Origin of the sequence: Achromobacter xylosoxidans (assembly GCF_014490035.1) — a bacterium.
GTDB lineage: Bacteria > Pseudomonadota > Gammaproteobacteria > Burkholderiales > Burkholderiaceae_B > Achromobacter > Achromobacter bronchisepticus_A.
In genome coordinates this window covers 3,096,823-3,207,810 of the sequence record NZ_CP061008.1, presented here as the reverse complement: position 1 = coordinate 3,207,810, position 110,988 = coordinate 3,096,823, and the positions used below count along the sequence as shown (strand labels likewise).

The 110,988-nt window shown below is 66.7% G+C and carries 111 protein-coding genes and 1 pseudogene (1 of these 112 only partly in view); 54 read left to right on the top strand and 58 right to left on the bottom strand.

Annotation, left to right across the window (positions count from 1 at the left end; translation table 11 throughout):
• Window positions 1-48 precede the first annotated feature (48 nt).
• From IAG39_RS15035 to IAG39_RS15020, 4 genes are read left to right on the top strand one after another with little or no spacing between them, the layout of a single operon-like run.
• A complete protein-coding gene (locus tag IAG39_RS15035) occupies window positions 49-708 on the top strand; it encodes a DUF502 domain-containing protein (protein ID WP_059380050.1) in 660 nt (219 codons plus the stop codon).
• A gap of 35 nt (window positions 709-743) precedes the next feature.
• The gene (locus tag IAG39_RS15030; RefSeq protein WP_059380049.1) at window positions 744-989 is read left to right on the top strand and encodes an RNA-binding S4 domain-containing protein; all 246 of its coding nucleotides are present in this window, start codon (window positions 744-746) and stop codon (window positions 987-989) included.
• Between the two features lie 32 nt (window positions 990-1,021).
• Window positions 1,022-1,597, top strand: a complete 576-nt coding sequence (locus IAG39_RS15025) for a restriction endonuclease (RefSeq protein WP_059380048.1) — start codon at window positions 1,022-1,024, stop codon at window positions 1,595-1,597.
• Window positions 1,598-1,610: 13 nt separating this feature from the next.
• On the top strand, window positions 1,611-1,982 hold the full coding sequence (locus IAG39_RS15020; RefSeq protein WP_118932066.1) for a DUF2784 domain-containing protein: 372 nt from the start codon (window positions 1,611-1,613) through the stop codon (window positions 1,980-1,982).
• A gap of 8 nt (window positions 1,983-1,990) precedes the next feature.
• On the opposite strand, the gene IAG39_RS15015 is transcribed toward IAG39_RS15020, so the two are convergent.
• From IAG39_RS15015 to IAG39_RS15005, 3 genes are all read right to left on the bottom strand, one after another.
• Entirely contained in the window at window positions 1,991-3,118 is a 1,128-nt protein-coding gene (locus IAG39_RS15015; RefSeq protein WP_059380046.1) for an acyl-CoA dehydrogenase family protein, read from the bottom strand.
• Window positions 3,119-3,248: 130 nt separating this feature from the next.
• Window positions 3,249-5,066, bottom strand: a complete 1,818-nt coding sequence (locus IAG39_RS15010) for a glycoside hydrolase family 15 protein (RefSeq protein ID WP_118932067.1) — start codon at window positions 5,064-5,066, stop codon at window positions 3,249-3,251.
• A gap of 3 nt (window positions 5,067-5,069) precedes the next feature.
• Window positions 5,070-5,891 carry a glucose 1-dehydrogenase gene (locus IAG39_RS15005; RefSeq protein WP_118932068.1) on the bottom strand — a complete coding sequence of 274 codons (822 nt, stop codon included), beginning with the start codon at window positions 5,889-5,891 and terminating at the stop codon, window positions 5,070-5,072.
• Between the two features lie 125 nt (window positions 5,892-6,016).
• On the opposite strand from IAG39_RS15005, the gene IAG39_RS15000 reads away from it, so the two are divergent.
• Entirely contained in the window at window positions 6,017-7,093 is a 1,077-nt protein-coding gene (locus IAG39_RS15000; RefSeq protein WP_223283339.1) for a sensor domain-containing diguanylate cyclase, read from the top strand.
• A gap of 60 nt (window positions 7,094-7,153) precedes the next feature.
• Here IAG39_RS15000 and IAG39_RS14995 read toward each other — a convergent pair whose 3' ends face one another.
• The 6 genes from IAG39_RS14995 to IAG39_RS14970 form a co-directional block, all read right to left on the bottom strand.
• Window positions 7,154-8,884, bottom strand: a complete 1,731-nt coding sequence (locus IAG39_RS14995) for an ABC transporter substrate-binding protein (RefSeq protein ID WP_054453885.1) — start codon at window positions 8,882-8,884, stop codon at window positions 7,154-7,156.
• Between the two features lie 116 nt (window positions 8,885-9,000).
• Entirely contained in the window at window positions 9,001-9,309 is a 309-nt protein-coding gene (locus tag IAG39_RS14990; protein WP_059380042.1) for a DUF2160 domain-containing protein, read from the bottom strand.
• A 19-nt stretch (window positions 9,310-9,328) separates the two neighbouring features.
• Window positions 9,329-10,141, bottom strand: a complete 813-nt coding sequence (locus tag IAG39_RS14985; protein WP_059380041.1) for a carbohydrate ABC transporter permease — start codon at window positions 10,139-10,141, stop codon at window positions 9,329-9,331.
• A complete protein-coding gene (locus IAG39_RS14980; protein WP_118932070.1) occupies window positions 10,134-11,024 on the bottom strand; it encodes a carbohydrate ABC transporter permease in 891 nt (296 codons plus the stop codon). Before IAG39_RS14980 ends, IAG39_RS14985 begins: the two co-directional genes overlap by 8 nt.
• Complete coding sequence (locus IAG39_RS14975) at window positions 11,021-12,109, bottom strand: ABC transporter ATP-binding protein (RefSeq protein ID WP_118932071.1); 1,089 nt, start codon at window positions 12,107-12,109, stop codon at window positions 11,021-11,023. Before IAG39_RS14975 ends, IAG39_RS14980 begins: the two co-directional genes overlap by 4 nt.
• Window positions 12,109-13,194 carry an ABC transporter ATP-binding protein gene (locus tag IAG39_RS14970; protein ID WP_059380038.1) on the bottom strand — a complete coding sequence of 362 codons (1,086 nt, stop codon included), beginning with the start codon at window positions 13,192-13,194 and terminating at the stop codon, window positions 12,109-12,111. The genes IAG39_RS14975 and IAG39_RS14970 overlap by 1 nt, the downstream gene beginning before the upstream one ends.
• 210 nt (window positions 13,195-13,404) lie before the next feature.
• Here IAG39_RS14970 and IAG39_RS14965 point away from each other — a divergent pair, with 210 nt between their 5' ends.
• Window positions 13,405-14,196, top strand: a complete 792-nt coding sequence (locus tag IAG39_RS14965; protein WP_013394120.1) for a DeoR/GlpR family DNA-binding transcription regulator — start codon at window positions 13,405-13,407, stop codon at window positions 14,194-14,196.
• A gap of 5 nt (window positions 14,197-14,201) precedes the next feature.
• A complete protein-coding gene (locus IAG39_RS14960; protein ID WP_118932072.1) occupies window positions 14,202-15,800 on the top strand; it encodes a glycerol-3-phosphate dehydrogenase/oxidase in 1,599 nt (532 codons plus the stop codon).
• Between the two features lie 49 nt (window positions 15,801-15,849).
• Here the strand turns inward: IAG39_RS14960 and IAG39_RS14955 are convergent, their stop codons facing one another.
• The 3 genes from IAG39_RS14955 to IAG39_RS14945 form a co-directional block, all read right to left on the bottom strand.
• Window positions 15,850-16,449: an HD-GYP domain-containing protein gene (locus IAG39_RS14955; RefSeq protein ID WP_059380037.1), complete on the bottom strand. Its 600-nt coding sequence runs from the start codon at window positions 16,447-16,449 to the stop codon at window positions 15,850-15,852.
• 166 nt (window positions 16,450-16,615) lie between these two features.
• Window positions 16,616-17,296 (bottom strand): type 1 glutamine amidotransferase domain-containing protein, encoded by a 681-nt coding sequence (locus IAG39_RS14950; protein WP_059380036.1) that lies wholly within the window; start codon window positions 17,294-17,296, stop codon window positions 16,616-16,618.
• Window positions 17,293-18,342, bottom strand: coding sequence for an NADP-dependent oxidoreductase (locus tag IAG39_RS14945; protein WP_059380035.1), 1,050 nt, complete (start codon window positions 18,340-18,342; stop codon window positions 17,293-17,295). Before IAG39_RS14945 ends, IAG39_RS14950 begins: the two co-directional genes overlap by 4 nt.
• Window positions 18,343-18,507: 165 nt before the next feature.
• On the opposite strand from IAG39_RS14945, the gene IAG39_RS14940 reads away from it, so the two are divergent.
• The 10 genes from IAG39_RS14940 to IAG39_RS14895 all read left to right on the top strand — a co-directional run bounded on the left by IAG39_RS14940 (window position 18,508) and on the right by IAG39_RS14895 (window position 28,593).
• Window positions 18,508-19,224 (top strand): TetR/AcrR family transcriptional regulator, encoded by a 717-nt coding sequence (locus tag IAG39_RS14940; protein WP_118932073.1) that lies wholly within the window; start codon window positions 18,508-18,510, stop codon window positions 19,222-19,224.
• A 2-nt stretch (window positions 19,225-19,226) separates the two neighbouring features.
• Window positions 19,227-20,195, top strand: a complete 969-nt coding sequence (locus IAG39_RS14935) for an HlyD family secretion protein (RefSeq protein ID WP_059380034.1) — start codon at window positions 19,227-19,229, stop codon at window positions 20,193-20,195.
• Window positions 20,192-21,157: an ABC transporter ATP-binding protein gene (locus IAG39_RS14930; protein ID WP_118932074.1), complete on the top strand. Its 966-nt coding sequence runs from the start codon at window positions 20,192-20,194 to the stop codon at window positions 21,155-21,157. Before IAG39_RS14935 ends, IAG39_RS14930 begins: the two co-directional genes overlap by 4 nt.
• Window positions 21,154-22,299, top strand: coding sequence for an ABC transporter permease (locus IAG39_RS14925; protein ID WP_118932075.1), 1,146 nt, complete (start codon window positions 21,154-21,156; stop codon window positions 22,297-22,299). Before IAG39_RS14930 ends, IAG39_RS14925 begins: the two co-directional genes overlap by 4 nt.
• 6 nt (window positions 22,300-22,305) lie before the next feature.
• Complete coding sequence (locus tag IAG39_RS14920) at window positions 22,306-23,787, top strand: efflux transporter outer membrane subunit (RefSeq protein WP_118932076.1); 1,482 nt, start codon at window positions 22,306-22,308, stop codon at window positions 23,785-23,787.
• 131 nt (window positions 23,788-23,918) lie between these two features.
• Window positions 23,919-24,641 (top strand): response regulator transcription factor, encoded by a 723-nt coding sequence (locus IAG39_RS14915; protein ID WP_118932077.1) that lies wholly within the window; start codon window positions 23,919-23,921, stop codon window positions 24,639-24,641.
• A 118-nt stretch (window positions 24,642-24,759) separates the two neighbouring features.
• Entirely contained in the window at window positions 24,760-25,242 is a 483-nt protein-coding gene (locus tag IAG39_RS14910) for a YbaK/prolyl-tRNA synthetase associated domain-containing protein (RefSeq protein WP_059380030.1), read from the top strand.
• A 25-nt stretch (window positions 25,243-25,267) separates the two neighbouring features.
• Window positions 25,268-27,247: an FUSC family protein gene (locus tag IAG39_RS14905; RefSeq protein ID WP_118932078.1), complete on the top strand. Its 1,980-nt coding sequence runs from the start codon at window positions 25,268-25,270 to the stop codon at window positions 27,245-27,247.
• A gap of 3 nt (window positions 27,248-27,250) precedes the next feature.
• Window positions 27,251-28,039: an NRDE family protein gene (locus IAG39_RS14900; protein ID WP_118932079.1), complete on the top strand. Its 789-nt coding sequence runs from the start codon at window positions 27,251-27,253 to the stop codon at window positions 28,037-28,039.
• A gap of 119 nt (window positions 28,040-28,158) precedes the next feature.
• Window positions 28,159-28,593, top strand: coding sequence for a carboxypeptidase-like regulatory domain-containing protein (locus IAG39_RS14895; protein ID WP_059380027.1), 435 nt, complete (start codon window positions 28,159-28,161; stop codon window positions 28,591-28,593).
• 6 nt (window positions 28,594-28,599) lie between these two features.
• On the opposite strand, the gene IAG39_RS14890 is transcribed toward IAG39_RS14895, so the two are convergent.
• Complete coding sequence (locus tag IAG39_RS14890) at window positions 28,600-29,577, bottom strand: glycerophosphodiester phosphodiesterase family protein (RefSeq protein WP_118932080.1); 978 nt, start codon at window positions 29,575-29,577, stop codon at window positions 28,600-28,602.
• 11 nt (window positions 29,578-29,588) lie between these two features.
• Window positions 29,589-29,963, bottom strand: a complete 375-nt coding sequence (locus IAG39_RS14885; protein WP_118932081.1) for an MAPEG family protein — start codon at window positions 29,961-29,963, stop codon at window positions 29,589-29,591.
• A 195-nt stretch (window positions 29,964-30,158) separates the two neighbouring features.
• On the opposite strand from IAG39_RS14885, the gene IAG39_RS14880 reads away from it, so the two are divergent.
• The gene (locus IAG39_RS14880) at window positions 30,159-30,962 is read left to right on the top strand and encodes a CPBP family intramembrane glutamic endopeptidase (RefSeq protein WP_165867803.1); all 804 of its coding nucleotides are present in this window, start codon (window positions 30,159-30,161) and stop codon (window positions 30,960-30,962) included.
• Between the two features lie 16 nt (window positions 30,963-30,978).
• Here the strand turns inward: IAG39_RS14880 and IAG39_RS14875 are convergent, their stop codons facing one another.
• The 4 genes from IAG39_RS14875 to IAG39_RS14860 form a co-directional block, all read right to left on the bottom strand.
• A complete protein-coding gene (locus IAG39_RS14875) occupies window positions 30,979-32,031 on the bottom strand; it encodes an alkene reductase (RefSeq protein WP_059380023.1) in 1,053 nt (350 codons plus the stop codon).
• Window positions 32,032-32,080: 49 nt separating this feature from the next.
• On the bottom strand, window positions 32,081-32,428 hold the full coding sequence (locus IAG39_RS14870) for an ArsR/SmtB family transcription factor (RefSeq protein ID WP_059380022.1): 348 nt from the start codon (window positions 32,426-32,428) through the stop codon (window positions 32,081-32,083).
• Between the two features lie 160 nt (window positions 32,429-32,588).
• Window positions 32,589-33,998, bottom strand: a complete 1,410-nt coding sequence (locus IAG39_RS14865) for an amidase family protein (protein WP_118932083.1) — start codon at window positions 33,996-33,998, stop codon at window positions 32,589-32,591.
• A gap of 53 nt (window positions 33,999-34,051) precedes the next feature.
• Entirely contained in the window at window positions 34,052-35,038 is a 987-nt protein-coding gene (locus tag IAG39_RS14860; protein WP_059380020.1) for a Bug family tripartite tricarboxylate transporter substrate binding protein, read from the bottom strand.
• Between the two features lie 127 nt (window positions 35,039-35,165).
• Between IAG39_RS14860 and IAG39_RS14855 the strand changes: the two genes are divergently transcribed.
• Entirely contained in the window at window positions 35,166-36,134 is a 969-nt protein-coding gene (locus tag IAG39_RS14855) for a LysR substrate-binding domain-containing protein (protein WP_223283340.1), read from the top strand.
• On the opposite strand, the gene arfB is transcribed toward IAG39_RS14855, so the two are convergent.
• Entirely contained in the window at window positions 36,100-36,516 is a 417-nt protein-coding gene (gene arfB / locus IAG39_RS14850) for an alternative ribosome rescue aminoacyl-tRNA hydrolase ArfB (RefSeq protein WP_059380019.1), read from the bottom strand. The genes IAG39_RS14855 and arfB overlap by 35 nt on opposite strands.
• Window positions 36,517-36,609: 93 nt before the next feature.
• Between arfB and queE the strand changes: the two genes are divergently transcribed.
• The 7 genes from queE (at window position 36,610) to IAG39_RS14815 (ending at window position 43,025) form a co-directional block, all read left to right on the top strand.
• On the top strand, window positions 36,610-37,242 hold the full coding sequence (gene queE, locus IAG39_RS14845) for a 7-carboxy-7-deazaguanine synthase (protein WP_118932084.1): 633 nt from the start codon (window positions 36,610-36,612) through the stop codon (window positions 37,240-37,242).
• A gap of 28 nt (window positions 37,243-37,270) precedes the next feature.
• The gene (gene queD / locus IAG39_RS14840; protein ID WP_013394146.1) at window positions 37,271-37,714 is read left to right on the top strand and encodes a 6-carboxytetrahydropterin synthase QueD; all 444 of its coding nucleotides are present in this window, start codon (window positions 37,271-37,273) and stop codon (window positions 37,712-37,714) included.
• A gap of 186 nt (window positions 37,715-37,900) precedes the next feature.
• On the top strand, window positions 37,901-38,377 hold the full coding sequence (locus IAG39_RS14835) for a MarR family winged helix-turn-helix transcriptional regulator (protein ID WP_059380017.1): 477 nt from the start codon (window positions 37,901-37,903) through the stop codon (window positions 38,375-38,377).
• Complete coding sequence (locus IAG39_RS14830; protein ID WP_059380016.1) at window positions 38,374-40,425, top strand: FUSC family protein; 2,052 nt, start codon at window positions 38,374-38,376, stop codon at window positions 40,423-40,425. The genes IAG39_RS14835 and IAG39_RS14830 overlap by 4 nt, the downstream gene beginning before the upstream one ends.
• Window positions 40,422-40,634 carry a DUF1656 domain-containing protein gene (locus IAG39_RS14825; RefSeq protein WP_013394149.1) on the top strand — a complete coding sequence of 71 codons (213 nt, stop codon included), beginning with the start codon at window positions 40,422-40,424 and terminating at the stop codon, window positions 40,632-40,634. Before IAG39_RS14830 ends, IAG39_RS14825 begins: the two co-directional genes overlap by 4 nt.
• A 2-nt stretch (window positions 40,635-40,636) precedes the next feature.
• Window positions 40,637-41,551, top strand: a complete 915-nt coding sequence (locus IAG39_RS14820; protein ID WP_118932085.1) for an HlyD family secretion protein — start codon at window positions 40,637-40,639, stop codon at window positions 41,549-41,551.
• Window positions 41,552-41,603: 52 nt separating this feature from the next.
• On the top strand, window positions 41,604-43,025 hold the full coding sequence (locus tag IAG39_RS14815; RefSeq protein WP_118932086.1) for an efflux transporter outer membrane subunit: 1,422 nt from the start codon (window positions 41,604-41,606) through the stop codon (window positions 43,023-43,025).
• On the opposite strand, the gene ypfH is transcribed toward IAG39_RS14815, so the two are convergent.
• Entirely contained in the window at window positions 43,026-43,730 is a 705-nt protein-coding gene (gene ypfH / locus IAG39_RS14810) for an esterase (protein ID WP_118932087.1), read from the bottom strand.
• Between the two features lie 185 nt (window positions 43,731-43,915).
• Between ypfH and IAG39_RS14805 the strand changes: the two genes are divergently transcribed.
• From IAG39_RS14805 to IAG39_RS14790, 4 genes are all read left to right on the top strand, one after another.
• Window positions 43,916-45,451, top strand: a complete 1,536-nt coding sequence (locus IAG39_RS14805; RefSeq protein WP_118932088.1) for an amino acid permease — start codon at window positions 43,916-43,918, stop codon at window positions 45,449-45,451.
• 216 nt (window positions 45,452-45,667) lie between these two features.
• Window positions 45,668-46,372, top strand: a complete 705-nt coding sequence (gene imuA / locus IAG39_RS14800) for a translesion DNA synthesis-associated protein ImuA (RefSeq protein ID WP_059380011.1) — start codon at window positions 45,668-45,670, stop codon at window positions 46,370-46,372.
• Window positions 46,302-47,771 carry a Y-family DNA polymerase gene (locus tag IAG39_RS14795; RefSeq protein ID WP_187774107.1) on the top strand — a complete coding sequence of 490 codons (1,470 nt, stop codon included), beginning with the start codon at window positions 46,302-46,304 and terminating at the stop codon, window positions 47,769-47,771. Before imuA ends, IAG39_RS14795 begins: the two co-directional genes overlap by 71 nt.
• A gap of 6 nt (window positions 47,772-47,777) precedes the next feature.
• Entirely contained in the window at window positions 47,778-51,002 is a 3,225-nt protein-coding gene (locus IAG39_RS14790; protein ID WP_187524039.1) for an error-prone DNA polymerase, read from the top strand.
• Window positions 51,003-51,018: 16 nt separating this feature from the next.
• Here the strand turns inward: IAG39_RS14790 and IAG39_RS14785 are convergent, their stop codons facing one another.
• On the bottom strand, window positions 51,019-52,305 hold the full coding sequence (locus IAG39_RS14785) for an SGNH/GDSL hydrolase family protein (RefSeq protein ID WP_118934285.1): 1,287 nt from the start codon (window positions 52,303-52,305) through the stop codon (window positions 51,019-51,021).
• Window positions 52,306-52,406: 101 nt separating this feature from the next.
• Here IAG39_RS14785 and IAG39_RS14780 point away from each other — a divergent pair, with 101 nt between their 5' ends.
• The gene (locus IAG39_RS14780) at window positions 52,407-53,312 is read left to right on the top strand and encodes a LysR family transcriptional regulator (protein WP_118934283.1); all 906 of its coding nucleotides are present in this window, start codon (window positions 52,407-52,409) and stop codon (window positions 53,310-53,312) included.
• On the opposite strand, the gene IAG39_RS14775 is transcribed toward IAG39_RS14780, so the two are convergent.
• The 6 genes from IAG39_RS14775 to IAG39_RS14750 all read right to left on the bottom strand — a co-directional run bounded on the left by IAG39_RS14775 (window position 53,309) and on the right by IAG39_RS14750 (window position 60,328).
• Window positions 53,309-54,451, bottom strand: coding sequence for a YgeY family selenium metabolism-linked hydrolase (locus IAG39_RS14775; RefSeq protein ID WP_118934281.1), 1,143 nt, complete (start codon window positions 54,449-54,451; stop codon window positions 53,309-53,311). The two genes, IAG39_RS14780 and IAG39_RS14775, sit on opposite strands and share 4 nt — an antisense overlap.
• 57 nt (window positions 54,452-54,508) lie before the next feature.
• Window positions 54,509-55,840, bottom strand: a complete 1,332-nt coding sequence (locus IAG39_RS14770) for an MFS transporter (protein WP_088140813.1) — start codon at window positions 55,838-55,840, stop codon at window positions 54,509-54,511.
• 147 nt (window positions 55,841-55,987) lie between these two features.
• Window positions 55,988-56,941: an N-carbamoyl-D-amino-acid hydrolase gene (locus IAG39_RS14765; protein ID WP_118934278.1), complete on the bottom strand. Its 954-nt coding sequence runs from the start codon at window positions 56,939-56,941 to the stop codon at window positions 55,988-55,990.
• A gap of 18 nt (window positions 56,942-56,959) precedes the next feature.
• The gene (locus IAG39_RS14760) at window positions 56,960-58,216 is read right to left on the bottom strand and encodes a M20 family metallo-hydrolase (RefSeq protein WP_118934276.1); all 1,257 of its coding nucleotides are present in this window, start codon (window positions 58,214-58,216) and stop codon (window positions 56,960-56,962) included.
• Window positions 58,213-59,460, bottom strand: coding sequence for a diaminopropionate ammonia-lyase (locus tag IAG39_RS14755; RefSeq protein ID WP_118934274.1), 1,248 nt, complete (start codon window positions 59,458-59,460; stop codon window positions 58,213-58,215). Before IAG39_RS14755 ends, IAG39_RS14760 begins: the two co-directional genes overlap by 4 nt.
• Window positions 59,461-59,479: 19 nt before the next feature.
• A complete protein-coding gene (locus IAG39_RS14750) occupies window positions 59,480-60,328 on the bottom strand; it encodes a MurR/RpiR family transcriptional regulator (protein WP_082400960.1) in 849 nt (282 codons plus the stop codon).
• A 188-nt stretch (window positions 60,329-60,516) separates the two neighbouring features.
• Here IAG39_RS14750 and IAG39_RS14745 point away from each other — a divergent pair, with 188 nt between their 5' ends.
• Window positions 60,517-60,903, top strand: a complete 387-nt coding sequence (locus tag IAG39_RS14745) for an I78 family peptidase inhibitor (RefSeq protein ID WP_059380390.1) — start codon at window positions 60,517-60,519, stop codon at window positions 60,901-60,903.
• A 37-nt stretch (window positions 60,904-60,940) separates the two neighbouring features.
• Here IAG39_RS14745 and IAG39_RS14740 read toward each other — a convergent pair whose 3' ends face one another.
• The 8 genes from IAG39_RS14740 to IAG39_RS14705 form a co-directional block, all read right to left on the bottom strand.
• A complete protein-coding gene (locus IAG39_RS14740; RefSeq protein WP_118934272.1) occupies window positions 60,941-61,906 on the bottom strand; it encodes a LysR family transcriptional regulator in 966 nt (321 codons plus the stop codon).
• Window positions 61,907-61,951: 45 nt separating this feature from the next.
• A complete protein-coding gene (locus tag IAG39_RS14735; protein ID WP_118934270.1) occupies window positions 61,952-62,686 on the bottom strand; it encodes an amino acid ABC transporter ATP-binding protein in 735 nt (244 codons plus the stop codon).
• 11 nt (window positions 62,687-62,697) lie between these two features.
• A complete protein-coding gene (locus tag IAG39_RS14730; protein WP_013394168.1) occupies window positions 62,698-63,387 on the bottom strand; it encodes an amino acid ABC transporter permease in 690 nt (229 codons plus the stop codon).
• The gene (locus IAG39_RS14725; protein WP_118934268.1) at window positions 63,380-64,069 is read right to left on the bottom strand and encodes an amino acid ABC transporter permease; all 690 of its coding nucleotides are present in this window, start codon (window positions 64,067-64,069) and stop codon (window positions 63,380-63,382) included. Before IAG39_RS14725 ends, IAG39_RS14730 begins: the two co-directional genes overlap by 8 nt.
• 120 nt (window positions 64,070-64,189) lie before the next feature.
• Window positions 64,190-65,011: an ABC transporter substrate-binding protein gene (locus IAG39_RS14720; protein ID WP_165867950.1), complete on the bottom strand. Its 822-nt coding sequence runs from the start codon at window positions 65,009-65,011 to the stop codon at window positions 64,190-64,192.
• 51 nt (window positions 65,012-65,062) lie between these two features.
• Window positions 65,063-66,304, bottom strand: coding sequence for an aminotransferase class I/II-fold pyridoxal phosphate-dependent enzyme (locus IAG39_RS14715; RefSeq protein ID WP_118934266.1), 1,242 nt, complete (start codon window positions 66,302-66,304; stop codon window positions 65,063-65,065).
• Complete coding sequence (locus IAG39_RS14710) at window positions 66,301-66,981, bottom strand: RraA family protein (protein ID WP_118934265.1); 681 nt, start codon at window positions 66,979-66,981, stop codon at window positions 66,301-66,303. Before IAG39_RS14710 ends, IAG39_RS14715 begins: the two co-directional genes overlap by 4 nt.
• Window positions 66,982-67,949: 968 nt before the next feature.
• On the bottom strand, window positions 67,950-68,663 hold the full coding sequence (locus IAG39_RS14705; RefSeq protein WP_118934263.1) for a phytanoyl-CoA dioxygenase family protein: 714 nt from the start codon (window positions 68,661-68,663) through the stop codon (window positions 67,950-67,952).
• Between the two features lie 136 nt (window positions 68,664-68,799).
• Here IAG39_RS14705 and IAG39_RS14700 point away from each other — a divergent pair, with 136 nt between their 5' ends.
• A complete protein-coding gene (locus tag IAG39_RS14700; protein WP_059380392.1) occupies window positions 68,800-69,090 on the top strand; it encodes a hypothetical protein in 291 nt (96 codons plus the stop codon).
• Between the two features lie 165 nt (window positions 69,091-69,255).
• Here IAG39_RS14700 and cysS read toward each other — a convergent pair whose 3' ends face one another.
• From cysS to IAG39_RS14680, 4 genes are all read right to left on the bottom strand, one after another.
• Window positions 69,256-70,659, bottom strand: a complete 1,404-nt coding sequence (gene cysS, locus IAG39_RS14695) for a cysteine--tRNA ligase (RefSeq protein WP_118934261.1) — start codon at window positions 70,657-70,659, stop codon at window positions 69,256-69,258.
• A gap of 271 nt (window positions 70,660-70,930) precedes the next feature.
• A complete protein-coding gene (locus IAG39_RS14690; RefSeq protein WP_118934259.1) occupies window positions 70,931-71,323 on the bottom strand; it encodes an Ltp family lipoprotein in 393 nt (130 codons plus the stop codon).
• A 304-nt stretch (window positions 71,324-71,627) separates the two neighbouring features.
• Window positions 71,628-71,996, bottom strand: coding sequence for a 5-fold beta-flower protein (locus tag IAG39_RS14685; protein WP_124260401.1), 369 nt, complete (start codon window positions 71,994-71,996; stop codon window positions 71,628-71,630).
• A 166-nt stretch (window positions 71,997-72,162) separates the two neighbouring features.
• Entirely contained in the window at window positions 72,163-73,365 is a 1,203-nt protein-coding gene (locus IAG39_RS14680) for a GGDEF domain-containing protein (protein ID WP_187524038.1), read from the bottom strand.
• 329 nt (window positions 73,366-73,694) lie between these two features.
• On the opposite strand from IAG39_RS14680, the gene IAG39_RS14675 reads away from it, so the two are divergent.
• Entirely contained in the window at window positions 73,695-74,750 is a 1,056-nt protein-coding gene (locus tag IAG39_RS14675; protein WP_118934257.1) for an RNA methyltransferase, read from the top strand.
• A gap of 72 nt (window positions 74,751-74,822) precedes the next feature.
• Here the strand turns inward: IAG39_RS14675 and IAG39_RS14670 are convergent, their stop codons facing one another.
• The 7 genes and pseudogenes from IAG39_RS14670 to IAG39_RS14640 all read right to left on the bottom strand — a co-directional run bounded on the left by IAG39_RS14670 (window position 74,823) and on the right by IAG39_RS14640 (window position 78,765).
• On the bottom strand, window positions 74,823-75,596 hold the full coding sequence (locus IAG39_RS14670; protein ID WP_118934255.1) for a M15 family metallopeptidase: 774 nt from the start codon (window positions 75,594-75,596) through the stop codon (window positions 74,823-74,825).
• A gap of 65 nt (window positions 75,597-75,661) precedes the next feature.
• Window positions 75,662-75,841, bottom strand: coding sequence for a hypothetical protein (locus tag IAG39_RS14665; RefSeq protein ID WP_124260400.1), 180 nt, complete (start codon window positions 75,839-75,841; stop codon window positions 75,662-75,664).
• A pseudogene (locus IAG39_RS14660) lies at window positions 75,825-76,207 on the bottom strand (c-type cytochrome). The gene IAG39_RS14665 and the pseudogene IAG39_RS14660 overlap by 17 nt, the downstream one beginning before the upstream one ends.
• A 179-nt stretch (window positions 76,208-76,386) precedes the next feature.
• Window positions 76,387-77,226 (bottom strand): hypothetical protein, encoded by an 840-nt coding sequence (locus tag IAG39_RS14655; protein WP_059380397.1) that lies wholly within the window; start codon window positions 77,224-77,226, stop codon window positions 76,387-76,389.
• 60 nt (window positions 77,227-77,286) lie between these two features.
• The gene (locus tag IAG39_RS14650; protein WP_059380398.1) at window positions 77,287-77,898 is read right to left on the bottom strand and encodes an LON peptidase substrate-binding domain-containing protein; all 612 of its coding nucleotides are present in this window, start codon (window positions 77,896-77,898) and stop codon (window positions 77,287-77,289) included.
• A gap of 9 nt (window positions 77,899-77,907) precedes the next feature.
• The gene (locus IAG39_RS14645; RefSeq protein WP_059380399.1) at window positions 77,908-78,315 is read right to left on the bottom strand and encodes a carboxymuconolactone decarboxylase family protein; all 408 of its coding nucleotides are present in this window, start codon (window positions 78,313-78,315) and stop codon (window positions 77,908-77,910) included.
• A gap of 105 nt (window positions 78,316-78,420) precedes the next feature.
• Entirely contained in the window at window positions 78,421-78,765 is a 345-nt protein-coding gene (locus tag IAG39_RS14640; RefSeq protein ID WP_118934253.1) for a GFA family protein, read from the bottom strand.
• Between the two features lie 89 nt (window positions 78,766-78,854).
• Here IAG39_RS14640 and IAG39_RS14635 point away from each other — a divergent pair, with 89 nt between their 5' ends.
• Both IAG39_RS14635 and IAG39_RS14630 read left to right on the top strand, forming a co-directional pair.
• Window positions 78,855-79,283 (top strand): VOC family protein, encoded by a 429-nt coding sequence (locus IAG39_RS14635; RefSeq protein ID WP_059380401.1) that lies wholly within the window; start codon window positions 78,855-78,857, stop codon window positions 79,281-79,283.
• 54 nt (window positions 79,284-79,337) lie between these two features.
• Window positions 79,338-80,777, top strand: coding sequence for an MFS transporter (locus tag IAG39_RS14630; RefSeq protein ID WP_059380402.1), 1,440 nt, complete (start codon window positions 79,338-79,340; stop codon window positions 80,775-80,777).
• Window positions 80,778-80,828: 51 nt separating this feature from the next.
• Here IAG39_RS14630 and IAG39_RS14625 read toward each other — a convergent pair whose 3' ends face one another.
• Complete coding sequence (locus IAG39_RS14625) at window positions 80,829-82,019, bottom strand: M20 aminoacylase family protein (protein WP_118934251.1); 1,191 nt, start codon at window positions 82,017-82,019, stop codon at window positions 80,829-80,831.
• A 57-nt stretch (window positions 82,020-82,076) separates the two neighbouring features.
• Complete coding sequence (locus tag IAG39_RS14620; RefSeq protein ID WP_240633411.1) at window positions 82,077-83,135, bottom strand: Bug family tripartite tricarboxylate transporter substrate binding protein; 1,059 nt, start codon at window positions 83,133-83,135, stop codon at window positions 82,077-82,079.
• Window positions 83,136-83,276: 141 nt separating this feature from the next.
• Between IAG39_RS14620 and IAG39_RS14615 the strand changes: the two genes are divergently transcribed.
• Entirely contained in the window at window positions 83,277-83,990 is a 714-nt protein-coding gene (locus IAG39_RS14615; protein WP_187774106.1) for a GntR family transcriptional regulator, read from the top strand.
• A gap of 19 nt (window positions 83,991-84,009) precedes the next feature.
• Here the strand turns inward: IAG39_RS14615 and IAG39_RS14610 are convergent, their stop codons facing one another.
• The gene (locus tag IAG39_RS14610; protein WP_191295308.1) at window positions 84,010-84,843 is read right to left on the bottom strand and encodes an IclR family transcriptional regulator; all 834 of its coding nucleotides are present in this window, start codon (window positions 84,841-84,843) and stop codon (window positions 84,010-84,012) included.
• A gap of 192 nt (window positions 84,844-85,035) precedes the next feature.
• Between IAG39_RS14610 and IAG39_RS14605 the strand changes: the two genes are divergently transcribed.
• Together IAG39_RS14605 and IAG39_RS14600 are read left to right on the top strand one after the other, a co-directional pair.
• The gene (locus IAG39_RS14605; protein WP_118933926.1) at window positions 85,036-86,673 is read left to right on the top strand and encodes a GMC family oxidoreductase; all 1,638 of its coding nucleotides are present in this window, start codon (window positions 85,036-85,038) and stop codon (window positions 86,671-86,673) included.
• Between the two features lie 86 nt (window positions 86,674-86,759).
• Window positions 86,760-88,100, top strand: coding sequence for an MFS transporter (locus IAG39_RS14600; protein WP_059380578.1), 1,341 nt, complete (start codon window positions 86,760-86,762; stop codon window positions 88,098-88,100).
• A gap of 56 nt (window positions 88,101-88,156) precedes the next feature.
• Here IAG39_RS14600 and IAG39_RS14595 read toward each other — a convergent pair whose 3' ends face one another.
• From IAG39_RS14595 to IAG39_RS14585, 3 genes are all read right to left on the bottom strand, one after another.
• On the bottom strand, window positions 88,157-89,167 hold the full coding sequence (locus tag IAG39_RS14595; protein ID WP_118933927.1) for an aldo/keto reductase: 1,011 nt from the start codon (window positions 89,165-89,167) through the stop codon (window positions 88,157-88,159).
• 693 nt (window positions 89,168-89,860) lie between these two features.
• Entirely contained in the window at window positions 89,861-90,913 is a 1,053-nt protein-coding gene (locus IAG39_RS14590) for a serine hydrolase domain-containing protein (RefSeq protein WP_187524026.1), read from the bottom strand.
• A 24-nt stretch (window positions 90,914-90,937) separates the two neighbouring features.
• The gene (locus IAG39_RS14585) at window positions 90,938-92,134 is read right to left on the bottom strand and encodes a pyridoxal-phosphate-dependent aminotransferase family protein (RefSeq protein WP_118933929.1); all 1,197 of its coding nucleotides are present in this window, start codon (window positions 92,132-92,134) and stop codon (window positions 90,938-90,940) included.
• A 222-nt stretch (window positions 92,135-92,356) separates the two neighbouring features.
• Here IAG39_RS14585 and IAG39_RS14580 point away from each other — a divergent pair, with 222 nt between their 5' ends.
• The 7 genes from IAG39_RS14580 (at window position 92,357) to IAG39_RS14550 (ending at window position 99,998) form a co-directional block, all read left to right on the top strand.
• Window positions 92,357-93,091 carry a GntR family transcriptional regulator gene (locus IAG39_RS14580; RefSeq protein WP_373429148.1) on the top strand — a complete coding sequence of 245 codons (735 nt, stop codon included), beginning with the start codon at window positions 92,357-92,359 and terminating at the stop codon, window positions 93,089-93,091.
• 88 nt (window positions 93,092-93,179) lie between these two features.
• A complete protein-coding gene (locus IAG39_RS14575; RefSeq protein WP_059380105.1) occupies window positions 93,180-94,751 on the top strand; it encodes an ABC transporter substrate-binding protein in 1,572 nt (523 codons plus the stop codon).
• A gap of 65 nt (window positions 94,752-94,816) precedes the next feature.
• Window positions 94,817-95,734 (top strand): ABC transporter permease, encoded by a 918-nt coding sequence (locus tag IAG39_RS14570; protein ID WP_054456461.1) that lies wholly within the window; start codon window positions 94,817-94,819, stop codon window positions 95,732-95,734.
• Window position 95,735: 1 nt separating this feature from the next.
• Complete coding sequence (locus tag IAG39_RS14565) at window positions 95,736-96,647, top strand: ABC transporter permease (protein ID WP_118933930.1); 912 nt, start codon at window positions 95,736-95,738, stop codon at window positions 96,645-96,647.
• 2 nt (window positions 96,648-96,649) lie between these two features.
• Complete coding sequence (locus IAG39_RS14560; RefSeq protein WP_118933931.1) at window positions 96,650-97,639, top strand: ABC transporter ATP-binding protein; 990 nt, start codon at window positions 96,650-96,652, stop codon at window positions 97,637-97,639.
• Window positions 97,636-98,607: an ABC transporter ATP-binding protein gene (locus IAG39_RS14555; RefSeq protein WP_118933932.1), complete on the top strand. Its 972-nt coding sequence runs from the start codon at window positions 97,636-97,638 to the stop codon at window positions 98,605-98,607. Before IAG39_RS14560 ends, IAG39_RS14555 begins: the two co-directional genes overlap by 4 nt.
• Window positions 98,604-99,998, top strand: coding sequence for a M20 family metallopeptidase (locus IAG39_RS14550; protein WP_118933933.1), 1,395 nt, complete (start codon window positions 98,604-98,606; stop codon window positions 99,996-99,998). Before IAG39_RS14555 ends, IAG39_RS14550 begins: the two co-directional genes overlap by 4 nt.
• Window positions 99,999-100,045: 47 nt before the next feature.
• On the opposite strand, the gene IAG39_RS14545 is transcribed toward IAG39_RS14550, so the two are convergent.
• Window positions 100,046-100,942 (bottom strand): LysR family transcriptional regulator, encoded by an 897-nt coding sequence (locus tag IAG39_RS14545; protein WP_118933934.1) that lies wholly within the window; start codon window positions 100,940-100,942, stop codon window positions 100,046-100,048.
• Between the two features lie 112 nt (window positions 100,943-101,054).
• Between IAG39_RS14545 and IAG39_RS14540 the strand changes: the two genes are divergently transcribed.
• On the top strand, window positions 101,055-101,450 hold the full coding sequence (locus IAG39_RS14540) for a hypothetical protein (RefSeq protein ID WP_118933935.1): 396 nt from the start codon (window positions 101,055-101,057) through the stop codon (window positions 101,448-101,450).
• Window positions 101,451-101,521: 71 nt separating this feature from the next.
• On the opposite strand, the gene IAG39_RS14535 is transcribed toward IAG39_RS14540, so the two are convergent.
• Window positions 101,522-102,016 (bottom strand): TetR/AcrR family transcriptional regulator, encoded by a 495-nt coding sequence (locus IAG39_RS14535; protein ID WP_262422103.1) that lies wholly within the window; start codon window positions 102,014-102,016, stop codon window positions 101,522-101,524.
• Window positions 102,017-102,219: 203 nt separating this feature from the next.
• Here IAG39_RS14535 and IAG39_RS14530 point away from each other — a divergent pair, with 203 nt between their 5' ends.
• The 3 genes from IAG39_RS14530 (at window position 102,220) to IAG39_RS14520 (ending at window position 104,480) form a co-directional block, all read left to right on the top strand.
• Window positions 102,220-102,678, top strand: a complete 459-nt coding sequence (locus IAG39_RS14530; RefSeq protein WP_059380112.1) for a hypothetical protein — start codon at window positions 102,220-102,222, stop codon at window positions 102,676-102,678.
• A 119-nt stretch (window positions 102,679-102,797) separates the two neighbouring features.
• A complete protein-coding gene (locus IAG39_RS14525) occupies window positions 102,798-103,373 on the top strand; it encodes a hypothetical protein (RefSeq protein WP_059380113.1) in 576 nt (191 codons plus the stop codon).
• A gap of 129 nt (window positions 103,374-103,502) precedes the next feature.
• Window positions 103,503-104,480, top strand: a complete 978-nt coding sequence (locus tag IAG39_RS14520) for a tripartite tricarboxylate transporter substrate binding protein (RefSeq protein WP_118933937.1) — start codon at window positions 103,503-103,505, stop codon at window positions 104,478-104,480.
• A 28-nt stretch (window positions 104,481-104,508) separates the two neighbouring features.
• Here IAG39_RS14520 and IAG39_RS14515 read toward each other — a convergent pair whose 3' ends face one another.
• From IAG39_RS14515 to IAG39_RS14505, 3 genes are all read right to left on the bottom strand, one after another.
• On the bottom strand, window positions 104,509-104,826 hold the full coding sequence (locus IAG39_RS14515) for a hypothetical protein (RefSeq protein WP_059380115.1): 318 nt from the start codon (window positions 104,824-104,826) through the stop codon (window positions 104,509-104,511).
• Window positions 104,816-105,334 carry a DUF523 domain-containing protein gene (locus IAG39_RS14510; RefSeq protein ID WP_118933938.1) on the bottom strand — a complete coding sequence of 173 codons (519 nt, stop codon included), beginning with the start codon at window positions 105,332-105,334 and terminating at the stop codon, window positions 104,816-104,818. The genes IAG39_RS14515 and IAG39_RS14510 overlap by 11 nt, the downstream gene beginning before the upstream one ends.
• Before the next feature lie 103 nt (window positions 105,335-105,437).
• Window positions 105,438-105,704 (bottom strand): hypothetical protein, encoded by a 267-nt coding sequence (locus IAG39_RS14505; RefSeq protein ID WP_118933939.1) that lies wholly within the window; start codon window positions 105,702-105,704, stop codon window positions 105,438-105,440.
• Window positions 105,705-105,801: 97 nt separating this feature from the next.
• Between IAG39_RS14505 and IAG39_RS14500 the strand changes: the two genes are divergently transcribed.
• The gene (locus IAG39_RS14500; protein ID WP_118933940.1) at window positions 105,802-106,596 is read left to right on the top strand and encodes an AraC family transcriptional regulator; all 795 of its coding nucleotides are present in this window, start codon (window positions 105,802-105,804) and stop codon (window positions 106,594-106,596) included.
• Window positions 106,597-106,622: 26 nt separating this feature from the next.
• Here IAG39_RS14500 and IAG39_RS14495 read toward each other — a convergent pair whose 3' ends face one another.
• Window positions 106,623-108,365 (bottom strand): NYN domain-containing protein, encoded by a 1,743-nt coding sequence (locus IAG39_RS14495; protein ID WP_118933941.1) that lies wholly within the window; start codon window positions 108,363-108,365, stop codon window positions 106,623-106,625.
• 101 nt (window positions 108,366-108,466) lie between these two features.
• On the opposite strand from IAG39_RS14495, the gene IAG39_RS14490 reads away from it, so the two are divergent.
• From IAG39_RS14490 to IAG39_RS14480, 3 genes are all read left to right on the top strand, one after another.
• A complete protein-coding gene (locus IAG39_RS14490) occupies window positions 108,467-109,036 on the top strand; it encodes a GNAT family N-acetyltransferase (RefSeq protein WP_118933942.1) in 570 nt (189 codons plus the stop codon).
• A 221-nt stretch (window positions 109,037-109,257) separates the two neighbouring features.
• Window positions 109,258-110,148 carry a motility protein A gene (locus tag IAG39_RS14485; RefSeq protein WP_059380121.1) on the top strand — a complete coding sequence of 297 codons (891 nt, stop codon included), beginning with the start codon at window positions 109,258-109,260 and terminating at the stop codon, window positions 110,146-110,148.
• Window positions 110,145-110,988, top strand: the 5' portion of a protein-coding gene (locus IAG39_RS14480) for a flagellar motor protein MotB (protein WP_118933943.1). It continues 122 nt past the right edge of the window; the window shows 844 of its 966 coding nt (coding positions 1-844); the start codon lies at window positions 110,145-110,147; the stop codon falls past the right edge of the window. The genes IAG39_RS14485 and IAG39_RS14480 overlap by 4 nt, the downstream gene beginning before the upstream one ends.

The following is a 110,988-nucleotide window of genomic DNA, read 5'->3' as shown; positions in this document are numbered from 1 at the left end:
CGCGTGCCTTTGCCGCGTAATCCGACCCTAATTTATTTGCCTATGTCTATGACCCGTCTCTACAAGTACTTCTTCCGCGGACTGATCACGGTCCTGCCGCTGGCCCTGACGATCTACCTGCTCTACATCTTCCTGGCGTGGACCGAAGCCGTGGCGCTGACCTTCCTGCGCCCCTTCATCGGCGGGTTCTACGTGCCGGGCATGGGCCTGGCGCTGGGCATCCTCGGCATCCTGGCCATCGGCTACCTCGTATCCAAGGAACGCGTGCAGCGCGTGCTGGTGCTGCTGGAAATGCCGTTCACCAACCTGCCGGTGGTCAAGAGCATCTATTCGTCGCTGAAGAGTTTCGCGGACTATTTCTCACCCAGTTCCAAGAACACCGCCCAGCAGGTCGTGATCCTGCGCGTGCCTGGCCAACAGCTGGAGCTGGTCGGCCTGGTCACGCGCCGCAACATGGAAGGCTTGCCCGAAGGCTTCAGCCAGGGCGAGCGCGTGGCCGTGTACCTGCCGATGGGCTACATGATCGGCGGCTATACCGTGTTCGTGCCGCAGGAATGGGTCCAGCCCATCCAGATGTCGGTCGAGGAAGCCATGCGTTCGTCCCTGATCGCCTGGATGGCTCGCGCCGAAACCACCAACAACCGTCCCGCCGCGCAGGAGCCTCCCGCCCCCGCGCAGGACGGCGCCAACGGCGGCGGCCAGGCCTGAGCGCCCCGCCCTCACCTCTCTACCAAACTCTCGCTATGCCCATCATCGAATTCACGCTGGCCGAAGGCAGCCCCTATATTGAAGTGAACCAGCTGCTCAAGGCCACCGGCGTGTGCGACAGCGGCGGCGCGGGCAAGATGCTGGTGGCCGAAGGCCACGTCAGCGTGGGCGGCGTGGTCGAAAGCCGCAAGACGGCCAAGATCCGCGCCGGCCAGATCGTGACCTGCGGCGACGTGCGCATCGTCGTGCGCGGCCCCGACGCTGGCGGCCAGGACGCCTGAAGCCCTCACAACCCGCCCGACCGCGAGCCGCCATGAAACTCAAGATGTCCCAGAACTCCATTTTTGCCGTGCTGCTGCGTTCGCCCTGGTGGATGAGCGCCGGCGTGGCCGTGTTGCTGTCGGCCGCCGGCTTTGCCGCGCTGCCGCTGGAGTACGCCGCGATGGGCGTGTTCGCGGCGGTGCCGTTCGCGGTCATCGCCATCATGGCGGCCTACAAGCAATTGCGCGCGCCCTCGGGCGCGCGGGTGCAGGCCGTGGCCGAAGCCGCCGCCGGCATGTCCTGGGCGGATTTTTCCAAAACCGTCGAAGCGGGCTTTCGCCGCGACGGCTGTGAAGTGCAGCGCCTGCAACTGCCCGGCGCCGATTTCGCGCTGACCAAGGACGGCCACGTCGCGCTGGTCAGCGCCAAGCGCTGGAAAGCCGCGCGCGTCGGCGTCGAACCGCTGCGCGAGCTGCAGGCCGCGCGCGAAAAGCGCGGGGCGCGCGAAGCGATATACATCGCGCTTGGCGAGGTCTCGGACAATGCGCTGCAATACGCCAAGTCGCAGGGCGTGTCGCTGATGACGGCGCCCGAACTGGCCAAGCTGCTGCGCGACCTCAAGCCCTGAGCCGGGTGCGGTCATGAGCTACCGCCTGCTTGCAGACCTTGTGCTGGCCGTGCATGGCCTCTTTGTTGCCTTCGTGGTGTTCGGCGGACTGCTGGCGCTGTGGAAGCGCTGGATCGCCTACCTGCACCTGCCGGCGCTGGCCTGGGGCGCGCTGGTGATAGGCATGGGCTGGATCTGCCCGCTGACGCCGCTGGAGATTTCGCTGCGCCAGCAGGCCGGCCAGCAAGGCTATGGCGGCGGCTTCATCGAACACTACGTGTTGGCGCTGATCTACCCCGAAGGCATCACCCGCGGCACGCAGATCGTGCTGGCGGCCTTGCTGATCGTGGGCAACGTCATCGTCTATGCCCTGTGGGCGCGGCGCGGCCGGCGCCAGCCGGCCTAGTCTTCCATTTACAAGGCCCGGGCGATCACCAGGCGCTGGATGTCGCTGGTGCCCTCATAGATCTGGCAGACGCGCACGTCGCGATAGATGCGCTCGACCGGAAAATCCTTCAGATAGCCGTAGCCGCCCAGCGTCTGGATGGCGGCGGAGCAGACCTTTTCGGCCATCTCGGAGGCGAACAGCTTGGCCATGGACGCTTCCGTCAGCGCCGGCCTGCCAGCTTCGCGCAAGGCTGCCGCATGCAGCACCATCTGGCGCGCCGCATGGATCTGCGTGGCCATGTCGGCCAGGCGGAACGCGACCGCCTGATGCTCCATGATGGGTTTGCCGAAGGCCTGCCGGTCGCGCGCATAGTCGCGCGCGCACTCGTAGGCGGCGCGCGCCATGCCCACGGATTGGGACGCGATGCCGATGCGCCCGCCCTCCAGGTTGGACAGGGCGATCTTGTAGCCCTCGCCCTCCGCGCCCAGCCGGCAGGCCGCCGGAATGCGCATGTCCTCGAACGCGATCTGGCAGGTGTCGGAAGCATGCTGGCCCAGCTTGTCTTCCACCCTCAGCACCTTGTAGCCCGGAGTATCGGTAGGCACGATGAAGGCCGAGATGCCGCGCTTGCCGGCATCCGGGTCGGTCACGGCGAACACGATCACGACCTGGCCGCTGCGCCCCGACGTGATGAACTGCTTGGCGCCATTCAGGATGTAGTCGTCGCCATCGCGGCGCGCCCGGGTGTGCAGGCTGCTGGCGTCCGAGCCCGCCTGCGGCTCGGTCAGCGCAAATCCGCCGATATGCTCGCCCGTTGCCAACGGACGCAGGAACTGTTCTTTCTGCGCGTCGGTGCCGAACTTCAGGATGGGCATACAGGCGACCGAATTGTGCACGCTCATGATGGTGGAGCAGGCGCCATTGCCAGCCGCGATTTCCTCCAGCGCGACGGCGTACGAGATATACCCGCTGTCGTTGCCGTCCCAGGCTTCGGGCACCAGCATGCCGAAAAAGCCCAGCTGCGCCATTTCGGCGATGGCGTCGGCGGGATAGTGATGCTCGCGGTCCCAGCGTTCCGAGTTGGGCGCCAGGCGCTCCTGCGCGAAGCGGCGCGCCATTTCCTGGACGCTGAGCTGTTCTTCGGTCAAAAGCATGCTTGTCTCTCCTGGATGCGGTGGCGGCCGACGCGCGGCCTGCTCTGTTCTGCGGTTCGGCCCGCCTTGGGGCGACCGTTAGATCGCCAGAATACACCGGGCCGGCAAACGCGGGATGCCGCTGCGCGGCCTATTCCCGCGGCGCGTCCTGCTCGGAACGCTGACGCGCCGGACCGCTGGCTCGGCTCAGGTTGTAGGCGGTATTGACCAGCCCGATGTGCGAGAACCCTTGCGGGAAGTTGCCCACCAGGCGGCGCCGAGTCACGTCGTATTCCTCGGCCAGCAGGCCCAGGTCGTTGCGCAGCCCCAGCAGCCGCTCGAACAGGCGTTCGGCGTCATCGATGCGCCCCTGCATGACGTAGGCGTCGGCCAGCCAGAAGCTGCAGGCCAGGAACACCCCTTCGTCGCCCGGCAAGCCGTCGCTGGCATGCTGGTTGGAATAGCGCAGCAGCAGGCCGTCGCGCAGCAGTTCGCGCTCGATAGCGCGCACCGTGCCAGTAACGCGCGGATCATCCGCGGGCAGGAAACCCACCTGGGGGATGAGCAGCAGGCTGGCATCCAGCTCGTCCGACCCATAGCTCTGCACGAAGCTGCCGCGGGCCTGGTTGTAGCCATGCTTGCAGATGTCCGCCCGGATGCGGTCGGCCAGGCGCTGCCATTCATCGCGCGGCCCGCGCAGGCCGAAGCGATCGCAGGATTGCACCGCACGGTCGAAGGCCACCCAGCACATCAAGCGCGAATGCGTGAAGGCGCGGCGCTCGCCCCGCACTTCCCAGATGCCGTGGTCCAGATCCTGCCAACGGCGCTTCAACGGCTCCAGCAGCACGTTCTGCAGGCGCCAGGCCTCGGCCAGCGGCGCCAGGTCCGCGGCGCGCGCCGCATACAGGGTTTCGATCAGTTCGCCATAGACGTCCAGCTGGCTCTGGCCGGCGGCGCCGTTGCCGCGGCGCACCGGCAGGCTGCCCTCATAGCCCGGCAGCCAGGGGATTTCAAGTTCGGGCAGCCAGCGTTCGCCAGCGATGCCGTACATGATCTGCAACTGGTCGGGATGCCCGGCCACCGCGCGCAACAGCCATTGGCGCCAGGCCTCGGCCTCCTCTCGGTAGCCTGCATTGAGCAAGGCGTACAAGGTCAGCGCCGAATCGCGCAGCCAGCAGTGCCGGTAGTCCCAGTTGCGGCTGCCGCCCAGGGCTTCCGGCAGCGAGGTCGTGGGCGCGGCGATGATGCCGCCGGTCGGGTGGAAGGTCAGCAGCTTCAAGGTAATCAGCGAGCGCACCACGGCGTCGCGGCCTTCCTCGCTGCCCTCCCAGCGGCAGCGCTTGGCCCATTCCTGCCACCAGGAAATGGTGCGGTCCATGCTTTCCACGCGGTCCGGCACGAAATGCGGGGTGCGGTGCGAACGGTGGTAAGACAGCGTGAACGGCACCACCCGGCCCGGATGCACGGTGAAGCGCGCCGTGGTGGTGAGTTCGTGCCCGGCCAGGTCCACCGGCGTGTGCAGCTCGACCGCGTCGGGGCCCGCGATGGCGCTCAGGCCATAGTCACGCCGGCGCACCCAGGGCACGGCCTGCCCATAGTTGAAGCGTAGCTCCATCTCCATGTCCATCTGCACGTGTCCGGATTCGCCGCGCACGATGCGCACCACGTCGGCGCGCTCGTCGTCGTCGCTCAAGGGCATGAAGTCGTACAGCAGCGCCGTGCCCGAGCCGGTTTCGTAGCGCGTTTCCAGCACCGCGGTATCCGGCACGTAGCGGCGCGATACCGTGCAGTTCCGTGCGTGCGGCGCGATGCGCCAGCGTCCATGCCGTTCATCGCCCAGCAGCGCCGCGAAGCAGGCGGGCGAATCGAAATGCGGCAGGCACAGCCAATCGATGGAGCCGTCGCGCGCCACCAGCGCGGCGGACAGCATATTGCCGATCAGGCCATAGTCTTCCAGGGGCTTGGACATGGCCTAGCCCGCGCCACGGAATTCGGGATACAGCGTCATGCCGCCGTCGACGAACAGGGTCGTGCCGGTGACGTAATCGGACGCGTCGCTGGCCAGCCACACGGCGGCCTGCGCCACGTCTTCGGGTTCGCCGATGCGGCCGTAGGGAATCAGCTGCAACAGCCTGGCCAGGCTTTCCGGCGTATCCCAGGCCGGCTGGTTGATGGCTGTGCGTATGGCGCCCGGCGCAATCGAATTGACGCGTATCCGGGCCGGCGCCAGCTCCTGCGCCAGCGATTTCATCAGCATCGACACGCCACCCTTGGATGCCGCGTAGTTCACCTGGAAGGCCCAGGGTATGGCCTCGTGCACGGAACTGATGAAAACGATGTTGCCCGCCGCCAGCCTCTGCCGCGCCGGGTCGACCGGTTGCGACTGGAACTGCCGCGCAGCGGCGCGCGCACATAGGAACTGTCCCGTCAGGTTCACGTCGATGACGCGCTGCCAGTCGGCCAGCGTCATGTCCGCAATCGGCGCGGGATGTTCTATGCCCGCGTTGTTGACCAGGATGTCCAGCCGCCCGTAATGCTGCAGCGCCTGCGCAAACAGGTGCTCCACCTCGGACTCCTTGCTGATGTCGGCGGCCGCGGTGACGGCCGAACCGCCCTGCCGCTGGATCGCTTCGGCGACGGCCGCGGCCCGCCCCTGCGAATCGCCGCCCGCGCGATGATTCACCACCACCTGCGCGCCAGCCGCCGCCAGCCCGATCGCGATGGCCCGGCCGATGCCGGAGGATGCGCCTGTCACCACGGCCACCCGGCCGCGCAGTTCGCTCGCGTGATGCATGCCTGCCTCCCTGGCGGCCGCTACCCGTCGAGCCCGGCCGCCGCGTGTGGAAAGTCCAGGGTAGTCCTGCGCGACGGTTCCATGCAAGCCGCTGCGCAGCGTGCATAATGCCCACCCATATGCCCATGCTTCCTGGAGACGCCGTGCTGGATCCGATACTTGCAGAACTGTCGACCACCCTGCCCGAGGCCAAGTCGGTCGAACAGCTGACGCGCCCGCTGCTGGACATGCTGGGCGCGGTGACCGGGCTGGAATCCACCTACCTCACATCCATCGACCTGAAGGCCGATCTCCAGCGCATCCGCTACGCGCGCAACGCCGGAACACTGCAAATCCCCGAAGGCCTGTCCGTGCCCTGGGACGACACGCTGTGCAAACGCGCGCTGGACGAAGGCCGCATGTGCACCAGCGACGTCTCCAGCTGCTGGCCGGATTCCGACGCCGCCCGGCAACTGGGCATCCAAACCTATCTGAGCGCGCCGGTGCGCACGGATGAGGGCGTGCTGTTCGGCACCCTGTGCGCCGCCAGCGCCACGCAGCACCGGATCGAACCGCAGGCCGAATCGGTGCTGAAACTGTTCTCCAGCGTGATCGCCCGCTTCCTGGAACGCGAAATGCTGATGGAACAGCTCCATGCCGCCAACGTCCAGCTCATGTCGTATGCGCTGACCGACGCGCTGACCGGCCTGCCCAACCGCCGCGCGCTCTACGAGGCGCTGGACCGCCTGCAGGCGCGCGCCATCCGCGAAGGCGGCAGCGTGCTGGTGGGCGTGATCGACCTGGACGGCTTCAAGGGCATCAACGACGTCTATGGCCACCAGCAAGGCGATGTGTTCCTGCAGGAAGTGTCGCGCCGCATCTCCGCGGCGCTGCGCGGTTCGGACATGCTGGGTCGCATGGGCGGCGACGAATTCGTGCTGATCGGCCCCGGCCCGGCCCTGGCTGCGGGCGACGGCCCCCATGGCGTGCACGCGCCGCGCGGCGATGCCGAGGAAGCTGCCCGTTCCCTGGAAGAGCGCGCCACCGCCGCCACCGTGGGCCGCTACCAGCTCGGCGACGCAACCGTCCCGTACGAAGGCGCCAGCGTCGGCGTGGTGGCGCTGGACCCGCGCGGCCTGGACGCCGAAGCCGCCGTGCGCCTGGCCGACACCCGCATGTATGAAGTCAAGCGCGCGCGCAAGGCGGCGCGGGTCATACACTGACGGGCAAAAAAAAGACCCGGCGCATTGCCGGGTCCGGGTCGTCTGCAGCGTTCGGCCGGCTTACCTCACCTTGCCCTGCTTCCACGCATCGAGCAGCTTCTCATAGGCGATCGTCTCGCCCTTGGGCTTTTCGTTGGCCAGTTTCTTCCACGGCGCATGCTGGTCCGACAGCCACTTGCTGGGGTCGCTCTTGGGGTTGAGCTTGGGCGCGCACTGCGCCATGCCGGCCCGCTCCAGCCGCGCCATGACCTGATCCATTTCATTGGCCAGGTTGTCCATGGCGGCCTGCGGGGTCTTTTCGCCGGTGACCGCGGTGGCGACGTTCTTCCACCACAGCTGCGCCAGCTTGGGATAGTCAGGCACGTTGTTGCCGGTGGGCGTCCACGCCACGCGCGCCGGGCTGCGGTAGAACTCGATCAGGCCGCCGTAGTTCGCCGCGTTCTTGGTGAAGAACTCGCTGTTGATGTCGCTGTCGCGGATGAAGGTCAGGCCGGTGATGGACTTCTTCAGCGACACCGACTTGGACGTGACGAACTGCGCGTACAGCCAGGCCGCCGCCATCTTGTCCGGGTTGGTGGACTTGAAGAAGGTCCAAGAACCCACGTCCTGGTAGCCGTTCTGCATGCCGTCCTTCCAGTACGGGCCGTAGGGCGACGGGGCCATGCGCCACTTCGGCGTGCCATCATCGTTGACCACCGGCAGGCCCTTCTTGGTCATGTCGGCGGTGAAGGCCGTGTACCAGAAGATCTGCTGCGCGATCTGGCCCTGGGCAGGCACCGGGCCGGATTCCGAGAAGGTCATGCCCATGGCCTGCTGCGGCGCGTACTTCTTCATCCAGTCCACGTACTTGGTCAGGGCATAGACCGCGGCCGGACTGTTGGTGGCGCCGCCGCGCGCCACCGACGCGCCGACCGGCGTGCACTTGTCGTCCGCCACGCGGATGCCCCACTCGTCCACCGGCATGCCGTTGGGCAGGCCCTTGTCGGCGGCGCCGGCCATGGACAGCCACGCGTCGGTGAAGCGCCAGCCCAGCGACGGGTCCTTCTTGCCGTAGTCCATGTGGCCATAGACCTTCTTGCCGTCCAGTTCCTTGACGTCGTTGGAGAAGAAGTCGGCGATGTCTTCATAGGCGGACCAGTTGGTGGGCACGCCCAGCTCGTAGCCGTACTTGGCCTTGAACTTGTCCTTCAGGTCCTGCCGCGCGAACCAGTCGGCGCGGAACCAGTAGACGTTGGCGAACTGCTGGTCGGGCAGCTGGTAGAGCTTGCCGTCTGGCGCGGTGGTGAACTTGGTGCCGATGAAGTCCTTCAGGTCCAGGTTGGGATTGGTCCATTCCTTGCCTGCGCCGGCCATATAGTCGGACAGCGGCAGGATGGCGCCGTAGCGGTAGTGCGTGCCGATCAGGTCGGAATCCGAAATCCAGCCGTCGTAGATGGATTTGCCGGACTGCATCGAGGTCTGCAGCTTCTCGACCACGTCGCCTTCCTGGATCAGGTCGTGGTTGACCTTGATGCCGGTGATCTCCGAAAAAGCCTTGGCCAGCGTCTTGGACTCGTACTCGTGCGTGGTGATGGTTTCCGACACCACGCTGATCTCGTTCACTCCCTTGGCCTTGAGCTTGGCGGCGGCCTCGATGAACCATTTCATCTCGGCCATCTGCTGGTCCTTGGACAGCGATGAAGGTTGGAACTCCGAATCGACCCACTTCTTCGCTTCCGGTTCGCCTGCCCAGGCCGCCGAAGTCCCGATCAGGGCGATGGCGGCTGCCATGGCGTGCATGCGCAATTTCATGACCTGTCTCCTCGATAAGTCTTCCCCATCGTTTGCTGCGGACCGCTGGCCGGGGAAGACGCTGGCCGATAGTCCTTACCAACCGCTTGAATACGCGAAGGGTCTGACGCCCCTCTTCAGCCTTTCCTCATGACGAATGCCAGCAGCAGCATGGACGCGATGAAACTGATCCAAACCGATGGCGGCTCGTCCAGCGAAAACCATTCCGCTGCCTTTTGGCCTAACCCCAGGAACGCCAGATTGAGCCAGGCCGCGGCCATCAGGCCGATGAAAAGCCGGTCGCCGCGCGTGGTGCGCAGGGGCAGGAAGCCCTTGCGCTCGGCCGTGGGCGATTTCAGTTCCCACACCGTCATGCCGACCAGCATCAGCACGATGCAGGAAAAGAACACAGCGACGGGAGTGGTCCATACCATCCAGCTGAACATGAGCGCGCTCTCCTTGCCTCTACACCCGGCCCATCGCGAAGCCCTTCGCGATGTAATGCCGCACGAACCAGATGACGATGCCGCCCGGCACGATGGTCAGCACGCCCGCCGCGGCCAGCACGCCCCAGTCCATGCCGGAAGCCGACACGGTGCGGGTCATGGTGGCGACGATGGGCTTGGCGTTGACCGAGGTCAGCGTGCGCGCCAGCAGCAGCTCCACCCAGCTGAACATGAAGCAGAAAAATGCCGCCACGCCCACGCCCGACTTGATCAGCGGCAGGAAGATCGTCAGGAAAAAGCGCGGGAATGAATAGCCGTCGACATAGGCGGTCTCGTCGATCTCGCGCGGCACGCCGGACATGAAGCCCTCCAGGATCCAGACCGCCAGCGGCACGTTGAACACCAGGTGCGCAAGCGCCACGGCCAGGTGGGTGTCCATCAGGCCGAAGGAGCTATAGAGCTGGAAGAACGGCAGCAGGAACACCGCGGGCGGCGTCATGCGGTTGGTCAGCAGCCAGAAGAACACGTGCTTGTCGCCGATGAAGCGGTAGCGCGAAAAGGCGTAGGCCGCCGGCAGCGCCACGGCCAGGGAAATCACCGTGTTGATGACCACGTAGATCAGCGAATTGATGTAGCCGGAGTACCAGGCCGGGTCGGTGAAGATGGTGCGATAGTGCTCGAAGGTGAAGTCGCGCGGCCACAGCGTCAGGGTGCTGACGATCTCCGTGTTCGTCTTGAACGACATGTTCAGCATCCAGTACAGCGGCAGGATGGCGAAGATCAGGTACAGGGTCAGGAAGACGCCGCGCCAGCGGGAATTTTTCTCACGCATTTGCGCGCTCCTCGTCAAAGCCGCCAGTGGTTCCGGCGCGCTGCATCCAGTTGTAGAGGATGAAGCACAAGAGCAGGATGATCAGGAAATAGATGATGGAGAACGCGGCCGCCGGCCCGAGGTCGAACTGGCCCACCGCCTTCTGCGTCAGGTACTGCGACAGGAAGGTGGTGGCGTTGCCCGGCCCGCCGCCCGTCAGTACGAAGGGCTCGGTGTAGATCATGAAGCTGTCCATGAAGCGCAGCAGCACCGCGATCATGAGTACGCCGCGCATCTTGGGCAGCTGGATGTAGCGGAACACCGCCAGGCGCGAGGCGCCGTCGATGCGGGCGGCCTGGTAATAGGCGTCCGGTATGGCGCGCAAGCCCGCGTAGCACAGCAGCGCCACCAGCGGCGTCCAGTGCCATACGTCCATGATCAGCACCGTGACCCAGGCGTCGAAGTCGTTGCCGGTGTAGTTGTAGTCCACGCCCAACCACGACAGCGTGGCCCCCAGCAGGCCGATGTCGGTGCGCCCGAACACCTGCCAGATGGTGCCCACCACGTTCCAGGGGATCAGCAGCGACAGCGCGATGATCACCAGCACCGCGGAAGCGCGCCAACCGCTGGCGGGCATGGACAGGGCCAGCAGTATGCCCAGCGGGATCTCGATGGCCAGCACGGCCAGAGAAAAGCCGATCTGGCGGAACAGCGCGCCATGCAGTTCTTCATCCTGCAGCACGGCGGCGTACCACTCGGTGCCGACGAAGACGCGGCGCTCGGGCGAGATGATGTCCTGCACCGAATAGTTGACGATGGTCATCAGCGGCAGGATGGCCGAGAACGCCACGCACAGCACCACGGGCAGGACCAGGAACCAGGCCCGGTGATCTATGGGTTTCATCGGATCAGCTCCTCGTCGCGGTAAAAGCAGGTGTGCGGATTCAGCACCGACAGCCAGACCGTGCCGCCAGTCGCGGCCGGGACGATGTTGCTGGCCAGCCGGGCGCGCACCGGCGCGCCCTCGAAGTCCGCCACCAGCAGCGTGTAGGTGCCCACGTCCTGCATCCGCTCCACGCGCATGGCCACGGCGCCGGGCGCGCCCGGCTCGGTGATGCGCAAGTATTCCGGCCGCACGCCCAGCTTCACGGGACCCGCGCCGTCCAGCTTTGCCGCCATCTCCGCCGGCAGCCCGGCGACGCGGCTCTTGCCCAGTTCCAACCCGCCGTCGCGCCATTGCGCCGGCAGGAAGTTCATGCCCGGCGAGCCGATGAAATGGCCCACGAAGGTATGCGCCGGCCGCTGGAACAAGTCATCCGCGGTCCCGACCTGCACCGCCCTGCCGCGCGCCATCACCATGACCTCGTCGGCAAAGGTCAGCGCCTCGGTCTGGTCGTGCGTCACGTAGATCAGCGTCAGCTTGAACTCGTGGTGGATTTCCTTGAGCTTGCGCCGCAACTCCCATTTGAGCTGCGGGTCGATCACGGTCAGCGGCTCGTCGAACAGGATGGCCGACACGTCGCTGCGCACCAGCCCGCGCCCCAGCGAAATCTTCTGCTTGGCGTCGGCGGTCAGGCCGCTGGCGCGCCGGTCCAGCACATGCGACATCTCCAGCATCTCGGCGATGCGCCCGACGCGTTCGCCGATGAGCTTGGGCGCCATGCCGCGGTTACGCAGCGGAAACGCCAGGTTCTCGGCCACGGTCATGGTGTCGTACACCACCGGAAACTGGAATACCTGAGCGATGTTGCGCGCCTGCGGGGTCTTGTCCGTGACGTCCTGGCCGTCGAACAGGATGCGCCCGTGCGACGGCCGCAGCAGGCCCGACACGCAATTGAGCAGCGTGGTCTTGCCGCAACCGGACGGCCCCAGCAAGGCGTAGGCCCCGCCGTCCTTGAAGGTGAAGGAAAGCGGCAGCAGCGCATAGTCCTCGTCGGTCTTGGGGTCTGCAACGTAGGAATGGGACAGGTCCAGCTCGATCTGCGCCATCAGGCCGCCTCCCCCGCGCCCGCCGGCTGCCGCGGCGCCGCCAGCAGCGCGCCGCCCGCGCCGAAGGCGTAGGTCTGCGCCGGGTCGAAATAGAACTGCACGCGGTGGTCCAGCGTATAGCGGTGGACCCCGGGCAATTGCGCCACCACGTCGCCCGCCTCCGTCTGGGCGTGCACGAAGGTGTCGGACCCGGAGATCTCGGCCAGCTTCACCACCCCGGGCAGCACGATGTGGCCAGGCCGCGGCTCGACATCGAGGGCGCCGGCGCGCAGGCCGGCGGTAATCTCCGTGTCGGCGCCTTGCGGCAGCGCCCGTTCCACCGCCAGGTCTCCGTGCAGCACGAAGCCGGACGCCGTGCGGCGCGCGGCAAACAGATTCATGGGCGGATCGCTGAAGGCGCGGGCCACGCGGATGGAATTGGGGCGGTGAAAGACCTCGGCCGTGGGACCGTATTGCAGCAGTTCGCCCGCATCCAGCACCGCGGTGTGGCCGCCCAGCAACAGGGCCTCGCCCGGCTCGGTAGTGGCATAGACCACCGTGGAGCGTCCTTCGGCGAACAACTCGGAAAGTTCGTCGCGCAGTTCCTCGCGCAGCTTGTAGTCCAGGTTCACCAGGGGCTCGTCCAGCAGGATGAGCGGCGCGTCCTTGGCCAGCGCCCGGGCCAGCGCCACCCGCTGCTGCTGCCCGCCGGACAGCTCCGAGGGATAGCGTTCCAGCAGATGGTCGATGTGCAGCCGCGCCGCCATGGCGCGGACTTTTTCGCCGATGTCCGCCGCCCCGCGCAGCTTGAGCGGCGAAGCGATGTTGTCGTAGACCGACATGGAGGGGTAATTGATGAACTGCTGGTAGACCATGGCGACATTGCGCTGGCGCACTGGCACGCCGGTCACGTCGGCGCCGTCGACCAGCACGCGGCCTTCGGTGGGCCGGTCCAGCCCGGCCATGATGCGCATCAGCGAGGTCTTGCCCGCCAGGGTGGCCCCCAGCAATACCGTCATGGCGCCCTCGACGGGGGCCAGGCTCATGGGATACAGGTGCGTCTGCGAGCCGGCCCGCAAACCTACCCTGTCCAAGTTCAGCTGCATCTGGTCTCCTCTACCTACTAATACGTCCCTGTTTTTTACGGCGGACTTCGGTATTCGGTACAGCGGCTCGGCCTGCATTCAAGCGAACAGCAGGATGAGCATACTCTTTCAGATAGCTTTCGTTTATTGTGCGTTTTACTCAAGAAGCGAACAAAAAACAATCTTGCGGCGCGGCATTATTTTTCGCTTTTGTTGTTTTACTATACGAACATGACACTGAACCCCAGACAGAGCGCCTTGATCGAAATGGTGCGGGCCCAAGGCTCGGCCTCGATCGAGGAGCTCGCCAAACGCTTTGACGTCACGCTGCAGACGGTGCGGCGCGACGTCAATATTCTTTCCGAGGCGGGCCTGCTGTCGCGCTTTCACGGCGGCGTGCGCATCGAAGCGTCCACCATCGAGAACATCGCCTACCGCAAGCGCCAGGGCCTGCACGCCGCCGGCAAGCAGCGCATCGCCGAGGCCGTGGCGCGCGCCGTGCCCGACGGCTGTTCGCTGATCCTGAACATCGGCACCACCACCGAAGCGATTGCGCGCGCCCTGCTGCGCCATCGCGGCCTGCGCGTCATCACCAACAACCTGCACGTCGCCGACATCCTCTCGGACAACCCGGATTGCGAAGTCATCGTGGCCGGCGGCGTGGTGCGTTCGCGCGACCGCGGCATCGTCGGCGAAGCCACCATGGACTTCATCCGCCAGTTCAAGGTCGACATCGGCCTGATCGGCATCTCCGGCATCGAGGCCGACGGCACGCTGCGCGATTACGACTTCCGCGAAGTGCGCGTGGCGCGGACCATCATCGAACAGTCCCGCGAAGTCTGGCTTGCCGCCGACAGCAGCAAATTCAAGCGCCAGGCCATGGTGGAACTGGCGCACATCTCGCAAATCGACCGCTTCTTCACCGACGCGCATCCGCAAGAGCCGCTGGCGCAAGTCCTGCTGGACGCGGGCGTGCGCTGCGACGTCGCGGCCGCCCCGAATACCTTGAAGCAAACACCTTGAATCCCATGAACCAACCGCTAGCCTCCGTCGCCCCGCCCGACCGCAACCGCCTCCTGAACACGCTGGACAACACGCACTCCTGGGACGTGATCGTCATTGGCGGCGGCGCCACCGGCCTGGGCACGGCCGTCGATGCCGCCTCGCGCGGCTATCGCACCCTGCTGATCGAAGGCGCGGACTTCGCCAAGGGCACGTCCAGCAAGGCCACCAAGCTGGTGCACGGCGGCGTCCGCTATCTGGCGCAGGGCAACGTCAGCCTGGTGCGCGAAGCGCTGCACGAACGCGGCCTGCTCAACCGCAACGCGCCGCACCTGGTGTGGCCGCTGGGATTCGTGGTGCCGGCCTACAACCTGTTCGACCAGCCCTTCTATGGCATCGGCCTGAAGATGTACGACATGCTGGCCGGCAAGCTGAACCTGGCGCCCAGCCGCTGGCTGTCGCGCCGCGACACGCTGGCCAACGCGCCGACGCTGGCCGAGAACGTGCAGGGCAAGAATCTCAAAGGCGGCGTGCTGTATTACGACGGCCAGTTCGACGATGCGCGCCTGGCGGTGAGCCTGATGCGCACGCTGTTCGACCTGGGCGGCACCGCGGTGAACTACATGCGCGCCACCGGCCTGACCATGACGGGCGGCAAGGTCGACGGCGTTACCGTGCAGGATGCGATCGGCGGCGCCAGCTTCACGCTGCGCGCGCGCTGCGTGGTCAACGCCACCGGCGTATGGGTGGACGCGGTGCGGCGCATGGAAGACAAGAACGCGCAGACCATGGTCGCGCCCAGCCAGGGCGTGCACCTGACCTTGCCGCAGGATTTCCTGCCGGGCAAGCGCGCCATCCTGATTCCCAAGACCGACGACGGCCGCGTGCTGTTCGTGGTGCCATGGAACGGCCACACCATCGTCGGCACCACCGATACGCCGCGCGACGATCTGCCGCTGGATCCGCAAGCGGGCGCGCAGGACGTGGATTTCATCCTGAGCACCGCGGCGCGCTATCTCAGCCGCAAGCCTACGCGCGACGACGTCACCAGCGTCTGGGCCGGACTGCGTCCGCTGGTCAAGGCCACCGGCGAAGCCTCCACCAAGTCCTTGTCGCGCGAGCACACCATCCTGGTATCCAAGGCCGGGCTGGTAACCGTCACCGGCGGCAAGTGGACCACCTACCGCCGCATGGCGCAGGACGTGGTCGACACGGCCATCCAGCACCAGCTGCTGACGCAGGCCACCTGCCGCACTGAATCGCTGCCGCTGCATGGCGCGGCGGGCCTGGCTCCGTCGCAGGAACATGCCGGCACGCCGGACAGCTACTACGGCAGCGATCTGCCAGCTTTGAAGGCGCTGCCCGGCGCCGACCGCATGCTGGTCAAGAGCAGCGGCTTGTCGGAAGCGCACGTGCGTTTCGCTGCGCGGTACGAACTGGCGCGCAGCGCCGAGGATGTGCTGGCGCGACGCAACCGCGCCTTGTTCCTGGACAGCGAGGCCGCGATGCTGGCGGCGCCCGAAGTGGCGCGCATCCTGGCCGAAGAGCTGGGGCATGATGCCGCGTGGCAGCAGCGCACGCTGCAGGAATTGGCGTTGGTGGCGGCGAATTACCGCTTGAAGTGACCCGCCGCCCGACTTGCACAACCCGCCGGCGGTGCTGGCGAGGTCTGTGCTACGGAACCCTTAGCGGGCTCTTCGCGATCATCGATTCGAATGTGCGCAACAGCGCCGGATCGCATTTGGCGCCGGCTTCCTGGTGCAGGATGCGCATGATCTCCGCGTGCGTGCGCGCGGGGTGATAGGGACGCGCATCGCCCAGGGCATCGTAGGAATCGGCCAGGGAAATGATGCGCGAATGCAGCGGGATGTTCTCGCCGCGCAGGCCTGCGGGATAGCCTGATCCGTCAAAATGCTCGTGGTGATGGCGCACCGCCCGCGCGATCAGCTCGCGTTGCGGGATGTCGCTGTGCATGATGATGTCGGCGCCCACCGCGGCGTGCGCCTTCATGATTGCCCAATCGTCCGGGTCCAGCCGCTTGGGCGAATACAGCACTCGGTCCGGCGTGCCGATCTTGCCGATGTCATGCAGGCGGGCAGCGACCGCGACCACCTCCTGTTCGGATTCCGGCAGGCCGCAGGCTCGGGCCAGCGCCACGCTCAGCGCAACAACTCTTTCGGAATGGCGGCCGGTGGCCGGGTCGCGCGCCCGCATGGCGGCAAACAAGGCCGCCACGCAGGAGCCTGCTGGATATTCGGGTACGTCTGGAGGCATCGGTCATCGCGCGCAAGTGGGTCGTGCCGCATTGCGCTGTAGCAAAAGGTCGCGATTCTGACACATTGCGCAGCAATCCTTGCCGATCAGATGCCGCGCCCCGGGGCAAAGCAGTGCCGGTCCCGTCCCGCGCATGCCGCGGAATCCAGGTCCGGCACGCCAGGACTCAATCCTTCAACCGGTCCAGCAGCGCCTGCGCCACGCCCACGGAAGACGCTGGATTCTGGCCCGTGACCAGCAGGCCGTCGCCGACCACGTGCGGCTGCCAGTCCGGGCCGCTGGTGTACTGCCCGCCCAACTGCTTCAGTTCATCCTCGACCAGGAAGGGCACCACGTCGCTCAACTGGACAGCCGCCTCTTCGGCATTGGAAAAGCCGGTGACCTGCCTGCCCTGCACCAGCGGCTTGCCGTCGGCCGTCTTGGCGTGGCGCAACACGCCGGGCGCATGGCAGACGGCCGCGACGGGCTTGCCCGCCGCCAGCATGGTTTCGATCAGCGCAACCGAATTGGAATCTTCCGCCAGGTCCCACAAGGGGCCGTGGCCGCCAGGGTAGAACACGGCGTCGTAGTCGGCCGCCTGCACCTGCGCCAGCCGCAAGGTGGCGGCCAGTTGCCGCTGCGCGTCCGCATCCTGGCGAAAGCGCCGCGTGTCGTCGGTCTGGGCGTCGGGGTCGTCGCTCTTGGGGTCCAGCGGCGGCTGGCCGCCCGCGGGCGAAGCCAGCGTGACCTTGGCGCCGGCGTCGACGAAGGCGTAGTACGGCGCAGCGAACTCCTCGAGCCAGAAGCCGGTCTTGCGGCCGGTGTTGCCCAGCGTGTCGTGGGAAGTCAGCACGATCAGGATGTTCATGTGGCGCTCCTTTCGTCCGGGCCGACGCGCACGATGCGCTTGCCGGCGTTTTCACCCCTGAGCAGCCCGATCAGGCCGCGCGGCGCGTTCTCCAGCCCATCGACCACATCCTCGCGGTACTTGATGCGGCCTTGCTTGATCAAGTCTTCCATCGCCTCGCGGAATTCGCCGTAGCGGTGCGCGTATTCGTTGAAGATGATGAAGCCCTGCATCTTGAGGCGCTTGGTGAGGATGGTGCGCATCAGCAGGCCCAGGCGGTCCGGCCCTTGCGGCTGGCTGGTGGCGTTGTAGGCCGAAATCAGGCCGCAGACCGGTATCCGCGCGCGCGGGTTCAAGAGCGGCAGCACCGCGTCGAAGACCGCGCCGCCGACGTTCTCGAAATACACGTCGATGCCCTGCGGCACGGCGCGCGCCAGGCGGCCCGGCAGATCGGGCGCCTTGTGGTCCAGGCAGTCGTCAAAGCCCAGTTCCTGGACCACGTAGCGGCACTTGTCCGCGCCGCCCGCGATGCCGATCACCTTGCAGCCATGGATCTTGGCGATCTGGCCGACCACCGCCCCGACCGCGCCGCTGGCCGCGGCCACCACCACGGTTTCGCCCGCCTTGGGCTGGCCGATGTCCAGCAAGCCCATGTAGCCGGTGAACCCAGGCATGCCCAGCACGCCCAGCGAGTAGGACGGATGTTCGGGATTGGGCCCCAGCCGCAGCAGGCCGGCGCCATCCGACAAGGCGTAATCCTGCCAGCCGGATTGCGCCAGCACCCACTCCCCCGCACGGTAGTCGGGATGATTCGAGGCTTCGACCCGCGTGACCGTGCCGCCGACCATGACGGCGCCGACCTGCACCGGTTCGGCATAGGACGGCGCGTCGCTCATGCGGCCGCGCATATAGGGATCGAGCGACAGGTACACGGTGCGCAGCAGCACCTGGCCGGGGCCGGGTTGCGGCACCTCGCCGGTTTCCAGGCGGAAATCGCTGTCCGCCGGCTCGCCCTGCGGGCGTGCGGCGAGCACGATGCGGCGGTTGATGGAAGACGATTGCGGCATGACGGTCCAGCCTCCTGCAAGTAAGCCGCCCGGGCCTGGCGCACACGACCCGGGTGGCGGGATGGGGTACCGATCCATTACACCATCGAAGCCCGCGCATCCGGCGCGTAACCCTGAAGAGCGCCCCTCTTTTAATTAATTAATAATTTAATTAACATACGCCGCATGCGTTCCGCTCCCTCTGCCCCCTCCCGCCGGCCCGGCCGTCCGCCGCGTCCCGACAATGCCGCCGCCCGCGCCAACCTGCTGGACACCGCCACCGGCCTGTTCGCGGCCCAGGGCGTCGCCGCCACCACGCTCACGCACATCGCGCAACGCGCCGGCGTCACCACGGCGATGGTGCATTACTACTTCAAGAGCCGCGACCAGCTGATCGACGCGGTGGTGCAAGAGCGGATCGTGCCGGTCATCGGCTACGTCTGGTCGCCGCTGCCGCAGGCTCAGACTCCCGCGTCCGACCCCGTCGCAGCCGCGCGCGCCTTCATCGCAGAGGTCGTGGGCCGGCTGGTGCAGAGCGCGGTCGAACGGCCCTGGCTGCCGGCCCTGTGGCTGCACGAGGTCGTGAATGAAGGCGGTCAGCTGCGCGAACGCGTGCTGCGCCATCTGCCCGCCGAACGTCTGCAGGCCTTCATCGGCCTCATCACCGAATGCCAGCTTGCGGGCGCCATTACCCCCGGCGTGGAGCCGCGGCTGGTCTTTCTTTCCGTCCTGGGACTGACCCTGCTGCCGCTGGCCACCTCCGGCCTGTGGCAGCGCGTCCTGCAGGACGCCGCGCAGCCGCAAGCCATAGACACCCGCGCGATCGCGGCCCACGCCATCGCCATGCTCACCGGCGGCCTGTTCTCGCCGTCCGCCCCGACTCCCGCCATTCCAGGACGCTGACCATGCGCATCCCTCCCGTCTTGCGCCGCCCCCTGCCCGCCTCGGCGCTGGCCTTGCTTGCCCTGGGCGGCTGCGGCAAGGACAGCGGCGCCTTCTTCCAGGGCTACGCCGAAGGCGAATATGTCTACGTGGCGTCGTCCGAGGCCGGCCGGCTGGCCGAGCTGCCGGTGCGGCGCGGTCAACAGGTGGAAGCCGACGCGCCGCTCTTCGCGCTGGAGGCCACGCGCGAAACCGCGGCGCGCGACCAGGCCAGCGCGCAGCTGGCCGCCGCCGTGGCCCAGGAAGAAGACATCGCCACCGGCAAGCGTCCGCCCGAAGTGGACGTCAGCCGCGCCCAGCTGGCGCAGGCCGAGGCGGCCAGCCGCCGCTCGGCGGCGCAACTGCGGCGCGATACCGACCAGTTCCGCATCGGCGGCATCGCGCGCGCGCAGCTGGACGACAGCCGCGAACAGGCGCAATCGGATGCGGCGCGGGTGCGCGAATTGCAGGCCCAGCTGGAAGTGGCCCGCCTGCCCGGCCGCGACGACCAGCGGCGCGCCCAGGCCGCCCAGGTCGACGCGGCCCGCGCCGCGCTGGCCCAGGCGGAATGGACATTGGCGCAGAAGCGCCTGGCGGCGCCGGCCGCCGGGCTGGTGTTCGACACGCTCTACCGCGTGGGCGAATGGGTGCCTGCCGGCAGTCCGGTGGTGAGCCTGCTGCCGCCGGGCAATATCAAGGTGCGCTTCTTCGTTCCGGAAACGGCGCTGGGCGCGCTGAAGGTGGGGCAACAGGCGACGGTGCGCTGCGACGGCTGCGGCGATCCCATCCCTGTCCGCATCGATTACATATCGGCCCAGGCCGAATACACGCCGCCGGTGATCTACAGCCGCGAAAGCCGCAGCAAACTGGTCTACATGGTGCAGGCGCGGCCAGCGCCCGAAGCCGCCACGCGGCTGCACCCGGGGCAGCCGGTGGAGGCGGTGCTGCAATGAGCGCGCCCGCCGCCACTCAGGAAGCGTCCGCCGGCCAGTACGTCATCGACGTGCACGGGCTGAACAAACGCTTTGGCAACAAGCACGTCGTCAACGACGTGTCGCTGCAGGTGCGCGAAGGCGAGATCTTCGGCTTCCTCGGCCCCAACGGCAGCGGCAAGACCACCTGCATCCGCCTGATGTGCGGCCTCTTGACGCCGGACTCGGGCAGCGGCACCTGCCTGGGCTACGACATCCTGCGCGACAGCGCGCAGATCAAGCGGCACGTCGGCTACATGACGCAGAAGTTCTCGTACTGGGACGACCTGACCATCCGCGAGAACCTGGACTTCGTGGCGCGCATGTACGGCATGCCCGAGCGCAAGGCAACGGTGGAGCGCGCGCTGGAAGACCTGGGCCTGCAAAGCCGCGCCAAGCAATTGACGGGTTCCTTGTCCGGCGGCTGGAAGCAGCGCCTGGCATTGGCGGCCTGCCTGCTGCACCAGCCCAAGCTGCTGCTGCTGGACGAACCCACGGCGGGCGTGGACCCGACCGCGCGGCGCGACTTCTGGGAGCAACTGCATGAGCTGGCGGCGCGCGGCATCTCGGTGCTGGTCAGCACGCACTACATGGACGAAGCCGAGCGCTGCCACAAGCTCGCCTACATTTCCTACGGCCGCCTGCTGACGCAGGGCACGGCCGAGGACGTCATCGCCGAGCAGCACCTGACCACCTGGGCCATCCATGGGCACAACCTGGTGCCGCTGGCGCAACGCCTGCGCGACGCGCCGGGCGTGGACCAGACCGTGGCCTTCGGTTCCGCGCTGCACATCAGCGGCCGCGACGCGGCCTTGCTGGAACGCACGCTCAGGGACGCCATCGCCGGCCAGGACCTGAGCCTGGAGCCCATCGACACCAGTCTGGAGGACGTCTTCATCTATCTGATGAAGCGCTCCACCGACAACTTCGCGAGCCCGCCATGATGCGCCATCTGCAAGGCTTTTCCTGGTCGCGCTGGTGGAGCATGGTGCTCAAGGAGTTCCTGCAGCTGCGCCGCGACCGCATCACCTTCGGCATGATCGTGGGCCTGCCCATCATGCAGCTGGCGCTGTTCGGCTACGCCATCAACACGAACCCGAAGCAGATGCCCACCGCGGTCATCAGCGCGGACCACAGTCCGTTCACGCGCAGCTTCGTCGCGGCGATGAAATCGTCGGACTACTTTCACATCATCGAGGAACTGGACAACGAAGAAGCCGGACGCACGGCGCTGGCCCAGGGCCGCGTGCTGTTCGTCCTGACCATCCCGCCGGACTTCAGCCGCAAGCTGCTGCGCGGCGAACGCCCCGCGCTGCTGATCGAGGCCGACGCCACCGATCCCATGGCGACCGGATTGGCCATAGGCGCGGCCACGCAGTTGTCGCAGGCCGTGGCGCAGAAGGACTTGACCGGACCGCTGGCCAGCCTGGCGGGCGGCCAGCCGCCCTTCGACGTGCTGGTGCACCAGCTCTACAACGAAGAGCAGATCTCGCAATACAACACGGTGCCGGGCCTGATGGGCGTGATCCTGACCATGACCCTGGTGATGATGACCGGCCTGGCCATGACGCGCGAACGCGAACGCGGCACGATGGAAAACCTGCTGGCGATGCCGGTACGGCCCCTCGAAGTGATGACGGGCAAGATCGTGCCGTACATCGCGATAGGCCTGATCCAGTCCAGCATCATCCTGCTGGCCGCGCACTTTGTTTTCCACGTGCCGTTCCTTGGGTCGCTGCTGGCCGTGTACCTGTCGGCGCTGGTGTTCGTGGCCGCCAACCTGACGGTGGGCATCACCCTGTCGTCGTTGGCGCAGAACCAGTTGCAGGCCATGCAGCTGACCATGTTCTATTTCCTGCCCAACATGCTGCTGTCCGGTTTCATGTTCCCGTTCCAGGGCATGCCGATGTGGGCGCAGTACCTGGGCAACCTGCTGCCGCTGACGCATTTCAACCGCCTGATCCGCGGCATCCTGCTCAAAGGCAACGGCTGGTGGGACTTGTGGCCCAGCATCTGGCCGCTGCTGGTGTTTACCGTGGTCGTCATGACCGCCGCCGTGAAGTTCTACCGCCGCACCCTGGATTGAACCGCCATGTCCCGCTCCACGCCTTTGCCCCTCCCGCCCACTGCGCCGCCGCGCCCGGCCGCGCTGGTCCTGTGCGCGCTGCTCGCGGGCTGCGCCGTGGGGCCGGATTTCGAGCGCCCGGCGCCGCCGCAGGTCGACGCCTATGCCGCGCCCCGCGATGCTTCTGCGCCCATCGGCGCGCAACGCCTGCAAGAAGGCGCCGACATCCCTGCGCAATGGTGGCAGCTGTTCCGCTCCGAAGCGCTCGACCAGCTGGTGCGGCAGGCCCTGCGGGCCAGTCCCACGTTGGAGCAGGCGCGCGCCCGCTTGCGTCAGGCAAACGAAGACCTGAACGCCGAAACCGGCGGCCGCATGCTGCCCCAGGTCAATGGCAACCTGTCGGCAACGCGGCAGAAGGTGGACCCCGCGGCCTTCGGCGTGCCGGTGGCCGAACAGCCCCCGCCCTTCACGCTCTACAACGCGTCCATCGACGTGTCCTACACGCTGGACGTATTCGGCGGCAACCGCCGCGCGCTGGAAGGCCTGGGCGCGCAGGCGGACTACCAGGCGCATGAGCTGCAGGCCGCACGCATGTCGTTGGCCGCCAACGTGGTCACCGCCGCCATCCGCCAGGCCGACCTGAGCGAACGCCTGACCGACACGCGGGCGCTGCTTGCGGCGCAGGAGCGGCAGCAGGACATCATGCGCCAGCGCCAACAGGCGGGCGGCGTGTCCGAAGCCGATCTGCGCAATCAGGAGCTGCTGGTCGCGCAGACCCGGGCCACGCTGCCGCCGCTGGAATACCAGCTGGCGCAGGCCACGCATCAACTGGCCGCTTACCTGGGCCTGGCGCCGGCCGAACTGCGATCCGCGCCCCTGCGGCTGGCCGACCTGACGCTGCCCGCCGACGTGCCCACCGGCGTGCCGTCGGCGCTGACCCGCCAGCGGCCCGACATCCTGGCCGCGGAAGCGCTCTGGCATCAGGCCTCGGCCAATGTCGGCGTGGCCGTCGCCAACCAGTATCCCCAGTTCACCCTGACCGCCAGCTTCGGCTCGCAACGCACCCGCATAGGCGACCTGTCCAATGGCCTGAACGTCTGGAGCCTGGGCCTGGGACTGGTCCAGCCGCTGTTCCACGGCGGCGAGCTGCGCGCGCGCACGCGCTCGGCCGAGGCCGCCTACGATGCGGCCGCGGCCGGCTACCGTCAAACAGTGTTGGAGGGCTTCCGGCAGGTCGCCGACGCCTTGCGCGCCGTACAGACCGACGGCGACGCCTACCTGGCCAGCGACGAGGCATGGCGCCGCGCAGATGAAGCCGAACGCATCGCGCAAGGCCGCTACCAGGCCGGCGGCATCAGCCACCTGAGCCTGCTGGACAGCCAGCGCCAACTGTTGCAGACACGGATTGCGCGCACCGCGGCGGACGCGGCGCGCCACGCCGACACCGCTGCCTTGCTGCAGGCGCTGGGCGGCGGCTGGTGGAACGAAACGCCCGCCGACGCACCATAACGGTGCTGCGACACGCCTCCCGTAACCATGCCCGAGAATTCGGGTCATAAAGTGGCGTTGTGCGAGGTTTAGGAAATCGCTGTATCCGATGCATCATGCATGCGCCCATGCTGCACAGATCACAACGATTCATGAATGACCTACTAGACCTGATCGTCTTCTCGCCCGATCCCGGCGTGCGCGCGCACCGCGGCGCCGCGCTGACGGAAATGGGTTTCTCGCCCCGGCTGTGCGAAGACTCCAACAGCCTGTTCCGCCTGTTTCAGGCCCGCCGCACCCCTTTGCTGGTGATGGAAACCGAACTTTCCGATCTCTGCATGGCCGTGGCCGGCCTGCGCGCCCTGGACACCACCGCGGGCATCGTCGCCATATCCAACTTCGACTCCCCTGAAAGCCGCATACTCGGGCTCCATTGCGGCGCCGACGTCTGCCTGCCGCCAGACGCGGGCGCAACGGAAATCGCCGCCGCGCTGCAGGCGCTGGTGCGGCGCATACCCGCGGCCGGCCGGCGCGCCGCAGATGCCGAGCCGCGCCCGGCGCAACCGGCGCCGGCAGGCGAAGCGATGGCCAAATGGCAATTCCACGACGCGGCCTGGACGCTGGTCAGCCCGCAAGGCAAACGCCTGGCCCTGACGCTGGCCGAGCGCGAATTCCTGCTCAAGCTGACGGCTTCCGCCGACAAGCGCCTGCCGCGCGCCGACGCGGCCATCACGGACTCGCATGGCGGCCACGAATCGATGCGGCGCACCGACGTGCTGGTCAGCCGCCTGCGCCGCAAGGCCCAGGACCTGAACCTGGAGCTCCCGATCCGCACCGTCTGGGGCTGGGGTTACGCCTTTACCGGAGAAATCTGAGGCGGCTGGCCGCGATCGGCGCACGCGCCGCCGCGGCGCTGCGCGGCGGGCGTATCATGCGGCGTACGAGGCCGACTCCCGGCCTGCTCCCGCCACATCCCGATCTACGCGCCCCGACATGGAAGTCTTCGAACGCCTGCAAGCCCTGCTTGCCCAGAACCAGGCCCGCTACCGCCTGATTGAACACGCCGCAGCCGGCCGCTCCGTCGAAGTCGCGGCGATTCGCGGCACCGAGGTCAGCCAGGGCGCCAAGGCGCTGGTCTGCCGCGTCAAGATATCCTCCAACCAGCGCCGCAATGTGCTGGCCGTGTTCCCGGCCGACAAGCAGGCCGACCTGGACGCAATCGCACGCGCGGCCGGCGGCAAAAAGGCGTCGCTGGCGTCGCAGGACCTGGCGCGCGAACTCACCGGCTGCGAGATCGGCGCCATCCCGCCCTTCACTTTCAATCCCGACCTGCACCTGCTGGTGGATCCCAGCCTGCGCCAGCGCCACGATGAAATCGTGTTCAATGCCGGCCGCCTGGACGCCTCCATCCTCCTGAACACGGAAGATTACTTCCGGCTGGCCGCGCCCGACGAGGCGCCGCTGATCAAGGCCTGACTCCGGGCCGCGCCACGAGGCTGCCGTGTTCCGTTCCTCGCTGAAACATGCCGCGCGCAACGCCAACATGCGTTGGCTGATGAGCCTGGCGCACATGGAGCCTTCGCCCGTCAGCCGCTGGGTGGCGCTGCGTGCCGCCCTGGCCATCGGCTTGCCTTCGACGGTCGGACTCGCGCTGGACCAGAGCGCGGCGGCGGCCCTGGTCGCGCTGGGCGCGCTGCCCGCCATCACCGGCGACAATGGCGGCCCTTACCGCAACCGCGCGCTGTCCATCGGCGCCACCGTGTTCGGCGGCGCGTTTGGGTACTTCCTCGGCACGATGATTGCCGGACACGGGCTATGGACCTCCGCGGCCATGACGCTGCTGGTGCTGGCGGCCAGCCTGGTCGGCACCTTCAACAACATCGCCGCTGTTTCCACGCTGCAATTCGCCACCTACGTCATCGTCGGCGCCAGCCTGACTTCCAACCTGCCGTCCTGGCTGCCTTCCGTGCTGGTGGGAGCCGGTGGCCTGTTCGGGCTGGCGCTGACGCTGACGGGCTGGGTGGTCAACCCGATAGCGCCCGAACGCGCCGCCGTCGCCATGGCCTACCGCAAACTGGCCGCCATGTTCGCCGCCATCGGCACCTCGCACACCATGAGCGCGCGGCGCGACATGGAAGCGGCCATGACCACCGCCTACGACACCGTGCTGGCTGCCCGCCGCGGCGCGGCCGGCCCCTCCCCCCGGCTGGCGCGGCTGGCGGCGCAGCTGCAAGCCTGTACGCCGCTGACCAATACCGCGCTGGAGCTGGCCCGCGCCGGCCGGGTGCTGCCGCACGATTGCGCACGCGTCATGAACCGGTTGGCCGACCGCGTGGAGAACGATGCGACGCCGGACCCGCGCGAGGACATCGCGGCCTTGCGCCAGGCGGACATGGCACCCTTGGCCGACGCGCTGGCCCAGGTGCAGCCCCTGCTGGACGGCGCCACGCTATCCGAGGCCGACGCCTTTGCCGGCCTGCCCCCCGCGCGGCCGCGCACGCCCTGGCGCGTGCTGGCGCGCACCTACCGGCCGGGGCCGACCACCGTGCGCTATCTGGTGCGGCTGGGGCTGTGCCTGATCGCCGCCGAGGCCGTGTCCATGGCGTTCTCGCTGCCGCGCTCCTACTGGGTGCCGCTGATCGTGGTGGTGGTGTTCAAACCCAACTTCGGCTCGGTGTTCGCGCGGGCGCTGCAAAGCTGCGCGGGCAGCGTGGTCGGCGTGGCGATCAGCGCGACCGTGCTGGCGCTGGACCGCAACGGCATCGTCAGCCTGCTCACGGTGGCCGGGCTGGCGTCCCTGCTGCCCTGGTCGGTGCGGCGCAACTACGGCTTGTTCTCGGCCATCCTGCTGCCCATCCTGATGCTGCTGATCGGCGCGCTGCAACCAGGCAGCTGGCCCATCGCGCTGGCGCGCCTGATCGATGTGGCCGTGGCCGCGGGCATCGTGCTGCTGGTGGGCTACCTGCCGTGGATACGGATCGAGCGCAGCAACCTGGACCACACCGTCGCCGCCGCCATGGACACGCTGGCCGCCTACCTGAACACCGTGTTCCAGGCCGATCCCACCAGCCGCCACGACCTGCGCGCCAGCGCCTACGCGCGCCTGTCCGACCTGCGCATCGCCTTGCAGCGCGGGCTGTCGGAACCGCGCCTGGTCAGCCGCCGCGCGCTCGCCTGGTGGCCGGTGGAGGTCGCGCTGGAGCGCGTGGCCAATGCCATTTCCGACACCGCCTGGTCGCTGCCCGCCGACCAGCCGGCGCCCAGCGCCGCGGAGCTGGCGCAACTGGCGGCCAGCCTGCACCAGATGAGCGCCGCTGTTGCGCAAGGCGCGGCCATGCCGGCCGCCGCCATCGCGTCGCCCGCGCCGGCGCTGCGCGACGTGGCCGCCCAGATCGAAGCCTTGCGCGCCGCGCTGGCCGGCCCGGATTTCGCGGCTGCGCCAGGCAAAGCCATTCCCGACAAACCCGCCAACCAGGTCTGAACCATGTGTCTTGCCGTACTGGCCCTGCACGCCCTGCCGGGCATCCCCGTCCTGATCGCCGCCAACCGCGATGAATTCCACCAACGCCCCACCTTGCCCGCCGCGCAATGGCCCGATGCGCCCGAGGTCTACGCCGGCCGCGACGGCCTGGCCGGCGGCAGCTGGATGGGCGCGACGACCGGCGGACGCCATGCGCTGGTCACCAACTTCCGCGAACCGGGCCGGATCATCGAGAACGCGCCTTCGCGCGGCGCGCTGGTCGAAGACTATCTGCGCGGCACGGCCTCCGCGGCCGACTACCTGGCGCAAGTGCATGCCAAGGGCCAGGCCTACAACGGCTTCAACCTGATCGTGGGCGATGCGCGCGAAGCCTGGTATCTCAGCAACCGCGATGGCGGCCCGCGCCGCCTGGCTCCAGGCGTCTACGCCCTGTCCAACCATCTGCTGGACACGCCCTGGCCCAAGCTGGCGCGCACCAAGGCGGCTTTCGAAGCCGTGCTGCGCAGCGGGCCGCAGCCCGACCTGCCCGCGCTGATGGCCGCGCTGGCAGACCGCCAGCCCGCCGACGACGCCGACCTGCCCGCCACCGGTCTGCCACTGGATCGCGAAAGGCTATTGAGCAGCCCGTTCATCGTCAGTCCGAACTATGGCACCCGCAGTTCCAGCGTACTGGCGCTGCGCGACGGTGGCGCCGGACAGCTGGATGAAAGGCGCTTCGCCCCGGACGGCTCGGTCAGCGGCGAAAGCCGGCTGACATTTTCCTGGCGCGCGGCACGCGGTACGCTTACCTAGGCTGCGGAAACAATCGGTTGATATCGGAGACCCGCCGGCGCGAACTCCGCGCCGGCATGCGGGTCGAAATGTTCATGCGCGTACAAAACCGCGCAGATCGTCCTATCCAGGAGAGTCTCATGAACAAGCGTATAGAACGCTGCACCATGGCCGCCGCGATGGCGCTGGGCAGCATGGCCTTTGCCGGCATCCTGTCCACCGCCCAGGCGGGCATGCCGCCGGTGCAGCAGCAGGGTTCGGTGCAGTATGTCAGCGGCGGCATCGGGCTGGACGAATCCGAAGCCATGAAGGCCGCAGCCAAGGACTATCCGCTGGCGCTGACGTTCGCGGCGCAACGCGACGGCCAGGCGGACTACGTTGCAAATGTCTCCGTCACCATCAGCGATGCGCATGGCAAGTCCGTGCTGCAAACCACTGCCGAAGGCCCGTACATGCTGGTCAAGCTGCCGGCCGGCAACTACAAGATCTCGGCCACCTACAACGGCCAGGCGCAGAACCGCAACGTCGCGGTGCAAAACACCGGTACCGCGCGCGCCGTGTTCGAATGGAAGTAACGGCTTTCATGGCCCGCGCTTGAACGCGCGCGCCACGGCTTCGATTTCGTTGGTCCAGATCCCGCCCGCGTATCCCGCCGGCACGCGGCGTATGTCCTCGGGCGTGTCGATGCCCGTGGAATGGCCATCGCCGGCGTAAGGACCGAGCAGGAACACGCTGCTGCCCGCCGCCTCCATGCGGTCCAGGAAGCGGCCGGGCCAGCCCCACAGCCAGGGCGCGACATTCACCGGCACTGTCAGCGCCATGCCGCGGCAGACTTGCGGCACATGGCCCGTCCAGCCCGCCGCCGCATAACCCAACAGGCAGGATTTCAGATCCGCGCGCGTCAGCGTGCGCACGCCCGGCGCCAACTCGCGCAGCCGGCCTACCGGCTCCTCGCCTCCGTACACCATGAAATCGGCGCGCCTGGCCGGCGGCAAGCCGTTGAGCACCGCCGCCAACGCCGCGCCTTCCTCCGCGTCGCGGCTCTTGACGTTGATGAGAAAGCGCTGGCGCGGAAACGCCTGCAGCACTTCGGACAGCGTGGGCATCAGGCCCACGCCGCGCCCGCGGAACGGAAAGGTCTTGCCGCCATCCGCGGTGTAGCCATAGCCGATGTCCAGCGCCTTGAGTTCGGCCATCGTGTGCTCGCGCGTCGCGCCGCGGCCCTCGGTGCGGCAATCGACCGTCCAGTCGTGGAACACGGCGAACTGGCCGTCGGTGGTGGGATGGACGTCGATCTCGACGATGTCCGCGCCGGCCTCGAAGCTGGCGCGCATGGAGGCGATGGTGTTTTCCAGATAGCCGTGCGTGGGTTCGACGATGCGGCTCGCGGTGCAGGTGTCCCGCTCCATGCCCGCCGTGTCGTAGCGTTGCGCGATGCCGCGATGCGCGAGCAGCGTCGCCCGCGCGCCGGGATCGGACGCCGACCAGTCAGCGTTGTTGACGTAGATGAAGCCCGGCAACGCAATGGCCGCCAGCGCCGCGACACGCCGCTTGCGCATGGCGCCGCCCGTTAAACGCCTGCGAACAGGATCGCAATGATGAAGCCCACGCTGATCGCCCACACCAGCGAACGCAGCGCGCCCCAGCCCGCCAGGTACATGGCCAGATAGCCCAGCCGCACGCCCAGCCAGCAGGCCATCAAGGTGGCCACGTGCGCGGGCGGCGCCTGGGTATACAGCGCGAACAGCACCGCCGCGTAGAAGAACGGCAGCGCTTCGAAGGTATTGGTCTGCGCCGCGTTGGCGCGCGCCCGCCAGCCCTCCTGCCGCGCCAGCCAGGCGCGCGGATCGTTGTTGTCGAATTTCTTTCCGCCCGCCTTGGCGACGATCGCCGACACGAAAGGCAGCACGGCCGCCGCCAACATCAACCACGCGATCATTTTCATAGTCTGGCTCCCAGGTATCCGGCAGGCGCCAGGATACCTGGGTTCGCCGCGCGGCGTCAGCACACGCGCTCAGCGGCCCGGCGCGCATGCCGTGCGGCTTGCACAGAGCGGCGCGTTTACACTCAGCGCTTTCAACGCCCGTCCACGCCCGTGCCCCTGCTCAGCCCCTGGTCCGCACTGTTCATCGCCGCCGCCATGCTGTGGCCGCCCGCCACGCGCCGCTGGGCGCTGGCGCCGCTTGCCGCCGCCTACGCCTGGGCCTGGACCGATGGCACGATAAACGCCGTGGCGCTGGTCTGGCCGACGTTGCTGATCGCGGCGGCCGTGCTGGTCCAGCCCGCATCGGGCGCAATGGCGCGCACCGCCGGCCATGCGCTCTTCATCGCACTGGCCGCGCTGCTGTTCCTGCACTGGCTGCCGGGCTTCCACAACCCGCAAGTCATCGCGCCGGCGCCCCTGAGTCCGGACGCCGTGCCTTTCGGCATGTACCTGAACCTGGACAAGCCGCTGGTGGCGTTCTGGGTGGTGCTGGCGCTGGCGCCGCCGATGGCGGGGCCGACCCCGCGCGCCACGCTGTCGGCCGCGTTCCTGGCCTGCGCGGGCGCGGTGGCCCTGTGCCTGGGCTGCGCGCTGGCGCTGGGCGTGGTCGGCTGGACGCCCAAGTGGCCGCAATCGGGCTGGATCTGGCTGATCAACAATGCCTTGCTGGTGACCTTGGCCGAGGAGGCGCTGTTCCGCGGCTACCTGCAGCAGCGGCTGACGGACCTGTGGCGCGGCCGCGCCTGGGGTTCGTGGGCAGCCTTGATCATCGCGGCCGCGCTGTTCGGCCTGGCGCACTACGCAGGCGGCTGGCAATGGATGCTGCTGGCCGGCCTGGCGGGCGCGGCCTACGGCCTCGCCTACAAGTACGGCGGCCTGGCCGCGGCGGTGCTGGCGCACCTGGGCCTGAACGCGGCGCACTTCGGCTTGTTCACCTATCCGATGCGCGCCGTGCTCTGAATACCGGACCAGCCGGTCAAGCCAGGGCCGGATAGTCGGTATAGCCGCCCGGGCCAGGCGCATAGAACGTGGCTGGGTTGGGCCGGTTCAGCGGCGCCTTGAGTTCGAAGCGGCGCGCCAGATCCGGGTTGGCGATGTATTGCACGCCGAAGGCCACGGCATCGGCCCGGCCCGCGGCGATGGCGGCCTCGGCCGACTCGCGGCCGAATCCTTCGTTGGCGATGTAGGTGCCGCCGAACTCGGCCTTGAGCATCGGGCCCAGGCTGTCGGCGGCTTCATACTCGCGCACGCACAGGAAGGCGATACCGCGCTTGCCCAGTTCACGCGCCACGTAGCCGAAGGTGGCGGCCGGGTTGGAATCGCCCATGGTGTGGATTTCCCCGCGCGGCGACAGATGCACGCCCACGCGGCCCGCGCCCCACACCGACACGCTGGCGTCCACCGCTTCCAGCAGCAGCCGCGCGCGGTTTTCGAGCGAACCGCCATAGGCGTCAGTGCGGTGGTTGGTGCTGTCCTGCAGGAACTGGTCCAGCAGATAGCCGTTGGCGGCATGCACTTCCACGCCGTCGAAACCGGCCTCCATGGCCATCCGCGCGCCGTGGCGGTAAGCCTCGACCACGCCCGGAATCTCGGCGGTTTCCAGCGCGCGCGGCGTGACGTAGGCGCGCTGCGGCCGCACATGGCTGACGTGGCCCTTGGCCGCAATGGCGCTGGGCGCCACGGGCAGTTCGCCGTCCAGGAACATGGGATCGGAGATCCGGCCCACGTGCCAGAGCTGCGCCACGATCAGGCCGCCGGCCCGGTGCACCGCGGACGTGACCTTGCGCCAGCCCTGGACCTGTTCGGGGGTCCACAGGCCCGGCGTATCGGCATAGCCGACGCCTTGCGGGGTGACCGCCGTGGCTTCGGTCAGGATCATGCCGGCGCCGGCGCGCTGGGTGTAGTACTCGACCATCAGGTCGTTGGGCACGCGGCCCGGGCTGGCGTGCATGCGCGTCAAGGGCGCCATCACGATGCGGTTGCGCAGCGTCAGATCGCCTGCGCGCAGGGGTTCGAAAAGTTGGCTCATGCGTAAATCCTTGGCCCCGGATGAAGGGGCCGCTGGCGGCGTAGCGGGGCTACATATCCTGGTTCAATTGCCGCAGGAACGCGGCAATGGCGGCTTCGTTGCGACGGTAAAAAATCCACTGCCCCACCTTGGTCGCCGAGATCAGGCCCGCGCGCTGCAGAACGGCCAGGTGCGAGGACACGGTGGACTGGGACAGTCCGCAGCGTTCATCGATGTGGCCCGCGCATACGCCATGCTCGAAGGTATGGCCCGGGCGTACCTCGAAGTACGCGTGCGGCGTCTTCAGCCAGGCAAGAATGTCGCGCCGCACCGGATTGGCCAGCGCCTTGAGGATGGCGTCGGCGTCGATGGCAGGTAGCGAGGCGGCAGGGTCGGGGCTGGAAGTTGAGACCGTCATATTGAAGTATCGCAATTTATCGAATCTTATATCGGAACTATTCGATATATAGTCATGCCCCTGCGCCGGACAGGGCTTTATGGCCGGGGCGGATAGCCGCGCGCGGCTATCCGCCCCGCCCCCCATAGCCGCCCTTCCCCTTCCTTCCCCCCCGCGCCGCTCAGGCCAAGAGCCTATCCTGCACCGACCACCCCGCGCGCGCCTCGATGGCTTCGCCCGCGGCCAGGCACAGGTCTTCCCGGAACCGCCCCGCCACCAGCTGGACGCCCATCGGCACGCCGTCCGCCAGGCCCACAGGGACCGACAGGCCGGGCAAGCCCAGTATCGCGGTCGAGACCAGCGGGCTCTGCGCGCGCAGCATGTCGCCCATGGCTGCGTCGCCTTGCTGATCCTGGTCAATGGCGAATGGAAGCTCGAACGACACCGGCATGAGCACGAGCGGATAGCGGTCGAAGAACCCGCCCCATTCCCGCAGTATCGTGGTGCGCAGCGCCAGCGCCTGGACCAGGCCGTCCTTGTCCAGCGGCGCGGTGTGCGCCAGCATGCTGCGATACGCGCGCTGTATCGCAGCGTCGCCGGCGCGCTCGATTTCGCGGCCCATGGAGCCGGACGCTTCGTTCATCAATACGTTGCGCCATAGCTCGGCCGCTTCCTCGAAACGGGGCGGCGCTGCCGTTTCGATGATGTAGCCCGCGTCTTCCAGGTACTTTGCGGCGCGCAGCAAGGCGTCCAGCACGGCGGGATCGGGCTTGAAGGCCGAGGTGCCGCAGAACAGCGCCACCCGCCGGCAGTCCCCGGGCTGGCGTAGGTCCAGCGGCGCAGGCACCCACCACGGATCGCGGGAATCGCCCGCCGACATGGCCTCCAGCCCGAGTCTCAGGTCGGCGATGTTCCGTGCCAAGGGACCCTGGGTCGCGGCCAGTTGGGAAGCCACCGGGCGCTCCGACTTCTGGCTGGCGTTGTAGGCCGGCACCCGGCCTTGCGACGGCCGCAGCCCCGCCACGCCGCAGGCGTAGGCCGGGTAGCGGATCGATCCGCCCTGGTCGCTGCCGTGCGCCAGCGGCCCCATGCCCAGGGCTGCGGCGACGGCCGCGCCGCCGCTGGAGCCGCCCGGCGTGCGCGCGGCGTCGAACGGATTGACGGTGCGGCCATGCAGGTCGTTGTCCGAAAACCAGCGCCAGGAGAATGCCGGAACGTTGCTGCGGCCGATCACCACGGCGCCGGCCTTGAGCCAGTTGTCGACGGCGGGATTGTTCTCGCTTGCGATGAGGTCCCGATACGCGACGACGCCATTGGTGGTGGCCGACCCGGCCAGATCTGCATTGGCCTTGATCGTCACCGGCACGCCGTGCAGGATGCCTAGCGGCGCGCCCGCGCGCACCGCGGCGTCGGCGGCGTCGGCCGCCTGCAGGGCCTGGTCGGCGCAGATCTCGGTGAGCGGGTTGAAGATGGGGTTGAGCCGTTCCGCCCGTTGCAGGCAGTTCTGCACCGCTTCCCGGCTGGAAACTTCCCGCTTGCGGATGGCCTGGGCCAGGTCGACGGCGCTCCAGCGCCAGAGTTCGTTCGTCATGATGGCTCCCTATGGTGTTGAACGCGGGTGTTGAACGCGGGTGCTGAACGCGCTCAGTCGGCCGACGCGCCGGAGCGCTTGACCATCTCCCCCCAGCGCGGGATCTCGGTGGCGATGAGGTTGGCGAACTGTTCAGGCGTGGACGGCGTCGCGTCGACGGACAGCGTTTCGTTGAGCTTGAGCACCGCCGGATCCTGCAGCGCCTTGGCGATGGCGCGATTGAGCTTGTCGATGATGGGCTTGGGCGTACCGGCGGGCGCGACGATGCCGCCCCAGGACACCACTTCGAAGCCCTTCAAGCCGGATTCGTCGAGGGTGGGCACGTCCGAGAGGACAGGCACGCGCGCCAGGCTGGTCGCCCCCAGCACCTTGACCTGGCCGGAGCGGATGAAGGGCAGCACGCCCGCGACGTTGTCGATCATCACGTCAAGCTGCCCGCCCACGATGTCGCCCACCGCCTGTTGGCCGCTCTTGTACGGGACGTGCAGCATGGTCGTGCCCGTCTCGCTCTTGAGCATTTCTCCGGCCAGATGGGCGCTCGATCCCACGCCCAACGAGCCGACGCTGACCTTGCCCGGATGCTGCCTGGCATAGTCGACCAGGCCCTGCACATTGCTTGCCGGGAAGTCGTTGCGGGCGATCAGCACCAGGGCGTTGCTGATGGCCAGGCTGATGGGCGCAAGGCTGCGTTGCGGGTCGTAAGGCAGCTTCGAATACATGCTCTTGTTGATCGCCAGCGTGACCAGGTTGCCGAAGCCGATGGTATAGCCGTCCGGCGCCGCCGCGGCCAGCGCCTGGGTGCCGACGATGCCCCCCGCCCCGCCGCGGTTGTCGACGATCACCGGCTGGCCGAGTTCGCGCCCCAGGGCGTCCGCGATCGGGCGCAGCACCACGTCCGGACCGGACCCCGCCACATACGGCACGATGAGCTTGACCGGCCGTTGGGGCCAATCCGCCTGCGCCGCGCCGGCGCCTGCCGCGCCCAGCAAGGCAAAACACAGTGAAAGGGTCTGGCGTACACGACGGGGAAAGATCTGCATGGCTTGCTCCTGAAGTACGGGACTGCATGGTCTGGTCGTCGTGAAGCTTAGAGATCGCCCGCGCTGCGCATAAGGCTATTTCTTTGTTAAGGTGACAACTATCAGTTGTCGCTACCGGGGGAAGCATATGAAAGACCACCATCTGCGGGCCTGGCTGAAGGTCGCCGAATTGCGCAGCATCCGGGCTGCGGCGCGCAGCCTGCACCTGAGCCAGGCCGCCGTGACCAAGGCCATCAAGGAACTGGAAACGGAACTGGAAGCGCCGCTGCTCACGCGCAGCCCCCAGGGCATCGAGGTCACCGAGTGCGGCGTACACCTGACGGTGCGGGCGCAGCTTGCCCAGGCCCAGCTCTCGTTGGCACGCCAGGACATCCGCCAACTGCTCAGCGGCGCCCAGGCGCGGGTGGCGGTGGGCGTGACGCCCATGGTGATGCTGAGCGTGCTGCCCGACGTGCTGAACGATTTCAGGCAGAGCATGCCCGCGGCCAAGCTCAAGGTCTCGGAAGGCCTGCTGGCCGCCGTGCTGCCGGCATTGCGCAACGGTTCATTGGATTTCGCGTTGGCGTCCGGCATGGCCGGGAACCATGGCGGGCAGGAATTCGATTTCGAGGAACTGCGGCCGCTGGAATTCATGGTCGCCTGCCGCCGCGGTCATCCGCTGGCGGGCGCCACGCGTTGGCAAGACATCGCGGGCTGCGAATGGCTGCTCAACACCTCGGGCGGCAGCCACACCGACGCTTTTCTGCAAGGCTTGCGCGCAAACGGCCTGCAACCGCCCGAACGCGTCATCGATTGCGATACGTTCGGCGTGATGTGGAACCTGATGGTCCGCAGCGACGCGTTGATCGTCTGCCCCGCGGGCATGCTCGAGATCCCGCCCTACGGCGCCGAAGCCAGCCAGATCCGCACGGAGGCGCCCATGCCGGTCGCCAGCATCGGCATCATGACGCTGCGGGGAACGCCACTGTCGCTGGCGGCGGCCACCATGGCGGACCTGTTCCGGCAGCGCCTGCACAGCCGCGCCCAGGCCGGGCCGCGGGCCGCCCTCACGCGGGCCGCCCTCAATCCCCCTGGACCCGCCCCCGCAGGCGCTTGACCTCGCCGTGCAGCACCTTGCGCTGCACGCGCCGGCGTTGCGAGGCGCGGGTGGGCTTAGTCGGGCGGCGCGGCTTGTCGGTGCGCGCCGCCGCGCGCACCATGGCGATCAGGCGCTCGATGGCTTCGGCGCGGTTCTTTTCCTGGCTGCGGAACGTCTGCGACTTGATGACGATGACCCCGTCCTTGGAGACGCGGTGATCGCTAAGGGCGCATAGCGCTTCCTTGATTTCCTCGGGCAGGCTGGAGGCTCGCACGTCGAAACGCAGGTGCACGGCGCTGGACACCTTGTTGACGTTCTGGCCGCCCGCGCCCTGGGCGCGGATCATGGTGAACGCGAGATCGCGTTCATCCAGGTAGATGGAATCTTGGACGTGAAACATAGCCCGCAAGTATAGATGCGCCGCGCAAAGTAAAATAATGCGCTTTTGCCTGATTTATCCGGCGTCCGGCCTTATCCGACCGCCGGCACCACCATGACTTACTCCGCCAAAGAAATCTTCAAGACACTGCAGGGCGAAGGCGCCCACGCAGGCCGTGCGGCGGTCTTCTGCCGCTTTGCCGGCTGCAACCTCTGGACCGGCCGCGAAAGCGACCGCGCCAGCGCCGCCTGCACCTTCTGCGACACCGACTTCATCGGCACCGACGGCGACGGCGGCGGCAAGTTCGCCACGCCCGAACTGCTGGCCGACGCCATCGCCGCGGCCTGGGGCCCCGGCGCCAACGACCGCTACGTGGTCTTCACCGGCGGCGAACCGCTGCTGCAACTGGACGCGCCGCTCTTGACCGCGGTGCACGCGCGCGGCTTCACGGTGGCCATCGAAACCAACGGCACCATCAAGCCGCCGGCCGGCATCGACTGGATCTGCGTCAGCCCCAAAGGCACCACGCCCGTGGTCCTGGAGCGCGGCGACGAGCTCAAGCTGGTCTATCCGCAAGCCAACGCGCAGCCCGAAGCCTTCGCGCACCTGGACTTCGACCACTTCTTCCTGCAACCCATGGACGGCCCCGCGCGCGCGGCCAACACCGAACAGGCCGTCCAGTACTGTATGCAGCATCCGCAATGGCGGCTCAGCCTGCAGACCCACAAATACATAGGCATTCCATGATTCACCCTAGCCCCCTGCGGAGCGCGCCATGATTTCCGTGACCCGCAGGCTGGAATTCGACGCCGGCCACCGCATTCCCGACCACCGCAGCCAGTGCCGCAACCTGCACGGCCACCGCTACGTGCTGGAGATCACCCTGACCGGCGACGTGGTGCAGGCGCCCGGCGAATCCGACAACGGCATGCTGATGGATTTCTCCGAGATCAAGCACATCGCCAAGACCCACATCGTGGACGTCTGGGACCATGCCTTCCTGGTGTACGAGGGCGACGCCGCCGTGCGCGGCTTCCTGGACAGCCTGCCCGGCCACAAGACCGTGGTGCTGGACCGCATCCCGACGGCCGAAAACCTGGCCGCCATCGTCTTCCAGACCCTGGCCCCGCACTATCACGGCCACTATGGCGCCGAACTGCGCCTGACCCGCGTGCGCCTGTACGAAACGCCCAACTGCTGGGCGGACTGCAACGGCTGAACGCCGGGGCGCGGCGGCCGCCGCCGCGCCCGCGTCGCTCCCCGCGACGCCGAAAATCCCAGAACACTGTCCCTGGTTTTCCATAGCTGGAACAACCGTCCTCTATTTTCCCGATTGAGAAAATCCATGGAGATAATCGCCATTTTCAATTATTAGTAAGCTAATAGATAGGATACAATCTATTCCATGAACACGCCCACCGACTCCCAGCTCATGGCCACCACCTCCGCCCTGATGGTCCTGTCGCGCGCCTATCGCGGCGCCGCCGACAAGGCCTTGGCCGACTACGGCCTGTCCCAGGCCACCGCCTGGCCCGTGATCCTGGCCGGCCGCCTGGGAGACGGCGTGCGCCAAGGCGCGCTGGCCGAGGCGCTGGGCGTGGAAGGCCCCTCGCTGGTGCGGGTGCTGGACCACCTGGTCGCCGCAGGCCTGATGGAACGCCGCGAAGACCCGCACGACCGCCGCGCCAAGACCCTGCACCTGACCGACGCCGGCCAGGCGCTGCGCGCCAAGGTCGAGGATGTGCTGGTCGATTTGCGCCGCCGCCTGTTCCGGGGCGTGAGCGAAGCCGACCTGCAAGCCTGCCTGCGGGTCTTCGACAGCCTGAAAGTCACCCTGGGCCGCGGCGGCGCCGGCACCCAGCCACAGGACGAACAAGCGTGAAACTCCCCAACGTCCGCGAATCCATCTTCTCGCTCAAGAGCTACCTGAGCGCCATCATGGCGCTCTACCTGGCCTACAGCATGGGGTTGCCGCGTCCGTTCTGGGCCATGACCACGGCCTACGTCGTGGCCCAACCCTGGTCGGGCGCGGTGCGCTCCAAGGCGCTGTACCGCCTGGCCGGCACCTTCTTCGGCTCGGCCGCCACCGTCTACCTGGTGCCGCGGCTATCGAATTCCCCGGTGGTCATGACCGCCGCCATGGTGCTGTGGGTGGGCGCCTGCCTGTACCTGTCGGTGCTGGACCGCACGCCGCGTTCGTACCTCTTCATGCTGGCGGGCTATACCGCCGCCATGATCGGCTTTCCCAGCGTGACCGCCCCCGCCCAGGTGTTCGACACCGCCCTCGCCCGCGTCGAGGAAATCAGCCTGGGCATCGTCTGCGCCACCTTGATCCACAGCATCGTGCTGCCGCGCGGCCTGGCCCCGGCCCTGACGCTGATGCTGGACAAGGCCGTGCGCGACGCCCGCAACTGGATGCACGACACGCTCAGCGGCCAGGCCACCGAACAGAAGGACCGCGACCGCCGCGTGCTGGCCAACGACATCACGCAGCTGCGCCTGATGTCCACCCACGTGCCTTTCGACACCAGCAACCTGCGCTGGACCTCGGGCGCGGTGCGCGCCATGCAGGACCAGATCGCAGCGCTGACGCCCACCGTGTCCGCCGTGGAAGACCGCATGCGCGCCCTGCAGGCCGGCGGCCAGCCACTGCCGGAAGCCGTCACGGCCTTGCTCGCCGACATCTCCGAATGGATCAACGCCGGCGCCCAGGCCACCCACGAGACCGCGGTCCAACTGCGCGCCGCCGCCACCCGCCTCACGCCCGACATCGACAGCCGCTCCAGCTGGCGCGAGGTGCTGCTGGCCAGCCTGATGACGCGCTTGCGCGAACTGGTCGACACCTATGACGAATGCCTGGCGCTGCGCCGCGAGATCCGCGCAGGCCTGGCGGGCGCGCCGCTGCGCGCGCCGCGCTCCAATCCCGCGCCCAACACCGCGCTGCACCGCGACCGCGGCATGGCGCTGCTGTCGGCCCTGGCCGCCGGCGTGGCCATTTCGGTCTGCTGCGCCTTCTGGATCGGCACGGCCTGGAGCAACGGTGCCACCGCCGCGCTCATGGCCGCCATCTTCAGCTGCTTCTTCGCGTCGCAGGACAATCCGGTCCCCGGCATCATGCAGTTCCTGACCTACACGGTGTATTCGATTCCGCTGTCGGCGCTGTACCTGCTGGGCATCATGCCCGCCCTGCATTCGTTCGAGATGCTGGCCCTGGCCATGCTGCCCACCACCTTCGTGCTGGGCATCTTCATTGCCCGGCCCGCCACCGCCGGCAAGGCCATGGCGATGCTGTTCGGCTTCCTGGGCACCATGGCGCTGCAGGACACCAACACCGCCGACATCGTGTCCTTCATCGACACGCAGGTCGCGCAGTGCATGGGCGTTGCCACCGCGGCCATCATCGCCGCCATCTTCCGCACCGTCAGCGCCGACTGGAGCGCACGCCGCATCCAGGCCGCCAACTGGAAGGAACTGGAAACCCTGGCAAGCTCGCCGCGCGCGCCTTCGCGCCACACCTACGCCGCCCGCATGCTGGACCGCATTGGCCTGTTGCAGCCGCGTCTGGCGCTGGCCCAGCGGCCCGACGACCTGGTCGCCGCCGACGCGCTGAAAGACCTGCGCGTGGGCCGCGACATCACCGAACTGCAGCGCGCCCGGCGTCACCTGCCCATGGCGGAACCCGCCATCCAGCCGGTGCTGGACGGACTGGCGAAATTCTTCCACGCGCGCTCGGCCTGGCAGGTCGGCGAAAAGACGCCCGAGTTCCTGGCGCAGATCGACCGTGCGCTGGCCAGCGTGACGGCCACGCCCCCGGGCGCCGCCGCCCGCGACCGCGCCGTGGTCGCGCTGGTGGGCCTGCGCCGCGCCTTCTTCCCCGACGCGCCCGACTACCAACCCGCCCATCCCACCCTGGAGGGCCAAGCATCATGATCGGCGAATTCAATCTCTACGGCGTCTATTTTCCCTGGCTGCTGGTGCTGGGCGTGGTGACCCTGGGCGTGGCCTGGGCAGTGCGCCGCGTGCTGGCCCGCGCCGGGCTGTACCGCCTGGTGTGGCACCCCGCGCTGTTCGACCTGGCGCTGTTCGTGGTGCTGCTGTACGGCGTATCCCTCATTTCCCCCTATTTACTCCAGAGATAAGCATGAAACTCCCCAACGCCCTGCGCCCCGCAGCCATCGGCAAGTTCGCGGTGACCGCCGTCGTCGTCGCCGCGGCCGCCTACGCCGGCTGGCAGCTCTGGGTGCACTATGAAGTCGAACCCTGGACCCGCGACGGCCGCGTCAAGGCCTACGTGGTGCAGGTCGCGCCCGATGTCTCCGGCCTGGTGACCAGCGTGCCGGTGCACGACAACCAGGACGTCAAGGCCGGCGACGTGCTGTTCGAAATCGACCGCGCGCGCTTCCAGCTGGCCTACGACCAGGCCCAGGCCTCGGTGCGTTCCGCGCAAGTGGCGCGCGACCAGGCCGTGCGCGACGCCAAGCGCAACCGCTCTTTGGGCCAACTGGTGGCCGCCGAGGCGCTGGAACAAAGCCAGACCAAGCTGCAGCAGACCGAAGCCGCGCTGGCCCAGGCCGAAGTGCAGCTCAATACCGCGCGCCTGAACCTCGAACGCAGCCGCGTGCTGGCGGTGAATGACGGCCGCATCACCAACCTGGACCTGCGCGCGGGTTCCTACGCCACCGCTGGCCGCGGCGTGATGGCGCTGGTGGATTCCAGTTCGTTCTACGTCGAAGGCTATTTCGAGGAAACCAAGCTGCCTGGCATCCACGAAGGCGACCCCGTCACCGTGACGCTGATGGGCGACTCGCACCATATCCGCGGCCACGTGGAGAGCATTGCCATGGGCATCGCCGACCGCGACCGCAGCACCGGCGCCAACCTGCTGCCCAACGTCAATCCCACGTTCAACTGGGTCCGCCTGGCGCAGCGCATCCCGGTGCGCGTGAAGATCGACGACGTGCCCGCAGGCGTGCGCCTGGTGGCGGGACAAACCGCCACCGTGTCGGTGGATTCCGGCCCGGCCCACTCGCAAGCCGGGGCGCGCCAGCCGTCCTGATCGTTCCTTTCTTCCACCCCTACTCTCTTATCGACGCACAGCCGTAACCGCCATGAACACCAGATACCTCCTGCCTCTTACGCTGGCCCTTGCGCTGGCCGGATGCGCCGCCGTGGGCCCGGACTACCAGGTGCCCGCCGGATCGGCGGCCGAGCGGCAGAGCGCGCAGGCGCCCTTCACGCAGGCGCGCGAGGCGGCGTTCCGGCAGGATGCGGTGCCTGGCCACTGGTGGCGCCTGTACGACGATCCCGTGCTGGATAGTCTGGTGGAAAAAGCCCTGGCCGCCAACACCGACCTGCGCGTGGCCAGCGCCAACCTGGAACGCGCCCAGGCCGCCGTGCGCGAAGCGCAGGCGCAGCAGCAGCCGTCCATCGGCGTCAATGCCTCGCCCACTTTCGGCCACGTGTCCGGCCTGCAGGAACTGCAGCCCGGCATCGATCCGCCCAACCGCTGGTCCTACTCCATGGGCGCCAGCGTGGCATACCAGCTGGACCTGTTCGGCCAGATCCGCCGCGCCGTGGAAGCGGCCAGCGGCGACGAGCAGGCCGCGCAGGCCGCCTATGACGCCACCCGCGTCACCGTGGCCGCCGAGACCGCCCGGGCCTACGCCAATATGTGCGCGGCCGGCATGCAGCTGGCTTCGGCCCAGCATTCGGTGCAGGTGCAGAAGCAATCGCTGGACGCGGTGGACCGGCTGCAACGCGCCGGCCGCGGCACCACGCTGGACGTGACCCGCGCCCGCAGCCAGCTTGAACAGCTGCAGGCCAACCTGCCGCCGTTCCAGGCCCAGCAGCGCACCGCGCTGTACCGCCTGGCGGCGCTGACCGGCCAGACGCCGGGCGAAATCCCGCCCGCGCTGCTGCAATGCGCCCAGGCTCCGCGCCTGACCGAAACCATCCCCGTGGGCGACGGCGCCGAACTGCTGCGCCGCCGTCCCGACATCCGCCAGGCCGAACGCACCCTGGCCGCGGCCACCGCGCGCATCGGCGTGGCTACCGCGGACCTGTATCCGAAGATCTCGCTGGGCTTGTCGGCGGCCTCGGGCGGCCCAGCCGCCATGTTCGGCGACCGCGGCACCTTCAGCTGGAGCGTCGGTCCGCTGATCTCCTGGACCATACCCAACACCGGCGCCGCGCAGGCCCGCATCGCCGAGGCGCAGGCCAGCACCAAGGCCGCGGCGGCGCGTTTCGACGCCACCGTGCTGAATGCCCTGCGGGAAACGGAGAGCGCGCTGGTGGTCTACGCGCGCCAACTGGATCGCGACACCGCCTTGCGCGCCGCGCGCGACCAGAGCGCCGAGGCCGCCTCGCAGGCAAGCCGCCTGTTCCAGTACGGCAAGACCGACTACCTGACCGTGCTGGATGCCGAGCGCACGTTGGCCAGCAACGAAAGCGCGCTGGCGGCTTCGCAGGCCGACCTCAGCAGCGACCAGATCGCGCTGTTCCTGGCGCTGGGCGGCGGCTGGGAAAAATGATCAATGCACCGGGGTGCCGTCGGGCGGCGTCTGGTTAAGACCCAGCGCGGCCTCCCAGCTGCGCAACGGCACGCAGGTCTTCAAGCGCACGATGGCGCGCTCGATCAGCGCCGGGTGCAATGCGTGCCCCACCTGGGTCGCGATGTCGATGGTCGAGTCGCCGTGCAGCTCGGTCAGGCGCGCCTGGGCGGCCTGGATGAGCTCCACGTTCATGATCGGATCGGCGGCGCCGTGCAGCAGGTGCAGCGTGGTGAACTGCGGCGCGAGCTTGGGCATCTGGGCGTAGCGGCCCGAGAAGGCGATGACGCGGCCGGCGATGCCGTCGTGCGCCTGCACCAGTTCCAGCGCCATGATGGCGCCCTGCGAAAAGCCCGCCAGCGCCGTGTCCGACTGCAGCAGGCCGAAACGCGCCTGCGCCTCGCGCACATAGTTTTCCAGGGGCGGCAAGGCCCGCGCCACGCGTTCCGGGCGGTTTTCCTCGGTCACGCCGCGCACCGAGAACCACTGCCGGCCGTCGCCGCCGCCGTCGTAGGGCTCGAACCCCTGGGGCACCAGCACCGCCGCGCTGGGGAACGCCGCGCGCACCGCTTTTGCCAACGGCTCCATGTCGTCGGGGGTGCCGCCCACGCCGTGCAGCAGGATAAACAGCTGGCGCACGTCGACGCCGGCGTTGGGAAGAAACTCGATAGAAGTGGAAGACGCCATGAAACTGCTCCGTGCTGGCTGGGGCCGCCGAACGGCCCCGGAATAGCCGCATTGTAAAATGCGCGCCTTGAAGCAACCTTTGCCGCACCGCCACGGACCGGCTGGCTTGCGCGGCATTGCCTGGCGGGCAGGCCCGCACGCCCGTGCCTGATGGTCCGCCGCCGCGGCAACTTCCTACCCCAGTAATGCAAACTCCGACAACAGAATCCGGCGCCACGCCTGCCGGCCAGAACCAGCTGCATCGCGTGCTCAAGGCGCGCCACCTCACGATGATAGCGTTGGGCGGGGCCATCGGCACCGGCCTGTTCGTGGCCTCCGGCGCCGCCATCGCCCAGGCCGGCCCGGGCGGCGCGCTGCTGGTCTACCTGGCCATCGGCCTGATGGTCTACTTCATCATGACCAGCCTGGGCGAACTGGCCACCTTCATGCCGGTATCGGGTTCCTTCTGCACCTATGCCTCGCGCTACGTCGACGGCGGCTTCGGCTTCGCGCTGGGCTGGAACTTCTGGATCAGCTGGGCCACGGTGGTGGCGGTGGACGTGGTGGCCGCGCAACTGGTCATGGCCTATTGGTTCCCCGATACGCCCGGCTGGATATGGAGCGTGGCCTTCCTGGCCCTGACCTTCGGGCTGAATGCCTTCTCGGCGCGCAGCTTCGGCGAAGCCGAGTACTGGTTCGCCATCATCAAGGTCGTGGCCGTGCTGTGCTTCATCGGCGTCGGGCTGGCGATGCTGGTGGGCATCATCCACAGCGGCACGCCCGTGGGCCTGGTCAACTGGTCGGTCGGCGACGCGCCCTTCGTGGGCAATGCGGCCACCTGGGTGGGCGTGGCGATGGTGGTGGCCTATTCGTTCCAGGGCACCGAACTGGTGGCCGTGGCCGCCGGCGAATCCGAGAATCCCCGCCGCAACGTGCCGCGCGCGATCAACCACGTGTTCTGGCGCATCCTGCTGTTCTACGTGCTGGCCATCCTGATCATCGGCCTGCTGCTGCCCTATACCGACCCGCAGCTGCTGCGCAACGAAGTGGAAGACATCGCGGTCAGCCCCTTCACGCTGGTGTTCCAGCACGCGGGGCTGCTGTCGGCGGCTACCGTGATGAACGCCGTGATCCTGACCTCGGTGCTGTCGGCCGGCAATTCCGGCATGTACGCGGCGACGCGGATGCTGTTCAACATGGCGGTGGAGGGCCAGGCGCCCGCCCTGTTCCGGCGCGTCACCCGCGGCGGCGTGCCGCTGTACGCGCTGATGGCCACCGCGCTGCTGGCCTGCCTGTGCCTGTTCAGCCTGGTGTACAGCCCCAAGGCCGTCTACATCTGGCTGCTGAACTTCGCCGGCATGACCGAATTCATCGTCTGGCTGAGCATCGCGGTCAGCCATTACCGCTTCCGCCAGGGCTATGTGAAGCACGGCTACGACACCGCCGACCTGCCCTACAAGGCCGGCCTGTTCCCCTTCGGCCCGCTGCTGGCCTTCGTCCTGTGCCTGGCGGTCACGCTGGGCCAGAACTACCAGGCCTTCCTGCAAGACCGCATCGACTGGATCGGCGTGATCTCCACCTACCTGGCGATCCCGCTGTTCCTGGCCTTGTGGATCGGCCACCGGCTGGTGCGCAAGTCGCACTGGATCCGGTACGAGGATATGCGGTTTTATGGGTTGGATCTGGATCGCACGGCGGGTGTGGAGGCCTCGGTATCTACTGCGCAGAACGCCCGCGCTTGATTGCGATCCGCCTGCCTGAAGCGGCTAAAATCGCGTTCAACACGGCCCGCTCCTCTGCATCGAAAGGTGTACGGGCGGGTTTTCTTTTGGGCTGCCGCGTTACCGGCGCAAAACTATTCGCGGCGCGCTCTGCCCCTTTTAAATACTGTATATATATACAGCTATAATGACGCATCGGCCACTACCCCGGGTCCCCGCAAGCCGGAACCGATCGCCATGCAGTCCCCAGAACGTATCCATCCCGCGTTGTGGCGCGCCACTCAGTTGGCTCAAGGCGCCGCCCGCACCCTGCCCACCGGGCATGCCGCGCTTTCGCCCGAGCTGCCGGACGGCGGCTGGCCGCTGGGTTCGCTGACCGAACTGCTGGTGCCGCACCCCGGCATCGGCGAAATCCGCCTGCTGCGTCCGGCGCTGGCCCAGCTGGAAACCCGCCGCGCCATCGCGCTGGTGCAGCCGCCGCACGCGCCCCACATCGCCAGCTGGATGAGCTGGCGGCTGGATCCGCGCCAATTGCTCTGGGTGGCGCCGGAAAAACCCGTGGACGCGCTTTGGGCCGCCGAACAGATCCTGAAGAACGGCAGCTGCGGCGCCCTGATCTGCTGGCTGCCCCATGTGCGCCCCGAATCCCTGCGCCGCCTGCACCTGGCCGCCCAGGCCAGCGACCTGCTGTTCATCGCGGTGCGCCCCAGCAGCGCGGCGCAAAACGCCACGCCCGCGCCCTTGCGGCTGGCGCTCGCGCCGGCCGCGGGCGGCTTGTCCGTCCACATCCTGAAGCGCCGCGGGCCCGCCTGCGATACGCCGCTATACGTGGGCCTGGAACCGGGCGCCACCACACCTGTTTCTCCCCGCCATGCGCCTCTGGATCGCCGCCTTCCTGCGCTGCCTGCCGCTGGACGCACTGCGCCCGCACTGGCCGCTTGAGGGGCAGGCGTTCGCGGTCCTGGAACAGGAACGCGTCGCCGCCCTGACGCCCGCCGCCCGCCGCGCCGGCGTCAAGCCGGGCATGCGCCGCGCGGGCGCGGCCGCCATCGCCCCCGAGGTCGAGCTGCTGCCCCGCGATGTCCTGGCCGAGTCCGAAGCCTTGCAGGGCGCGGCGCTGGCGCTGCTGCAATACACACCCGAAATCGCCCTGGCCGACGGCGACACGTTGCTGCTGAACGTAAGCGCCAGCCTGATGCTCTTCCGCGGTCCGAAGGCGCTGCACCGGCGGGTCGCCGCCACCTTGCGCGCCCTGGACCTGCGCGTCTCGCTAGGCATGGCGCCGACCGCCGCCGGCGCCTGGCTGCTGGCGCGCAGCCCCGGCCGGCGCGCACCCCGGCGCACCCTGACGCTGCCCACGCTGACCCGGCGGCTGGACGCACTGCCGCTGGCCCTGCTGCCGCAGGCGCAGGCCCGCCGCGACTGGCTCGACGACATCGGCTGCCATACCCTGGCGGACCTGCGCGCCCTGCCGCGCGCGGGCCTGCAGCGGCGCAGCGCGCCTGAACTGCTGCAGGCCCTGGACGCCGCCTACGGCCTGGCGCCCGAGCTCCACCGCTGGATCGAGCCGCCGCACCAGTTCTCGCGCCGCATCGAACTCACCGACTACGTCGAGCACACCGACGCGGTGCTGGCGGTGGCGCGCCGGCTGGCCGAACAGCTGGGCGGCTGGCTCAGCGCCCGGCAACTGGCGGTGCGCCGCGTGGTGCTCAGCATGGAACACGAACGCGGCCGCCACGCCCGGCCGCCCACCGAACTGGAACTGGCCCTGGCCCAGCCGGTCTGGCAGGCGCCGCAGATCCTCCACCTGCTGCGGGAAAAGCTGGCCCGCTTCACGCTGGAAGCGCCCGTGATCGCCGTGGCGCTGCTGGCGCCCGACACGGTGGAACAGCCCGCCGCCAGCACTACCTTGTTCCCCGAGCCCGGCGGCACGCCCGCCGACCATGCCCGGCTGCTGGACCTGCTGGTGGCGCGGCTGGGCCGCGACCAGGTGCGCCACGCCCACCCGGTTCCCGACCACCGCCCCGAGGCCGCCAACGCCTGGGGCGACGCGCTGTCGCCGCCCCAACGTCCCGCGCCCCTGCCCGCCCTGCTGGACCGCCCCTTCTGGCTGCTGGACCCGCCGCTGCCCTTGAAGCTTTCCGGCCACCGGCCGCATTACGGCGGCCAGGCGCTGCGCCTGATGCGCGGCCCCGAACGCATCGAAAGCGGCTGGTGGGACCCGGCCCTGACGGTGCGCGACTACTTCGTCGCCGAGGACGCCGCCGCCGCGCGCTACTGGATCTACCGCGAGCGCGACGACGAGCACGCCCGCTGGTTCCTGCATGGGCTCTACGCCTGAAGCGTCATGCGCATGGACGACGACGACACCCCCGGCCTCCTGGCGCAGCTGCCCGGCTACGCCGAGCTGCAATGCCAGTCCAATTTCTCTTTCCTGCAGGGCGCTTCGCACCCCGAGGAACTGGTCGAACGCGCCGCCGAACTGGGCTACGCCGCGCTCGCCATCACCGACGAATGCTCGCTGGCGGGCGTGGTCCGCGCCCACGTGGAAGCCAAGACCCGCAAGCTGCCGCTCATCATCGGCGCCACCTTCCAGCTGCGCGCCGCGTCCGACGCCGCGCCGCTGGGCCTGACCCTGCTGGCGCAGACGCGCGAGGGCTACGGCAACCTGTCCGAACTGATCACCCTGGCCCGCACCCGCGCGCCCAAGGGCGAATACCAGCTGGCGCCCGAAGACCTTACCCACCCGCCCGCGGGCCACGCCCATCTGCGCCACCTGCCCGAATGCCTGGCCATCCTGAGCCCCGCCTACGGCACCGACGCCGACCGCATGGCCGAGCAGGCGCGCTGGCTGGCGCGCGTCTTCCCCCACCGCGCCTGGGTCGGACTGACCCTGCTGCACCGCTCGCGCGACGACCTGCACCGCGCCGCGGTCGAACACGCCGCGCAGGCCGCGGAACTGCCCATCGTGGCGCTGGGCCAGGTGCAGATGCACCTGCGCTCGCGCAAACCGCTGCACGACACGCTGACCGGCATTCGCACCCGCCAGCCCGTATCGCAGTGCGGCTACGAACTGTCCGGCAACGCCGAACAGCACCTGCGCACGCGCATGCGCCTGGCCAACCTGTACCCGCCGCAAGCGCTGGCCCAGACGCTGGCCATAGCCCGCCGCTGCGCCTTCTCATTGGACGAGCTGCGCTACGAATACCCGGACGAGATCATTCCGCGCGGCCACACGCCGGCCACCTATCTGCGCCAGGAAACCCTGGCCGGGGCCGCCCGCCGCTTTCCTTCCGGCACGCCGGACAGCGTCACCACGCAGATCGAAAAAGAGCTGGCGCTGATCACCGACCTGCACTACGAAGCCTATTTCCTCACGGTCTACGACATCGTCCAGTACGCCCGCGGCGAAGGCATTCTGTGCCAGGGCCGCGGTTCCGCCGCCAACTCCGCGGTCTGCTACTGCCTGGGCATCACCGAAGTGGACCCGGTGCGCGGCAACAACCTGTTCGAACGCTTCATCAGCAAGGAACGCAACGAGCCGCCCGACATCGACGTGGACTTCGAGCACCAGCGCCGCGAAGAAGTCATCCAGTACATCTACCGCAAATACGGCCGCGAACGCGCCGCGCTCACCGCCGTGGTCATTTCCTACCGGCCGCGCAGCGTGCTGCGCGATACCGGCTGCGCGCTGGGCGTGGACGCGGGCGTCATCGACGCCGTGTCGCGCGCCCACCAATGGTGGGACGGCAAGAAAGAAATGCTGCGCACGCTGGGCGCCTGCGGACTGGACCCCGAATCGCAGGTGGCGCGGCAGTGGGCGGCGCTGGCGCAGACCCTGATGGGCTTTCCGCGCCACCTGTCGCAGCATCCCGGCGGCTTCGTGATTTCACGCGGCAAGCTGTCGCGCCTGGTGCCCATCGAAAACGCCGCCATGGCGGACCGCAGCGTCGTGCAATGGGACAAGGACGACCTGGACGCGCTGGGCCTGCTGAAAGTGGACGTGCTGGCGCTGGGCATGCTGTCGGCACTGCGTCGCACGCTGGAACTGGCCGGCCAGCGCCGCGGCCAGCCCTTGCGGCTGCAGGACATTCCCCCCAGCGACGCGCCCACCTACGACATGATCTGCGACGCCGACACCGTAGGCGTGTTCCAGATCGAATCCCGCGCCCAGATGACCATGCTGCCGCGCCTGCGTCCGCGCGAATACTACGACCTGGTGGTGCAGGTGGCCATCGTGCGCCCAGGCCCGATCCAGGGCGGCATGGTCCATCCCTACCTGCGCCGCCGCCAGGGCAAGGAGCCCGAAACCTATCCCAGCGAAAAAGTGCGCGGCGTGCTCAGCCGCACCATGGGCGTGCCCATCTTCCAGGAACAGGTCATGCAGATCGCCGTGGTGGCCGCGGGCTTCACACCGGGCGAATCCGACCAGTTGCGCCGCTCCATGGCAGCCTGGAAGCGCAAGGGCGGCGTGGACAAGTACCGTACCAAGCTGGTCGGCGGCCTGCTGGCCCACGGCTACAAACTGGATTTCGCCGAGGCGCTGTTCCGCCAGATCGAAGGCTTCGGCGAATACGGTTTCCCCGAAAGCCATGCCGCCAGCTTCGCGCTGCTGGCGTACGCCAGTTCGTGGCTCAAGCGGCACGAGCCCGAAGCCTTCCTGGCCGCCCTGCTCAACTCCCAGCCCATGGGCTTCTACGCCCCCGCGCAACTGGTGCAGGACGCCCGCCGCCACGGCGTTTGCGTGCTGCCGCCGGACGTGACGGTCAGCGGCTGGGACTCGGCCCTGGAAACCCTGCCCGAAGGCCACCCCGGCGCCCGCCGGACCGCGCATCCGCACGCGCCCGCCACCGACGGCTTCCGCCCCGCCGTCAGGCTGGGGCTGAGCCTGATCCAGGGCATGCGCGAGGACGCCGCCCGGCGCATCGAAGACGCGCGCGCCGCCGCGCCCTTTGCCGACACCGGCGACCTGGCCCGCCGCGCCGCGCTCACCCGCCATGACCTCAACGCGCTGGCGGCCGGCGACGCCCTGCGCACCCTGGCCGGCCATCGCCGCCAGGCCAGCTGGGAAGCCGCCGCCAGCGTGCAGAGCCGCGACCTGCTGCGCGACGCCGCCATCCAGGAAACCCAGGCGCCGCAATTGTCCGCCCCTTCCGAAGGCCAGACCGTGGCGGCCGACTACCGCAGCGTGGGCCTGACGCTGCGCAGCCACCCCGTGGCCTTGCTGCGCCCCCAGCTCGCGGCGCGCAACTTCCAGCCCGCCTCGGTGCTCAACAGCTACCCCGACAAGCGCGTCGCGCGCGCCTGCGGCATCGTCACCGTGCGCCAGCGCCCGCAGACTGCCAAGGGGGTGATCTTCGTCACGCTGGAAGACGAGACCGGTCCCGTCAACGTGGTCGTGCGTACGGAACTCATCGAACGCCAGCGCCGCGAATTGCTGGGGGCCTCGCTGCTGGGCGTCTACGGGTCCTGGCAAAGCGTGGACGGCGTGCGCCACCTGATCGCGCAACGGCTGGTGGACCTGTCCGAGCTGCTGGGCGACTTGAACACCCAGAGCCGCAATTTCCACTAACCGTCCCGGACGCTTCTCAATCGCCGAACAGCGTGGCCATATCCAAGGCCTGCGCCATGGCCTGGTAGCCGGCATCGTTGGGATGCAGGTTGTCGCCCGAGTCATACGCGGGCAGCAGCCGCGCCGGATGCGCCGGATCGCGCAGCACCGCGTCAAAATCCACCACCGCGTCGAACACGCCGCTTTCGCGGATCCAGCGGTTCACCTCCCGCCGCACCGCGTCCTTGGCCGGGTTGTAGTGGCCCGACAACGGCGTGCCATGCAGCGAACCTTCATACGGCGCAATGGTGCCGCCCACGATGCGCACGCCGCGCAGGCGGGCGGCCTCCGCCAGTTGCCGGTAGCCCTCGGTCAATCTTGCGGCCGTCATGGGCGCGTCCGCCGGCGCGAAGCCGCTGTCCGGCCAGCCGATGTCATTGATGCCCATCATCATCACCACCGTGCGCACGCCCGGCTGCGACAGTACGTCGGCATCGAAGCGCGCCATCGCGTTCACCCCCATCTTGTCGCCCCAGACCCGCGCGCCCGAAATGCCTGCATTGGCCACGCCCATGCCCTGCGGGGCCAGGCGGCGCGCCAGGAAATCCGGCCAGCGGCGGTTGGCCCCCGGCGTCGAGCCGTTGCCATCGGTCAGGGAATCCCCAAACGCCACCACCACCGGCGCGCGCGACGGGCTTTCGACCCAGATCCCCGCCAGGAAGGCCCGGCCTTGCAGCGCCTGCGCATCAGGCAGCTCCGCCGCCGCCGTGGCATCGCCCCGGACCAGGGCGCCGGTCTGCTGCGCGCCCCAATGGAAGGTGGTCACCGGCGTCGCCTGCGGGAAGTAAAGGCTGACGGCCAGTTCCGCCAGCGCGGATACCGGCAGGTCCACCGGATCGCTGACCACTTGCGCCCCCGGCGCCACCGTCACGCTCGGCCGCCCGCCAAAGGCCAGCCCGCGGCTGGATGCCGGACGGATCTTGGACTGGCCCGAGGCCAGCGCCACGCTGGCCGCCCCGATCTCCAGGGGCTGCGTGCCATAGCGGTTGGACAACACCACCCGCAAGCGCGGTCCGCCCACGCTGAGCATCAAGGTCTGGCGCAGAGTCTGGCCGCGCAATTCGGCCGGCATTTCCGTGGGCAGCACGAAGGAATCCTCCCACAGCGGTTGCGGGCTGGCGAACCAGGAACTGACCCAGTTGGAACGCGCGGCATCGGCTTGAACAGAAGGCCGCGCCGCGATGGCGGCGGACGGGGCCAGGACCGCAAGGCCGCCGGCCAACGCAACGGCCGAAACCAGGGAATGAAGATTGAAGCGATTCATGACGACTCCAGAAAAAGAGAAAGTGACGTCACGATAGGTTCTTCCCAATTCCACCGGTAGAACCCTAAACTGCATACCACTTCTTCCAAAAAGGAATGACCATGGACACCCTGCGCGCCATGCGGGCCTTCGTCCGCGCCGTGGAGCTGGGCACCCTGTCGGCCGTCGCCCGCGAACAAGCGCTGAGCCAGCCTGCCCTGAGCAAGATCGTCGCCGCGCTGGAAAAGGACCTGAACGTGCGGCTGCTGGAACGCAGCACCACGCGCGTCGTGCCCACCGAACAAGGCAAACGCTTCTACGAACGCGCCACCCGCGTGCTGGAGGAATACTCCGAGGCCGTCGCCGACGCCCGCGGCCAGACCGAAAAGCCCTCCGGTTTCCTGCGCATCAACGCGCCCGTGGCGCTGGGCCAGTTCCGCCTGAACGCGCTGGTGCGCGAATTCCTGGAAGAATATCCCGACATCCAGGTGGAACTGATCCTGAACGACCGGTTCGTGGACCTGGTGGAAGAAGGCGTGGACGTGGCGCTGCGCCTGGGCGGCAACCTGCCGCCCAACGCCATCGCCCGCAAGGCGGCCATGTCGCCGCGCTACCTGGTGGCCGCCCCCTCCTACCTGGCGCAGCGCGGCAAGCCCCGCGCGCCCCGCGATCTGGCCGCGCACGAGTACGTGCGCTTTGCCTGGCTGGCTGCCGGCGACACCCTGGAACTGCACCAGGGCGCCACCCTCGCCACGGTCCAGACCCAAGGGCGCTTCCGCGTCAACAACGCCCTGGCCATCCGCGAAAGCCTGGCCATGGGCGCCGGCATCGGACTCTGCCCTGCGTGGCTGGTGCAGGACCTGATCGCCAGCGGTGAACTGCTGCGCGTCCTGCCCAAATGGAGCGCCACGCCGCAGGAGGCTTTCCTCATCTACCCGTCGCGCCGCTACCAGTCGCTGCGGGCACGGCTATTGATCGACTTCCTCAATGACCGGCTGGCGCGCCTGCCCGGCATGCAAACGCCCTAACCGCAGACGGCGCGCACCAGATTCCGGTAGATGTCGCGCGCGCCTTCCAACTGCTCCAGCGCGATGGACTCGTCGATCGTGTGCGCATCTTCCTCGTTGCCCGGCCCCAACCCTATCGTCGGAATGCCGCGGCGTCCCGCCGATTCCGAGCCATTGGTGCAGAACGCCCAACTGCCCACCACCGGATCCCGGCCGCTGGCGCTGACGGCCGCGCGCGCAGCCTGCAATAACCCGGCCTCCGCATCGCAACGCCAACCCGGCAACCAGCGCGGCGGCGTGGCGTGCTGCCCGGTATAGGTCGCCACTTGATCCTCGCTGACCTGCAGGGTGAAATCGGACAAGCCATGGGCCGCCAGATGCGCGCGGATCTGCGCCAGCACATCCTCCAGGCGTTCGCCCGACACGGTGCGCCGGTCAAAGCGTATCGTCGTCGAAATCGGAATCATGGAGATCGATGGATAAGGATGCGACACGATGTCCGTCGGCACCAGCAGCGCCTGGCCCAGCACCTCGTCATGCGGCAGCGACAGGCTCTCCAGCGCGTTCAGCGCCCGGCCCGCCGCATGCAGGGGATTGACACCGATATGCGGCGTCGCCGCGTGCGCCGGCTTGCCGTGGAAAGTCAGCAGCAGTTCCACCCGCCCCTTCTGGCCGGCCTTGATCTGCAGCTTGGAGGGCTCGCAGATGACGACCGCCTGCGGCGTGCAGATGTCCAGCACCGAAGCCAGCGCATGCCCTTCGATGACTTCCTCCAGCACGCTGGCCGACACCGCCACGCGGCGCTTCAAGCCGTCCCGCGCCGCCTCCGCCACGCCGCAGATCGCCGCGGCGATGCCGCCCTTCATGTCGGTGCTGCCGCGCCCATACAGCCGGCCATCCCGGATCTCGGCGCCGAACGGATCGAAGCGCCAGTCGCCCGCCACCGGCACCACGTCCATGTGTCCGTCGAACAGCAAGGCCACGTCCGCGTCCGCGGGGCCGATCAGCCCCAGCACCGAGCCATTGCCATCGGTCGTGACCGAACTGAAACCCGCCTCGCGCATCGTCGCGGCCATTAGCGCCGCCATCTCGCCTTCCTTGCCGGAAAGGCTGGGAATACGCACCATGGCCTGGGTCAACGCAACTACGTCCAGAGTCATCATCATTCCTGTCTGAAAGTGGCGGGCGCGGCGCGCCCGCCGATGTAGAGAAGCCGCCTAGCGGTTGACCAGGCTCTTCGGCACGCGGTACACCAGCACCGCCCCGATCAGCGTGAAGCTGGCCAGGAAGTACATGCCCCAATCCGTCGAGCCGGTCAGGTCCTTGATCCAGCCGATCGCATACGGGCTGACAAAGGCCGCCAAGCCGGCGAAGGAATTGATCCCGGCTATGCCCGCCGCCGCGCTCTTGCCTTCCAGGAACGCCGTCGGCAGGCTCCAGAACAAGGGCGAGCACACCATGCAGCCGGCGGCCGCCACCGACAGCATGGCCACGGCCAGCATCGGGTTATGGCTGAACAGCGTGCTCAGCGCCAGGCCCGTCCCGCCCACCAGAAACGGCACGATCATGTGCCAGCGGCGCTCCCGCACCGCGTCCGAATGGCGGCACACCAGCACCATCGAGATCACCGCGCAGACGTTCGGCACCGCCGTCAACAGGCCGATGTCCAGCAGCGACACCACGCCAGTGGAACGGATCACCGACGGAATCCAGAACGCCAGGCCCGACAAGCTGGACACCGTGCAATAGCAGATCAGCGCCATATGCACGACGCGCCTGTCCTTGAGCAAGGTCAGCATGGACACGTGCTCGGTCTTGGCGGTCTTCTCGCTCTGCAGGTTCTGGCCCAGCCGCGACTTCTCCGCGGGCGACAGCCAGCGCGCGTCGTCGATGCGGTCATCCAGGTACCAGAACACCGCCAGGCCCAGCAGCACCGAGGGAATCGCCTCGATGATGAACATCCACTGCCAGCCGGCCATGCCGTGCGTGTCATGGAACGCCTCCATCACCCAGCCCGACAGCGGCCCGCCCAGGATGCCGGCAAACGGCACCGCCGTCATGAACACCGCCACGATCTGCCCGCGCCGGTTCGACGGAAACCAATAGGTCAGGTACAGGATGATGCCGGGATAGAACCCGGCCTCGGCCGCCCCCAGCAGGAAGCGCAGGATGTAGAACTGCGTCGGCGTCTGCGTCAGGGCCATGGCGGCCGAGATGATGCCCCACAGGATCATGATGCGCGCCAGCGTCTTCTTCGCGCCGATGCGGTGCATCAGCACATTGCTCGGCACCTCGAACAGGAAATAGCCGATGAAGAAAATGCCCGCGCCCAGGCCGTACACCGTTTCGCTGAACTTCAGATCGTCCAGCATCTGCAGCTTGGCAAAGCCGACGTTCACGCGATCCAGGAACGCCGCGATGTAGCACACCATCAAGAACGGCAGCAGCCGCCACGCCACCTTCCGATACAGCGCATCATCCCGCGCCGCCAGGGGATCCTTGTCTGCGGCAACCGGAGGCGCCGCAATGCTCTCGACTGACTGGTCCATATTTTCACCTTGGGGTCTGTGTTTTTTTAGGCCGAACGCTCCCCTGCAGGCGCTCGGGGCGCCCGCATGCTGTTTTTTATGGGAAGGGAACGTCCGGGCCGGTTATGCGGACGGTCTATCGACCGTCCGCGCTGGCCACGCCGCAGGTCAGGCGGTTACCGCCGCCTCCGGCGCTGGTTCCACCGCACCTCTGCGTTCCGTGATCAGGCCGTAAGCCTCGGGACGCCGGTGGCGGTCGAAATTGAAAGTCGTGCTCTTGTAGGACAGGCACAGATCCAGGTCGCAGCGCGCGATCGCCAGCTCATCGCCCTTGGTCGAGCAGGCGGCGACGATCTCGCCCGACGGCGCGATGATGCAGCTGCCGCCTATCATCTCGCAGCCCTCTTCCTTGCCGGCCTTGGCCACGCCCACCACCCAGGTACCGTTCTGATAGGCGCCCGCCTGCATCACCAGATGGTTGTGGAACATGGACAGGTCGTCGTGCTCGGGCGCCGGCGGGTTGTGCACCGGCGTGTTGTAGCCCAGCAGGATCATTTCCGCGCCTTGCAAGCCCATGACCCGATAGGTCTCGGACCAGCGGCGGTCATTGCACAAGGCCATGCCCATCACGCCGCCAAAGCCGCGCCAGACGTCGAACGAGTCACCCGGCTCGAAGTAGTGCTTTTCCAGGTGCTGGAAAGCGCGCCACGGCTCGTGCTCGGCATGCCCGGGCAAATGCACCTTGCGGTACTTGCCGATGATGTCGCCGTTCTGGTTCACCAGGATCGACGTGTTGAAGCGGCGCTTGACGCCCTGCTCCAACGCCAGCTCCGCATAGCCCAGGTAAAAGCCTATGCCAAGCTTGCGCGCGGTCTCGAACAGCACCCGGGTCTGCGGACCGGGCATCTCGCTTTCATAGAACGCGTCGATCTCGGCCGGATCTTCCATGTACCAGCGCGGAAAGAAAGTCGTCAGCGCCAGCTCCGGGAAAACCACCAGCTGGCAGCCCATGGCATGGGCCTGGCGCAGATGCGCGAGCAGGCGCTCGACGACGTCGCGACGCGTGTCGCTGCGCTGGATCGGCCCCAGCTGCGCGGCCGCGACATTGATGATGCGTGACATGTTCAGTCTCCTACGGTTTCATTGTTCTGCGAGTTCGAGCATCAGTTCCAGCAACACGCCGGCGCCCGCCTCGATATCCTGGTCCTGCGTGAATTCGGCGACGTTGTGCGACAGCCCGCCCACGCTGGGCACGAACACCATGCCCGTCGGGCACATGCGCGCCAGCATCTGGGCATCGTGCCCGGCGCCGCTGGGCAGCCGCCGCACGCGGTGCCCGCGGCTGCGCGCGATGTCCTCGACCCGGCCGACGATGGCCTCGTCGAACGCCACCGGCGCAAAATCGGCCAGCACCCGATGGCTCAGCTCCACCCCTTCATCCGCGGCAACCTGCGCCGCATACGTCATGCAGCGTGCAATCGCCTCCTGCAAGGCCGCGCCGTCGGTGTTGCGCAGGTCCAGCGTGAAGGTCGCGCGGTTGGGGATGACGTTGATCAGGTTGGGAAACAGATTCACCTGCCCCACAGTCGCCAACTGGCCCGCCCCCAACTCGACGGTCAGATCCCGCGCAAAGCACGCGATGCGCGCCGCCACGATGCCGGCGTCATGGCGCAACGCCATCGGCGTGGTGCCGGCATGGTTGGACACCCCGCGCACGGTGAACTCGATCCAGTGGATGCCCTGCACGCCCGTCACTGCGCCGATGGTGTAGCCCTCATGTTCCAGCACCGGCCCCTGCTCCACATGCAGTTCAACAAAGGCATGCACCTGGTTATTGCCTACCGGGGCCGTCCCGGCATAGCCGATGCGGGCCAGGTTCTCGCCCACCGAGGTGCCGTCTATGCCGACCGTGGCCAGCGCGTCCTCCAGCGCTAGGTCGCCCTGGAACACCAGGCTGCCCATCATGTCCGGCGCAAAGCGCGCGCCTTCCTCGTTGGTGAAGAACGCCACCGCTATCGGCCTTTCAGTGACCACGCCCGCGTCGTTCAACGCCGCCACCACTTCCAGCCCCGCCAGCACCCCCAGGTTGCCGTCATAGCGACCGCCGGTGCGCACCGTGTCGATGTGCGACCCCGTCATCACGGGCGGACCGGCCTTGCGCCCGGCCCGCAGGCCCACCACATTGCCGATGCCGTCCACCGTCACGGCCAGGCCCAGTTCGCGCATCCACTGCACCACCAGGTCGCGTCCCTGCCGGTCCGCGTCCGTCAGCGCCAGACGGCACACGCCGCCGCCCTCAATGGCGCCGACCTGCGCCAGATCGGCAATGCGGCGCAACAGGCGGGCGCCATCGATCCGCACGGCCTCGCGGCCGGTCTCAAGCGTGACGCCAGTCATGCCATGGCCTCGGCTTCGACTTCGGCGGCGCTCCGGCCGACGATGCGTTGATACAGTTCCGGGTCGGTCGCCCCTTCGCTGCCGAACACCAGCACGCGGCTGTCAGCGTCCAGGCCCAGCGCATCGCGCACCGCCGGATCGGCCAGCGCCGCCAGGCAGCCGGTCAGCCCCGCCACGGCCGACTCGCCCGCGACGATGGGCGCGTCGCCATACTTGCCGCTTGCCAGCAAACGCACCGTCTCCAGCGCCGCCTCGTCGTCAACCGTCAGGAAAGCCTGCGCACCGGGATGCAGCACCTCCCACGCCAGCAGCGACACTTCCCCGCAGGCCAGCCCGGCCATTACGGTATCCAGATCGCCGTGCACCGCCACCGGCTTGCCGGCGCGGGCGCTCTCGTACAGGCAGGCCGCCTTGTCCGGCTCAACCACGATGAAACGCGGACGGCGCTCGCCCAGTTGCTCCCAGAAATGCGCGCAGACCGCGGCAGCCAGCCCGCCCACGCCGCCCTGCAGGAACACGTGCGTCGGCAATTCGCCATCGCCCGCCTCGCGCAACTGGCGCAAGGCCTCGTCCGCCATCACGGCGTACCCCTGCATCACGTCCTTGGGCACCTCCATATAGCCGGGATACGACGTATCCGAGACCACATATCGCCCCAGCCGCGCCGCGTCTTGCGCCGCCTGGCGCACCGAGTCGTCGTAGTTCCCCGGCGTACGCACGACCTGCGCGCCGTATTGCTCGATCGCCCGCTTGCGGCCTTCGCTGACCGTCGCGTGGATGTAGATCACGCACTGGCAACCGAAGCGTTGCGCGCCCCAGGCCACCGAACGGCCGTGGTTGCCGTCTGTCGCGCAGGTCACCGTCATGGCCTGCGTCAGCTCCCGGTAGCGGCCGGACAGCAAGTCGTCCACCGACAGATCGTCGCGCCCCAGCTTGACCGCCAATTCCCGCAGCAATTGGCGGCTGACGGCATAGGCACCGCCCAGGGCCTTGAAGCTGCCCAGCCCGAAGCGGCCGCCCTCGTCCTTGTACCGGATGCCCGCCACGCCCACGGCGCGCGCCAGGCCCGACAGATCGCGCAGCGGCGTAGGCTGATAGCCGGGCCAGCGGCGGATCTGCGCCTCGGCCTGCGCATAGGCCTGGCCGCCCAGCACGTCCAGCTGCCGTTGGCCGTAAGGCGCGGCGGATTCGAAGGCCGGATTGGGCGCGTACTGTAGCCGGACGTTCGGAATGGGATGGTTCAAGTCAGTCTCCTCTTGGAATTCAGCGATGCAAGTCGCCGTAGTGTTCGTGCAGGCGTTCTATGTTCTGCAGACGTTCGCGCGCGGCCGCCCCGAGTTTCCGGGCCAGGGCCGAGCACAGATGATTGATGACGCTGGTGGCCGCGACGTAGGAATCGAACACGGCCGCGCCGCTGTTCACGCATCGCAACACCAGGTCCGAGCGCGCGGGCAATTCGGTGGCGGTGGGATCGGTCAACACCACGACCTTCGCGCCCACCCGGTTCGCATGTTCGACAATGGGCTTGAGCAGCGTGACGCGACGCCGGAAATCCATCACCAGCAACACGTCGTCAGGCCCCAGATCAGCCAGATCCTCCGCCAGGTTCAAACCCGCGCCCGGCACCAGCGCGACCCCGTCGCGCAGCTGCGTCAGCAAGGCCCAGGCGTACTGCGCCAGCACCCGCCCATTGCGAAAGCCCGCAATGCAGATGCGGCGAGCGCCAGCGAACAGCTCGATGGCCCGCTCCACGTCGCGGCTGTCCAGGCGCTCGAAGGTCTGCGCCAGGTTCTGCAAGTCCGTGGCCAGATGCTCCGCCAACGCATCCCCCGTCGCGTCCGGCGGACGCACGCCCGCCATCTCGTACAGCGGAGACCCACGGTCGGCCTCGTCGCGCGCCTGCGCCCGCACCTCGTTGAAGTTCTCGTAGCCCAGACGCCGGAAGAACCGCCCCGCCGTCGCCTTGGACACGCCCGCCTTCTGCGCCAGCTCGGCGCCCGAATAGGCCGCGATATTGCCCAGGCACTCCAGGGTCACGCTGGCCAACCGCTGCTCGCTGTCCGTGAAGCTGTCCTGCAGCGCGAGGATGCGCTCCTGCAACACCGAAGTCATGATGATCCCGCCTATGAAACTATGGTTTCAGAAATATATTCTTATGAAACTTTAGTGTCAATGCAAAATTTGGATCATCGAAGCCGCGCTCAGGAACGGCGCTTGCGGCCCTGCCCGGCGTCGGTCACAGCGCGCCCGCGCTGGTCTATCATGGCTTTTTTCAGACGTGTTGTTGTAAGGAGCGTTACATGATCCGAAAGCTGATCCCTTTCCTGCTGGTCGCCAGCCTGACCGCGTGCGCCAACACCGGCGCCCCGCGCTCATCCAGCGCGCCGGCAGCGTCCAGCTCCTCCAGCTCCTCGTCCGCTGCTGACGCCGGAACCAGCTATGGCGGGTCGTCCTACGGTTCTTCGTCGTCCATGGGCGGCGGCAAGACCTGCGACGCATCTTCGCTGCAATCCCAGATCGGCCAGAAAGCCACTGCGTCCGTGATGGAAGACCTGCGTACCCGCAGCGGCAGCAGCACTGCGCGCATGCTGCGTCCAGGGCAGTTGGTCACGATGGAGTACAACGCTACGCGCTTGAATTTGATCGTGGATGATAAGGACGTCATGACCGCGATTCGCTGCGGTTGATGACCAAAGGCGGGGCCGGCGCAACGCCGGCCCCGCGCTACGCCTGCGGCGGCCTGACCGCCGGCGGCACATGGGGCAGGAATGCCCCCGCCACCTCGAAAGCGCATTCCTCGCGCGCAATATCGATCACCCGGGCCACCACCGGGTTGACGATGTTCTTCTTGTGCACCGCGTAGTAATTGATCGTGGGCAGGTCGGGCTGCACGTCCAGCTGGCATAGCGCGCCGCGCTCCACCAGCGGCGCGAAATACGCACCCGGCAGATAGCTGATGCCCAGGCCCAGCATCGTCAGCTGCGCCATCATCCCCAAACTATTACAGGTCAGCACGCGCTTGACCGGCAGGCCCTGTTCCGCGAACCAGGCATCGTACAGATGCGACAAGGCCGAATTGGTGGGTTGCGAAATCACCGGATACGGCGCCAGGTCCTGCGGCGTCAGCTTCGCGGAAAAATCGATGTCCAGGGCCGGGCTGGCCATCCAGACGTTGGTGACCGCGCCCAGGTGCACGCAATCGTATTGGTAGCCCCAGAACGGGCCGGGCATGATGGCCAGGTCCAGTTCATCCTGCTCCAACCTTTCGTACAGCGTGATGCCGCCGTCGATCTCCGGCATCAGCTGCACGCGCGGATAGCGCAGGCTGATCTGGCTGATCAGCCGCGCCAGCCAGGTCATGCCCACCAGTTCCGTCACGCCCAGCCGCACCACGCCTTCGAAGCTGGCCGGATCGGCCATGTTCTGCACGATGCGGCTATTCAGGTCCAGCATCTCGCGCGCCAGCTCGTACAGCTTGCGGCCCTGCGCGGTCATGATCAGCTTCTTGGCGCGGCGCTCGAACAGCGGCGCGCCGGCGAAGGCTTCCAGTTCGCCCACCCGTTTGGCGACCGCCGACTGGGTGGTGTGCAATTTGCGGGAAGACGCGCTGAAGCTGCCCAGCTGGGAACTCCAGTAGAAAGCCTCTAGCTGTTTGAGGGTGTACATCGCGGCGGTCGATGCGAAGCGCATGGAAACCCTCACCTTACCATCATGGCAACGCCCGCCGCCCCCGCCTCAGCCGCGCGGATGCAGGATGTCGGCCAGGAAGCGCTGCGCCCGCGGATGCGAGGGCGCGCTGAAGAAGCGCTCGGGCGTGTCCATCTCCAGGATCTCGCCCGCGTCCATGAAAACCACCCGGTCGCACACGTCGCGCGCAAAGCCCATTTCGTGGGTCACGCACACCATGGTCATGCCGTCCTTGGCCAGGCCCTTCATCACCTGCAGCACCTCGCCCACCATCTCCGGGTCAAGCGCGCTGGTCGGTTCGTCGAACAGCATCACCGGCGGCTGCAAGGCCAGCGCCCGGGCGATCGCCACGCGCTGCTGCTGGCCGCCCGACAGCGAACCCGGATAGGCGTCGATCTTGTGCTCCAGACCCACCCGCGCCAGCAGGCCGCGCGCGAGTTCCACCGCCGCTTTGCGCGGCTGCTTGCGGATGCTGACGGGTGCAAAAATCACGTTTTCCAGCACGCTCATATGAGGAAACAGATTGAACTGCTGGAACACGAAACCGATCTGCTGGCGCAGCGCGTTCAGGTCCGAACCCTTGGCGTAGATGTCCTTGCCGTCGATCAGGATGCGCCCCTTCTCGATCGGCTCCAGCCGGTTGATGGTGCGGATCATGGTCGACTTGCCCGAGCCCGACGGGCCGCAGACCACCAGCACCTCGCCGCGCGCCACCGAAAGATCCACGTCCTTCAGCACATGATGCGCGCCGTACCACTTGTTCACTTTTTCAAGATTGATCATGTTTTGTTCCTTCAAGCCATGGCGCGCGAGCGGCGGATACGCAGGTCCAGCCAGCTCAGCCCGCGGCTCAGGCTGAAGCACACCAGGAAATAAATGATGGCCAGGATGCCGAAAACCTGCAGCGGCTTGGTCAGCACCAGGTTGTTGACCTGATTGGCCGCGAAGGTCAGCTCGTTGACGCTGATGACATAGCCCAGCGACGTCTCCTTGATGGTGGAGACGAACTGGCTGGTCATGCTGGGCAGCACGTTGAACAGCGCCTGCGGCAGCACTACCCGGCGCATCGTGGTCCAGTAGCCCACGCCCAACGAGCGCGAGGCCTCGATCTGGCCGCGCGGCACCGCCTCGATGCCCGAGCGGATCACTTCCGACAGATAGGCGCTTTCATAGACCACCAGCGCGAAGATCAGCGTCCAGAAGCCGCTGATCACCTGGCCGGTCAGCTTGGGCACCACGAAGTACGCCCAGAAGATCAGCATCAGCAGCGGCATGCCGCGCACCACGTTGACCAGCGCCTTGCTGGCCGTGCGCAGCCAGCCGTAGGGGCTGACCCGCGCCAGCGCAATCAACAGCGCCAGCGGCAGCGACAGGGCCAGGCCGCAAGCGGCCAGGATCAGCGTCAGCGCCAGGCCGCCCAGCGGCCCGTTGGGATATTGGCCGACCAGCAGCGTGGGCCAGTATTGAGACAGTAAATCAAGCACCGTGGCCTCCCCGGTTCAGGCGATAGCGGTCATAGACGCGCGATCCAATCAGCATGATGAGGAACGATCCCAGCAGGTACATGATCGTGGCCGCGCCAAAGGTGGCAAAGGTGCGGTAGGTTTCGTTTTCGATCTCGCGCGCCTGGTAGGTCAGCTCCATCACGCCGATGGCCATGGCCACGCTGGTGTTCTTGAACAGCAGCAGCGCGCGCCCCACTAGCGGGGGAATCGAAATCCGCACCGCCTGCGGCACGATCACGAAACGCATGCATTGCAGATAGCTCGCGCCCAGCGCGCGGGCAGCCTCGAACTGCGTAAAGGGAATGGCGCGCAAACCGCTGCGGATGTCCTCCGCGATATAAGCGGCCGACCCCAGCGCCAGCGCAATCGCCGCCAGCGACATCTCGGCGTTGTGCTGGTACAGCCACATGCGGAAACCTTCCGGCAGCAGCTCGGGCATGCCGAAGTACCAGAACAGCACCTGCACCAGCAACGGCACGTTGCGGTGGTATTCCACATAGGCGTCGACCAGCCAGCGGCAAGGCGCCAGATTGGTCGCGCGCACCACCACCAGCGTCACCGCGATGGCAAAGGCCATGACCCAGGCAACCAGGAACAGCTGTACGGTCACCGCCATGCCGCTCAGCAGCAGCTGGTATTGGGAAGCGTCAAGTAGGCTCATAAAACAATCAATCTCCTGCTATCGCGAGGCTCAGGCCAAACGCCACGGGTTCCGGCCGCCCGCTGGATGCGGCGCCGGAACCCGTGACGTGGGACTCGCGGTGGTACTTCCGGACCCTGCTCAGCCCGCGATCGGGCCGATCTTGAAGCCGCGCTCCAGCTTGTACGGCGTCTCCGGACCAAACCACTTGTCGAACAGCTTGGCGGCCACGCCCGAGGCCTCAGCCTCGTCCAGCGCCTGGTTCACCGTTTCCAGGAAACGCGGCTCCGTCTTGCGCACGCCCAGGCCCCAAGGCTCGTCGAACACCGACTTGGCGATCACGCTGACGGGCGCCGTGGGCGGACTTTGCAGCACCAGGCGCACCAACACCAATTCGGAAGCGAACTGTGCGTCCACCTTCTTCTGCTGCAGGGCCAGATAAGTGGCCGAGCTGTCGCCATAGCCAATCACCTGCGACTTATCCAGGATGCGCTTGATCTCGCGTTCCGAGCTGGAACCCTTGGTCGCGCCGATGCGGCGGCCGTTCAGCGATTCCACCGTCTCCAGGCCCGAATCCTTACGCACCAGCAGCTTCTGCGGGCTCACGTAGTAGGCGTGGCTGAAAGCGATCTGCTGCGCGCGGTCGGGCGAAAAACCCAGGTTGGCCGCCAGGATGTCGACCCGACCTTCATTCAATTCCGGCACCCGCGCCGCCACCGACAGCAGCTTGTAGCTGATCTTCACGCCCAGCTTGTCCGCAACCAGCTTGCAGACATCCACGTCGTAGCCCACCAGCTGGCGCGTCGCCGCGTCCTGGAAGCTGAACGGCTGCGACGTGCCCAGCGTGCCGCAAATCAGCTCGCCGCGCGCCTTGATGTCATCCACCTGGTCGGCCTGGGCCGAGGCGCCCAGGACCAGCGTAGCCAGGCCCAGGCAGGCAGCGAAAAGAGTATGGCGTTTCATGCTTGATTCCCCTTGTGTGGTTGTGTGGTGTACGGAATGCCCGCCCTGCCCTCAGGCCAGCTTGGCGCAGGCTTCCCGGATGGCCGAGCAGCCCTGCTTGATATCGTCCAGCGACGCCGCGAACGACAGCCGGAACGTGCCCGGCGCGCCATAGGCATGGCCGTCGATCACGGCCACGCCGGCTTCGCGCAGCAGATAGTGCGTCAGGTCGGTATCGGTCGCGATCACGTCGCCCGCCGGCGTCTTCTTGCCCAACAGGCCCGAGCAGTCCGGGAACACGTAGAACGCGCCCTGCGGCACGACGATCTCCAGGCCCGGCGTACCCGCCAATTCCGCAATCGCCAGATCGCGGCGCTGGCGGAACACCTGGGCAAACTCGGCCACGCAATCCTGCGGACCCGACAAGGCCTCAAGCGCCGCCGCCTGACTCACCGACGACGCGCCCGACGTGCTCTGCGACTGCAGAATCGCCATCGCCTTGATCAACTCGTCAGGACCCGCGCCGTAACCGATGCGCCAGCCCGTCATGGCATAAGCCTTGGACACGCCATTGACCACCAGCGTGCGCGCCGCCAGCTCAGGCGCGACCTGCAGCGGATGCACCGTCGGCTCGTCCGTGAAATTCAGGCGGGCGTAGATATCGTCCGTCATCAGCCATACATGCGGATGGCGCTTCAGCACCTCGGCCAGGCCGCGAAGCTCGTCCGCAGTGTAGACCGAGCCGGTCGGATTGCTGGGCGCGTTCATCATCAGCCACTTGGTGCGCGGCGTAATCGCGCGCTCCAGCGCCTCGGGCGTGACCTTATAACCCGTCGCCGGCGTAGTCTCCACCGCCACCGGCACGCCGCCATTGACCAGCACCATGTCCGGGTACGACACCCAGAACGGCGCCGGGATCAGCACCTCGTCGCCATCATTCAGCGTCGCCGCCAGACCGTTGAAGATCACCTGCTTGGCGCCCGTGCTGACAATGATGCGCCCCGCTGGATAATCGACGCCCGTCGCTTCCAGCAAATGCTGGGCAGCGGCGCGGCGCAGCGGCACTGTGCCCTGGGCCGGCGGATACTTGGTTTCGCCCCGGTTCATGGCGGCGGTGGCTGCCAGGCGGATGTGCTCCGGTGTGGAGAAGTCCGGCTCGCCGATGGTCAGATCGATGATGCGACGGCCCTGTTCGCGCAGTTCGGCGATGATGGCGCGCGCAGCGACGCTGGGCGAAAGTTTGATGCGCTTGATGCGGTCAGCGACGATGCTGGTGGGCTGCGGGGTTTGGGTTTGGCTCGGGGTCTGGCTCATTTCGCGGCTCCCGTCTTCTCGGCCAAAGTCTTCTCCAGCCAGGGCTTGGTATAGGTGCCGGCGCGCAGCTTTTCCTTCGCCACCGCCTCGTCGGACTCCTTCTTCTGAGCCAAAGCCAGCACGGCCGCCGCATGCTCGGCAGGAATCACCACCACGCCATCCGCGTCACCCACCACCACGTCGCCCGGGTTGACCACCTGGCCACCCACCGATACCGGCACATTGATCTCGCCGGGACCATCCTTGTACGGTCCCTTGTGCGACACGGCCCGCGCATAGCAACCGAACTCGCCCTGCGCGAACACATCCAGATCGCGCACCGCGCCATCGATCACAAAACCTTCAATGCCGCGCGACTGCGCATCCATCATCATCAGTTCGCCCACCAGCGCATTGCTGGTATCGCCCGCGCCATCGACAACAATCACGTCGCCCGCGCCGCCCAGCGAAATCGCCTTGTGGATCATCAGGTTGTCGCCCGGCCGGGTCTTTACGGTCAGCGCCAGGCCCACCGTGCGCTGATTGCAGGCATGCAGCGGACGCAGCCCGCTGACGCCATACAGGCGGTTCATGCAATCGCTGATCTGGGCCGAGCCGATGGCTGCGAAACCGGCTAGCACGTCGGCAGCGACGGCCGGGCCGGTACGGGGAAGAATGCGGTATCCGATGGGATTCATAAGTCTGGGGTAAATGCGTGGACAGCGTTAAGCGAACACGCATTACAAGGCCCCAGGGGGTGTTCCTCAAAACGATATAAATTCCCGGTTATGTAGGAATTTTATTCGTGGATGATGGCGGATAGGGTTATCCCTTATTCGCACTTGGGCGTTTGGTCGCCGCCGTTGGGACCTCCGCCAACGCCACTGTCGGAAGGAGAAAGCGATGTCCGCGTCGGCCTCGGCATCAACTGCCCCGTCGAGACCGCGAAAACTCCAGGCGGACACCATTTCGTCGGTGCTACTGGACCGACGCCGGCGCGTCATGCGTCGCGCCGTCCTCATCCCGATTGTCCTCATCGTGCAGCGCTTGTTCCAACATAGCGTCGGTCAAAGTGCACACATGCTCGCACATGCCCTCCACTCCTCCCATCAACGCAGCCACCGACCAGGCGTCCAACGGCGGCGAGCCCGTTGCGTCGGGTTCGGACGCGCCGTTGCCGACTATGCGGGCGGTGGTCTGGATGGCGTAGCGAGCGCGAATTCAGCCAGAAGATTCCCGTATGGCCGGGCCCGAAGTACGGACTGTCCCGTTGGGCTGCGCTGACTTCTTGGTATTCCGGTGGCAAGTGGCTGCGATCGCGCGAACGCAATTCCGCCCACCCGGACCAGGGGTCAGGTACGGTACCTTTTTTCTGGCGTGGGTCTGCCGGGAGGAGTGGCAAGGGCCCATCGGGCGTGTGCCAGAGGCATAGGCGTTTCCCAATGGTCCAGGTCACGGGCTGCACGGCACGCCATCGTCCCTGCCCGTCGCTTGCGATCATTGCGAAATCGCCGGATTTATTTAGCCACGCCGTCAACTCACCGACTTGGTCTTTGGTAATGCAAAAACCGAACGCGGGCATGAACATCGAAATTGTAGTCTGACACCAATTTTTCCCGGCACAAAAGACGAGCGGTTGACGCCGCAACTCCCAGCAGATCCCGCCCTATCTGCTCGTGCGCAGACCGAAACGCGTCGTGGCCATCATCCTGATACGGCTGGACGAATTGACGGATGGGGTGTGCAGCACGCGCATGTCCATCAAGAAAACATCGCCAGCCCGTCCCGACATCTCGATGATCTTGGTGTCGGACGTGCTGAGAACAGCTTCGAGATCGCCTGGCGATTTCAACGATCCACGAAGCCTCCCAGCCGCTACACCCGCCACGCGATGAGAACGGGCCAGCGCTAAAGTTGCGCCCCCGTGTTCAACAACGTCGTCGATCAGATAGAACACCTGGATGCCGGGGATCTCAGCGCCGGATTTCGCCGCCAGGTCAACGTGCCAGTTCAGGCTGCCCAGAGACCATGGTCCTTGATGAGGCAGCGACAGCAAGGGCTGCGTGCCCAGGCTGGATTGCGGGACTCTGCCGGTAAGGTCAGCGATTGCGCTGCGAATTTCCGCCGTGTTCAGTGTTTCATCCAGATCCGCAATCTTCACCATCGAGGATAGCTTTGCGATCTGCTGAAACGGCGACAAATTGTTCAGTGAACTGCCAAGACTTTTTCCGCCGGCCCAGACCTTGAGCCGCGATAGCTCTCGCAGAATGCGCTCCCGAAGCGGCGTCAGACAGCGCTTGGAATGTGCACCGCTCAATCGCAAGTACCCTTCGCCATGGAAAAAGTCGAGCTCTGATTGATTGAGAGTTCTGCCTGTCATGTTCGAGATTTTCGTGTAACGGCTTCTGTCTGGACGGTCATAAACGTCATTTCCAAACTCGGTTTCGGGAGCCATCGTGGCGAGTGACACGGAGCAACGTAAAATGTCAGGTCTCCAGCCTCCACTTGCTTCCCTTATGAACCTTGAACGACTGCGCCGCGAATTTCCCGACTTCGACATAGCAACCCTGCCGCCCCTGCCCGAAGGGTATTTCGATACATCGAGCTACATCGACGCTGCTCCCTCATTCGAGAACGAGGAGCGCAGCTTGAAAGTCTATGTCGACTACGCCAACTACGCCGACCGCGAATCCGGCAGAAGCCAGCGCTTCTGCGTTTCGCGCTACGACGAAGAAGCTGGCGACTACGAAGACGTCGCCCTGTCGACGAACGATTGGGCCGAAGTCTTGCGCTTCCTGACCGCCTGAACGCCCGCGCCGGGGGTGATCGGTTTCCGCTGCGATCGTCGGATGATCGCCCCCGCAGCCGCTTGCGTTTCCGTGGCCTTTCTTGATTTCGGCGGCTGCGGTCGAACCTCGATGAGAATTGTAGTCTGACACCCATTTAAGTACGCGAGGCCCATGCTGTTACCGCTAGCTTGCGATATCGGTGAGGGGCGTGGCGATTTCAGTCAGGCGTTGCCCGTCGTTGCCATCCTCGACTCTCCAGCCTTGGGTGTTTAACACCTTCCGTATCTCATCGGCTTTGGCCCAGTTCTTTGCCTCTCGGGCTTGAGCGCGTTCACCGAGCAGCGCCCGGATACTTTCCGGAATGTCAGACGCTACTGGCCTCCAATCGCGTAACCCGAGGCCCAGTACCAAATCAAAGCTGTCCACAGTCGCTTTCAAGGTGGCAGGCGGGAGCTCGCTCTTGACGAGTTCCCATAGCACGGCCAATGCCCTCGGCAGATTCAGGTCATCATTCAATTCGGCGTTGAAGCGCGCGGCGAAATCCGGATCGACGCGGCCACCGTCCGGCCAGCCAGAATAGAGATGCCGCAGCCGGTTCAAGGCTGTCTGCGCTGCACCAAGCGACGCCCAACTGAAATGCAGCTTGCTCCGGTAGTGAGCTGTCATGCACAGGTAGCGGTAGGCAAGCGGATCTGTGTTCCGACTGCGCAAGGTCTGCAAGCGCACAAAATCCCCGCTCGACTTCGACATCTTGCTGTCGGCATTGAGTGTCAGAAAATGTCCGTGTATCCAGAAGTTCGCAAGGCGAGTGCCGTAAGCTGCCTGTGTTTGCGCAATTTCGTTGCTGTGATGCACGGCGATATGGTCTTCTCCGCCACAGTGGATGTCGAACCAGATGCCGAGATGTTTCGCCGACATGGCCGAGCACTCAATATGCCAGCCCGGAAATCCACGCCCCCATGGGCTATCCCATTCCATCTGCCGCGCTACGCCCTCCGGACTGAACTTCCATAGCGCAAAATCCGTGATGTTCCGCTTCGCGCCAAGTGCTACGCGCTTGCCCGCTTGCAGACCGGCACGGTCGAGCCGGGCCAGAAAGCCGTAGTCATCCTGCTTGCTTGTGTCGAAATAAAGACCGTCGTCGGTCTTATACACGTAGCCGGACCGATCCAACTCGCCGATAAACGCGATCTGTTCGGCGATGTGATCGGTCGCGCGGCACCATACCGTCGGCTCCAGCAAGTTGAGGGCATGCCAATCCGCGATGAAGGCCTCGGTGTAGCGCTGAGCAATAGCATAGGCGGACTCCCCGGTCCGCCTGCTACCTTTTTCCATCTTGTCTTCGCCTTCGTCGGCATCCGAAGTCAGATGACCGACGTCGGTGATATTAACGACATGACGGACCTCGTAGCCGTTGCGTATGAGTACCCTGCGCAGAATGTCTTCAAACACATACGTTCTTAGATTGCCAATATGCGCATGGTCGTAGACGGTGGGTCCGCAGCAATACATGCCGACGTGGCCAGCGTGGATAGGCGTGAACGGGCGCACGGTACGCGACCAGGTGTCATACAACGCAAGTGGCATCAACTCTCTCCGTATCGAAGGGTGCAGGCAAAAAACAAAAAAGCCGCCGGTTTTGCAACGGGCGGCCAGAGGCGATTGATTCAACGTATAGCTAATTGCTAGGCGCAGTTTCCCCCGGCACGTTCTGACAACATGCACGGACCAGCGAAAAGAGGGATTTGGAGCGAGTAGCCATGTCTGCAATCCTAGCGGCTTTGGGCTGTGCAGGTCAATGCTGGCAAACGACCGGTTTCCGGGATGTCATTCTCAATGATCGCATTCTGCAATCCGTCTATTCGCACACACCCACCGCTCGCGCGCCATAGGTTGCTTCGCTATTGGTGTATTTTTCCGCATTCGACGAAAGCTGCTGAATGAGGCCTTTGCACGAAAAGCCCATCATGTCTACATAGTTCTTTGCGGATCTCGCAGCTTGCTTGTTCCAATCGACGTTGAGGCTATCCACTGCCACCGTCGCATCCGCAACTTTGTAGCCATCAGCCGCATCCGACGACAGCTGACCAATCAGTCCATTGCGTGAGAAACCCGCAAAGCTAAGGTATTGCTTGGCCGAGCGAACAGCATTTTTTTGGGGAATGGTGAGATCTTGAGCCCATGTCGCCGTCATTCCAAGCGTTGCAACAATAATAAATGGAATGCATGCTCGAGGTGCTATTTTTTTCATATACCTTTGCTGTAGATTTTTCAGGAAATTTCACATGAGGAAACGGTGTCAGACTATGATTTCCCAGCATCTAGGCAGTAAAACCGTAGTCAGACACCTTGTACTCTCGCGTGTGACTGCAGTCAATTATCTTCGGACGGCAGCTTTACCACGAAGCGCATAGAAGCCTGATGTCTGTGGCTTATCTTCGATTTCAATCGGTTCAAAATCGTCCTTGGCATATCCAGCCGCAACAAGTGCCGACCAGAAATCTGGTACGTCACTTTCATCAAGTAGCGGTATTTTTCTTCTCTTCCTATCCTAGTCAGCGGCTAATGCGACCACGGTGATTACCATATTGGTCATAAATGTTGCCGTCGCTATTAACTCGGCCGCGTGAGCTACCGTACTTGTCATACATGCTTCCATCGCTGTTAATACGACCAAGATAGCTTCCGTACTTATCGTATTGGTTGCCGTTGGAATCGCTTCGACCAAGGAGGCTGCCGTACCTATCGTACCTGTTGCCGTCTTTGTTAACGCGGCCTTGGTAGCTGCCATACTTGTCATATATATTTCCATCGTCATCGATATGACCGAGCGAGCTGCCATATTTGTCGTGGAAATTTTGATCGGCATACGCAGCTGAGATGCCGATCAGCATCACGCATGTGCACGAGATGAGAAATTTCATGGCAATTCCTTCCATTGGAACATCAGAACCCAGGAACCTCTGTGTCAGACTACAATTTTTCAGCGTCAAGGCAGAGGAAATAAGGTGTCAGGAAATAAGGTGTCAGACTACAATTTTCTCAGCTCTTTGGTAGCGAAATTGCAGTCTGGCGCCTATTTTTTTTATTTCAAGCCATTGCTGATTTAGCGCCCTCAACCGAAACGCTGATGCCGACGTCGGCTGATTCGATCCGATTGCGCCCTGCCGCCTTTCCCCTATAAAGAGCAGCATCGGCCTCGTTAAGCGCATCCTCCAACTCATGCACACCATGAAACGGTGGTGAAACTCCAATGGTGACCGTGCAGCGCAGCACATCGTCGGAACCCGTCACTTTGATTGCCTGATTCTCAACGCTGGCACGCAGACGTTCCGCCAAGTGGATTACACGGTCCCCATCAGCTTCCAGAAAAACAGCCACAAACTCTTCCCCGCCAATACGCCCCGTCAAGTCCCCGTTGCGAACCGTGGAACGAAGTATGTCCGCGACTTGGCAGATCACTTCATCGCCAGCTTGATGCCCATAGGTGTCATTGATAAGCTTGAAATGGTCGACGTCCAACAGCAGCAATCGAGCCGCCCCGGCATTCCGAGAATTAAAAGACCGGGTGAGCGCCTCCTGGAGTCCTCGGCGATTGAGGAGATCCGTCATGGGATCGCGCGCCGCCATATTGCGCAGGCTATCCGTCAGCCGCCGCAGTACCAGCCAGACAATGGAAGGTGGGACTATGGTCGCCAGGGTCGACATGTAGATGTAGAAGATCATCTGAAATCGACTATCCATATGCAGCGCATCCAGGCCGCCATCTACGATTTTCAAGAACTTCAGCGCATTCAGAATGCAGATTCCGCCTATCAGGAACGCGAAGAAGAACATCTCCCCGTGCAGATCTTTCGCGAAAGTGCGAACGCCATAGATCACGGTTATGGTCATTGCAAAGAAGAGCACGCTCGCCATCGCCGCAAGCATTGCGTAACGCGCGGTGGGTCCTGCGCCCCATTGCACCAGGCATTGCGCAATGCCATAGACCACGGAAAAAATGATCAACGTGCGCCACAATCGGACCTGACGCCCAAAGAAGCGCATGGCGCCTAGCCAGTAGGCGATCGGGGCAGCCAGCGTGAGGGTGTGATTAACGACGCTCATCACACTCCAGGCGGGTCCGCCTTCAACCAGTTGCAGGATATAGGCCAACGCCAGCAGGAGATTGCCCGCGGCGAAAAAGTCCATTCCCATCCTGTTGCCGGGCAAGCGGCGGCTAATCAGCAAAAACATGCCCGAAAAGCACAATAGATGTGCACACAGCATGGCAACGAGAGTGGATGCAACCATAACCTTGACGTGGAGAAACGGAAATAATCCTGCGCTGGAGCCGCTAAATCATGGGCAGCGACATTAACCAGGGAAACCCGAGCCAGGTCAAGTGCAACGTGCGACTTGATCGAGCGAAAAATCAAACTCAAAGCGGCACGCGCACGTTGAAATGACGCGGATAAATCCTCAGGGTGTGATTCCCACGTGACGCAATCCGTGGAGGACTGCCACTTGCCGGTAGCAGACCAACCGGCGGTTACCGACCTTCGAAATCTCGGCAGTAGTCGGCAACGAGACCACCTACCCTACGACAGCTCGTTCCAGCGGCAGGGTAAAATGCGCCCCCCATGCGCTACTCCGACTTCGACCAACGCCTCGCCGCTCTCGGCGCCCTGCCCGTCCACCGTGGCCGCCTCGTGCGCGTCTGGCTGCAAGGGCAAGCGCTCGACACCGGCACGCGACGCCGGAGCGCCGAGCACTTTCTGCCTCTCGCGCTACGTGACGCCGTCCCGGCTTTGACGGCGGAGCTGGACGCCCTCGCCCGCGTCCGCTCCGAACACGCAGGTAACGACGGCTCGCGCTTGCTGGTCGAACTCGCCGACGGGCAGATGGTGGAAAGCGTGCTGTTGCCGCGCGACGGACTCTGCGTCTCCACCCAGGTCGGTTGCGCGGTCGGCTGCCGCTTCTGTATGACCGGCAAGAGCGGCCTGATCCGCCAGGTCACGAGCATGGAAATCCTGGCCCAGGTCGTGCTGGCGCGGCGTCAGCGCGTAGTGAAAAAAGTCGTCTTCATGGGCATGGGTGAACCGGCGCACAACCTCGACAACGTGCTCGAAGCCATCGACCTGCTCGGCACCGAGGGCAATATCGGCCACAAAAATCTCGTGTTCTCAACCGTGGGCGACCTGCGCGTGTTCGAGGCCCTGCCGCAACAACGCGTCAAGCCCGCGCTGGCGCTGTCGCTGCACACAACCAAGGCCGAACTGCGCGCACACCTGCTGCCGCGCGCGCCGAAAATTGCGCCGGAAGAACTGATCGAACTGGGCGAGAGATACGCTCGCGACACCGACTATCCGATCCAGTATCAGTGGACGCTGCTCAAGGGCATCAACGACGGCGACGACGAACTCGATGCGGTCGTGCGTCTGCTGAAAGGCAAATATGGGGTACTCAACGTCATCCCCTTCAATAGCCTTGAAGGGGATGACTACCAGCGCCCCGAAACCGAGCGCATCCACGAGATCGTCCGCTCCCTGCAAAGCCGTGGCGTGCTGACCAAGGTGAGAAATAGCGCTGGGCAGGATGTGGATGGGGGCTGTGGGCAGTTGCGAGCTCGGGCTGTAGGCGCGGAACAGGTGGTTGAGCTGCGACGCAAGCGCACTGCAAAGCTGGAAGCTACCTAGGACGGGACCGCCCGTAGTTTGAACCTTTCTCTGCTTACGGCTTCACGGGCAGTTCCAAAGAGATTCGCCCTGTCAGCCAGTCACAGATGGAATTTTGTAGGTGCCATTTTGAACCGCCTGCTGAGCGCGTGTGGGATCGTGTTCCCAATGCCATGGCTCACCGCTGACAGTGCGAACGAACCCAAAGCGAGGCGCGTTTTGTTTTAGCCACTCATAGACCTCGTTGCCGTCCGCACCCGCGACAGCGATATCGATGGCGATCCCGTTCTGGTGGTTCGAGTTGCCGGGTTTCGCAGCCAAATTGAATCCGGGAAGACGCTTGACATACCCATCCCACAGCATCTTCTGCTCCGGATAGGATCGGAACCCGCTATTGATGGTAAGGTTTACACCTGACGACTTCGCCTTCCCTACCATTTCCAGATATGGCGTAACGGTAGCAATAGAAAGACGCTCAATTTCCGTTGTCGAATCGACTATTTCGACGAGGTCGATCTGGCCAATGTAGGCGCCACGCGACCACGCTGCGTTAGGACCGAACTTTCCGCTTCCAGCCCCGGGTTTGAGCAGATCAAGGGTCTCATTGATAAACGAGCCTTCGAAGTTCTTTGTCGAGGTCCAGCCAAGTGGCTCGCCGTTTTCTCGGACGGCATGCGCAAACAGTGCGACCTTCTTTGCTCCCGTCTGCAAGCGCTGAATCGCGTCAACACGTATGACGATCCCTTGCGGTATTTTTTGAATCTCTCCATTGGCCGTTTCGAACGCCATGAGATTGTCTTCCCGCCTCAGCCGCGCGTCCGGATCCGAGACGGTGTAGCGGTTGCTGAGATAGCTACGTTCAAGCATAGACCCTCCCTTTAGACGCTTGCCTAAAATCGGATCTAGGTTATTCGTGATCGCGTGGTAAGTAACTAGCCCGGAAGTAGCAATCCGATCCTGCCAAGCGATACGACGGCGTAGCGGCAGCCTCCATCCCGCTGCAATTCATCCAGTCCGTCGAATCGGATACTGACCGTCTTGTTCGCTTTGATCCGGATCGCGAAGTTGCCGCGCAGCCAGCCGGCCAACGCGCCCTCATCGGCTTTTTGCAATCACATCGCTCATGTATTTGTTCAAATCACGAAAATCCTGAACAGTCCAAGAGTGCGGCGCCAGCTTTACGCCGTTCTCCCTCAACGTTCTCGGAATCAGGTCTCCGTTCGGACGAAGGATTACCGATGAGACGATGACGCCCGGATAGTCATTGAGCCGCTTCTTGAACGCAGCAGTTGTGAGATCGGGCGTGGGAGGATTGCTTTTCTTGGCCAAAGGCCCGTACCCTTGATATCTGCGCCGTGGCACATCGCGCATCTCTGCGTGTAGAGATTCTTCCCGTTGATGCTTTGTGCGAAGGATGGCGATGGTTGACTCAACACCAACGCTCCCAGCGTAGCGATGAGCAATTCTCTTGCTTTCATTTGGCCTTGTCGTATCACGCAAATTGGCGGGTGCCGAGTATAGACCCGCAAGCGTGAAATCGCCGCTCTTGGCGGAAAGCAGAAATTTCGCAAGGTTGGAGCAAGTCCATCAACGGCTTACATCGCCAGGTTGCCAGACCACACGAAGCAACGCCCGCGCTTGGCAATTGCTCCTGCCTTCAATCATCCCCTCCCCCCGACGCATTCCTAGCCTCGGCCAGCGCCACCGTCAAATGCATCACCTTCTTCTTCAACTGATCCCTCTCATCCGTCAGCCGAGTCAGCAACTCCCGTAACCGCGCCACCTCAGCCGGCAAATCCGCAATATTCTCAATAGGAATATCCGGCACAGCCTCCCGCGGCGGCGGCGCCTTGGCCTGGCGGACTTCCCGGGCAGCCTGCTGCAATTCCTTCCTGCCGCCGGCCACAGCCGCAGCCTGCCGCTCCGGCGGCAACGTCGCCACCGCCGCCGCAGCGTTGATGGAGATAGCCCCATCCTTGACCGCCCGCACCAATTCCGGCGCCGCGGCCTTCTGTATCTTCTCGATCTGCCCCAAGGTATTGCTGCTGATCCGCGCAGCTCGTGCCAGGGCCTGCCGGCTCAGCGCCTGCGACACGACTGCGGCAGGCAATGGCGGCGGTTCGCCGGAGTCTTCATCCCAGGGGGGATCGTCGGGCGCGGGCGCCGAGGCGGTGCGCGCCTGCAGGATTTCCTTCTTGCGCAACGCCAGCACCCCGCGCTGGAAGTCCGACACGCTGCGCCGGCCCAGGTGGTTTTCGATCATCCAGAGGTGCACGTCCTCGATGGACTTGAACGAGGTGTTCTGGCGGGTCTCGAAGGGAATGCCGTGCTTCATGCAAAGGGCATGGCGATTGTGGCCGTCGACCAGCAGGTCGCCCCATAGCACCAGGGCGTCGCGACAGCCTTCGGCGAGCAGGCTGCGTTCCAGCGCTTCGCGCTCGTCGTCGGTCAAGGGGTCTATGTAGGCGCGCAGGCCCTCGTCTATCCTGATTTCCATGGTGTCCAAATACGGTTACGCCCAGGCCTTGTAAACAACTTGCGGCCCCTGGCATCTGTCCTAAGCCAGCCCCTGCCCCCGCAGCACGTCCTGAATCGCCGCCAGGCGCGCCACCGGATCGGTCATGGCGAGCAAGGCGGCTTTGTCGTCGGGCGGCAGCGGCAGCAGTTCGCACCAGCGGTCGGCGACCCAGCCGCTGTCATCCAGCCGGAACGGCGGGCCCAGGGGCATTCTTTCGGGGGACACGCCATCTTGCTGCCATTGGGCCACCAGGCGTCCCAGCGCGTCGGCGCTGGGCTGCATGGCGGCCGGCACGGGCGCGGGCGGGTCGTCGGGGATGGGCTCGGCCTGGCCCATCCAAAGGCCGTATTTTGCCACCTCGCTGGAAAGCAGCCGGAAGCGGCTGGTGCCGACGCAGCGCAGCTCCAGCAGGGCCGGCATGGGCGCGTCCCAGTCTGCGATGCGCGCCATGGTGCCGACGGGGGCCAGGGTCTCCACGCCTTCGGGGGTGCGGACCTCTTGGCCCGACAACAGGCCGACCACGCCGAATTCGCTGCCGTCCGCGATGCAGCGGCGGATCATGTCCAGGTAGCGCACCTCGAAGATGCGCAGGTGCAGCACGCCTGCGGGGAACAGCGCGTTGGATAGCGGAAACAGCGGGATCAGAGACATGGCGGCCTCCTATTTCACGATGAATGCCTCGTCGACGGGTACCTGCATGGCGGTGACCATGGCGTTGGTTTGCGCGGCCATGCCGATCACGCCCAGCAGTTCGGCATGCTGGCCGTCGGTCATGCCCTTGGCGCGGGCGGCGGCGGTGTGGGAATGGATGCAGTAGGAGCAGCCGTTGGCGGTGGACACGGCGATGTAGATCATTTCGCGCACCAGCGGCGAGAGTTCGCCGTCGGCCATCATGACCTGCTTGAGCTGGCCCCAGACCCGTTCCAGCTGCGGCGGATCGTTGGCCAGGGCGCGCCAGAAGTTGTTGACGAAGTCCGACTTGCGCGTGGCGCGGATGTCTTGGAACACGGCCCAGGCTTGCGGGTTTTGGCGGACTTCCTCGTCGGACAGCAGTTTTACGGTGCTCATGCGGCGCTTCCCTGAAACTAGTTCAAATCGATGAAAAGACATGTCACGCACTCGCCATATCGCGCGGCGCGGCCTTGCCCTATGATGTAGCGCGGTCCGCGGCGCTCAGACGCTGCGGCCGTCGTACGGGATGCGGGGCCAGGCGTTCAGATCCACGTTTTCCAGGCAGCGCACGTTCACCGCTGCTGTCTCTTCGCCCTTGGCGCCCACGCCGAAACCGAATGGCGCGCAGCCGCAATTGGCGCAGAAGTGGTGTGAAATCACGTGCTTGTTGAACCGGTAGGTCGACATGCCGCTGGCGGGCGTGGCAAGGCGCACGCTGGCGCGGGGCACGAACCACAGCAGATAGCCTTTGCGGCTGCAGTGCGAGCAATTGCATTCCAGTACCTGGGACGGTGCGCCATCGACTTCGAACGCGATCTGTCCGCAATGGCAGCTTCCTTTCAGCATGGCCGGGCTCCTTTGTACGTGGGGTCAGGCTTCCATCATAGAGCGGCGCCGCCCTCCTGGCACTGTCCGCCCGTCACCCTGGAGACATCATGCCCCAACTATCCGCCTACCTCAGCTTTGACGGCAATTGCGCCGAGGCCATGCACTTCTACGAGCGCGTGCTGGGCGGACGGATGGAGGCCATGATCCGCTATGCTGACGCCCCGCCCGACGCCGCCATGCCGGTCTTGTCGGACGAGGACGCGGGCCGTATCATGCACGCCCGCCTGGGCCTGGACGAGCAGACCCTGATGGGCAGCGACGCCACCGCCGGGCATCCCTATCCCGGCAAGCAGGGCGTGGCGCTGTCCCTGGCCTATCCCACGGTCTCGGACGCGCAACGCGTCTTCGACCTGCTGGCCGAAGGCGGCAGCATCACCATGCCCTTGCAGAAGACTTTCTGGGTAGAGGCTTATGGCGCGCTGATAGACCGCTATGGCACGCGCTGGATGGTCAGCGGCGGGCGTGTTTCGCACTAAGAACCTGGAACAAGGCGGCGCACCCGACTGCCGCCATTCACGGAGCAAGACTCGATGACGCACGGAATACATGGCAAGCAACGCTGGTGGGCGCTGATGGTGCTTTGCCTGGGCGTGTTGATGATCGTGCTGGACACCACCATCGTGAACGTCGCCCTGCCCTCCATCCGCGAAGACCTGCATTTCACCGAGACCTCGCTGGTCTGGGTGGTGAATGCCTACATGCTGACCTTCGGCGGCTTCCTGCTGCTGGGCGGCAGGCTGGGCGACTTGTTCGGCCACCGCCGCATGTTCCTGGCGGGCCTGGTGGTTTTCACGGTGGCGTCGCTGGCCTGCGGGCTGGCCCAGGGCCAGACCCTGCTGATCGCCGCGCGCGCCGCGCAGGGCCTGGGCGGCGCGGTGGTGTCGGCGGTGTCGCTGTCGCTCATCATGAACCTGTTCACCGAAACCGGCGAACGGGCGCGCGCCATGGGCGTGTATGGCTTTGTCTGCGCGGGCGGCGGCAGCATCGGCGTGCTGTTGGGCGGGCTGCTGACCAGCGCGCTGTCCTGGCACTGGATCTTCCTGGTCAACCTGCCCATCGGCGTGGTGGTCTATGCGCTGTGCCTGCGGCTGATTCCGGCCGCGCCGCCTGCCGCCGCGGGCGCCCGGCTGGACGTGGCCGGCGCGCTGAGCGTCACCGCCTCGCTGATGCTGGCGGTGTATGCGGTGGTCAATGGCAACGAGGCCGGCTGGACGTCGACGCAATCGCTGACCCTGCTGGGCGCGGCGGCCGCGCTGATGGTGCTGTTCCTGACCATCGAGGCGCGCGTCGAATCGCCGCTGATGCCGCTGGGGCTGTTCCGCCTGCGCAATGTGGCCACGGCCAACATCGTTGGCGTGCTATGGGCCGCGGCGATGTTTGCGTGGTTTTTCGTGTCGGCGCTGTACATGCAGCTGGTGCTGGGCTACAGCCCCATGGAAGTCGGCTTGGCCTTCTTGCCGGCCAACCTCATCATGGCGGCGTTCTCGCTGGGACTGTCGGCCAAGCTGGTGATGCGCTTTGGCATCCGCGGGCCGCTGGCCATAGGCCTGTTCATTGCCGCACTGGGGCTGGCGTTGTTCGCGCGCGCGCCGGCGGACGGCAGCTTTGCTGTCGACGTTCTGCCCGCCATGCTGTTGCTGGGCCTGGGCGCGGGCGTGGCCTTCAATCCGATGCTGCTGGCCGCGATGAGCGATGTGGAACCCAGCCAGTCCGGCCTGGCCTCGGGCGTAGTGAACACGGCTTTCATGATGGGCGGCGCCCTGGGGCTGGCGGTGCTGGCCAGCCTGGCCGCAGCGCGCAGCGCCGGATTGGCGGCGGCTGGCGCGGCGCCGACCCTGGCGCTGAATGGCGGCTATCAGCTGACCTTCCTGGCGGGCGCCCTGATCGCGGGGCTGGCCGCTGCGCTCAGCGCGCTGCTGGTGCGCACACGCAACCACGAACTATCGGTCCAGGCCGATTCCGGCCACTAAAGCTGATGGCCGCATGGCCCCGGCGCGACCGCCGCCGGGGCTGTAGCGCCGCTACTTGCGCGGCATCCAGTTCTCAGCCAGCTTCACGAAGGCGCTCGCGCCGATCGGCAGCAGCGCGTCGTTGAAGTCGTAGCTGGTGTTGTGGACCAGGCACGGGCCTTCGCCATGGCCGGGTTCGCGGTGGTCGCCTTCGCCGTTGCCGATGAAGCAATAGCTTCCCGGCACCTCTTCCAGCATGAAAGAGAAGTCCTCGGCCGCCATGATGGGCGCCTGCACCAGCACGCGCTCCTGCCCCACCACCTGGGTCAGCGCGTTGCGCATGAAGGCGGTCTCGGCCTCGTGGTTGATGGTCGAGGGATAGTGCCGCGTGAAGACGAATTCGCATTGCGCGCCGAACATGCCGGCCACGTGCTCGGCGATCTCGCCCATGCGGCGCTCGATCAGGTCCAGGGTTTCGCGGGTGTAGGCGCGCACGGTGCCGCGCAGCTCGCAGGTGTCGGGGATGACGTTGACCACGCCGCCCGCCTGCACCGTGGTCACGGAGATGACTGCCGTCTCCAGCGGTTTCTTGTTGCGGCTGATGATGGTCTGGAAGGCCTCGATCATCTGCGCCGCTGCAGGGATGGGATCGATGGACAGGTGCGGCATGGCCGCGTGGCCGCCCTTGCCGCGCACGGTCACGTGGAATTCGCTATTGGACGCCAGCACCGGCCCCGCGGACGAGGCGAAGCAGCCCACCGGTATGCCGGGCATGTTGTGCATGCCGAACACCGCTTCCATGGGGAATTTCTCGAACAAGCCGTCGCGCATCATCTCGCGCGCGCCGCCGCCGCGCTCTTCGGCGGGCTGGAAGATCAGGTAGACGGTGCCGTCGAAGTTGCGATGGTGCGCCAGGTGCTGGGCCGCGCCCAGCAGCATGGCGGTATGGCCATCGTGGCCGCAGGCGTGCATCACGCCAGGATGCTTGCTGGCGTGGCTGAACTGGTTGACCTCGTGCATGGGCAGCGCGTCCATGTCGGCGCGCAGTCCCAGCGTGCGCCCGGAGTCGCCGTTGCGGATCACGCCCACCAGGCCGGTCTTGCCGAAGCCGCGATGCACCGGGATGCCCCAGCTTTCCAGCAGCTGCGCCACCAGGTCGGAGGTGCGGTTCTCTTCGAACGCCAGTTCCGGATGCGCATGGATGTCCCTGCGGATGTCGCGGATGGACGGGGAGTTTTCAACAATCTCTTCGATCAGGTTCATAAGCTGCTGCGGGCCCCGCAAGCGGAGCCCCGAATACCAGGGTTGGAAGTAGGAGGTTCAATCGGGCTTGATGCCCAGCTTGCGCAGCACGGGACCGGAAGTGTCCCGCTCGGCCGCGACGCGCTGGGCGAAGGCCGCCGCCGCCAGATGGTACGGCAAGGAGCCGTGGCTGGCGTACATCTGCTTGAGCGCGCCGTCCTGCTGCGCGCGGCCGATTTCTTCGTTGAGCCGCTGCACGATGGCGTCCGGCGTGCCGGCGCGCGCGGCCACGCCCAGCCACACCGCGCCTTCGAAGCCGCGGAAGTTGCTGGCGGCCAGCGTGGGAGTCTTGCCGAAGGCGGCGTCGGGCACGGTCTCGCTCATCGCCAGCGCGCGCAAGCGGCCGTCCTTGACCATGGGCTCGACCAGCGCGGTGCCGGCGAAATAGATTTCGGTATCGCCCGCCAGCACCGAATTCAGCGCGGCGGTGCCGGTCTTGAACGGGACGTGCAGGATGTCGACGCCGGCCTGTTCACGCAGCATCTCGAACAGCACGTGGGGCGGGCTGCCGTTGCCCGAGGACGCGTAGTTCAGGCGGCCGGGCTTCTGGCGCGCCAGCGCCAGCAGCTGGTCCAGGGACTGGGCTTGCAGCTTGTCGTTGACCGTCAGCGCCATGGGAATGACCGCCAGCGGACTGACGGGCTGCAGGTCGCGCGCCGGATCGTAGGTCAGGGCCGGGAAGATGTAGGGATTCCACACCAGGTGGGCATTGGTGACCAAGGCCAGCGTGTGGCCGTCGGCCGGCGCGGATTTGAGCTGCTGCATTGCCAGCATGCCGCCAGCGCCCGGCTTGTTTTCGACCACGACGGGCTGGCCCAGGGAGCGGTGCAGGCGTTCGGCCAAGGGCCGCGCGAACAGGTCCGGCAGGCTGCCTGGGCCGCCATTGACCAGCAGCGTCACCGGCCGCGCCGGCCAGGTTTCCGCGCTGGCCGCAGGACTCGCGGCCAGTGCGGCCACCGCCGCCACGCAAGCCGCAATATGGCGCAGAACCGGACGCAACAAGGGCCGTCGGGCAGACATTTCGGGCAGGTTGCCGGTGCGCGGGCCGGTACGCCGGACGTCGTGTAGCCGTATCACTGTGCTTGTCTCCTGGGTGCGCCAGCCGCCGGCTCGGTGCCGGTCGTGGTCTCGACGCTTTTTTTCTACGATAAGCAGCATAAATCTCGGCGTCAATAATTTTTATCGAGATTTTTTGAACGCAGTGATAAAGTAGCTCCCATGTCAGACGGCGCCACCCTCCCCCCGCTCGCCCATTCCGCCTCGGCCAACACCCTGGTCGGCGCGGCCTATGTCAACCTGCGCCGCGACATCATCCAGGGCGTGCATCCGCCGGGTTCCCGCCTGCGGGTCGAACATCTGAAGGACGATTACGGCGTGGGCGCAGGCACGCTGCGCGAAGCGTTGGCGCTGCTGGTGTCGGACGCGCTGGTCATCGCGCAAGGACAGCGCGGCTTCCACGTCACGCCGATCTCGCTGGAAGACTTCCGCGACATCACCGAGAACCGCGTGCTGCTTGAAACCCAGGCCCTGCGCCAGTCCATCGCGCTGGGCGACGACGACTGGGAAAGCGCGGTGCTGGCCGCCTTCCACCGGCTGAGCAAGGCCGAACAGCGCCTGGCCGCCGACCCCGACACCCGCTTTGAAGAATGGGAGCAGCGCAACCGCGAGTTCCACCGCGAACTGATCCGCGCCTGTCCCTCGCGCTGGCTGCATCATTTCCTGGGCATCCTGTACCAGCAGGCCGAGCGCTATCGGCGCCTGACGGTCACGCGCAAGCCCATCGCGCGCGACCTGGACGACGAGCACAAGGGCATCCTGGACGCCACGCTGGCGCGCGATGCCGACCGCGCCTGTGACCTGCTGGCCGCCCACATCCGCCTGACCTACGACGCCGTGGCGCGCCTGCCGCCGGACTTGTTCACGCCTGATTGAAAACCCGCAGGCCGGGCCGTTATGCCGGGCCGGCGCGGTGCTGCGCCAGCACCTCATGCATGGCCCGCGCGGCGCGTTCCAGCACCGGCACCGCGCGCAGCAGGTCGTCCAGCATCACGCGCGCCGTCGGCGCATGGCAGGCCACCGCCGCCACCACGCGGTCGTCCGCGTCGCGCACCGGCACCGCCACGGCGCTCATGCCGCGCACGAATTCCTCGTTATCGATGCCGATGCCGCGCGCGGCCAATCTTTCGAGTTCTTCTTCCAGCCTGGCCGGGTCCGTCAGCGTGCGCGGCGTGTTGCGTGTCAACGGCAGGCGCGCCAGCACCCGCCCGCGCTCCAAGCGGTTCATGGACGCCAGGAACAGCTTGCCGCTGGCGGTGCAATGCATGGGTACGTGGCTGCCCACCGCGAAGAACAGGCGCAGCGGCTCGGCCGTTTCCACGCGTTCCATGTAGACCACGCGGTCGCCGTCGGGCGCGGTCAGGTTGCAGGTTTCGCCCAGGGTGCCGACCAGTTGGGCGAGCACCGCGCGGCAGGCGCGCGTGAAGGCGGAGGCGCGCAAGGTGGCCAGCGCCAGGGTGGCTGCCTGCGGCCCCGGCACGAAGCCGTTCTCGGTGGGCGTGGCGGCCACGAAGCCGGCGCGCTGCATGGCCGCCAGCAGGCGCATCAAGGTGGTCTTGGGCATGTCCAGCCGCTGCGCCAGTTGCGCCAGCGTGGGCGGATGCTGGGCGCGCGCCAGGTGGTCCAACACCACCAGCGCCCGCAGCGAACGCGCGGCCTCTTGATGGCTGGCGGCGTCGTCGGCCTGCTGCGCCGATGTTGCACTGCGATTTTGAAACTGAATCTGCATATTCTGTTCCACTATTCCGCCCCTGCGCCTGTTGTGCTTTGCTCTGCGCGCGCGCTTCCTAGAATCGCCTCAAATGCCGCAGCGCCCAGGCGCCGGCATCGATCCAGTATATAAGTGCGCCCCACAACGACAAGCAGGGTTAACGCGCCATAGGCTTGGCGCGGCGCCCTGCTGCAGGGAGAGCTTGCGGACATGTCCGATACCGTGGATTACATCGTGGTTGGCGCCGGCTCGGCCGGATGCGTGATGGCCAACCGGCTGAGCGCCAGCGGCGCGCACAGCGTCTGCCTGCTGGAAGCCGGCCCCAAGGACAGCAACCCGTGGATACACATCCCCATCGGCTACGGCAAGACGATGTTCCACAAGGTCTTGAACTGGGGCTATTACACCGACCCCGACCCCGGCATGCTGGACCGGCGCATCTACTGGCCGCGCGGCCGCACGCTGGGCGGCTCCAGCTCCATTAACGGCCTGATCTACATCCGCGGCCAGCGGCAGGACTACGACGCCTGGGCCGCCGCCGGCAATCCGGGCTGGAGCTGGGACGAATGCCTGCCCTATTTCCGCAAGCTGGAGAACAATGATCTCGGTCCCGGCCCCACGCGCGGCACCGAAGGCATGCTCAACGCCACCTCGATCAAGACGGCGCATCCGCTGGTGGAAGCGTTGATCGGCGCCGCGCAAAAGCTGGGCTTGCCGCATGTGCAGGACTTCAATACCGGCGACCAGGAAGGCGTGGGCTACTACCAGCTCACCACGCGCAACGGCCGCCGCTGCTCCACCGCCGTGGCCTACCTGCGCCCGGCGCAGGACCGCAGCAATCTGCGCGTGGAAACCGACGCGCACGCCATGGCCGTGCTGTTCGAGGGCCGCCGCGCCTGCGGCGTGCGCTACCGGCGCGACGGCCAGGTGCACACCGTGCGCGCCCGCCGCGAAGTGGTGCTGTGCGCGGGCGCCCTGCAATCGCCGCAGCTGCTGCAACTGTCCGGCGTCGGCCCCGCGGCCCTGCTGCGCCAGTTCGGCATCGGCGTGGTGCGCGACCTGCCGGGCGTGGGCGAGAACCTGCAGGACCATTTGCAGATCCGGCTGATCTACGAGACCACCCGCCCCATCACCACCAACGACCAGTTGCGCAGCCTGACGGGCCGCGCCCGCATGGGCCTGGAATGGCTGCTGTTCCGCGGCGGGCCGCTGGCGGTGGGCATCAACCAGGGCGGCGTGTTCTGCCGCGTGGATCCTGCCAGCCGCACGCCCGACACGCAGTTCCATTTCGCCACGCTGTCGGCCGACATGGCGGGCGGCAAGGTGCATCCGTTCTCGGGCTGCACCTATTCGGTGTGCGAGCTGCGGCCCACGTCGCGCGGCCGGGTCCAACTGCGCAGCGCGGACCCGTTCGAAGCGCCGTCCATGCAACCCAATTACCTGTCCACCGAACTGGACCGCAAGATGGCGGTCGCCGCGGTGAAATATGCGCGCAGGCTCGCCGCCACCGAACCGCTGGCCGGCCTGATGAAACGCGAGTTCCGCCCCGGGCCGGACGTGCGCACGGACGACGAGATCCTGCACTTCTGCCGCGAATACGGCGCCACGATCTTCCACCCGTCCGGCACCGCCAAGATGGGGCCGTCCAGCGACCCGATGGCCGTAGTGGACGAGCGCCTGCGCGTGCACGGCGTGGCCGGGCTGCGGGTGGTGGACTGCTCCATCATGCCGACGCTGGTGTCGGGCAACACCAACGTGCCGGTGGTAATGCTGGCCGAACGCGCGGCCGAATTCATGTTGCAGGACCTCAGGCAAGCGCAGCCGCAGGCGCTGCGCGTCGCCGCCTGAATTGGAGATGACGGACCCCGGATAGCAGAACCCCAAGGCGCAGGACAACGCAGATTGCCCGACCGCCCCACCAAAGGAGACTAGACATGGCCAAGCAAAACGAAGCCGCGGTGCGCAAAGTCGTCGCCGCGTCGCTGATCGGAGCCACCATCGAGTGGTACGACTTTTTCCTGTATGGCGTCGTCGCGGGCATCGTGTTCAACAAGCTGTACTTCCCCACGGGCGACCCGGTGGTTTCGACCATGCTGGCCTACACCACCTTTGCCGTCGGTTTCGTCACGCGGCCGCTGGGCGGCCTGATCTTCGGCCACTTCGGCGATCGCATCGGCAGGAAGAGCATGCTGGTGATGACGCTGATGATCATGGGCATCGCCACCTTCCTGATCGGGCTGGTGCCGACCTACGACAGCATCGGCATCTGGGCGCCGATCCTGCTGCTTTTGCTGCGCGTGTTCCAGGGCATAGGGCTGGGTGGCGAATGGGGCGGCGCGGTGCTGATGGCCTACGAATACGCGCCGCCGGGCAAGAAAGGCTTTTATGCCTCGCTGCCGCAGATCGGGCTGGCCATCGGGCTGTGCCTGGCCTCGGGCACGGTGGCGCTGCTGTCCACGCTGCTGACGGATGCGCAGTTCATGGCCTGGGGCTGGCGCATCGCCTTCCTGGCGTCGGCCGCCATGGTGCTGGTGGGCATGTACATCCGCCTGAACATCAAGGAGACGCCCGAGTTCGCGGCGGTCAAGGCCAACAACGCCGAGAGCCGCATTCCGTTCTTCGACATGCTCAAGCGCTATCCGGGCAATGTCTTCAAGGGCATGGGCGCGCGCTATATCGACGGCGTGTTCTTCAACGTGTTCGGCGTGTTCTCGATCTCGTACCTGACGCAGACGGTGCAGATCAGCCGGACCGAAGCGCTGATCGGGGTGATGGCCGCGGCCCTGGTGATGTGCTTCTTCATCCCTTTCTTCGGCCGGCTGTCCGACCGCATCGGCCGCACCCGGGTCTATTTCTGGGGATCGCTCATCACTGCGGCGGCGTCCTTCCCCGGATTCTGGCTGATGCTCAACAGCCAGGGCAGCGTGATGCTGATCTGGCTGGCGATCATTATCCCGTTCGGCATCCTTTACGCCGCGGTGTACGGGCCGGAGGCGGCGCTGTTCTGCGAGCTGTTTGACGCCAAGGTGCGCTACACGGGGATTTCCTTCGTCTATCAGTTCTCGGGGATCTTCGCCTCGGGCATCACGCCCATCATCGCAACGGCGCTGCTGAAGACGGGCGGCGGCCAGCCTTGGCTGATCTGCCTGTACGTGCTGTTCGCGGGGGTGGTATCGGCGATCTGCGCCATGCTGATCGGGCGTGGCGTGCAGCCGGCTGAATTGGAAGCGGCCGCGCCGCCTGCCATGCCGCGCGGGGGATTGGGCAAGGCTTGAACGTGAAAGCGCCGGCCATGCGGGCCGGCGCTTCTTACCCTGGGACTATGCCCGTATCAGGCCGCCGCTACCGGGCGGCCGTAGAACGGGTAGTTTGGGTCGTTGTAGCCGTGGCTCGAAGCATGGCCCGGCGTCACCCAGTCATTGACGACGGCCTCGTCCTCGGCCGTTGTCTTCACGTCCAGGGCCGCGTAGTAGTCCTCCATCTGCGCCAGGGTACGCGGGCCGGCGATGACCGCGGTGATGACGGGATTGGCCAGCACCCAGGCGGTGGCGAAATGGCCCGCCTGCGTGCCGCGCGCGGCGGCGTGCGCGACCAGCTTCTGCGCGATTTCCAGGGACTCTTCGCGGAACTCGGTCGCCAGGATGCGGCGGTCGCCACGTCCGGCGCGGGTATCGGCCGCGGGCGCCTGGCCCGGCAGATACTTGCCGGTAAGCACGCCGCGCGCGATCGGGCTGTAGGGCACGACGCCCAGGCCGTAGTGCTTGCAGGCGGGCAGGATCTCGACTTCGGGGCCGCGGTTGAGCATGTTGTAGTAAGGCTGGCACACCACGGGTTGCGGCACGCCCATTTTTTCGCACAGGCGCATGACCTCGGCGATACGCCAGCCGCGGAAGTTGGACAGGCCGAAGCTGCGCAGCTTGCCGGCGCGGATCAGGTCGCCCAGCGCCCACAGCGCTTCTTCGAGGTTTTCCTCGTGGTAGTCGCGGTGCAGGTAGAGGATGTCCATGAAGTCGGTGCCCAGGCGCGTGAGGCTTTCCTCGACGCCGCGCATGAGCCACTGGCGCGAATAGTGGGCCTGGTTCGGGCCTACACCGACGGCGTTGCCGATCTTGCTGGCGAGCACCCAGTCGTGGCGCTGGCCTTTCAGCAGCTTGCCGACCACTTCTTCGGAGCGGCCGCCGTTGTAGACGTCGGCGGTGTCGATGAAGTTCAAACCATGGTCACGCGCGGACGCGACAATGCGGGCGGCTTCGTCGTCGGGGGTCTGCTCGCCGAACATCATGGTACCCAGGCAGAGCGGAGAGACGCGGAGATTGCTGCGGCCGAGGCGGCGGTAGTTCATGGTTGGCTTCCTCTCATTCACGGAAATGGATTAGGCGGGAGCATGCAACGTTAAGCCCGCGCCAGTCAAATTCGCATCCAGGGCATTCTTGGGTGGATTGTTGACGTTTGGTTTTGTAAGGCTGGGGTTCTTGAGCCGCCGGCGTCCGGACTGCGGGATTCCGATGCTCGCCCCGGTGGGGCTGCGCTTCGGATCCCTCCGCCCGGCCACCGGCTCACGGCATCTGCCCATGAACGGGGGCTGAGACCAATGCATTCGGCGACTGTCAGCCGAGGCTGCCCGGAGCCATCCGAAGTGCAGCCCACTGGGGCGAGCATCGGAATGGCGCAGGGTGGCCTCGGCGGCTAAAGAACCCTGGCATCCGCAAGCTCGAAGCCCTGCCGTTTCGGTTTTGCGAGGCTGGGTTCTTGAGCCGCCGGCGCCCGGACTGCGGGATTCCGATGCTCGCCCCGGTGGGGCTGCGCTTCGGATCCCTCCGCCCGGCCACCGGCTCAGGGCATCCGCCCATGAACGGGGAACAACCATCGCATCAGGCGAGAGTCAGCCGAGGCTGCCCGGAGCCATCCGAAGCGCAGCCCCACTGGGGCGAGCATCGGAATGGCGCAGGGTGGCCTCGGCGGCTAAAGAACCCTGACATCCGCAAGCTCGAAGCCCCCCGATATCCTCAACATCAAAAGCCAAGCCAACAACGATCTAAACCCCAGCGTCCACAGCCTCCAGGATCTTGCCGAACAGCGCGTCGGCGTAGGCCGAGTTCAGCCAGCGCACAATCACCACCATCTGCCGTTCCGGCTCCACCCAGGTAAACGAGCTACCCGCTCCCACGCCAAAGAAGCTGGAAGCCGGCACGCTGGGGAACACGCGGCCTTCATGGTTCAGCCAGATCAGATAGCCGTAATACGGCGCGATCGCGCATGGCGTGCGCATATCCCGGATCCATTCGCTGGACAGGATGCGGCGACCATTGGCCATGCCGTCGTTCAGCAGCATCTGGCCGATCAGCGCCTGATCGCGGGCGCTGATGGACATGCCGCCGCCCCAGTGCGAACCGCCAGGCACTGACGGCATGCGCTGGCCGTCGATCTCGACCCAGGCGTTGTCGTAGCCGACCCACTGCCAGTTCTCGCTGGCGCCGATGGGCCGCGTGACGGCCTCGCGGAAGACCTCGGGCAAGGGTTTGCGGAACAGGTGCAGCAGCGCATACGACAGCTGGTTGATGCGCACGTCGTTGTATTCCCAGTACGTGCCGGGACGCTGCAGAGGCCGAGCCTCGCCTTTCTTGCCATCGGGCGGCACGCCGAAGGTGACAGCCCGGTAGCGGTCGGCCTGGTCCGATACGCCGAAGCGTTCGCCCTCCCATTCGCTGGTCTGCTGCAGCAGATGACGCCAGGTGATGTCGGCGTTCTGCCCTTCATCGAAGCCGATGCCCGGCACCCGCTTGCCCACCGGTTCATCCACGTCCGGCAGCAGGCCCCGGTCATGGGCCACGCCGGCCAGGATCGCCAGGTACAGCTTGGCCACGCTGAAGGTCAGGTCGGCGCGTTCGGGCTCGCCCCAGGACGCGATGGTCTCGCCGCGCACCGTGACCACGCCCGACACGGGACCGCGGTCGTGGATCGGGCCCAGCAGGCGGTTCCAAGGCGGCGGATCGTTCAGGTGTACGCCGAAGTTGCCCTTGACGCTGCGGTCCCAGGCGGATTCGTGGTCGTTGGCGAACTGGATCGCCTGCTGCATGAGTGTGTTCATCGTTTCCCTCGTTATGTGTGTGTCTCAGGCCGGGACGTTTGCACGCGCCCCGGCCAGGAATTCCATTGCCGCCTGCACGCCGCCGGCGCGATGCGGTACGCCTGCCGCGGCCAGGCCCATTTCCACGCCGGCCAGCGTGCCGCACAGCGTCAGGTCGTTGAAGTGGCCCAGGTGGCCGATGCGGAACACGCGGTCGGCGAGCTTGCCCAGGCCCTGTCCCAGCGACATGTCGAAGCGTTCCAGCACCAGCTTGCGGAAGGCGTCGGCCCCATGGCCTTGCGGCATGATCACGGCGGTCAGCGCCGGGCTGTGCGCGGCCGGATCCAGGCTCAGCAGCTCCAGCCCCCAACCGGCCAGGGCCAGGCGCGTGGCCTGGGCGTGGCGCTGGTGGCGCGCGAAGACTTGCGGCAAGCCTTCTTCGCGCAGCATGGCCAGGGCTTCATGCAGGCCGTAAAGCAGATTGGTCGACGGCGTGTACGGAAAGTAGCCGCGGGCGTTGGCGGTGAGCATCTCGCGCCAGTCCCAATAAGAGCGCGGCAGCCGCGCCTCGTCGGCCGCGGCCAGGGCGCGCGCGCTGACGGCGTTGAAGGCCAGGCCTGGCGGCAGCATCAGCCCTTTCTGCGAGCCGGCCACGGTCACGTCCACGCCCCATTCGTCGTGGCGGTAGTCGATGGAGCCCAGCGACGAAATCGTGTCCACCATCAGCAGCGCCGGATGCGCGGCGCCGTCGATCGCGGCGCGCACGGCCGCAATGTCGCTGGTCACGCCGGTGGAGGTTTCGTTGTGCACCACGCACACGGCCTTGATCTTGCGCCCCTGGTCGCCGGCCAGGCGGGCGGCGATGGCGGCCGCGTCCACCGGGTGGCGCCAGTCGCCTTCCAGGAAGTCCACCTCCAGGCCCAGCCGCCCTGCCAGCTTGCGCCACAGGCTGGCGAAATGGCCGGTCTCGACCATCAGCACGCGGTCGCCGGGCGACAAGGTGTTGACCAGCGCGGCTTCCCAGGCGCCGGTGCCGGACGACGGAAAGATCACCACCGGCGACTGCGTCTGGAACACCTGCTTGACTCCTTCCAGCACCGCCAGGCCCAACGCCCCAAACTCGGGTCCGCGATGGTCGATGGTGGGCTGGTCGATGGCGCGCAGCACGCGGTCGGGCACGTTGGTCGGCCCCGGAATCTGCAGGAAATGCCGGCCGGACGGATGACTGTTCAGGGTAAGCATGCGTAGTCCCAAAGTGGAATATTTTTGTATACCAATGAAAAGCGCAGGGCAGACAAGCAGGGCTTGCCCAACGCGCGGACTTGCGGCATGCGTCACTCTATCCCATTGTTTTTGCGTTAATAACCTAGGGTATACACCCATCAGGCGATACCGAAAGACGGGTTTATAGTCTCGCAAAACACGGGGAATTTTTGTATACCAATGAGCAGCGTTTCCAGCCTGATGCCTGATTCCGGCGCCGCCAGCGTGGCCGCCGAAACCGCCCCGCCGTCCGCGGCCCGCGGCATGGGCAACGGCCGCACGCTGCCGGCCACGGTGGCCGGGCAACTGCGCGAACGCATCATCCAGGGCGAATTTCCGCCCGGCACGCGGCTGAACGAACGCACCCTGTGCGACCTGCTGGGCGTGTCCCGCACGCCCTTGCGCGAAGCCTTCCGCGTGCTGGCCGCCGAAGGCCTGGTACAGATCGAGCCGAACCGCGGCGCGCAAGTGGTGGCGCTGTCGGAGGCCAACATCCGCGAAGCCTTCGAGGTCATCGGCGGGCTGGAGGCCATGTCCTGCCGGCTGGCCTGCGAACGGGCCACGGCCACCGAGATCGCCGAGATCCGCGCGCTGACCTACGAAATGATGGCCAGCCACGCGCGCCACGACCTGCCCACCTATTTCCGCACCAATCGCGAGATCCACGAACGCATCAGCCTGGCCGCGCACAACAGCCTGCTCAAGCAGCTGTACGACGCGCAGAACGCGCGCATCCAGAACCTGCGTTTCGTCTCGAACGAAAACCGCCAGAAATGGGATCTGGCGATGCGCGAGCACATCGAGATGGCCGAGGCCCTGGACGCGCGCGACGCGGACCGGCTGGCCGGCATCATGCGCCAGCACTTGCAGCGCAAGTGCGAGGCCGCGTTGAAGACCCTTACCCAGCCGCCCGCGGCGGCGGCCGATTCCGGCTGACCCGCCGCAGGCAGCGCAGCGGGCCGCGCCGCCCGCGACAAGATGGCAGATAAGCAGTACGTGCAGTGACTTCCACAGGAGCCTCACCATGACTGATTTCCGCGTCACCCCCGCAGCATCCGCGCCGACCTGGCGCAGCCCTCTCCCCCTCAAGGCCCTGGCTGCCGCCCTGCTGGCCTGCGCCACGCTGGCGGCCCAGCCGGCGCTGGCCGGCAAGAAGGACGACACCTTGCGCATGGCCTACGACCAGGCGCCAGAAAGCGTGGACCCCTACTACAACAACGTGCGGATCGGCGTCATCATCGCCGCCAACGTCTGGGACACCCTGCTCTACCGCGACCCGGTCACCAACGAGTACAAGGGGCAGCTCGCCAAGAGCTGGAAGCAGGTCGACGACAAGACCATGGAATTCGAACTGCGCGAAGGCGTCAAATTCCATAACGGCGAGGAGTTCGATGCGGACTCGGTGGTTTACACGCTGAACTATGTGGCGGATCCGAAGAACAAGGCCGTGACGCAGCAGAACGTGGCCTGGATCGACAAGGTCGAGAAGATCGACAAATACAAGGTGCGCCTGATCACCAAGGAACCCTTCCCCGGCGCCAAGGAATACCTGTCCACCACCGCCGCCATCCATCCGGCCAAGTACTACCAGGAAGTCGGCCCCAAGGGCATGAACGCCAAGCCGGTGGGCTCCGGTCCCTACAAGGTGGTGGATTACCAGCCGGGCAAGTCCATCACGCTGGAACGCAATGCCGATTACTTCAAGGATTCGCCCAAGGCCCAGCCCAAGATCGGCAAGGTGGTGATCCGCTTCATCCCCGACCGCCAGACGCAAATGGCCGAGGTCATCTCGGGCGGCGAGGACCTGATCATGAGCGTACCCAAGGACCAGGCCGAACAGCTGGGCGGCATGCCCTCGCTGCAGATGGTCACCGGCAACACCATGCGCATCGTGTTCATGCAGATGAACATCCAGGAAGGCACGCCGGCCCCGCAGCTCAAGGACGAACGCGTACGCCGCGCCATCATCCACGCCATCGACCGCGAATCCATGTTGAAGAACATCGTGGGCGAAGGCGGCGGCCTCATCAACACCATCTGCACGCCTTCGCAGACGGGCTGCACGCAGGAAGGCGCGCCGGTCTACAAGTACGATCCGGCCCAGGCCAAGAAGCTGCTGGCGGAAGCCGGCTACCCCAATGGCTTCGACATCGACCTGGTGGCCTACCGCGAGCGCAACCAGACCGAAGCCATCATCAACTACCTGCAGGCGGTCGGCATCCGCGCCAAGCTCAACTTCCTGCAGTACGCCGCCATGCGCGACATGATCCGCGCCAACAAGGCCTCGCTCACGCACCAGACCTGGGGCTCCAACCTGGTCAACGACGTGTCCGCGTCCACGCCGGTGTACTTCGCCTTCGGCAACGACGACGTCACCCGCGACGCGCAGGTGCGCGACCTGCTCACCAAGGGCGACCGCACCATCGACAGCGCCGCGCGCAACGCCGCCTACAAGCAGGCGCTGGACCTGATCGCGCAGAAGGCCTACGCGGTGCCGCTGTGGACCCTGCCCGCCTACTACGTGGCCACCAAGGACGTGAACTTCAAGCCCTATTCGGATGAACTGGTGCGCTTCTGGGACATGAGCTGGAAGTAAGGCACGGCCCCGCGCCGGCCCGGCATCGCGCCGGGCCGGCGTGAGTCCAACGAAGAGGAAGCCCTATGCTGTATTTCACGATCAGGCGCCTGGGCCTGGCGGTGCTGGTGGCGCTGACGGTTTCGATCCTGGCGTTCCTGCTGCTGCACCTGTCCGGCGACCCGGCGCTGGCCCTGGCCGGCGAAGGCGCGCGCCAGGCCGACATCGACATGATCCGCAAGACCTACGGCCTGGACCGGCCGCTGGCGGTGCAGTACGCGGACTGGCTCTGGCATATCCTGCAGGGCGACTTCGGCACCTCGGTGTATTTCAAGACCGAGGCCGGGCCGCTGATCCTCTCCAAGCTCAAGACCACCCTGCTGCTGGGCCTGGGCGCGCTGGCCTTCGCGCTCCTGATCTCGATTCCGCTGGGCGTGCTGGCGGCGCTGTACAAGGGCAGCCTGATCGACCGCATCTGCCTGGCCATCGCCGTGCTGGGACAGGCGCTGCCCAACTTCTTCTTCGCGCTGATCCTGATCATGCTGTTCTCGATCTCGCTGCGCATCCTGCCGGTGTCGGGCAGCGGCAGCTGGCAGCATTTCGTGATGCCGGCGATCGCGCTGGGGTACTACGTGGCCCCCGCCTTCATGCGCCTGATCCGCGCCGGCATGATCGAAGTCCTGGCCGCCGACTACATCCGCACCGCCCGCGCCAAGGGTCTGCCGGCGCGCAAGATCGTCTTCAAGCATGCGCTGCGCAACGCCATCGTGCCGGTGGTGGCGCTGGCCGCGGTGCAGCTGGGCTACCTGCTGGGCGGCTCGGTCGTCATCGAGACCATTTTCGCGCTGGACGGGCTGGGCTACCTGGCCTACCAGAGCATCACCTACAAGGACTATCCCGTGATGCAGCTCATCGTGCTGCTGCTGTCGGTGCTGTACGTGCTGCTGACCCTGGCCGCCGATATCGCCAACGCGTGGCTGGACCCGCGCATCCGGGTGTCCTGACATGAACACGCCTACCCTTACCCCGTCCGCTCCCGGCGCCCCGGCGCCGCTGGAACTGTCCGCGTCCGCCCTGCGCTGGCGGCGGCTGCGGCGCAACAAGGCGCTGCTGGCCGGCGGCGGCATCCTGCTCGTCATCGTATTGATCGCGTTGTTCGCGCCCTGGATCTCGCCGCACGATCCCTATTATCAGGACCTGGCCTACCGCACCGCGCCGCCGGTCTGGTACGCCAAGGGCACCTGGCTGCATCCTCTGGGCACCGACCAGCTGGGCCGCGACTATATGTCGCGCCTGTTCTACGGCGCCCGCATCTCGCTCTTGATCGGCATCAGCGTGGCGCTGATCTCGGGCCTGATCGGCACGGCCATGGGCATGGCGGCCGGCTACTTCGGCGGCAAGGTCGACATGGCGGTGTCGTTCCTGATCACCACCCGTTTGTCCATGCCCGTGATCCTGGTGGCGCTGGCCACCGTCGCCATCGTCGGCGGCTCGCTCTGGGTGGTGATCCTGGTCCTGGGGCTGCTCAAGTGGGACCGCTACGCGGTGGTGATGCGCAGCGCCACCCAGCAGGTGCGCTCGCTGGAATACGTGGCCGCGGCGCAGGCGGCGGGCGCGTCCACCTGGCGCATCGTCTGGGGCGAAGTGTTGCCCAACGTGGTGCCGCAGCTGATCGTGATCGCCACGCTGGAAGCCGCCAGCGCCATCCTGCTGGAAGCCTCCCTGTCCTTCCTGGGCCTGGGCGTGCAGCCGCCGCTGCCGTCGTGGGGCCTGATGATCTCGGAGGCCAAGGCCTATATGTTCTTCTCGTTCTGGCTGATCGCCATCCCCGGGTCGGCGCTGGCCTTGCTGATCTTCGCGATCAACCTGGCCGGCGACGGGCTGCATCAACTCCTGACGCCTGAAGAGAGGGCCTGAGCATGAGCGACACCGACATCGTGCTGGATGTGCAGGGCCTGACCGTCGACATCGCCACGCCGCGCGGCCCGCTGCATGCGGTGCGCGACGTGTCCTTCCAGGTCCGGCGCGGCGAAACGCTGTGCCTGGTGGGGGAATCCGGCTGCGGCAAGTCCATGACCTCGCTGGCCATCATGGGGCTCTTGCCCAAGGCTGCCCGCCGCAGCACGCGCCGGCTGGCGGTGCTGGGCGAAGACCTCTCGGCCGCGCGCGGCGGCCGCATCAACGCCTTGCGCGGCAGCAAGATGGCGATGATCTTCCAGGAACCCATGACGGCGCTGAATCCCGCCTACGCCATCGGCGAGCAGCTGACCGAGCATTACATCCACCACTGCAAGGCCGGCGCGCGCCAGGCGCGCGACCGCGCGGTGGAACTGCTGGAGAAGGTCGGCATCGCCTCGGCGGCGCAGCGCCTGTCGCAGTATCCGCACCAGTTGTCGGGCGGCCTGCGCCAACGCGTGATGATCGCCATGGCGCTGATGTGCGGACCGGAACTGCTGATCGCCGACGAGCCCAGCACCGCGCTGGACGTCACCATCCAGGCGCAGATCCTGCGCCTGCTGGCCGACCTGCAGGCCGAGCTGGGCATCGCCATGGTGCTGATCACCCACGACCTGGGCGTGGTGGCGCGCATCGCGCGCCAGGTGGCGGTGATGTACGCGGGCCAGATCGTGGAAGAAGGACCGGTGGCGGAACTGTTCGCCTCGCCGCGTCATCCCTACACCCAGGGGCTCCTCGGCTGTATCCCCGTACCCGGTCGCACGCCGCCCGGCGAGGCGCTGGGCACCATACCCGGCGTCGTGCCCGCGCTGGTGGGCGAGCTGCAAGGCTGCGCCTTCCGCGACCGCTGCCCGCACGCCCAGCCGCAATGCCGCCATGAGGTGCCCGTGCATGGCGCCGTCTCGGGCCAGCAATGGCGCTGCATCCTCGAATCCGAAGGAGTCCCGGCATGAGCCCCTTGCTGCAAGCCGAGGCCGTCAGCAGGCAATTCTCGATCCGGTCGGGCATGTTCCGGCCGCGCAGCACGCTGCACGCCGTCAATGGCGTGGACCTGGCGGTGGAGCGCGGCGCGGTGCTGGGCATCGTGGGCGAATCCGGCTGCGGCAAATCCACGCTGGCGCGCATGCTGCTGGGGCTGACGCCGCCCACCGAAGGCGCGATCCGGCTCGACGGCCAGGACATCCGCAGCCTGGGCCGGCGCGCGCTCGCCCGCCGCGTCCAGCCTATCTTCCAGGATCCGTATTCTTCGCTCAATCCGCGCCGCTCCATCGCTTCCATCGTGTCGCTGCCGCTGGAAGTGCACGGCATCGCCAATCCGAGGCAACACAAGGCCATCGAAATGCTGGAGCGCGTGGGCCTGCCGCCGCGGCTGGCCCACAACACGCCGGGCCAGTTGTCCGGCGGGCAGCGCCAGCGCGTGGCGATTGCGCGGGCGCTGGTGATGCATCCCGAGATCGTCATCTGCGACGAGCCGACCTCGGCGCTGGACGTGTCGGTGCAGGCGCAGATCATGAACCTGCTGATGGACCTGCGGCGCGAGTTCAATCTGACCTATGTCTTCATCAGCCACAACCTGGCGGTGGTGGAGCACATCGCCACCCAGGTGGCGGTGATGTACCTGGGCCGGGTGGTGGAATCCGCCGCCACCGCGCAGCTGTTCCATGATCCGCGCCATCCCTACACGCAGGCGCTGCTGGCCTCGGTGCTGACGCCCGAACCCGGTCTGGGCATACCCGACATGGGCCTGGGCCTGTCGTTCCCGGACCCGCTGCGTCCGCCCCCGGGCTGCCCGTTCCATCCGCGCTGCCAGCAAGCCATGGCGCAATGCAAGACCGAGCGCCCGGCATTGGTCCGGCGCGAACAATCCGTGGTGGCCTGCCACCTCTATCCCCCTACCTCCAACGGAGCCCAGCCATCATGACCCGCGCACAAGCCATCGCCCAGGCGGAACAGTGTTTTGATTCCGGCGCCTTCCGCGCGCTCTTGGCTCGCCGCCTGGCCCAGCCCACCGAGAGCCAGAACCCCGCGCGCGCGCCCGAACTCGCCGCCTACCTGGAAGCCGAGATCCGGCCCGCCTTCGAGGCCCTGGGCTTCACCTGCCGCACGCTGACGCACCCCAAGGCGCTGGCGCCGTTCCTGTATGCCGAGCGCATCGAGGATCCCGCCCTGCCCACCGTATTGGGCTACGGCCATGGGGACGTCATCCGCGGCCTGGAAAAGGAATGGAAGGAAGGCCTGTCGCCCTGGGCGCTGACCGAGTCCGAGGGCCGCTGGTATGGCCGCGGCATCGCCGACAACAAGGGCCAGCACAGCATCAACATGGAGGCGCTGCGCCTGGTGCTGGAAACGCGCGGCAAGCTGGGCTTCAACGCCAAGTACCTGATCGAGATGGGTGAGGAAACCGGCTCCATGGGCCTGCGCGACCTGTGCGAGGAGCATCGCGCAATGCTGGCGGCGGACCTGCTCATCGCCTCCGACGGCCCGCGGCTGAGCGCCGAACGCCCAACCATCTTCCTCGGCGCGCGCGGCAGCCTGAACTTCGACCTGAGCATCGAGGCGCGCGCGGGCGGACATCATTCGGGCAACTGGGGCGGCCTGATCTCCAACCCGGGCATCCAGCTGGCCCATGCCATCTCCTCCCTGGTTTCGCCCTCCGGCCAGATCCGCATCCCGGAATGGGTGCCGCGTGAACTGCCCGACGCCGTGCGGCGCGCCCTGGCCGATTGCCAGGTGGACGGCGGCGCCGACGGCCCGGAGATCGAGCCCTGGTGGGGCGAGCCGGGCCTGTCGCCGGCCGAACGCGTGTTCGGCTGGTGCTCGTTCGAGGTGCTGGCGTACAAGACCGGCAATCCCGACACGCCCGTCAACGCCATTCCGCCGCGCGCCTGGGCGCGCTGCCAATTGCGCTTCGTGGTGGGCGTGGATCCGGACGACCTGGTCCCCGCCCTGCGCCGCCACCTGGATCGCCAGGGCTTTCCCATGGTCCAGATCACGCTGACGCGCGAGAACATGTTCCGCGCCACCCGCATCGACCCCGACGACGCCTGGGTGCGCTGGGCGGTGGATTCGCTGGAGCGCACCTCCGGCGCCAAGACCGCCGTGCTGCCCAACCTGGGCGGTTCCCTGCCCAACGACATCTTCACCGACGTGCTGGGCCTGCGCACGATCTGGGTGCCGCACTCCTATCCAGGCTGTTCCCAGCACGCGCCGAATGAACACTTGCCGCCGGCTTTGCTGCGGCAGGCGTTGAGCCTGATGACGGGACTGTATTGGGACTTGGGCGCGGGCGGCACGCCGGCATTGGAGCGCTGAGACGCGAGGCCACGGCCCGTTCGCATTCAAAGGACCATGCGCCGGCCTTAAGCCTTGCCGGTCGGCCCCAGCCGCTCCCGCAGGAAATCGATGAAGCGCCGAACCTTGACGCTGACGTGGCGAGTGTCGGGATAGACCGCGTAGACCTCCAGGCGCGGCAGCGCATACGAAGGCAGCAGGCGTTGCAGCGAGCCGCGCGCCAAAGGCTCTTCCAGCAGCCATTCCGGCAACGCGGCCACGCCGCATCCGGCCTCGGCGAACGCCAACAGCGCCGAGGCCGTGTCGGCCTGCGCCACCGGCGCCACGCGCAGCTCGTGCTCGCGGCCCTTGCTGTCCGTCAGCCGCCAGCGATCGCTGCGGCCAGGGCGGTTGGCCAGCCAGGGCAACGCCGCCAGCGCCTGCGGCGTGCGCGGCGCGCCGTGCTGCGCCAACAGGTCCGGACTGGCCACGATCCACAGCTTGAACTGGCCGATGCGCGTGGCGCGGTAGCTGGAATCCTCCAACATCCCCACCCGTATGGCCAGGTCCAGACGCTCGGCGATCAGGTCCGCATGCGCCGACCCGGCGCGGTAGCCCACCCGCAAGGCGGGATGCGCGCGCGCGAATGCCGCCAGCGCCGGCGCCACCACCCGGTTGCCGTAGTCCACCGACGCCGTCACCCGCAGGCTGCCCGACAAGGCCGTCTGGCCGGAACGCGCCTCGTCCACCGCCGCCTCGGCGTCGCGCAGCAGGCGCGCGCAGTGACCGTAGAAGCCTTCGCCCGCTTCGGTCAACGCCAGCCGCCGGGTGCTGCGCGTCAGCAACGCCACGCCCAGTTCCTGTTCCAACTGCTTGACGTTGAAGCTGACCACCGCCTTGGTCGTGCCCAGCGCCTCGGCCGCCGCCGTAAAAGAACCGGCCTCGGCTACCGCCGCATACATTGCCAGACGATTCAGATTGATCATGGAAGGCCTGGATAGATTGTCAAAAAAACACGAACAGTATATCCATCGACAGGTCGTTTTTCGGGAACAACACGGCTCCTAGAATGGCGCACCCTTTCCATGGATCCTTCCCATGTCAGATCTTTCTTCCCATTGCCTGCGCCTGACTCTCGACGTCCATTCCCGTATCGAACAGTGGATAGGCTCGCCCGATGCTCCCGACGCGCAGTTGGCCAGCCTGCTCGAGGACTTTGCGCCCGGCTTCAGCATGATCGCGGCCGACGGCCAGCGCCTGCCCGCGGAGGCTTTGCCGGCCTTGTTCGGCAGGTTGCGAGGCGCCCGCCCCGGTCTGAAGATCGACATCGACGAGCTGGCCGTGCTGCACGCCGGCGCGGATTCGGTTTTACTGAGTTACCGTGAACGCCACGCCTGGAGCGCGGGCGCGACCCAGCGGCGGGCGACGGCGCTGTTTGCCGTCCAGCCCGGCGGCCAGCCGCAATGGATGTATCTGCAAGAAACCTGGGCTTGAGAGCCGGACGGGCGCGCCCGCGATTCAGGCCCGGACCGCAACCAGAGTCCGGCCAAAAAAAAAGCCTCCGGCTAGGAGGCTTGTCGGAGCGGCTTTCGTATCCCGTCCAGCAGCAGGCTGGTGATGACTTCCGCCAGGGCCTGCTGCCCGGCCGCATCCGGCTCCTGCCGCGTGAACCGTTCAATGATGCCCATCATGGATTGGGCATACCAGTCGGCCGGAATGTCCTCGCGGAGCAGGCCCACCTGCTGCTCGGCCCTCACGTTGTCGGCGATCATCGCCGCCAGCTCGTTCTTGAGCGCCTCGGCCTCGGCGGCCTGGAAGAAGCCGATGCGCGTCAGGTTCGAATCTTCCTGCAGAATGGCGAGCAGGCCGCTCACGCCCAGGCGGACGCGGCTGTCCAATCCGGCGTCTTGCAGGCCGTCCGGCATGCGCGCCTGGCCGATGGCCTGGCGCAGGCGCTGCGCGAACAGGCCCACGAGTTCGTCGTAGGCCGCCTGTTTGCCGGCGAAGTATTGATAGAAGACAGGCTGGGTCACGCCGGCCCGGGCGACGATGTCGCTGATCCGGGTATGCTGAAATCCGCGTTCCGCGAATTCCGCCGCCGCGACCTCCAGAAGTTGAGCCCGTGTACGTTCACCCTTGGTGAGACGCTTGTCTTGCGGTAAAGAAGAGGGTCGTGCCGTAATCATCGCGAGAAAATACTACCCTTCCGCGCTTTTAGCCACTGGTTTTACCCACGGTTCCCACAATGGATACAACCATTGCAATGTCCTTCCCAAAGTGCTTGCCAACTATTGCGATCCTGGCGCTCGCCAGCCTGCTTTCGGGTTGCGTGCCCTACCCCGTGTACAAGACCATGCAGCCCGATGCCCGCGCCACCGTGCTGGACGAAAACTCCCAGCCTCTGGCCGATGCGCGGGTGGTGTTGATCAGCAGCACCTTTCCCTATGGCCGAGAGCAGTTCCGCAATGAAACCCGCAGCGCGTCCGACGGCAGCGCCGCGTTCGAGGCCCTGAAGGAATGGCGCGCCGAATCGATGATGATCCACGGAGCGCAGGTGTACTTCTGGAACTGGTGCGTGGAGAAGACGGGCTACGAAACCTACATGACGCTGGACCGCGACGCGGCGTATTTCAACGACAAACCGCAGATCACGCTGCGCCCCGGCGAGTCGCGTTCCTGCAACAACTGGCCCGACCGCCAGGACCCGTCAGCCTCCCGCTGAAATCAGTTGAAATCTCCGTAGCGCTTGAGACACTTTATGGAAGCGGCCAGGCGGTAAAGTGGCAATATCGGTCCGAGTCCGGCGTTACGCTGGGCCCGAGGCGGATCAGGAGCAAGATCATGAAGCGGTTTTCTGGCCGGATGGCCATCGTCGCGGCGCTGGCATTGGCCGTGGCAAGCGCGCCTGCCATGGCTGGCGGACGTGGCGGCGGCTATTGGGGCGGCGGCCACGGCGGATATCACGGTGGCGGATACCACGGCGGATATCACAATTACCATGGCGGCGGCGGCAGTTCCGATGGCTGGTGGATAGGCGGCGCGTTCGCCCTGGCCACCATAGGCCTGCTGCTGGCGGCCGATTCCGGACCCTCGTACACCCAGGCCGGCGTCTATTCGTCGGGCGTGGGCTACACCAGCCCGCCGGTCTACGCGGCCCCCGTCTACAACGCGCCGGTGTACGAAGCGCAGCCCGTGTACAGCGCGCCCCAGCCCCAGTACGAGCCGGTGCAGTACGAATCCGTGCCGCCCGTCAACAGCGCGCAGGCCAGCGCCACCCTGGACTGCCAGCGCTGGGCCATGAACCAGAGCGGCTACGACCCGGCCACCATCACGCAATGGACCACCCAGGTCATGGTGGACTCCTACAACCGGGCGCTCGATTCCTGCATGACCAGCCGCGGCTACCGCGCGCACTGATACGGCATTCCGGGTATTCCCGCTTGTCCCGCCGCGCCGGCCTGCCCACACTGCATGCCGGCGCGCCTCATTGAAGGACCGTCGCCGCGTCCCGGCGGACAGGCCGCCGGGCATAGACAAGGGGAAAGCATGTTGGATTTCAAGCGGATCGCGGGGCTGTGCGCCATCGGCGCAGCCTGCGCGTTCTCTGCCGCCGCGCACGCGCAGGCCGACGCCCGGGCCCAGGCCATGACCATCGTCGTGCCCTATGGCGCGGGCGGCATCGTCGACAACACCGCGCGCGCCTTCGCGCAGAAGCTGGCGGCGGAACTGGGCCGGCCCGTGGTGGTCGAGAACCGCGGCGGCGCGGGCGGCATGATAGGCATGAACACGGTGGCGCGGGCCCACGACGAGAACACCTTGGCCTTTACCGCCGTCAGCCCCGTCACGCTGTCGCCGCATGTGATGAAGACGCTGTACGACCCCTTGAAGGATCTGGCGCCGGTGGCGTCTGTGATGTATTCGCCGGTCTATCTGGTCGGCGGCCCGAAGTTCACGGGCAAGACCTTCCAGGACATGCTGGTCCAGGCCAAGGCCGATCCCGGCGGCCTGTCGCTGGCGACGGCCGGCGTGGGGTCGCTGGGGCATTTGATGCTGGAGCAGATCAATGGCCAGACGGGCGTACGCATCACGCACGTGCCATACAAGGGCATGGCGCAGATGGTGCCCGACGCTCTCGGCGGCCAGTTCACGCTGATGCTGGTGAATGCCTCAGGTCCGGTCAATGCGCTGATCGACGAAGGCAAGCTCACGCTGCTGGCGGTGGGTTCGCCCGCCCGGCTGCCGGGACGGCCCGGCACGCCCACGCTGGCCGAACTGGGCTACCCCATGGCCAACATGACATCCACTTTCGGGTTTTTCGCGCCGGCCAGCACCAGTCCGGATTTCCGTCAGCGCATGAACGGCCTGATCAACCGCATCGCCGCCATGCCGGACATCAACAAGCCGCTGACGGACGCGCTGAACATCATGTCGCCCGGCACGGTGGAGCAGTTCACGGCCCAGGTGCAGAAGGAATATGCCGATAACGGCCAGATCGTGAAGCAGGCCAACATCCGCAGCGAATGAGGGCGTGAGACAGGAAGCGGCTGGCGGCTCAGCGGCGCCAGCCGCGCCAGGCGCACAGCAGGCCGATGGCCAGCATGACGCCGGCGGGCAGGATCCAGACGAATCCCGAATCCGTGTAGACCACCTGCTCGACCGGGTCGTAGTAGCGGCCCAGCTCGTTGAAATCCCACTTCAGGTATTGCGCGTACCAGGCGTAGAAAAAGAGCGCGGACAGGGCCAGGCTTATGCCGGCGGCCGCACGCAGCAGGCCTTTGCTGCGGCCGGTGCGCACGGCCGCCTTCCAGGCCAGGACCGCGCAGCCTGCCACGGCCAGCAGCACCAGCAGGTCGCCCACGTCAGCGCCCATCCCAACGCCCATCCGCCGCCTCCAGGCCGGCCAGACAGGCCTGGGCCTCATCCCATTGCTTTTCACTGAAGACGCGCAGGCCGGCACGGGCCAGCAGTTCGGCCGTCACGCCCACGCCGGGCTGCTTGCGGCCGGCGAAATGGCCGTCGTACACGTAGCCGCTGCCGCAAGAAGGACTGCCCTCCTTCAGTACCGCGATGCCGATGCCATGCTTGCGCGCGGCTTCCAGCGCCGCTTGCGCGCCGTGCACGAAGGGGGCGGTGACGTCCTCGCCCGACACCGCCATCACCCGGGCGCGGCCAGCCAACACGGCGGCGGCGTCCGAGTCCGGCTCGATCTCGGCGGGCGGGCGCGGAACCGGCATGCCGCCCGCCATTTCCGGACAGACCGCCACCACCCGGCCCTCGTCCCGCCAGCGGGCCAGCACGGCGTTGTCATGGGACACGCCGCGTCCGTCGTAGCGCACGGGGTTGCCCAACAGACAGGAACTGACCAGAACGTATTGCATGCGTAATCCGAGGCAATGAGCCGCTGCGCAGCGCGCGGCCCGTATCCAAAGCATGCATGATAGAGCACCGGACCTGGCTGCTGGTCGTCCGCATAGCCTGGGCTCAGCTTGCCGCCGCGCCCATTTCAAGCAACCACGCGCGCAGCGCAGGATCGCGCACTTGCAGCACCTCGAACAGTCCCAGCGCATTCAACGCCGGCAAGGCCTCCTGGATGTCCCTGCGCGCATCGGCCACGGCCTGGGCCGGCGCCTGCGGATCGAGGCAGACGCGGGCGTTGGCGAGAAAAGCCCCCACCGTTCCCTTGCGAACGGCCACGCCGTTGAACTGGCCCAGATCCCTGCCGTCGGGCAGGACGTCGCTTGCTTTCATGTTGTGCTCCTGTAGATGTTCGAGACAGGAGTTACGATAGATGCGCCCGCGTGGCAAGTCTGCGCGGTTTTAGCCATTCAATACGGTATTTCTGCCAATGGCACTGCCTGCTCCAAACGCTCCCCTGCTCGACCCCGGACGCACCCGCGCCGGCGGCGGCCCCAGGCTGATCGCCGTGCGCAGCCAGGACGGCGCGCTGCGCCATACCGCCATGCATCAGCATGCGCGGGGGCAGCTGTTGGGCGCCTATCAAGGCCTGCTGACGGTCTATGCGGGAGACCATCAATGGGTGGTGGCATCCCGACAGGCTGTCTGGATACCCCCCGACGTGCCGCACGGGCTGTACTCGCATGGTCCGTATGCCGGCTACAGCGCGTACTTGAGCCCGGCGGCGTGCGCGGGGCTGCCCGCCGCGCCCTGTGTGCTGCACGCCTCGGACTTGCTGCGGGCCGCCGTGGACCGCGCCGCTTCCTGGAGCGACAGCGCCATCGACCCGGCGCGCAGCCGCGTGATCGAGGTGATCCGGGATGAGATCAGAACCCTGCCGCATGCCGGCCGGCCCCTGCTCCTGCCGCGCGACGCGCGGCTGCAGCGCTTGGCGCTTGCGCTATCGGACCAACCTTCGGACCCCCGGACACAGGAGGAATGGGCCGCCGCCATCGGCATGTCGCCGCGCACGCTGGCGCGCCGTTACCTGGCGGAAACCGGTCTGACCCTGGGCGCCTGGCGGCAGCGCGCCCGCCTGATGCGGGCGCAGGAGATGCTGGCCGAAGGCGCGGCCGTGACCACAGTGGCCTTGGAGCTGGGCTATGACAACGTCAGCGCCTTCATTGCCATGTTCAAGCGCGAACTGGGCGCCACGCCGGGCCGTTACGGCGGCCCGGGCGGTTAAGCGCTGTCAGCCCTGAGGCCCGGGCTTCAGGATTCCTCGGCCGTCTTGCTGGCCCGGCGCGCGCGGGGAGCCGCCTTGCTGGCGGTCTTGGCGGCGCTCTTGCGGGCAGGCTTGGCGGGCGCTTCGGATGCCGCCGCCGCTGGCTCGGCCGCCGCCGCTGGCGCGGTCTTGGAGGCGGTCTTGGCCGCGGTCTTCTTGGCGGCGGGACCGCTGCGGGTCGTGGCCCGCTTCGCAGCGGGCTTGTCGGCTGCGGGTTCTGCCGCCGCAGGCGTATCCGCGACCGGCTTGCCGGCCTTGGCCTCGTCCCTTGCGGCAATCCTGGCCATGCCGCCCTCGAACGGGTCGGACATCTTGGCAGGCGTCTTGCTCGCGGGCTGGCTGCGGTTTTCCGCGGCAGGCTGGGCAAAGGTCCATTCAGCGATGTTCACCGCCGGCAGCGGCTGACGCGCCTGCGGCAAGGGCTTGGGCATGGGCGGCAGGCGCGAGGGTTGGACGGGCTTCGATTCCTGCGCCCGAGCCAGGGCGTCGGCCCGCATGGCATCCAGCTTGGCGGCATCCGCTTGTTCGCCGGGCTGCCGGGCGGCGTCGGCCTGCGCGGCTGCCGGCGCGGTAGCGGACGATTGCGCGGCTGGCACGCTTGGAGCCGGCGCCTTGGCCGGCGCTTCGGCCGAGGGTTGCGCGGAAGACACCACGGGCGAAACTTCGGAGGCTGCGGCAGCGCTCTCACCGCCGGCTTCCTGCTCGGCGACCTGGCCGGTTCCCCTGCCCTCGCCGCCCGACTTGCGCCCGCCACGCGATTTGCGGCCGGAGCGGGAACGGGATTCTTCCTGACCCGCTCCGACTGGCGCGTCGCCGGTCTCAGCCGCCGCCGGCTGACGAGTCGAGGCAGAACGGGATCCGCCATCGACGGGGGCTCGGTTCACTGCCGGCGCGCCGCCTGCGCTGTCGCGGTACACATAGGTGCCGGCGTTTTCCTCGCGCCCGACTTCCAGCAGGCCGCGCGACTGCGCCTCGTCCAGCAGGTTGCCGAAGGCGCGAAAGCCGTAGTAGGACTCGTTGAAATCCGGGCGGCGGCGCTTGAGGGCGTCCTTCAGGGCGGACGCCCAGATCTTGCCGCTGTCGCCGCGTTCGGCCATGAGCGCCTCGAAGGTTTCCGCGACCATTTCCACGGCCTGGGTCTTGCGGGCCTCCAGCTCTTCCTTGCGGCGGCGTTCCTCGTCGGGCGTGCGGCGCTGCTGGCCCGCGGCGGCGCCGCCACGGTTGTCGCGGCGCGCGTCCGCCGCGCGCTGGCCTTCGCGCGCCAGGTCGTCATAGAAGATGAATTCATCGCAGTTGGCGATGAGCAAGTCCGAGGTGGACTGCTTCACGCCCACGCCGATCACTTTCTTGTTGTTCTCGCGCAGCTTGGACACCAGGGGCGAAAAATCGGAATCGCCGCTGATGATCACGAAAGTATTGACGTGGGACTTGGTGTAGCAGAAGTCCAGCGCGTCGACCACCAACCGGATGTCGGCGGAATTCTTGCCCGACTGGCGCACGTGCGGGATCTCGATAAGTTCGAAATTGGCCTCGTGCATGGGGGCCTTGAATTCCTTGTACCGCTCCCAGTCGCAATAGGCCTTCTTGACCACGATGCTGCCCTTGAGCAGCAGCCGTTCCAGCACCGGCCGGATATCGAACTTCTGGTACTTGGTGTCGCGTACGCCCAGCGCCACGTTCTCGAAATCACAGAAAAGCGCCATGCTGACGTTTTCGTTGGGGGTATTCATGTTTTTGCTCCAATGCTGCGGCGGCGCCGGGCGAGACGCCGCCAGATGACGCTCATGATATACATATATGCCGCCGGTACGCGGCGCCCACCCCAGCAGCCATGCCTGAAGCTCCGTTGTTTCCCCCTCTTGCCACCGACCGCCTGGTCCTGCAGCCCTTGGAAATCGGCGACGCCGAGGCCATCCAGCGCCTGTTTCCGCAGTGGGAAGTGGTGCGCTACCTGGTCGACCAGGTGCCATGGCCCTACCCGCCCGACGGCGCTCGCAACTATCTGGAGCAAGTGGCGATCCCTGCGATGCGTCAGGGCAGGGAGTGGCATTGGTCCATCCGCACCCGTGAGAACCCCGGCAACCTGATCGGCATCGTCAGCCTGATGGACGATGATTCCTGGAACAACCGCGGTTTTTGGCTGGACCCCGCCCATCACGGCCGGGGCTACATGACCGAGGCCAGCGAAGCCGCCACCGCCTACTGGTTCGAGGTGCTGGGCAAGCCGCTGCTGCGCGCGCCCAAGGCCTCCGTCAACGCGGCTTCGCGCCGCATCTCGGAGCGCGGCGGCATGCGCCTGGTCGCCACCGAAGAGCGCGGTTACGTCAGCGGACGGCTGCCCACGGAAATCTGGGAGATCACGCGCGAGGAATGGTTCGCCCGCAAGCCTCGCCAGGGCTGATGCCGGGCCCGCGGCATGCCGGCGCCAGACGCCGGACGACTCCGCGTCTTATCCGCCCCCATTATTTCCGGGACGACGCGCGCCGCCCGCCCGGTCCAAGCCGCCGCTTACCGCCCTTTTCGCCCCGTTTTCCGGACGATTGACTCGGACCTGCCCTGGCTAGAATTCCCCGAAATCCGGCATTCCGCGTACGGGATGCCTATGTTTATCGGGCAAGATCCATGAATCCGTCTACCGTCATCGGCGCCGCCGTCGGCCTGCTTACCCTGGTTATCGTCGTGGCCCTGGCCGCCACCGACCCCGGCATGTACATCAACCTGCCGGGCCTGGCCATCGTGCTGGGCGGCACCGCGGCCGCCGTGTTCATCGCCTATCCGCTGCCGGAAGTGCTGCGCGTCTTCAAGCTGGTGCGCACCGTCTTTCGCAACGACCAGCACGACCAGCAGCGCGACATCGAGGAACTGGTGTCCATGGCCCAGCTGTGGATGAACACCGACGTCCGCAAGGTCGAGCAGGAACTCAAGAAGGTCAGCAACCCCTTCCTGCGCACCGGCGTGCAGCTGATCATCGACAACACGCCCGAAGACCAGATCATCGAGCTGCTGCAATGGCGCGTGGCGCGGCTGCGTGCCCGCGAGCAGGCCGAGGCGCAGATGTTCCGCGTCATGGCCACCTTCGCCCCGGCCTTCGGCATGCTGGGCACGCTGGTGGGCCTGATCAACCTGATGTCGGTGCTGGGCGACGGCAGCATGCAGATGATCGGCCAGCAGCTGGCCATCGGCCTGATGACCACCTTCTACGGCATCCTGCTGGCCAACCTGGTCTGCAAGCCCATCGCGCTCAAGCTGGAACGCCGCACCGCAAGGCGCGTCGAATCCATGAACATGGTGCTGCAAGGCATCGCCATGATGTGCGAGAAGCGCGGCCCCGCGGTAGTGCGCGAAACCCTGAACTCCTTCGTCATGCACGTCGAAGACGAGATCTACGATGGCGGCGCGGACGCCAAGCCGCAGGCCGCGCAAGCCAAGGCGGAAGGTCAGATCAAACCCGCGGCCAAACCCGCCGCAGCCCAGCCCGTCTCCATCGCCCGTCCTGCCGCCGCGCGCCAATGAGCCTGATTTCCCCCACCCTGGCGCAGCGGATCGAGCAGGCCCGCCAGGCCCAGCTGCGCGCCGAGAAAGCGGCGGCCAACAGCGGCTGGCGTCCCAGCCAGAGCGACCGCAAGGACCGCTATGCCCGCTGGCACGTCGAGGAAACCGTCGAACAGGATTCCGAGAACTGGCTGCTCAGCTACCTGGACCTGATCACCCTGCTCCTGGCCATGCTGGTCGTGCTGCTGGCGCTCACGCGCCTGCATGGCGGCGCATTCGGCCAATCGGAACAGCCGGTGGAGCTGGTCGGCACGCTGGCGGCCAGCGGCCTGCCCACTTACGACGGCGAGTATTCCGAATTCGACGCCGTCCAGATTCCCGCAAGCTGGGCGCAGGCCGAGACGCCGGCGGCCGCCGCCGCGACCACGCCGGCGCAGCCGGCCCAGGAAGGCGAGATCGTCGCCGACGCCGCCCCGCCGCTGCGCGCGCCCTCCAAGGAATCGCTGGGCCTGGGCGACCTGGGCAAATCGGTGGACGTGATCATCAACGAACAGTCGGTGAGCTTTCGCATCAGCAATGAACTGCTGTTTCCGTCCGGCCAGGCCACCCTCAGCCCCACCGGCCTGGACGTGATCAAGCGCCTGGCCGCCATCCTCAACAAGAACGACTACCAGGTCTCGGTCGAGGGCCACAGCGACCCGGTGCCCATCCAGACCCGGCAATTCGCGTCCAACTGGGAACTGTCCAGCAGCCGCGCCACCAGCGTGCTGCGCGAACTGGTCCGCGACGGCGTATCGGCCCAGCGCCTGCGCGCCGTTGGCTACGCCGAGACCCGTCCCATCGAGTCCAACGACACCCCGG

Coding starts and splice junctions, on each gene's coding strand:
- IAG39_RS15025 (WP_059380048.1), top strand. CDS start 1,022: ATGAAACTCAAGATGTCCCAGAACTCCATTTTTGCCGTGCTGCTGCGT.
- IAG39_RS14795 (WP_187774107.1), top strand. CDS start 46,302: ATGCGCCTCTGGATCGCCGCCTTCCTGCGCTGCCTGCCGCTGGACGCA.
- IAG39_RS14770 (WP_088140813.1), bottom strand. CDS start 55,840: ATGGACCAGTCAGTCGAGAGCATTGCGGCGCCTCCGGTTGCCGCAGAC.
- IAG39_RS14720 (WP_165867950.1), bottom strand. CDS start 65,011: ATGAAACGCCATACTCTTTTCGCTGCCTGCCTGGGCCTGGCTACGCTG.
- IAG39_RS14590 (WP_187524026.1), bottom strand. CDS start 90,913: ATGAACACACTCATGCAGCAGGCGATCCAGTTCGCCAACGACCACGAA.
- IAG39_RS14935 (WP_059380034.1), top strand. CDS start 19,227: ATGCGCATCCCTCCCGTCTTGCGCCGCCCCCTGCCCGCCTCGGCGCTG.
- IAG39_RS14985 (WP_059380041.1), bottom strand. CDS start 10,141: ATGCGTGAGAAAAATTCCCGCTGGCGCGGCGTCTTCCTGACCCTGTAC.
- IAG39_RS14855 (WP_223283340.1), top strand. CDS start 35,166: ATGAAAGACCACCATCTGCGGGCCTGGCTGAAGGTCGCCGAATTGCGC.
- IAG39_RS14635 (WP_059380401.1), top strand. CDS start 78,855: ATGCCCCAACTATCCGCCTACCTCAGCTTTGACGGCAATTGCGCCGAG.
- cysS (WP_118934261.1), bottom strand. CDS start 70,659: ATGCCACTTGCGTTGTATGACACCTGGTCGCGTACCGTGCGCCCGTTC.
- IAG39_RS14975 (WP_118932071.1), bottom strand. CDS start 12,109: ATGGCGCAGATCGAGCTGGACCTGTCCCATTCCTACGTTGCAGACCCC.
- IAG39_RS14890 (WP_118932080.1), bottom strand. CDS start 29,577: ATGCGCAAGCGGCGTGTCGCGGCGCTGGCGGCCATTGCGTTGCCGGGC.
- IAG39_RS14790 (WP_187524039.1), top strand. CDS start 47,778: ATGCGCATGGACGACGACGACACCCCCGGCCTCCTGGCGCAGCTGCCC.
- IAG39_RS14580 (WP_373429148.1), top strand. CDS start 92,357: ATGCCTGATTCCGGCGCCGCCAGCGTGGCCGCCGAAACCGCCCCGCCG.
- IAG39_RS14530 (WP_059380112.1), top strand. CDS start 102,220: ATGTCCTTCCCAAAGTGCTTGCCAACTATTGCGATCCTGGCGCTCGCC.
- IAG39_RS14715 (WP_118934266.1), bottom strand. CDS start 66,304: ATGAGCCAGACCCCGAGCCAAACCCAAACCCCGCAGCCCACCAGCATC.
- IAG39_RS14705 (WP_118934263.1), bottom strand. CDS start 68,663: ATGACAGGCAGAACTCTCAATCAATCAGAGCTCGACTTTTTCCATGGC.
- IAG39_RS14500 (WP_118933940.1), top strand. CDS start 105,802: ATGGCACTGCCTGCTCCAAACGCTCCCCTGCTCGACCCCGGACGCACC.
- IAG39_RS14575 (WP_059380105.1), top strand. CDS start 93,180: ATGACTGATTTCCGCGTCACCCCCGCAGCATCCGCGCCGACCTGGCGC.
- IAG39_RS14780 (WP_118934283.1), top strand. CDS start 52,407: ATGGACACCCTGCGCGCCATGCGGGCCTTCGTCCGCGCCGTGGAGCTG.
- IAG39_RS14915 (WP_118932077.1), top strand. CDS start 23,919: ATGAATGACCTACTAGACCTGATCGTCTTCTCGCCCGATCCCGGCGTG.
- IAG39_RS14970 (WP_059380038.1), bottom strand. CDS start 13,194: ATGCAGCTGAACTTGGACAGGGTAGGTTTGCGGGCCGGCTCGCAGACG.
- IAG39_RS14630 (WP_059380402.1), top strand. CDS start 79,338: ATGACGCACGGAATACATGGCAAGCAACGCTGGTGGGCGCTGATGGTG.
- IAG39_RS14860 (WP_059380020.1), bottom strand. CDS start 35,038: ATGCAGATCTTTCCCCGTCGTGTACGCCAGACCCTTTCACTGTGTTTT.
- IAG39_RS14565 (WP_118933930.1), top strand. CDS start 95,736: ATGAACACGCCTACCCTTACCCCGTCCGCTCCCGGCGCCCCGGCGCCG.
- IAG39_RS15030 (WP_059380049.1), top strand. CDS start 744: ATGCCCATCATCGAATTCACGCTGGCCGAAGGCAGCCCCTATATTGAA.
- IAG39_RS14700 (WP_059380392.1), top strand. CDS start 68,800: ATGAACCTTGAACGACTGCGCCGCGAATTTCCCGACTTCGACATAGCA.
- IAG39_RS15000 (WP_223283339.1), top strand. CDS start 6,017: ATGCTTCCTGGAGACGCCGTGCTGGATCCGATACTTGCAGAACTGTCG.
- IAG39_RS14955 (WP_059380037.1), bottom strand. CDS start 16,449: ATGCCTCCAGACGTACCCGAATATCCAGCAGGCTCCTGCGTGGCGGCC.
- IAG39_RS14670 (WP_118934255.1), bottom strand. CDS start 75,596: ATGCTTGAACGTAGCTATCTCAGCAACCGCTACACCGTCTCGGATCCG.
- IAG39_RS14965 (WP_013394120.1), top strand. CDS start 13,405: ATGACACTGAACCCCAGACAGAGCGCCTTGATCGAAATGGTGCGGGCC.
- IAG39_RS14610 (WP_191295308.1), bottom strand. CDS start 84,843: ATGCAGATTCAGTTTCAAAATCGCAGTGCAACATCGGCGCAGCAGGCC.
- IAG39_RS14835 (WP_059380017.1), top strand. CDS start 37,901: ATGAACACGCCCACCGACTCCCAGCTCATGGCCACCACCTCCGCCCTG.
- IAG39_RS14870 (WP_059380022.1), bottom strand. CDS start 32,428: ATGACGGTCTCAACTTCCAGCCCCGACCCTGCCGCCTCGCTACCTGCC.
- IAG39_RS14490 (WP_118933942.1), top strand. CDS start 108,467: ATGCCTGAAGCTCCGTTGTTTCCCCCTCTTGCCACCGACCGCCTGGTC.
- IAG39_RS14940 (WP_118932073.1), top strand. CDS start 18,508: ATGCGTTCCGCTCCCTCTGCCCCCTCCCGCCGGCCCGGCCGTCCGCCG.
- IAG39_RS14655 (WP_059380397.1), bottom strand. CDS start 77,226: ATGGAAATCAGGATAGACGAGGGCCTGCGCGCCTACATAGACCCCTTG.
- IAG39_RS14745 (WP_059380390.1), top strand. CDS start 60,517: ATGATCCGAAAGCTGATCCCTTTCCTGCTGGTCGCCAGCCTGACCGCG.
- IAG39_RS14865 (WP_118932083.1), bottom strand. CDS start 33,998: ATGACGAACGAACTCTGGCGCTGGAGCGCCGTCGACCTGGCCCAGGCC.
- IAG39_RS14605 (WP_118933926.1), top strand. CDS start 85,036: ATGTCCGATACCGTGGATTACATCGTGGTTGGCGCCGGCTCGGCCGGA.
- IAG39_RS14505 (WP_118933939.1), bottom strand. CDS start 105,704: ATGAAAGCAAGCGACGTCCTGCCCGACGGCAGGGATCTGGGCCAGTTC.
- IAG39_RS14645 (WP_059380399.1), bottom strand. CDS start 78,315: ATGAGCACCGTAAAACTGCTGTCCGACGAGGAAGTCCGCCAAAACCCG.
- IAG39_RS14805 (WP_118932088.1), top strand. CDS start 43,916: ATGCAAACTCCGACAACAGAATCCGGCGCCACGCCTGCCGGCCAGAAC.
- imuA (WP_059380011.1), top strand. CDS start 45,668: ATGCAGTCCCCAGAACGTATCCATCCCGCGTTGTGGCGCGCCACTCAG.
- IAG39_RS14525 (WP_059380113.1), top strand. CDS start 102,798: ATGAAGCGGTTTTCTGGCCGGATGGCCATCGTCGCGGCGCTGGCATTG.
- IAG39_RS15015 (WP_059380046.1), bottom strand. CDS start 3,118: ATGCTTTTGACCGAAGAACAGCTCAGCGTCCAGGAAATGGCGCGCCGC.
- IAG39_RS14550 (WP_118933933.1), top strand. CDS start 98,604: ATGACCCGCGCACAAGCCATCGCCCAGGCGGAACAGTGTTTTGATTCC.
- IAG39_RS14625 (WP_118934251.1), bottom strand. CDS start 82,019: ATGAACCTGATCGAAGAGATTGTTGAAAACTCCCCGTCCATCCGCGAC.
- IAG39_RS14725 (WP_118934268.1), bottom strand. CDS start 64,069: ATGAGCCTACTTGACGCTTCCCAATACCAGCTGCTGCTGAGCGGCATG.
- IAG39_RS14640 (WP_118934253.1), bottom strand. CDS start 78,765: ATGCTGAAAGGAAGCTGCCATTGCGGACAGATCGCGTTCGAAGTCGAT.
- IAG39_RS14760 (WP_118934276.1), bottom strand. CDS start 58,216: ATGACTGGCGTCACGCTTGAGACCGGCCGCGAGGCCGTGCGGATCGAT.
- IAG39_RS14685 (WP_124260401.1), bottom strand. CDS start 71,996: ATGAAATTTCTCATCTCGTGCACATGCGTGATGCTGATCGGCATCTCA.
- IAG39_RS14945 (WP_059380035.1), bottom strand. CDS start 18,342: ATGCCGCAATCGTCTTCCATCAACCGCCGCATCGTGCTCGCCGCACGC.
- queD (WP_013394146.1), top strand. CDS start 37,271: ATGATTTCCGTGACCCGCAGGCTGGAATTCGACGCCGGCCACCGCATT.
- IAG39_RS14520 (WP_118933937.1), top strand. CDS start 103,503: ATGTTGGATTTCAAGCGGATCGCGGGGCTGTGCGCCATCGGCGCAGCC.
- IAG39_RS14900 (WP_118932079.1), top strand. CDS start 27,251: ATGTGTCTTGCCGTACTGGCCCTGCACGCCCTGCCGGGCATCCCCGTC.
- IAG39_RS14825 (WP_013394149.1), top strand. CDS start 40,422: ATGATCGGCGAATTCAATCTCTACGGCGTCTATTTTCCCTGGCTGCTG.
- IAG39_RS15020 (WP_118932066.1), top strand. CDS start 1,611: ATGAGCTACCGCCTGCTTGCAGACCTTGTGCTGGCCGTGCATGGCCTC.
- IAG39_RS14650 (WP_059380398.1), bottom strand. CDS start 77,898: ATGTCTCTGATCCCGCTGTTTCCGCTATCCAACGCGCTGTTCCCCGCA.
- IAG39_RS14690 (WP_118934259.1), bottom strand. CDS start 71,323: ATGAAAAAAATAGCACCTCGAGCATGCATTCCATTTATTATTGTTGCA.
- IAG39_RS14910 (WP_059380030.1), top strand. CDS start 24,760: ATGGAAGTCTTCGAACGCCTGCAAGCCCTGCTTGCCCAGAACCAGGCC.
- IAG39_RS14925 (WP_118932075.1), top strand. CDS start 21,154: ATGATGCGCCATCTGCAAGGCTTTTCCTGGTCGCGCTGGTGGAGCATG.
- IAG39_RS15035 (WP_059380050.1), top strand. CDS start 49: ATGACCCGTCTCTACAAGTACTTCTTCCGCGGACTGATCACGGTCCTG.
- IAG39_RS14930 (WP_118932074.1), top strand. CDS start 20,192: ATGAGCGCGCCCGCCGCCACTCAGGAAGCGTCCGCCGGCCAGTACGTC.
- IAG39_RS14710 (WP_118934265.1), bottom strand. CDS start 66,981: ATGAATCCCATCGGATACCGCATTCTTCCCCGTACCGGCCCGGCCGTC.
- IAG39_RS14990 (WP_059380042.1), bottom strand. CDS start 9,309: ATGTTCAGCTGGATGGTATGGACCACTCCCGTCGCTGTGTTCTTTTCC.
- IAG39_RS14495 (WP_118933941.1), bottom strand. CDS start 108,365: ATGAATACCCCCAACGAAAACGTCAGCATGGCGCTTTTCTGTGATTTC.
- IAG39_RS14540 (WP_118933935.1), top strand. CDS start 101,055: ATGTCAGATCTTTCTTCCCATTGCCTGCGCCTGACTCTCGACGTCCAT.
- IAG39_RS14820 (WP_118932085.1), top strand. CDS start 40,637: ATGAAACTCCCCAACGCCCTGCGCCCCGCAGCCATCGGCAAGTTCGCG.
- IAG39_RS14960 (WP_118932072.1), top strand. CDS start 14,202: ATGAACCAACCGCTAGCCTCCGTCGCCCCGCCCGACCGCAACCGCCTC.
- IAG39_RS14815 (WP_118932086.1), top strand. CDS start 41,604: ATGAACACCAGATACCTCCTGCCTCTTACGCTGGCCCTTGCGCTGGCC.
- IAG39_RS14895 (WP_059380027.1), top strand. CDS start 28,159: ATGAACAAGCGTATAGAACGCTGCACCATGGCCGCCGCGATGGCGCTG.
- IAG39_RS14485 (WP_059380121.1), top strand. CDS start 109,258: ATGAATCCGTCTACCGTCATCGGCGCCGCCGTCGGCCTGCTTACCCTG.
- IAG39_RS14735 (WP_118934270.1), bottom strand. CDS start 62,686: ATGATCAATCTTGAAAAAGTGAACAAGTGGTACGGCGCGCATCATGTG.
- IAG39_RS14555 (WP_118933932.1), top strand. CDS start 97,636: ATGAGCCCCTTGCTGCAAGCCGAGGCCGTCAGCAGGCAATTCTCGATC.
- IAG39_RS14585 (WP_118933929.1), bottom strand. CDS start 92,134: ATGCTTACCCTGAACAGTCATCCGTCCGGCCGGCATTTCCTGCAGATT.
- IAG39_RS15005 (WP_118932068.1), bottom strand. CDS start 5,891: ATGCATCACGCGAGCGAACTGCGCGGCCGGGTGGCCGTGGTGACAGGC.
- IAG39_RS14920 (WP_118932076.1), top strand. CDS start 22,306: ATGTCCCGCTCCACGCCTTTGCCCCTCCCGCCCACTGCGCCGCCGCGC.
- IAG39_RS14615 (WP_187774106.1), top strand. CDS start 83,277: ATGTCAGACGGCGCCACCCTCCCCCCGCTCGCCCATTCCGCCTCGGCC.
- IAG39_RS14560 (WP_118933931.1), top strand. CDS start 96,650: ATGAGCGACACCGACATCGTGCTGGATGTGCAGGGCCTGACCGTCGAC.
- IAG39_RS14995 (WP_054453885.1), bottom strand. CDS start 8,884: ATGAAATTGCGCATGCACGCCATGGCAGCCGCCATCGCCCTGATCGGG.
- IAG39_RS14785 (WP_118934285.1), bottom strand. CDS start 52,305: ATGAATCGCTTCAATCTTCATTCCCTGGTTTCGGCCGTTGCGTTGGCC.
- IAG39_RS14545 (WP_118933934.1), bottom strand. CDS start 100,942: ATGATCAATCTGAATCGTCTGGCAATGTATGCGGCGGTAGCCGAGGCC.
- arfB (WP_059380019.1), bottom strand. CDS start 36,516: ATGTTTCACGTCCAAGATTCCATCTACCTGGATGAACGCGATCTCGCG.
- IAG39_RS14880 (WP_165867803.1), top strand. CDS start 30,159: ATGCTGTGGCCGCCCGCCACGCGCCGCTGGGCGCTGGCGCCGCTTGCC.
- IAG39_RS14875 (WP_059380023.1), bottom strand. CDS start 32,031: ATGAGCCAACTTTTCGAACCCCTGCGCGCAGGCGATCTGACGCTGCGC.
- IAG39_RS14515 (WP_059380115.1), bottom strand. CDS start 104,826: ATGGGCGCTGACGTGGGCGACCTGCTGGTGCTGCTGGCCGTGGCAGGC.
- IAG39_RS14750 (WP_082400960.1), bottom strand. CDS start 60,328: ATGACTTCGGTGTTGCAGGAGCGCATCCTCGCGCTGCAGGACAGCTTC.
- IAG39_RS14595 (WP_118933927.1), bottom strand. CDS start 89,167: ATGAACTACCGCCGCCTCGGCCGCAGCAATCTCCGCGTCTCTCCGCTC.
- IAG39_RS14680 (WP_187524038.1), bottom strand. CDS start 73,365: ATGGTTGCATCCACTCTCGTTGCCATGCTGTGTGCACATCTATTGTGC.
- queE (WP_118932084.1), top strand. CDS start 36,610: ATGACTTACTCCGCCAAAGAAATCTTCAAGACACTGCAGGGCGAAGGC.
- IAG39_RS14775 (WP_118934281.1), bottom strand. CDS start 54,451: ATGACTCTGGACGTAGTTGCGTTGACCCAGGCCATGGTGCGTATTCCC.
- IAG39_RS14885 (WP_118932081.1), bottom strand. CDS start 29,963: ATGAAAATGATCGCGTGGTTGATGTTGGCGGCGGCCGTGCTGCCTTTC.
- IAG39_RS14950 (WP_059380036.1), bottom strand. CDS start 17,296: ATGAACATCCTGATCGTGCTGACTTCCCACGACACGCTGGGCAACACC.
- IAG39_RS14675 (WP_118934257.1), top strand. CDS start 73,695: ATGCGCTACTCCGACTTCGACCAACGCCTCGCCGCTCTCGGCGCCCTG.
- IAG39_RS14600 (WP_059380578.1), top strand. CDS start 86,760: ATGGCCAAGCAAAACGAAGCCGCGGTGCGCAAAGTCGTCGCCGCGTCG.
- IAG39_RS14510 (WP_118933938.1), bottom strand. CDS start 105,334: ATGCAATACGTTCTGGTCAGTTCCTGTCTGTTGGGCAACCCCGTGCGC.
- ypfH (WP_118932087.1), bottom strand. CDS start 43,730: ATGGCGTCTTCCACTTCTATCGAGTTTCTTCCCAACGCCGGCGTCGAC.
- IAG39_RS14740 (WP_118934272.1), bottom strand. CDS start 61,906: ATGCGCTTCGCATCGACCGCCGCGATGTACACCCTCAAACAGCTAGAG.
- IAG39_RS14570 (WP_054456461.1), top strand. CDS start 94,817: ATGCTGTATTTCACGATCAGGCGCCTGGGCCTGGCGGTGCTGGTGGCG.
- IAG39_RS14765 (WP_118934278.1), bottom strand. CDS start 56,941: ATGTCACGCATCATCAATGTCGCGGCCGCGCAGCTGGGGCCGATCCAG.
- IAG39_RS14980 (WP_118932070.1), bottom strand. CDS start 11,024: ATGAAACCCATAGATCACCGGGCCTGGTTCCTGGTCCTGCCCGTGGTG.
- IAG39_RS15010 (WP_118932067.1), bottom strand. CDS start 5,066: ATGTCCAAGCCCCTGGAAGACTATGGCCTGATCGGCAATATGCTGTCC.